This window comes from Altererythrobacter sp. Root672 (assembly GCF_001427865.1).
Classification (GTDB): domain Bacteria; phylum Pseudomonadota; class Alphaproteobacteria; order Sphingomonadales; family Sphingomonadaceae; genus Croceibacterium_A.
The window spans coordinates 447,368-556,286 of the sequence record NZ_LMHH01000001.1; the positions used below are offsets into that span (position 1 = coordinate 447,368).

118 protein-coding genes and 1 tRNA gene (2 of these 119 cut by a window edge) are annotated in these 108,919 nt (G+C 63.7%); 77 read left to right on the forward strand and 42 right to left on the reverse strand.

What is annotated here, in order from left to right; genetic code table 11:
- The 3 genes in view from tsaB to ASD76_RS02200 are tightly spaced (at most 11 nt apart) and all read right to left on the reverse strand, a layout consistent with a single transcriptional unit that may run on beyond the window.
- Window positions 1-261, reverse strand: partial view of a tRNA (adenosine(37)-N6)-threonylcarbamoyltransferase complex dimerization subunit type 1 TsaB gene (gene tsaB / locus ASD76_RS02190; protein WP_055917845.1) — the 5' end (the start) only. Its footprint begins 357 nt before the window's first position; 261 of the gene's 618 nt are visible here — the first part of the coding sequence; the start codon lies at window positions 259-261; its stop codon lies beyond the left edge, outside the window.
- 11 nt (window positions 262-272) lie between these two features.
- Complete coding sequence (locus tag ASD76_RS02195) at window positions 273-866, reverse strand: malonic semialdehyde reductase (protein ID WP_055917848.1); 594 nt, start codon at window positions 864-866, stop codon at window positions 273-275.
- A complete protein-coding gene (locus ASD76_RS02200; protein WP_055917851.1) occupies window positions 866-1,441 on the reverse strand; it encodes a NifU family protein in 576 nt (191 codons plus the stop codon). The genes ASD76_RS02195 and ASD76_RS02200 overlap by 1 nt, the downstream gene beginning before the upstream one ends.
- 232 nt (window positions 1,442-1,673) lie before the next feature.
- Between ASD76_RS02200 and ASD76_RS02205 the strand changes: the two genes are divergently transcribed.
- The 7 genes from ASD76_RS02205 (at window position 1,674) to ASD76_RS02235 (ending at window position 11,465) form a co-directional block, all read left to right on the forward strand.
- A complete protein-coding gene (locus ASD76_RS02205; RefSeq protein WP_055917854.1) occupies window positions 1,674-4,619 on the forward strand; it encodes a M16 family metallopeptidase in 2,946 nt (981 codons plus the stop codon).
- An 82-nt stretch (window positions 4,620-4,701) separates the two neighbouring features.
- Window positions 4,702-6,072, forward strand: coding sequence for a class II 3-deoxy-7-phosphoheptulonate synthase (locus ASD76_RS02210; RefSeq protein ID WP_055917856.1), 1,371 nt, complete (start codon window positions 4,702-4,704; stop codon window positions 6,070-6,072).
- Between the two features lie 90 nt (window positions 6,073-6,162).
- Window positions 6,163-7,398 (forward strand): ergothioneine biosynthesis protein EgtB, encoded by a 1,236-nt coding sequence (gene egtB / locus ASD76_RS02215; protein ID WP_055917859.1) that lies wholly within the window; start codon window positions 6,163-6,165, stop codon window positions 7,396-7,398.
- Complete coding sequence (egtD, locus tag ASD76_RS02220; protein WP_055917862.1) at window positions 7,398-8,384, forward strand: L-histidine N(alpha)-methyltransferase; 987 nt, start codon at window positions 7,398-7,400, stop codon at window positions 8,382-8,384. The genes egtB and egtD overlap by 1 nt, the downstream gene beginning before the upstream one ends.
- Entirely contained in the window at window positions 8,381-9,316 is a 936-nt protein-coding gene (locus ASD76_RS02225) for a DUF5996 family protein (protein WP_055917865.1), read from the forward strand. Before egtD ends, ASD76_RS02225 begins: the two co-directional genes overlap by 4 nt.
- Window positions 9,317-9,358: 42 nt before the next feature.
- Window positions 9,359-10,030: a TIGR02281 family clan AA aspartic protease gene (locus ASD76_RS02230; protein ID WP_055917868.1), complete on the forward strand. Its 672-nt coding sequence runs from the start codon at window positions 9,359-9,361 to the stop codon at window positions 10,028-10,030.
- A 61-nt stretch (window positions 10,031-10,091) separates the two neighbouring features.
- Entirely contained in the window at window positions 10,092-11,465 is a 1,374-nt protein-coding gene (locus ASD76_RS02235; RefSeq protein WP_055917873.1) for an MFS transporter, read from the forward strand.
- Between the two features lie 153 nt (window positions 11,466-11,618).
- Here ASD76_RS02235 and ASD76_RS02240 read toward each other — a convergent pair whose 3' ends face one another.
- The gene (locus ASD76_RS02240; protein ID WP_055917877.1) at window positions 11,619-13,046 is read right to left on the reverse strand and encodes a sulfatase; all 1,428 of its coding nucleotides are present in this window, start codon (window positions 13,044-13,046) and stop codon (window positions 11,619-11,621) included.
- Window positions 13,047-13,178: 132 nt separating this feature from the next.
- Window positions 13,179-16,280, reverse strand: a complete 3,102-nt coding sequence (locus tag ASD76_RS02245; protein WP_055917880.1) for a TonB-dependent receptor domain-containing protein — start codon at window positions 16,278-16,280, stop codon at window positions 13,179-13,181.
- Between the two features lie 117 nt (window positions 16,281-16,397).
- On the opposite strand from ASD76_RS02245, the gene ASD76_RS02250 reads away from it, so the two are divergent.
- Window positions 16,398-17,345, forward strand: coding sequence for a LysR family transcriptional regulator (locus ASD76_RS02250; protein ID WP_055917884.1), 948 nt, complete (start codon window positions 16,398-16,400; stop codon window positions 17,343-17,345).
- A gap of 10 nt (window positions 17,346-17,355) precedes the next feature.
- Here the strand turns inward: ASD76_RS02250 and ASD76_RS02255 are convergent, their stop codons facing one another.
- Window positions 17,356-17,748, reverse strand: a complete 393-nt coding sequence (locus ASD76_RS02255) for a VOC family protein (protein ID WP_055917887.1) — start codon at window positions 17,746-17,748, stop codon at window positions 17,356-17,358.
- Window positions 17,749-17,827: 79 nt separating this feature from the next.
- On the opposite strand from ASD76_RS02255, the gene ASD76_RS02260 reads away from it, so the two are divergent.
- Window positions 17,828-19,084 carry a lipopolysaccharide biosynthesis protein gene (locus ASD76_RS02260; protein WP_162249631.1) on the forward strand — a complete coding sequence of 419 codons (1,257 nt, stop codon included), beginning with the start codon at window positions 17,828-17,830 and terminating at the stop codon, window positions 19,082-19,084.
- Here the strand turns inward: ASD76_RS02260 and ASD76_RS02265 are convergent.
- Window positions 19,053-19,385 carry a DUF3817 domain-containing protein gene (locus tag ASD76_RS02265; protein ID WP_055917890.1) on the reverse strand — a complete coding sequence of 111 codons (333 nt, stop codon included), beginning with the start codon at window positions 19,383-19,385 and terminating at the stop codon, window positions 19,053-19,055. The genes ASD76_RS02260 and ASD76_RS02265 overlap by 32 nt on opposite strands.
- Before the next feature lie 253 nt (window positions 19,386-19,638).
- Here ASD76_RS02265 and ASD76_RS02270 point away from each other — a divergent pair, with 253 nt between their 5' ends.
- Window positions 19,639-20,322, forward strand: coding sequence for an RBBP9/YdeN family alpha/beta hydrolase (locus ASD76_RS02270; RefSeq protein ID WP_055917895.1), 684 nt, complete (start codon window positions 19,639-19,641; stop codon window positions 20,320-20,322).
- 4 nt (window positions 20,323-20,326) lie between these two features.
- Here the strand turns inward: ASD76_RS02270 and ASD76_RS02275 are convergent, their stop codons facing one another.
- Window positions 20,327-20,824: a CAP domain-containing protein gene (locus ASD76_RS02275; protein ID WP_055917898.1), complete on the reverse strand. Its 498-nt coding sequence runs from the start codon at window positions 20,822-20,824 to the stop codon at window positions 20,327-20,329.
- A gap of 300 nt (window positions 20,825-21,124) precedes the next feature.
- Here ASD76_RS02275 and ASD76_RS02280 point away from each other — a divergent pair, with 300 nt between their 5' ends.
- A complete protein-coding gene (locus ASD76_RS02280; RefSeq protein WP_055917901.1) occupies window positions 21,125-21,706 on the forward strand; it encodes a recombinase family protein in 582 nt (193 codons plus the stop codon).
- 28 nt (window positions 21,707-21,734) lie between these two features.
- On the opposite strand, the gene ASD76_RS02285 is transcribed toward ASD76_RS02280, so the two are convergent.
- Window positions 21,735-21,809, reverse strand: a tRNA-Gln gene (locus ASD76_RS02285).
- A gap of 55 nt (window positions 21,810-21,864) precedes the next feature.
- On the reverse strand, window positions 21,865-22,734 hold the full coding sequence (gene yghU, locus ASD76_RS02290; protein ID WP_055917904.1) for a glutathione-dependent disulfide-bond oxidoreductase: 870 nt from the start codon (window positions 22,732-22,734) through the stop codon (window positions 21,865-21,867).
- An 86-nt stretch (window positions 22,735-22,820) separates the two neighbouring features.
- Here yghU and ASD76_RS02295 point away from each other — a divergent pair, with 86 nt between their 5' ends.
- Window positions 22,821-23,831 (forward strand): DNA topoisomerase IB, encoded by a 1,011-nt coding sequence (locus ASD76_RS02295; protein WP_055917907.1) that lies wholly within the window; start codon window positions 22,821-22,823, stop codon window positions 23,829-23,831.
- On the opposite strand, the gene ASD76_RS02300 is transcribed toward ASD76_RS02295, so the two are convergent.
- Window positions 23,828-24,268, reverse strand: a complete 441-nt coding sequence (locus tag ASD76_RS02300; protein WP_055917910.1) for a hypothetical protein — start codon at window positions 24,266-24,268, stop codon at window positions 23,828-23,830. The genes ASD76_RS02295 and ASD76_RS02300 overlap by 4 nt on opposite strands.
- Before the next feature lie 124 nt (window positions 24,269-24,392).
- Between ASD76_RS02300 and ASD76_RS02305 the strand changes: the two genes are divergently transcribed.
- The gene (locus ASD76_RS02305) at window positions 24,393-25,370 is read left to right on the forward strand and encodes a glutathione S-transferase family protein (protein ID WP_055917912.1); all 978 of its coding nucleotides are present in this window, start codon (window positions 24,393-24,395) and stop codon (window positions 25,368-25,370) included.
- On the opposite strand, the gene ASD76_RS02310 is transcribed toward ASD76_RS02305, so the two are convergent.
- Complete coding sequence (locus ASD76_RS02310) at window positions 25,367-25,849, reverse strand: MEKHLA domain-containing protein (RefSeq protein ID WP_055917915.1); 483 nt, start codon at window positions 25,847-25,849, stop codon at window positions 25,367-25,369. The genes ASD76_RS02305 and ASD76_RS02310 overlap by 4 nt on opposite strands.
- Window positions 25,850-26,020: 171 nt before the next feature.
- On the opposite strand from ASD76_RS02310, the gene ASD76_RS02315 reads away from it, so the two are divergent.
- From ASD76_RS02315 to ASD76_RS02325, 3 genes are all read left to right on the forward strand, one after another.
- Window positions 26,021-27,769: an alpha/beta hydrolase family protein gene (locus ASD76_RS02315; RefSeq protein ID WP_082553564.1), complete on the forward strand. Its 1,749-nt coding sequence runs from the start codon at window positions 26,021-26,023 to the stop codon at window positions 27,767-27,769.
- A gap of 44 nt (window positions 27,770-27,813) precedes the next feature.
- Window positions 27,814-29,421: a GMC family oxidoreductase gene (locus tag ASD76_RS02320; protein WP_055917920.1), complete on the forward strand. Its 1,608-nt coding sequence runs from the start codon at window positions 27,814-27,816 to the stop codon at window positions 29,419-29,421.
- A gap of 85 nt (window positions 29,422-29,506) precedes the next feature.
- On the forward strand, window positions 29,507-29,845 hold the full coding sequence (locus tag ASD76_RS02325) for a PilZ domain-containing protein (protein ID WP_055917923.1): 339 nt from the start codon (window positions 29,507-29,509) through the stop codon (window positions 29,843-29,845).
- Here ASD76_RS02325 and ASD76_RS02330 read toward each other — a convergent pair.
- From ASD76_RS02330 to ASD76_RS02345, 4 genes are all read right to left on the reverse strand, one after another.
- Window positions 29,804-30,208, reverse strand: coding sequence for a hypothetical protein (locus ASD76_RS02330; RefSeq protein WP_156457512.1), 405 nt, complete (start codon window positions 30,206-30,208; stop codon window positions 29,804-29,806). The genes ASD76_RS02325 and ASD76_RS02330 overlap by 42 nt on opposite strands.
- Before the next feature lie 16 nt (window positions 30,209-30,224).
- Complete coding sequence (locus tag ASD76_RS02335) at window positions 30,225-31,091, reverse strand: CHAD domain-containing protein (RefSeq protein ID WP_055917929.1); 867 nt, start codon at window positions 31,089-31,091, stop codon at window positions 30,225-30,227.
- Window positions 31,092-31,100: 9 nt separating this feature from the next.
- Entirely contained in the window at window positions 31,101-32,204 is a 1,104-nt protein-coding gene (locus ASD76_RS02340) for a branched-chain amino acid aminotransferase (protein ID WP_055917932.1), read from the reverse strand.
- A 501-nt stretch (window positions 32,205-32,705) separates the two neighbouring features.
- Window positions 32,706-33,104, reverse strand: coding sequence for a hypothetical protein (locus ASD76_RS02345; RefSeq protein ID WP_055917935.1), 399 nt, complete (start codon window positions 33,102-33,104; stop codon window positions 32,706-32,708).
- Between the two features lie 211 nt (window positions 33,105-33,315).
- Between ASD76_RS02345 and ASD76_RS02350 the strand changes: the two genes are divergently transcribed.
- From ASD76_RS02350 to ASD76_RS02375, 6 genes are all read left to right on the forward strand, one after another.
- On the forward strand, window positions 33,316-34,053 hold the full coding sequence (locus tag ASD76_RS02350) for a TlyA family RNA methyltransferase (protein ID WP_055917938.1): 738 nt from the start codon (window positions 33,316-33,318) through the stop codon (window positions 34,051-34,053).
- A gap of 55 nt (window positions 34,054-34,108) precedes the next feature.
- Window positions 34,109-34,663, forward strand: coding sequence for a TspO/MBR family protein (locus tag ASD76_RS02355; RefSeq protein WP_055917941.1), 555 nt, complete (start codon window positions 34,109-34,111; stop codon window positions 34,661-34,663).
- A gap of 39 nt (window positions 34,664-34,702) precedes the next feature.
- A complete protein-coding gene (locus tag ASD76_RS02360; protein WP_055917944.1) occupies window positions 34,703-34,951 on the forward strand; it encodes an accessory factor UbiK family protein in 249 nt (82 codons plus the stop codon).
- Between the two features lie 189 nt (window positions 34,952-35,140).
- The gene (gene recO / locus ASD76_RS02365) at window positions 35,141-35,740 is read left to right on the forward strand and encodes a DNA repair protein RecO (RefSeq protein ID WP_055917947.1); all 600 of its coding nucleotides are present in this window, start codon (window positions 35,141-35,143) and stop codon (window positions 35,738-35,740) included.
- Between the two features lie 3 nt (window positions 35,741-35,743).
- Complete coding sequence (gene leuB / locus ASD76_RS02370) at window positions 35,744-36,802, forward strand: 3-isopropylmalate dehydrogenase (RefSeq protein WP_055917950.1); 1,059 nt, start codon at window positions 35,744-35,746, stop codon at window positions 36,800-36,802.
- A complete protein-coding gene (locus ASD76_RS02375) occupies window positions 36,789-37,934 on the forward strand; it encodes a glycosyltransferase (protein WP_268760300.1) in 1,146 nt (381 codons plus the stop codon). Before leuB ends, ASD76_RS02375 begins: the two co-directional genes overlap by 14 nt.
- 25 nt (window positions 37,935-37,959) lie before the next feature.
- Here the strand turns inward: ASD76_RS02375 and ASD76_RS02380 are convergent, their stop codons facing one another.
- Complete coding sequence (locus tag ASD76_RS02380) at window positions 37,960-39,246, reverse strand: glycosyltransferase family 39 protein (protein WP_055917956.1); 1,287 nt, start codon at window positions 39,244-39,246, stop codon at window positions 37,960-37,962.
- A gap of 257 nt (window positions 39,247-39,503) precedes the next feature.
- On the opposite strand from ASD76_RS02380, the gene ASD76_RS02385 reads away from it, so the two are divergent.
- From ASD76_RS02385 to ASD76_RS02395, 4 genes are all read left to right on the forward strand, one after another.
- Window positions 39,504-39,722: a hypothetical protein gene (locus ASD76_RS02385; protein WP_055917959.1), complete on the forward strand. Its 219-nt coding sequence runs from the start codon at window positions 39,504-39,506 to the stop codon at window positions 39,720-39,722.
- Between the two features lie 154 nt (window positions 39,723-39,876).
- The gene (locus ASD76_RS02390; protein ID WP_156457513.1) at window positions 39,877-40,098 is read left to right on the forward strand and encodes a hypothetical protein; all 222 of its coding nucleotides are present in this window, start codon (window positions 39,877-39,879) and stop codon (window positions 40,096-40,098) included.
- A 185-nt stretch (window positions 40,099-40,283) separates the two neighbouring features.
- A complete protein-coding gene (locus tag ASD76_RS18115) occupies window positions 40,284-40,505 on the forward strand; it encodes a hypothetical protein (RefSeq protein WP_156457514.1) in 222 nt (73 codons plus the stop codon).
- 68 nt (window positions 40,506-40,573) lie between these two features.
- The gene (locus ASD76_RS02395) at window positions 40,574-41,782 is read left to right on the forward strand and encodes a trans-sulfuration enzyme family protein (protein WP_055917964.1); all 1,209 of its coding nucleotides are present in this window, start codon (window positions 40,574-40,576) and stop codon (window positions 41,780-41,782) included.
- Here ASD76_RS02395 and ASD76_RS02400 read toward each other — a convergent pair.
- The gene (locus ASD76_RS02400) at window positions 41,779-42,204 is read right to left on the reverse strand and encodes a DUF6628 family protein (RefSeq protein ID WP_156457515.1); all 426 of its coding nucleotides are present in this window, start codon (window positions 42,202-42,204) and stop codon (window positions 41,779-41,781) included. The two genes, ASD76_RS02395 and ASD76_RS02400, sit on opposite strands and share 4 nt — an antisense overlap.
- Before the next feature lie 214 nt (window positions 42,205-42,418).
- Between ASD76_RS02400 and apaG the strand changes: the two genes are divergently transcribed.
- Window positions 42,419-42,826 carry a Co2+/Mg2+ efflux protein ApaG gene (gene apaG / locus ASD76_RS02405; RefSeq protein WP_055917970.1) on the forward strand — a complete coding sequence of 136 codons (408 nt, stop codon included), beginning with the start codon at window positions 42,419-42,421 and terminating at the stop codon, window positions 42,824-42,826.
- Between the two features lie 33 nt (window positions 42,827-42,859).
- Here the strand turns inward: apaG and ASD76_RS02410 are convergent, their stop codons facing one another.
- Window positions 42,860-43,870, reverse strand: a complete 1,011-nt coding sequence (locus ASD76_RS02410; protein WP_082553565.1) for an AraC family transcriptional regulator — start codon at window positions 43,868-43,870, stop codon at window positions 42,860-42,862.
- 240 nt (window positions 43,871-44,110) lie between these two features.
- Here ASD76_RS02410 and ASD76_RS02415 point away from each other — a divergent pair, with 240 nt between their 5' ends.
- From ASD76_RS02415 to ASD76_RS02600, 38 genes are all read left to right on the forward strand, one after another.
- Window positions 44,111-44,599 carry a hypothetical protein gene (locus ASD76_RS02415; protein WP_055917973.1) on the forward strand — a complete coding sequence of 163 codons (489 nt, stop codon included), beginning with the start codon at window positions 44,111-44,113 and terminating at the stop codon, window positions 44,597-44,599.
- Between the two features lie 180 nt (window positions 44,600-44,779).
- Window positions 44,780-46,576 (forward strand): hypothetical protein, encoded by a 1,797-nt coding sequence (locus ASD76_RS02420; RefSeq protein WP_055917976.1) that lies wholly within the window; start codon window positions 44,780-44,782, stop codon window positions 46,574-46,576.
- A 40-nt stretch (window positions 46,577-46,616) separates the two neighbouring features.
- Window positions 46,617-47,414 carry a LysR substrate-binding domain-containing protein gene (locus tag ASD76_RS02425; protein WP_055917980.1) on the forward strand — a complete coding sequence of 266 codons (798 nt, stop codon included), beginning with the start codon at window positions 46,617-46,619 and terminating at the stop codon, window positions 47,412-47,414.
- A gap of 249 nt (window positions 47,415-47,663) precedes the next feature.
- Window positions 47,664-48,155: a hypothetical protein gene (locus tag ASD76_RS02430; protein WP_156457516.1), complete on the forward strand. Its 492-nt coding sequence runs from the start codon at window positions 47,664-47,666 to the stop codon at window positions 48,153-48,155.
- Window positions 48,156-48,568: 413 nt separating this feature from the next.
- A complete protein-coding gene (gene rpsL, locus ASD76_RS02435; RefSeq protein WP_055917986.1) occupies window positions 48,569-48,940 on the forward strand; it encodes a 30S ribosomal protein S12 in 372 nt (123 codons plus the stop codon).
- Window positions 48,941-49,014: 74 nt separating this feature from the next.
- Complete coding sequence (gene rpsG / locus ASD76_RS02440) at window positions 49,015-49,485, forward strand: 30S ribosomal protein S7 (protein WP_055917989.1); 471 nt, start codon at window positions 49,015-49,017, stop codon at window positions 49,483-49,485.
- A 69-nt stretch (window positions 49,486-49,554) separates the two neighbouring features.
- Window positions 49,555-51,648: an elongation factor G gene (gene fusA, locus ASD76_RS02445; protein ID WP_055917992.1), complete on the forward strand. Its 2,094-nt coding sequence runs from the start codon at window positions 49,555-49,557 to the stop codon at window positions 51,646-51,648.
- A 96-nt stretch (window positions 51,649-51,744) separates the two neighbouring features.
- Window positions 51,745-52,920, forward strand: a complete 1,176-nt coding sequence (gene tuf, locus ASD76_RS02450) for an elongation factor Tu (RefSeq protein ID WP_055917995.1) — start codon at window positions 51,745-51,747, stop codon at window positions 52,918-52,920.
- 164 nt (window positions 52,921-53,084) lie between these two features.
- Window positions 53,085-53,396 carry a 30S ribosomal protein S10 gene (rpsJ, locus tag ASD76_RS02455; RefSeq protein ID WP_055917998.1) on the forward strand — a complete coding sequence of 104 codons (312 nt, stop codon included), beginning with the start codon at window positions 53,085-53,087 and terminating at the stop codon, window positions 53,394-53,396.
- Between the two features lie 212 nt (window positions 53,397-53,608).
- On the forward strand, window positions 53,609-54,499 hold the full coding sequence (gene rplC / locus ASD76_RS02460) for a 50S ribosomal protein L3 (RefSeq protein WP_055918001.1): 891 nt from the start codon (window positions 53,609-53,611) through the stop codon (window positions 54,497-54,499).
- A 3-nt stretch (window positions 54,500-54,502) separates the two neighbouring features.
- On the forward strand, window positions 54,503-55,126 hold the full coding sequence (gene rplD / locus ASD76_RS02465) for a 50S ribosomal protein L4 (RefSeq protein WP_055918004.1): 624 nt from the start codon (window positions 54,503-54,505) through the stop codon (window positions 55,124-55,126).
- Complete coding sequence (locus ASD76_RS02470; RefSeq protein ID WP_055918007.1) at window positions 55,119-55,430, forward strand: 50S ribosomal protein L23; 312 nt, start codon at window positions 55,119-55,121, stop codon at window positions 55,428-55,430. The genes rplD and ASD76_RS02470 overlap by 8 nt, the downstream gene beginning before the upstream one ends.
- A 12-nt stretch (window positions 55,431-55,442) precedes the next feature.
- A complete protein-coding gene (gene rplB / locus ASD76_RS02475) occupies window positions 55,443-56,279 on the forward strand; it encodes a 50S ribosomal protein L2 (RefSeq protein WP_055918010.1) in 837 nt (278 codons plus the stop codon).
- 5 nt (window positions 56,280-56,284) lie between these two features.
- Window positions 56,285-56,560, forward strand: a complete 276-nt coding sequence (rpsS, locus tag ASD76_RS02480) for a 30S ribosomal protein S19 (RefSeq protein WP_055918013.1) — start codon at window positions 56,285-56,287, stop codon at window positions 56,558-56,560.
- Window positions 56,560-56,940 carry a 50S ribosomal protein L22 gene (rplV, locus tag ASD76_RS02485; RefSeq protein WP_055918016.1) on the forward strand — a complete coding sequence of 127 codons (381 nt, stop codon included), beginning with the start codon at window positions 56,560-56,562 and terminating at the stop codon, window positions 56,938-56,940. The genes rpsS and rplV overlap by 1 nt, the downstream gene beginning before the upstream one ends.
- Window position 56,941: 1 nt before the next feature.
- On the forward strand, window positions 56,942-57,637 hold the full coding sequence (gene rpsC, locus ASD76_RS02490; protein WP_055918018.1) for a 30S ribosomal protein S3: 696 nt from the start codon (window positions 56,942-56,944) through the stop codon (window positions 57,635-57,637).
- 15 nt (window positions 57,638-57,652) lie between these two features.
- On the forward strand, window positions 57,653-58,087 hold the full coding sequence (rplP, locus tag ASD76_RS02495; protein ID WP_055918024.1) for a 50S ribosomal protein L16: 435 nt from the start codon (window positions 57,653-57,655) through the stop codon (window positions 58,085-58,087).
- Complete coding sequence (rpmC, locus tag ASD76_RS02500) at window positions 58,084-58,299, forward strand: 50S ribosomal protein L29 (RefSeq protein ID WP_055918028.1); 216 nt, start codon at window positions 58,084-58,086, stop codon at window positions 58,297-58,299. Before rplP ends, rpmC begins: the two co-directional genes overlap by 4 nt.
- A gap of 11 nt (window positions 58,300-58,310) precedes the next feature.
- Window positions 58,311-58,601, forward strand: a complete 291-nt coding sequence (rpsQ, locus tag ASD76_RS02505; RefSeq protein WP_055918030.1) for a 30S ribosomal protein S17 — start codon at window positions 58,311-58,313, stop codon at window positions 58,599-58,601.
- Between the two features lie 79 nt (window positions 58,602-58,680).
- Window positions 58,681-59,049 carry a 50S ribosomal protein L14 gene (gene rplN, locus ASD76_RS02510; protein WP_055918032.1) on the forward strand — a complete coding sequence of 123 codons (369 nt, stop codon included), beginning with the start codon at window positions 58,681-58,683 and terminating at the stop codon, window positions 59,047-59,049.
- Window positions 59,049-59,369, forward strand: a complete 321-nt coding sequence (gene rplX, locus ASD76_RS02515; RefSeq protein WP_055918037.1) for a 50S ribosomal protein L24 — start codon at window positions 59,049-59,051, stop codon at window positions 59,367-59,369. Before rplN ends, rplX begins: the two co-directional genes overlap by 1 nt.
- Complete coding sequence (gene rplE / locus ASD76_RS02520) at window positions 59,362-59,943, forward strand: 50S ribosomal protein L5 (RefSeq protein ID WP_055918041.1); 582 nt, start codon at window positions 59,362-59,364, stop codon at window positions 59,941-59,943. The genes rplX and rplE overlap by 8 nt, the downstream gene beginning before the upstream one ends.
- 24 nt (window positions 59,944-59,967) lie before the next feature.
- The gene (gene rpsN, locus ASD76_RS02525; protein WP_055918044.1) at window positions 59,968-60,273 is read left to right on the forward strand and encodes a 30S ribosomal protein S14; all 306 of its coding nucleotides are present in this window, start codon (window positions 59,968-59,970) and stop codon (window positions 60,271-60,273) included.
- 12 nt (window positions 60,274-60,285) lie between these two features.
- Window positions 60,286-60,681 (forward strand): 30S ribosomal protein S8, encoded by a 396-nt coding sequence (gene rpsH, locus ASD76_RS02530; protein WP_055918047.1) that lies wholly within the window; start codon window positions 60,286-60,288, stop codon window positions 60,679-60,681.
- Complete coding sequence (gene rplF / locus ASD76_RS02535; RefSeq protein WP_055918050.1) at window positions 60,681-61,214, forward strand: 50S ribosomal protein L6; 534 nt, start codon at window positions 60,681-60,683, stop codon at window positions 61,212-61,214. Before rpsH ends, rplF begins: the two co-directional genes overlap by 1 nt.
- A 1-nt stretch (window position 61,215) precedes the next feature.
- A complete protein-coding gene (rplR, locus tag ASD76_RS02540; protein ID WP_055918052.1) occupies window positions 61,216-61,560 on the forward strand; it encodes a 50S ribosomal protein L18 in 345 nt (114 codons plus the stop codon).
- A 2-nt stretch (window positions 61,561-61,562) separates the two neighbouring features.
- Entirely contained in the window at window positions 61,563-62,288 is a 726-nt protein-coding gene (gene rpsE, locus ASD76_RS02545; protein WP_055922829.1) for a 30S ribosomal protein S5, read from the forward strand.
- Between the two features lie 5 nt (window positions 62,289-62,293).
- A complete protein-coding gene (rpmD, locus tag ASD76_RS02550) occupies window positions 62,294-62,470 on the forward strand; it encodes a 50S ribosomal protein L30 (protein ID WP_055918055.1) in 177 nt (58 codons plus the stop codon).
- Window positions 62,471-62,654: 184 nt separating this feature from the next.
- Entirely contained in the window at window positions 62,655-63,185 is a 531-nt protein-coding gene (rplO, locus tag ASD76_RS02555; protein ID WP_055918058.1) for a 50S ribosomal protein L15, read from the forward strand.
- 116 nt (window positions 63,186-63,301) lie between these two features.
- Window positions 63,302-64,666, forward strand: coding sequence for a preprotein translocase subunit SecY (gene secY, locus ASD76_RS02560; protein ID WP_055918061.1), 1,365 nt, complete (start codon window positions 63,302-63,304; stop codon window positions 64,664-64,666).
- Window positions 64,667-64,721: 55 nt separating this feature from the next.
- Window positions 64,722-65,372 carry an adenylate kinase gene (locus ASD76_RS02565; RefSeq protein ID WP_055918064.1) on the forward strand — a complete coding sequence of 217 codons (651 nt, stop codon included), beginning with the start codon at window positions 64,722-64,724 and terminating at the stop codon, window positions 65,370-65,372.
- Window positions 65,373-65,415: 43 nt separating this feature from the next.
- On the forward strand, window positions 65,416-65,958 hold the full coding sequence (locus ASD76_RS02570; protein WP_055918067.1) for an SRPBCC domain-containing protein: 543 nt from the start codon (window positions 65,416-65,418) through the stop codon (window positions 65,956-65,958).
- A 311-nt stretch (window positions 65,959-66,269) separates the two neighbouring features.
- Entirely contained in the window at window positions 66,270-66,638 is a 369-nt protein-coding gene (gene rpsM, locus ASD76_RS02575; RefSeq protein ID WP_055918070.1) for a 30S ribosomal protein S13, read from the forward strand.
- Between the two features lie 55 nt (window positions 66,639-66,693).
- Window positions 66,694-67,083, forward strand: a complete 390-nt coding sequence (gene rpsK / locus ASD76_RS02580; RefSeq protein WP_055918073.1) for a 30S ribosomal protein S11 — start codon at window positions 66,694-66,696, stop codon at window positions 67,081-67,083.
- A gap of 104 nt (window positions 67,084-67,187) precedes the next feature.
- Window positions 67,188-68,243, forward strand: a complete 1,056-nt coding sequence (locus ASD76_RS02585; protein ID WP_055918075.1) for a DNA-directed RNA polymerase subunit alpha — start codon at window positions 67,188-67,190, stop codon at window positions 68,241-68,243.
- 115 nt (window positions 68,244-68,358) lie between these two features.
- A complete protein-coding gene (gene rplQ / locus ASD76_RS02590; protein ID WP_055918078.1) occupies window positions 68,359-68,775 on the forward strand; it encodes a 50S ribosomal protein L17 in 417 nt (138 codons plus the stop codon).
- Window positions 68,776-68,856: 81 nt separating this feature from the next.
- Complete coding sequence (locus ASD76_RS02595; protein ID WP_055918080.1) at window positions 68,857-70,986, forward strand: prolyl oligopeptidase family serine peptidase; 2,130 nt, start codon at window positions 68,857-68,859, stop codon at window positions 70,984-70,986.
- 130 nt (window positions 70,987-71,116) lie between these two features.
- Window positions 71,117-71,710 carry a hypothetical protein gene (locus ASD76_RS02600; RefSeq protein ID WP_055918081.1) on the forward strand — a complete coding sequence of 198 codons (594 nt, stop codon included), beginning with the start codon at window positions 71,117-71,119 and terminating at the stop codon, window positions 71,708-71,710.
- A 58-nt stretch (window positions 71,711-71,768) separates the two neighbouring features.
- Here the strand turns inward: ASD76_RS02600 and ASD76_RS02605 are convergent, their stop codons facing one another.
- From ASD76_RS02605 to ASD76_RS02675, 14 genes are all read right to left on the reverse strand, one after another.
- Window positions 71,769-72,386 carry a trimeric intracellular cation channel family protein gene (locus tag ASD76_RS02605; protein ID WP_055918083.1) on the reverse strand — a complete coding sequence of 206 codons (618 nt, stop codon included), beginning with the start codon at window positions 72,384-72,386 and terminating at the stop codon, window positions 71,769-71,771.
- Window positions 72,383-73,069: a PepSY domain-containing protein gene (locus ASD76_RS02610; protein ID WP_082553566.1), complete on the reverse strand. Its 687-nt coding sequence runs from the start codon at window positions 73,067-73,069 to the stop codon at window positions 72,383-72,385. Before ASD76_RS02610 ends, ASD76_RS02605 begins: the two co-directional genes overlap by 4 nt.
- A 9-nt stretch (window positions 73,070-73,078) precedes the next feature.
- Entirely contained in the window at window positions 73,079-73,558 is a 480-nt protein-coding gene (locus ASD76_RS02615; protein WP_200943030.1) for a hypothetical protein, read from the reverse strand.
- Between the two features lie 200 nt (window positions 73,559-73,758).
- Window positions 73,759-74,178: a VOC family protein gene (locus tag ASD76_RS02620; RefSeq protein ID WP_055918088.1), complete on the reverse strand. Its 420-nt coding sequence runs from the start codon at window positions 74,176-74,178 to the stop codon at window positions 73,759-73,761.
- Complete coding sequence (locus tag ASD76_RS02625; protein WP_055918091.1) at window positions 74,175-75,530, reverse strand: amidohydrolase; 1,356 nt, start codon at window positions 75,528-75,530, stop codon at window positions 74,175-74,177. The genes ASD76_RS02620 and ASD76_RS02625 overlap by 4 nt, the downstream gene beginning before the upstream one ends.
- Before the next feature lie 14 nt (window positions 75,531-75,544).
- On the reverse strand, window positions 75,545-76,945 hold the full coding sequence (gene lpdA / locus ASD76_RS02630) for a dihydrolipoyl dehydrogenase (RefSeq protein WP_055918096.1): 1,401 nt from the start codon (window positions 76,943-76,945) through the stop codon (window positions 75,545-75,547).
- A 114-nt stretch (window positions 76,946-77,059) separates the two neighbouring features.
- Window positions 77,060-78,301: a 2-oxoglutarate dehydrogenase complex dihydrolipoyllysine-residue succinyltransferase gene (gene odhB, locus ASD76_RS02635; RefSeq protein WP_055918101.1), complete on the reverse strand. Its 1,242-nt coding sequence runs from the start codon at window positions 78,299-78,301 to the stop codon at window positions 77,060-77,062.
- Window positions 78,302-78,361: 60 nt separating this feature from the next.
- Window positions 78,362-81,151 carry a 2-oxoglutarate dehydrogenase E1 component gene (locus ASD76_RS02640; RefSeq protein ID WP_055918104.1) on the reverse strand — a complete coding sequence of 930 codons (2,790 nt, stop codon included), beginning with the start codon at window positions 81,149-81,151 and terminating at the stop codon, window positions 78,362-78,364.
- A 32-nt stretch (window positions 81,152-81,183) separates the two neighbouring features.
- A complete protein-coding gene (sucD, locus tag ASD76_RS02645) occupies window positions 81,184-82,074 on the reverse strand; it encodes a succinate--CoA ligase subunit alpha (RefSeq protein WP_055918107.1) in 891 nt (296 codons plus the stop codon).
- Window positions 82,075-82,388: 314 nt separating this feature from the next.
- The gene (gene mdh, locus ASD76_RS02655; protein WP_055918113.1) at window positions 82,389-83,351 is read right to left on the reverse strand and encodes a malate dehydrogenase; all 963 of its coding nucleotides are present in this window, start codon (window positions 83,349-83,351) and stop codon (window positions 82,389-82,391) included.
- 262 nt (window positions 83,352-83,613) lie between these two features.
- Window positions 83,614-85,512, reverse strand: coding sequence for a putative bifunctional diguanylate cyclase/phosphodiesterase (locus ASD76_RS02660; protein WP_235506471.1), 1,899 nt, complete (start codon window positions 85,510-85,512; stop codon window positions 83,614-83,616).
- Window positions 85,513-85,801: 289 nt separating this feature from the next.
- Window positions 85,802-86,140, reverse strand: a complete 339-nt coding sequence (locus ASD76_RS18515; protein ID WP_200943031.1) for a hypothetical protein — start codon at window positions 86,138-86,140, stop codon at window positions 85,802-85,804.
- A gap of 145 nt (window positions 86,141-86,285) precedes the next feature.
- Window positions 86,286-87,314: a cell wall hydrolase gene (locus tag ASD76_RS02670; RefSeq protein ID WP_235506473.1), complete on the reverse strand. Its 1,029-nt coding sequence runs from the start codon at window positions 87,312-87,314 to the stop codon at window positions 86,286-86,288.
- 126 nt (window positions 87,315-87,440) lie between these two features.
- Complete coding sequence (locus ASD76_RS02675; protein ID WP_055922837.1) at window positions 87,441-89,609, reverse strand: M3 family metallopeptidase; 2,169 nt, start codon at window positions 89,607-89,609, stop codon at window positions 87,441-87,443.
- Between the two features lie 172 nt (window positions 89,610-89,781).
- On the opposite strand from ASD76_RS02675, the gene ASD76_RS02680 reads away from it, so the two are divergent.
- Window positions 89,782-89,997, forward strand: a complete 216-nt coding sequence (locus ASD76_RS02680; RefSeq protein ID WP_055918119.1) for a hypothetical protein — start codon at window positions 89,782-89,784, stop codon at window positions 89,995-89,997.
- Here the strand turns inward: ASD76_RS02680 and thpR are convergent, their stop codons facing one another.
- The gene (thpR, locus tag ASD76_RS02685; protein ID WP_055918123.1) at window positions 89,998-90,543 is read right to left on the reverse strand and encodes an RNA 2',3'-cyclic phosphodiesterase; all 546 of its coding nucleotides are present in this window, start codon (window positions 90,541-90,543) and stop codon (window positions 89,998-90,000) included.
- A gap of 156 nt (window positions 90,544-90,699) precedes the next feature.
- Between thpR and ASD76_RS02690 the strand changes: the two genes are divergently transcribed.
- From ASD76_RS02690 to ASD76_RS02710, 5 genes are all read left to right on the forward strand, one after another.
- Complete coding sequence (locus ASD76_RS02690; protein ID WP_235506476.1) at window positions 90,700-91,215, forward strand: helix-turn-helix transcriptional regulator; 516 nt, start codon at window positions 90,700-90,702, stop codon at window positions 91,213-91,215.
- A gap of 60 nt (window positions 91,216-91,275) precedes the next feature.
- Window positions 91,276-91,590: a hypothetical protein gene (locus tag ASD76_RS02695; protein ID WP_156457517.1), complete on the forward strand. Its 315-nt coding sequence runs from the start codon at window positions 91,276-91,278 to the stop codon at window positions 91,588-91,590.
- A gap of 40 nt (window positions 91,591-91,630) precedes the next feature.
- Window positions 91,631-92,080, forward strand: coding sequence for a hypothetical protein (locus ASD76_RS02700; protein ID WP_055918129.1), 450 nt, complete (start codon window positions 91,631-91,633; stop codon window positions 92,078-92,080).
- A 177-nt stretch (window positions 92,081-92,257) separates the two neighbouring features.
- Window positions 92,258-93,481 carry a surface lipoprotein assembly modifier gene (locus tag ASD76_RS02705; protein ID WP_156457518.1) on the forward strand — a complete coding sequence of 408 codons (1,224 nt, stop codon included), beginning with the start codon at window positions 92,258-92,260 and terminating at the stop codon, window positions 93,479-93,481.
- 218 nt (window positions 93,482-93,699) lie between these two features.
- Window positions 93,700-94,629, forward strand: coding sequence for a hypothetical protein (locus ASD76_RS02710; RefSeq protein WP_055918135.1), 930 nt, complete (start codon window positions 93,700-93,702; stop codon window positions 94,627-94,629).
- Here the strand turns inward: ASD76_RS02710 and ASD76_RS18120 are convergent.
- Together ASD76_RS18120 and ASD76_RS02720 are read right to left on the reverse strand one after the other, a co-directional pair.
- Window positions 94,616-95,062: a hypothetical protein gene (locus ASD76_RS18120; protein WP_156457519.1), complete on the reverse strand. Its 447-nt coding sequence runs from the start codon at window positions 95,060-95,062 to the stop codon at window positions 94,616-94,618. The two genes, ASD76_RS02710 and ASD76_RS18120, sit on opposite strands and share 14 nt — an antisense overlap.
- 313 nt (window positions 95,063-95,375) lie before the next feature.
- Window positions 95,376-96,278 carry a hypothetical protein gene (locus ASD76_RS02720; protein ID WP_055918140.1) on the reverse strand — a complete coding sequence of 301 codons (903 nt, stop codon included), beginning with the start codon at window positions 96,276-96,278 and terminating at the stop codon, window positions 95,376-95,378.
- Window positions 96,279-96,813: 535 nt separating this feature from the next.
- Between ASD76_RS02720 and uvrA the strand changes: the two genes are divergently transcribed.
- The 5 genes from uvrA (at window position 96,814) to ASD76_RS02745 (ending at window position 102,072) form a co-directional block, all read left to right on the forward strand.
- Window positions 96,814-99,726 carry an excinuclease ABC subunit UvrA gene (gene uvrA, locus ASD76_RS02725; protein WP_055918143.1) on the forward strand — a complete coding sequence of 971 codons (2,913 nt, stop codon included), beginning with the start codon at window positions 96,814-96,816 and terminating at the stop codon, window positions 99,724-99,726.
- Complete coding sequence (locus tag ASD76_RS02730) at window positions 99,723-100,205, forward strand: hypothetical protein (protein WP_055918146.1); 483 nt, start codon at window positions 99,723-99,725, stop codon at window positions 100,203-100,205. Before uvrA ends, ASD76_RS02730 begins: the two co-directional genes overlap by 4 nt.
- A 92-nt stretch (window positions 100,206-100,297) precedes the next feature.
- Window positions 100,298-100,642, forward strand: a complete 345-nt coding sequence (locus tag ASD76_RS02735) for a hypothetical protein (protein ID WP_055918148.1) — start codon at window positions 100,298-100,300, stop codon at window positions 100,640-100,642.
- Window positions 100,643-100,771: 129 nt separating this feature from the next.
- Entirely contained in the window at window positions 100,772-101,506 is a 735-nt protein-coding gene (locus tag ASD76_RS02740) for a hypothetical protein (protein WP_055918151.1), read from the forward strand.
- 152 nt (window positions 101,507-101,658) lie between these two features.
- On the forward strand, window positions 101,659-102,072 hold the full coding sequence (locus ASD76_RS02745; RefSeq protein WP_055918154.1) for a CHRD domain-containing protein: 414 nt from the start codon (window positions 101,659-101,661) through the stop codon (window positions 102,070-102,072).
- A 49-nt stretch (window positions 102,073-102,121) separates the two neighbouring features.
- Here ASD76_RS02745 and ASD76_RS17795 read toward each other — a convergent pair whose 3' ends face one another.
- The 5 genes from ASD76_RS17795 to ASD76_RS02770 form a co-directional block, all read right to left on the reverse strand.
- A complete protein-coding gene (locus tag ASD76_RS17795; protein WP_235506478.1) occupies window positions 102,122-102,667 on the reverse strand; it encodes a septal ring lytic transglycosylase RlpA family protein in 546 nt (181 codons plus the stop codon).
- 836 nt (window positions 102,668-103,503) lie between these two features.
- Entirely contained in the window at window positions 103,504-104,721 is a 1,218-nt protein-coding gene (locus ASD76_RS02755; RefSeq protein ID WP_055918158.1) for an argininosuccinate synthase, read from the reverse strand.
- Between the two features lie 73 nt (window positions 104,722-104,794).
- Window positions 104,795-105,346 carry a hypothetical protein gene (locus ASD76_RS02760; RefSeq protein WP_055918161.1) on the reverse strand — a complete coding sequence of 184 codons (552 nt, stop codon included), beginning with the start codon at window positions 105,344-105,346 and terminating at the stop codon, window positions 104,795-104,797.
- A 92-nt stretch (window positions 105,347-105,438) separates the two neighbouring features.
- Window positions 105,439-106,653 (reverse strand): PQQ-dependent sugar dehydrogenase, encoded by a 1,215-nt coding sequence (locus ASD76_RS02765; protein WP_055918164.1) that lies wholly within the window; start codon window positions 106,651-106,653, stop codon window positions 105,439-105,441.
- 26 nt (window positions 106,654-106,679) lie between these two features.
- Entirely contained in the window at window positions 106,680-107,960 is a 1,281-nt protein-coding gene (locus ASD76_RS02770; protein WP_055918168.1) for an SAM-dependent methyltransferase, read from the reverse strand.
- A gap of 81 nt (window positions 107,961-108,041) precedes the next feature.
- Here ASD76_RS02770 and ASD76_RS02775 point away from each other — a divergent pair, with 81 nt between their 5' ends.
- Window positions 108,042-108,479, forward strand: coding sequence for a DUF1801 domain-containing protein (locus ASD76_RS02775; RefSeq protein WP_055918171.1), 438 nt, complete (start codon window positions 108,042-108,044; stop codon window positions 108,477-108,479).
- Window positions 108,480-108,494: 15 nt separating this feature from the next.
- Here the strand turns inward: ASD76_RS02775 and ASD76_RS02780 are convergent, their stop codons facing one another.
- A protein-coding gene (locus ASD76_RS02780; protein WP_055918175.1) for an AEC family transporter crosses the window boundary here: on the reverse strand, window positions 108,495-108,919 show its final stretch. It continues 523 nt past the right edge of the window; only the last 425 of its 948 coding nucleotides appear in the window; the start codon falls outside the window, past its right edge; its stop codon occupies window positions 108,495-108,497.

Consider the following 108,919-nt stretch of genomic DNA (forward strand, 5'->3'; position numbering starts at 1 on the left):
GCCAGAAACGTCTGCGCCCCATGCGAGACCCAGGGCCCGTGCCGCCGCAAGCCCGATGCGGACGCCGGTAAAGCTTCCCGGGCCTAGCGAGACGACTACGCGGTCGGCCCGACCTTTGCCGGGAAGCGCGGAGATCATCGGTACCAGCCGCTCGACATGGCCGCGGCCAATTGTCTCGTACGAACCTTCCAATAGCTCGCCGTCTTCGAACAACGCCGCCGAACAGGCTTCCGTTGCGCTATCGATCGCCAGGGTCAGCACGGTCGACCTTGTCAGAGCAGGCGATTGAAGGTGTCGAAGTCCGGCCGGGGGCCGCGTGGACGCAGGCTGTCCCTGTCACCGTAACCGATCGCGCAGATGAAGTTCGACTTCCAATGCGGCTCTTCGGCGAAGAACTCGGCGTCGACCGCGGCATTGTCGAACCCCGACATCGGTCCGCAATCGAGCCCGAGCGAACGGGCCGCGAGGATCAGATAGGCCCCTTGCAGCGTGGAATTACGGAAGGCTGAAGTCTCGCGCGCGGCGGCATCGCCGGTGAACCAGCTGCGCGCATCGGTGTGCGGGAACAGCCACGGCAAGTGCTCGTGAAACTCCAGGTCCATGCCGACGATAACGCAGACCGGAGCGCTGCGGATCTTGTCTTTGTTGCCGGCAGAGGAGAGCTCAGCCAGCCGGTCACGCGAAGCCTGCGATTTGCACCAGATCAGCCGAACCGGCTGCTGATTGGCCGAGGTCGGCCCCATCTTCACCAGGTCCCAGATCGCGTGGATCTGTTCATCGCTTACATCGCGGTCGAGGAATTTGCTGAAGCTTCGGGCTTCGCCGAAGATCTGATCCAGTGCGGCGTCGTCGAGCGGCGCGGGCATCACGCGGCCCGGACTTCGGTCACCTCGGGCACGTAATGCTTGAGCAGGCCTTCGATCCCGTTCTTGAGCGTAGCGGTCGAGCTGGGGCAGCCAGAGCACGCGCCCTGCATGGCCAGGTACACTACGCCATCACGGAAGCCGCGGTAGCGGATGTCACCGCCGTCGTTGGCGACGGCCGGGCGTACGCGAGTCTCGATCAGTTCCTTGATCTGGTCGATGACCTCGGCGTCGGCCGGATCGTCTTCCATCGCGTCTTCATCGCTGGGTACGGCGATATCCGCGGCGCTTCCACTCATGAACAGCGGAGCCTGGCTGACGAAATGGTCGAGGAGCACGGCAACGACTTGCGGCTTGAGGGCCGACCAGTCAGCTCCGGGTGCAGCGGTCACCGACACGAAGTCCTGTCCGAAGAACACGCCGGTCACTTCGCCGGTATCGAACAGGGCCTGCGCCAGCGGGCTCGCCTCAGCGTCTTCGGGCGAAGCGAAATCGCGAGTGCCCGAGGGCATGACGCGCTGGCCGGGGAGGAACTTCAGCGTCGCCGGATTGGGCGTGGTTTCGGTCTCGATGAACATGGCCGCGATGTAGGGAGTCGGCGTGCCGCTAGCAAGCTTGGGTGAGTGCTAGACCAAGGGCATTTATTTACGTCCGACAACTCGCGCTTCGACCCGTACTCCGGCGAGGGGGTGAAAAGACCTAGGGCAATTCCCCACTTGTAGGAAAGGGAACAATGTCCAACTCCTCCGTTATGAGGATCATGACCGCTATTCACTGTCCCTTCATCCCACGCGGGCCTATTTCCCGGCCATGACATTTTCGCTGCGCGCGATGCGCGCCTTTTCCCCGCTTCTGCTGCTGGCTTCGGTCCCCCTTGCTGCGCAACAGGCCCCCGTCGCTATCGCACCTGCTGCTGCCGACACCGCGCAGCCGCGGTACACCCAGCCGGACGATCCGTGGATCTATCGCGGTACCGATATTCCGGTCGACAAGGAGTGGTTGTTCGGGGAGCTGCCGAACGGGGTACGCTATGCGGTTCGCCGGAACGGTGTTCCGCCGGGCCAGGTGTCGATGCGAATTCGCGTCGACGCGGGTTCGCTGCACGAAAACACTTCTGAACAGGGCTTCGCGCACCTGATCGAGCACCTCGTCTTCCGTGAATCCAAATATCTCAAGAACGCAGAGGCGATTCCGCACTTCCAGCGCCTCGGGGCGAGCCTGGGCAATGACACCAATGCGATCACCAGCCCGACGCAGACGGTCTATCAGCTCGACCTGCCCAACGCCCAAGGCCCTGTCCTGGACGAGAGCATTCGCCTGTTTGCCGGCATGATCCGCGAGCCGAAGCTGAGCGCGTCAAACCTTTCGGCCGAAGTGCCGATCGTGCTTGCAGAGCGGCGGGAGCGGAATGGTCCCGAACGGCGCATTGCCGAGGCAACCCGTGAAGTGCTGTTCGCCGGGCAACGCCTCTCCGAACGCAACCCGATCGGCCAGGTCGAAACGCTGCAGGCCGCCACTCCGCAGGCCGTGCAGGCGTTCCACAAGCGCTGGTATCGCCCGGACAAGACCGTGGTGGTCATCGTCGGCGATGCCAATCCGTTGCGGTTGGCGGCGCTGGTCGAAGAGAACTTCGGCGACTGGAAGGCACCGGGCCAGCCTACGCCTGATCCCGATTTCGGCGTTCCCGCTGCCCCTGCCGGGGCCGATCCGACCAATCCAGTGGGCGAGACCCGTGTACTGGTGGAACCGGGCCAACCCCGCTCGCTGACTTATGCAGTCATGCGTCCGTGGCACCAGGTGACCGACAACATCGAATACAACCGCGGCCTGTTGATTGACTCGATTGCCGAGGCGATCGTCAACCGCCGGTTGGAGACCGCCGCGCGAGCGGGTGGAAGCTACCTCTACGCCGGGGTCGAGAACGAGAAGACCAGCCGGTCGGCCGACGCCACTTATGTCTCGGTCGCGCCGCTCACCTCGGACTGGCAGGCCGCACTAACCGATGTACGGGCGGTGATTGCCGATGCCATCGCCACTCCGCCGAGCCAGGCGGAGATCGATCGCGAACTGTCCGAATACGACGTTATCTTCGCCAACATGGTCGAACAGCGCCGGATTCAGGCCGGCTCCAAGCTGGCCGATGACATCGTCAACGCGGTCGACATTCGCGAGGCCGTGGCCGCGCCGGAAACGATCCTCGAAGTGTTCCGCTCGATGCGCGACCGCTTCACTCCGCAAGCTGTGCACGAACATACGCGCGACTTGTTCGAAGGCGTCGTCGTGCGCTCCTTGTACCTCACGCCTGAAACCGGCGAGGCTGATGCCGCGGGTTTGCGGACCGCGATGCTCGCCAAAGTCGACGGCAATGGCAACGAACGGGCATCCGCCGAAGCGATTTCCTTCGCCGACTTGCCGCCGATCGGAGAACCGGTGGCGCCGTCGGTCCGCGGGCCGCTTGGTGTATTCGATTCGACTTACATCGATGATGTCGAAGGCATCGCCTTCCCGAACGGCGTCCGCGCTTTGCTCTGGCCGACGGCCAACGAGCCGGGTCGTGCCACGGTCCGGGTGCGCTTTGGCGGCGGCCTGCAGGCCTTCAAGCCGGAGGAAGGCGCCTACGTCCAACTCGGCCAACTCGCGTTGGTGGGATCCGGACAGGGTTCGCTGGGCCAGAACGAGCTCGAACTTCTCGCTGCGGGGCGCAAGTTCAGCTTCGACTTCCGGATCGAGGAAGGGTCCTTCGTCTTCGAGGGTCTGACTAGGGCCGAGGACGTCGCCGACCAGCTCTACCTGTTCGCGTCGAAGCTTGCCTCGCCGCGCTGGGATGCCGCGCCGGTGGAGCGGGCGAAGGCCAGCATGCTGCTCTCCTATGGCACTTACGGCGGCAACCCGAGCGGCGTGATCAATCGCGACCTCGAATGGCTGCTCAATGACAAGGATCCGCGTTACCAGACGCCCGACGCGGCCATGCTCCAGACCGCTACGCCCGAAGGCTTCAAGCAGGTCTGGTCGCGGCTGCTGGCTCAGGGGCCGATCGAAGTCGACGTGTTCGGCGATTTCAAGCGCGATGAAGTGGTCGAAGCGCTCTCGCGCACGTTCGGCGCGCTTCCGCCGCGCGAAGCCGTGTCGCCGACAATGCTCGCGAGCACACCTGGCTTCCCCGAAGCGAACAAGGATCCGGTGATCTTGACCCATCGCGGCGAGCCGGACCAGGCTGCGGCGGTGATCGCTTGGCCCACCGGGGGCGGTTCGGCTGGATTGCCCGAAAGCCGAAAGCTGGAAGTGCTCGCCGAACTCTTCTCCAATCGCCTGATGGACGAGATGCGCGAAAGGGCAGGGGCCAGCTATTCGCCCTACGTTGGTTCCAGCTGGCCGCTCGATGTGCAGAGTGGCGGACGTATTCTGGCGCTGGCACAATTGCCGCCGGAACAAGTGCAGGCCTTCTTTAACGCCGCGGACGAGATCGCCAAGGACCTGGCCACCACTGGCCCGACTGCCGACGAGATCGCCCGAGTGAAGGAACCCAAGCTCCAGCTGCTCAACCGCATCCAGACCGGTCACACGTTCTGGCTCAGCCAGCTCTCGGGCTCCGCGTTCGATCCCAATCGGCGCGAGTATCTCGGCTCTCTGATGCGCGACTACACGGAGGTCACTCCTGAGGAAATTCGCGCCTTGGCTGCCCGCTACTTCGGCAACTACAGCGGTTTCCGTCTTGCGGTCCTGCCGGAGAACGGAGCGCCTTCCACCGGGCGCTAAGGCGATTGCACATGTAACATTTGCAAGCAGGGCCGGCGGAGCGTAGTTGCCCGGCCCTCCTAGGATTAGCTGGAATTTCGACGTGAAGAACTGGACTCCCGAGGGCTGGAAGCAGCACGAGGCGAAGCATTTACCCGTTTACGAAGACGCCGCGGAGCTTGCCGAGGCCGAAGCGACCATGGGAAACTTCCCACCGCTGGTCTTTGCCGGGGAAGCGCGCGACCTCAAGGCGCAACTGGCTGACGTAACCGCCGGGCGCGGTTTCCTGCTCCAGGGCGGCGACTGCGCCGAGAGCTTCGCCGAGTTCCATCCGAACAACATTCGCGACACGTTCCGCGTGCTGCTGCAGATGGCTGTGGTGCTGACGTTCGCCAGCAAGCTGCCGGTGGTGAAGGTCGGACGCATGGCCGGCCAGTTCGCCAAGCCGCGCAGCGCGCCGACCGAGACCGTGGGTGACCTGACGCTGCCGAGCTACCTCGGCGACAATATCAACGGCATCGAGTTCACCCCGGAATCGCGCCGTAACGATCCGCAGCGCATGATCCGCGCCTACAGCCAGTCGGCCGCGACGCTCAACCTGCTGCGCGCGTTCGCCAGCGGCGGCTATGCCAACCTGCGCCAGGTGCACCAGTGGACGCTCGAGTTCATGGGCCGTAGCCCGTGGGCCGACCGTTTCGCCGATGTCGCCAACCGCATCAGCGAAGCGCTCGACTTCATGCAGGCTTGCGGCGTCGATCCGGAGACGGTGCCGCAGCTCAAGACGACCAACTTCTACACCAGCCACGAAGCGCTGCTGCTCCCCTATGAGCAGGCGATGACGCGGCAGGATTCGCTGACCGGCCAATGGTACGACACCAGCGCCCACATGCTGTGGATCGGTGACCGCACACGGTTCGCCGGTAGCGCGCATGTCGAATACCTGCGCGGCGTCGGCAATCCGATCGGGATGAAGTGCGGGCCGAGCCTCGAGCCGGACGCGTTGCTCAGCCTGCTCGACACGCTCAACCCGGCGCGCGAGGCGGGCCGCATCACGCTGATCAGCCGCTTCGGTGACGACAAGGTCGAAGCCGGCCTGCCGCGCCTGGTGCGCGCGGTGCAGCGCGAAGGACACCCGGTGGTGTGGAGCTGCGATCCGATGCACGGCAACGTGATCAAGACCAACACCGGCTACAAGACCCGGCCATTCGACCGTATCCTCAACGAGGTGCGTGGGTTCTTCGCGGTCCACCGCGCCGAAGGCACGCATGCGGGCGGCATCCACATCGAGATGACCGGTCAGGACGTCACCGAATGCACCGGCGGCGCAGTGGCGATCACCAACGAAGGGTTGGCCGACCGCTACCATACGCACTGCGATCCGCGGCTCAACGGCCCGCAGTCGCTGGAGCTGGCGTTCCTGCTGGCCGAGATGCTCAATCTCGAAGCAACCGTGCGCCAGAAGGACGCGGCCTGAAGCTTTTCAGGAACATGACGGTGGGTTGAGGGCTTTTCTTTCCGAGCTCGGTCGGTCATCCTAGGCCGATCGAGGCCTGGGAGTTCTGAGTTGCCCGAAGCCCAACGCCAGCGGACCACCGCCGCACCTGATCTCGCTTCACGCTACGCCGCCACCCGGCGGCTGAGCGAAGCGCTCGTAGAGTCGCTCTCAGAAGCGGACGCCACGATCCAGTCCATGCCCGACGCCTCTCCGGCGAAGTGGCACCTGGCGCATACCACCTGGTTCTTCGAGACCTTCCTGCTGCGCGACAGGCTGCCGGATTATCGGCTGTTCGACGGGCGCTGGCCGTTCCTGTTCAACTCGTATTACGAGTCAGAAGGCGACCGCCTCATGCGCCCGCGACGGGGCATGCTCACGCGCCCCACGCTGCGCGAAATCCTCGACTGGCGTGTCCACGTGGACGAGGCAATGCGGGCACTGCTGGACGATCCGGCCCACGCTTCGCTGATCGAACTGGGCATCGCGCATGAGCAGCAGCATCAGGAATTGCTGCTGACCGACATCAAGCATGCGCTGTTCCAGAACCCGCTCGGGCCGGCGATGTGGGATGCTCGGGAAGCTGGGGCGCAGACCGGGGACGCGGCCCCCGATTGGTACGAACACCCCGGCGGCATCGCGCTCATCGGACACGGCGGAGAGAGCTTCGCGTTCGACAACGAAGGGCCGCCGCACCGCGTCTTGCTCGAACCGTTCGCGCTGGCTGGGCGCTTGGTGACCAATGGCGAGTGGCAGGCGTTCATCGACGATGCCGGCTACCGCACCGCCTCCCTGTGGCTGTCCGACGGCTGGGACTGGGTCCGGCGAGAGCAAATCGTCGCGCCGCTTTACTGGCGGGACGGAGAGCATTTCACTCACGCCGGCTTTCAACCTCGCCGTTCCGAGGCACCGGTGTGCCATATCTCCTACTACGAGGCCGACGCCTTCGCTTCCTGGGCCGGTGCGCGTTTGCCGACCGAGTTCGAGTGGGAAGCGATCGGCCTCTCGCACGACCCTACAGGGGGCAACCAGATCGACGAGGCCTCGCCGCCACTGCCCACCGGCAGCACGGGCCTGTTCGGAGACTGCTGGCAGTTCACCCGCTCCGCCTATCTCCCCTATCCCCGCTTCGCCCCGGCCGAGGGCGCAGTCGGGGAATACAACGGCAAGTTCATGTCGGGGCAGTGGGTGTTGAAGGGAGCAAGCTGCGCCACCGTCAGGGGGCATTCTCGAGCCAGCTACCGCAACTTCTTCTACCCGCAGCAGCGCTGGCAGTTCACCGGCCTGCGACTGGCGAAGGATCTGTGATGAGTACCGGACAAGGCCTGGCGTTAGTCGAGCTCGATGAAGACGGTGTCGACCGTGCGTTCCGCGAACAAGTGCTCGAAGGCCTGAGCCAGGACCCCAAGGCGATCCCCGCGCGGTGGCTCTACGACGATGCCGGGTCTGAGCTGTTCGAAGCGATCACGCGCTTGCCGGAGTACTACCTGACGCGGGCAGAGACCGAGATCCTGACCGATCATTGCAGCGACTTCCGCCGGTTGATCGAGCCGGGAAGGGTGGTGGTCGAGTTCGGTTCGGGTTCCTCGATCAAGACCCCGCTCCTGCTCGGATGCATCGATCCCGCAGCTTACGTGCCGCTCGATATCTCGGGCGATTTTCTCCGCGCCGCCGCGGCCGATCTGGCGGGCAAGTTCCCCGGCCTGCCGATCCATCCGGTCGAGGCTGACTTCATGAAGGCGGTCACGCTGCCGCAGGATGTTGCTGCCATCCCCAAGCTCGGCTTCTTCCCAGGGTCGACCATCGGCAACATGGTCGCCCGCACCGCAGTCGATCTGCTGCGCTCGATGCGCACGACGCTGGGCGGGGATTCGCTCCTGCTGATCGGGATGGATCTGGTGAAGGACATTGCCGTCCTCGAAGCCGCCTACGACGACGCACAGGGCGTGACGGCCGAGTTCAACCTCAACCTCGCCCGGCGAATAAACCGCGAGCTAGGCGGCACGATCTCGCTCGACAAACTGCGCCACGTCGCCTGCTGGAACGACACTTACGCCCGTATCGAAATGCACTGGGAGGCGACCGAAGAACTGGACTTCGAAGTCTCTGGCCAACGGTTCACCCTGGCGCGGGGCGAGACCATCCACACCGAAAACAGCCACAAATTCGACCGGCGCAGCCAGTACACTCTATTGCTCGCTGGCGGCTGGACGCCGGTGGAACGCTGGCTCGATTCCGAGGGCCGCTTTTCGCTGCTACTGGCCGAAGCGACCCGCCCACGAAACGCGCCGTGAGCAACTGGCCGAAACTCGACTACGTCGCCGACAAGGGCACGATCGAAACGCTGCATCTGCTGCTGCAACTGATCGGCAAGCTGCCAGTGAGGCTGCATCCCTGGATCAACCACGGCTGGCACGTCGCCCTGCGGCTGACCCCGAGCGGCGCCATGACCCGCAGCTTGCCAGCAGGCGGGCGTTACTTTGCGGTCGAGTTAGATTTCCTCGAGGGAGCGATCAGGGTGGACTGCGGCAACGGCTTTCAGTCGGTCCTCCCTGTGGCGGGGAAGTCAATTGCTCGGGTCCACCGGGAACTCAGCGAATTGTTGGAGAAACTGGCGCTGCCGGCACCCCTGTACGGCGCCCCGAACGAATTGCCCGATCCCATTCCTTTCGCCGAAGACGAGCGGCCGCGCGAATGGGACCCGGACGCTGCCCGGCGGCTCCACGGGGCGTTCCTGTGCGCTGACCGCAACTTCAACCTGTTCCGCTCGCTCTACCTTGGCAAGTCGTCGCCCAGCCATCTGTTCTGGGGGAGTTTCGACCTCGCCGTCACCCGCTTCTCCGGCCGTGGTGCGCCCGCTCACCCTGGGGGCGTTCCCAACCTGCCGGATGACGTCACGCGTGAGGCTTATAGCCACGAAGTGATCAGCGCGGGCTTCTGGCCCGGTGGAGGAGGGTTCGACGAGGCGGCATTCTATGCTTACGCCTATCCCACGCCGCCTGGGCTGGCAGGCCAGCCAGTGGGTCCTAAGGCCGCGTTCTGGAAGACCGAACTGGGCGAGTTCATCCTGCCCTATGCTGCTGTCAGGGAAGCGTCCGATCCCGACTTCGAGGTGCAGCGCTTTCTCCGCTCGACCTTTGCTGCCGCAGGTAGCCTGCTCGAATGGCCGAAAGGGCTGGTCATCGATCTGCCGCCTTCGGTCGGTCATCCACCGCATTCGACCTAGACCCTCATCGCAAATCGAATTGGGGCGCATTATATCGCCGTGATGGATCTAGCGCCGGTCTGGGAACAACTCGTCCATAGCCTGCATCAGGTGCCGCGCTCCGGCCTGCTCATGGCCGCGGTGGGCGCCATGCTGCTCGGCGTGCTCGGGTCTCTGCTGGTGCGGTATGTCCCAGCGTTCGGGAAGAGCTTGCGCATGGCGAGCACGTTTGGGCTGGTGGCCGTCCTGCTCGTCGTGGTGCTGCAAATCTCGCGCATGGATCCGCGCTTCGAGCTGGCGATGCCCGAACTCGGCCTGCCGGAACAAGTGGTCGAAGGCGCAGAGACCCGCGTCCGCCTCGCCCCCGACGGTCACTTCTGGCTGCGTGCCGAGATCAACGGAGAACCAGCGAATTTCCTGGTCGATACAGGCGCGACTCTGACCGCGGTGTCGTCCGAGACTGCATCGGCGGCCGGGCTGGAGCCGCGCGAGGCTGGGCTGCCGGTACGCATGCAGACGGCCAATGGCGCAGTCTCAGCTGACCTTACGACCATCGACGAACTGCGCTTCGGCAATGTGGCTGCCCGCGGGCTCGACGCGATCATCGCGCCGGGATTGGGGCCGACCAACGTGATCGGCATGAACCTTCTCTCGCGCCTCGCTTCGTGGCGGGTCGAGGGCGACACGATGATCCTGGTGCCGCACAACCCACAGCCACCGATAGAGGCGCGTTGACCTGAGCCGCGCGCGCGGCCACTCTGCTGTGAAAGGACAAAGTCCTGCCGGAGAGGGACGCATGGCTGAAACTGGTGCTGGCGCACGCTTTGACGTCGCCGCCTTCATAGACGACCGACCGATCGGCTGGCGCGAGATCACCACCCTGGTCGTGGTTTCGATCGTGCTCTTCATCGACGGCTTCGACATGTACTTCTTCGGCAAGATCCTGCCCGCGGTGGCGGAGGGTCTGGGAGTGACTCCGGCGGGGATGGCCGGGGTGGTGACGGCGCAGCAGGTGGGTATGGCCATCGGGGCCTTCCTGATGCCGCCGCTGGCCGACAAGATCGGGCGCAAACCGGTGCTGGCGATTTGCCTTGTGTCGTTCGGCATCCTCTCGCTGTGGACCGCCTATTCGACGACTCCGACGATGATGGCTTGGCTGCGCGGCATCTCGGGCATCTTCTTTTCGGCGATGCTGCCGATCTCGCTCGCCTTCCTCGCCGAAATGACCCCGCGTCGTCATCGCGCCTCGTTCATGGCCATCGCGCTGGTATGCTTCTCCGGCGCGAACGTCGCCAGCGGGGCGATGACCGCGTGGATGCTCGACATCTACGGCTGGCAGATCGGCTTCTGGCTCGGTGGCCTGTTGCCCCTGCTCGGGCTGCCGCTGCTGCTGTTGGTGCATGAATCGCTGCCGTTCCGAGTGGCCCGCAATCCCGCCGATCCGCATATCGCCACCACGCTCCGGAAGATCGATCCGCATGTCGGCTTGACGGGCGGTGAGGCCTTCCATCTCGGCGTAACCGCCAAGCCGGTCGAACAGAAGGGACCGCTGGCGATGTTCAGTGCGCCTTATCGCCTCAAGACCGCGATCCTGTGGTGTGCCTGCTTCCTGGCAATGGGCAATATTGCCTTGCTGGCCAACTGGCTGCCGACTTACTTCCAGGAGCTCGGCGGCGTGCCGATCCAGGAGTTCGCCAAGTACATGATGATCGGCTTCGTCGGCGGGGCCTTCGGCACGCTTTCGATGGGCTGGTGGATGGACCGGGTGAACCCGCATATCCTGATCGCGACGTTCTTCTTCGTCGACGCACTGGCGATCGCCTCGCTCGGGTTCCTGCCGGTGGGCACGGTTATCTTCGTCGTCGGGCTGGTGGTGTGGAACTACTGCCAGGTGGGCGGACAGACCGGGATCAATACCATCGCCACACTGGGATATCCGCCCGAGATGCGCAGCAGCGGGATCGGCTGGGCCGGCGGCTCGGGCCGGATCGGCGGGATCGCTTTCCCGGCTGCCGGGGCGTTCGCGCTGCAGGCCATGCTGCCGCTGCAGACGATCATGGTCGTGATCGCCATCCCGGCCGTGCTCGTTGCCGTTTTGATACTGTGGCTGGGAGTTGTCGAGCGACGCAGTCCGTCGGCGGAGCCGCGGCTTGAGGCAGCCACGGCTTAGAGCCGATACCCCTCCGTCACGCGCCTTCGGCGCGTGCCACCTCCCCGAGACAAGCTCGGAGAGGATCTTGGAAAAGCGAGCTCAAATCCTCCCCGAGCTTGTCTCGGGGAGGGGGACCGTCCGCGAAGCGGATGGTGGAGGGGCGTTCAACCGCTAGTCGTTCCAGCCGTAGTGATCGGCGAGTTCCTTGGGAGACCAGCCAAAGCTCGAAACCTTCGGGTCGCTGAGCATCCCCTTGTTCCATGCATCGAACGCCGTCTTCAGCTCCGCGAACTTCTCCGGCATGCGCTCCTTCAGGTTGGCCCGTTCTCGCGGGTCGGCGGTGACGTCGAACAAGTACTCGTTGTCGTTGATCGACAGGTACTTGTAGCTGCCGTGCCGCGCCGCCTTCTGATCCTTGCTGAAGTAGCGCCAGAACAGGGTCCGGTCCGGAAGCTGGTGTCCCGCCAACGCCGGGCGGAAGTCGATCCCGTCAGTGGGGTAGGCAGGGTCCGGCGCCCCCCCGGCTGCCGCGAGGAAGGTCGGTAGGAAGTCCATCGACATCACAGGCGAGCTATTGGTGCTGCCAGGAGCCGTTAGGCCCGGCCACTTGACGATGAACGGCACCCGCGTGCCGCCTTCGAGCAGTTCGGTCTTCATCCCCGTGAACGGCCAGTTGTGGGAGAACCGCTCACCACCGTTGTCGCTGGTGAAGACGACCACGGTGTTGTCGTCCATACCAAGCTCGGCTAGGCGCGCCAGGACGCGTCCGACGTTTGCGTCGAGGCTGGTCACCATGTCGGCATAAGTCTTCATCGTACCGCCGTCATAGTGGGCGATCGCGAGCGCCTCGCCGGATGCGTTGATGTCGAGACGCGCGGATTCCGCCCGGCCTTCGTCGTTGTTGCCTTCCCACGGCCAGTGAGCCGCCGTGAAGTGAAGGCTGAGCAGCCAGGGCTTGTCCTGCTTGGCGCGCGCTTCGAGGAACTCGATGCTGCGGTCCGCCAGGAGGTCGGTGTAGTAGCCCATCTCCTCGACCCGGACGTCACCGTCCCACAAGTCGGGCTGGCCACCGACCTTGTGAGTGAAGTAGTCGACGCCGCCGCCGCGGTTGCCCCAGAACTCGTCATAGCCGCTCTGCAGGGGGCCGTATTTCGGCAGCGAGCCAAGGTGCCACTTGCCGACGAGACCGGTGTGATAGCCCTGCTTGCGCAGCAGCGAGGGCAGGGTCGGGTGTTCAGGCGGCAGGCCATACTCGGTACCGCCGAGCGGTTCTTCGAGGCCGGCCCGCAGGCGGTACTGGTAGCGCCCGGTGATGAGGCCAAAGCGGGTAGCGCTGCAGACGGCGCTATTGGCGTAGCCATCTGTGAACAGCATGCCCTCGGCCGCAAGCCGGTCGAGCACTGGCGTCTGATATTCCTGCCGCCCGTAAACCGAAAGGTCTGCGTAGCCGAGGTCGTCGGCCATGATGAACAGGAAGTTCGGCTTGCGCCCCGTCGCTTGCGCCCAGGCTGGACCCGTGGCGATGAGTGCGGCCGTTCCGAGTGCGCCGGCAAGCGCAGTTCGCCGTGTCACTCCGGAGCGGACAGTCGTGTCAGTCATGTTCTGAGTATATCCCTCTTTCAGAGAATGTGGGCGGCCCCGGGTCCACGGGACCGCCCGTTTCGGCTGGTGGCGCGTCAGGAGCACCTCTGATGCGACACTAGCCTCAACCTCGGGTCGATCCAGCTTTCGTCACATCTTCAGTTTCACCCCGAAGGTGAAGCGGCGACCGAGCACGTCGTACACGCCCGAGTTGTACTGCACCGAATAGGCCGAGAACGCCGTGTAGGACGGAGTCAGCGGAGGATCGGCGTCGGTCAGGTTGGTCACGTTGGCGAACAGTTCCCAGTCCACGCCGCCGCCTTCGAACTGATAACCGAAGCGGAGATCGAGATAGAGGACGGAGTCGACCGTGTTGTCTTCGATCACGATCGGCGTTGTGTTCGGAGCCGGGAAATAGGGCGTCACGTCCTGGATCGCGCTGCCGATGTAACGGCCCTGGACCAAGGCAGAGAAACCACTGTTGCGATAGGTCAGGCCGGCGGTCATCTTGAAGTCGGGGTAGGGGAAATAGACCCCATCCGATTGCCGCGCGCCCGTCTGTCCGGCGTAGTCGGTGGTGAAGCCGGAGCTGTTGGTTTCCGAACGCTCGGTCAGCCAGCTGGCGAAGCCGCGGAAGTCCAGGGACTCCATGCCGCCCCCGAACAGCTTGAGATCCGTGGAGTAGCCAAGCTCGGCGTCGATCCCGGTCACTCTGGCGCGGGCCACGTTAACATAGACGTCGCCAACGAGGATGATCGCCCCGGTGCTCGGGTCGAGCGTGATCAGGTCACAGAACTCCTGAGCATTCTCGAGGAAGCAGCGGTTGACGACCGACTGCGTACCGACCTGGCTGATCGCATCCTTGATCTTGATGTCATACCAGTCGACCGACATCCGCAGCCCAGGGACGAATGCAGGTTGGAACACCGCGCCGAGGGTCATGGTATCCGCGCGTTCGGGTTCGACATTGGGATTGCCGCCGGAAAAGCGCGTGACAGTTATCGCTTCGATAACTGGCGTTCGCGGATCGTCGATCGTGGCCGCGCCGCCGGTCTTGTCGAAGCGCTCTGAAAGGTTGGCGGCCCTGACGTCGCGCGAATAAGTGCCGCGAAGGCGGAGGGTTTCGTCGAACAGGCCGATTTCCGCGCCACCCTTGTAGGCCCAGATGGTGCCCGATCCGGAGTAGTCGGCCCAGCGGGCTGCGCCGTTGAGGTTGGCAGTGATCCCGTCGGTGTCGAGCAATGGCACCAGCGCCTCGGCAAAGGCTTCCCAGACGTCCGCGGTCCCCTGGATGTTGGATACCTTGGAGTATTGGTTGCCGACCGTGTTGGCGCAGTCGGGCGGGCTTACCCCCCTCAACCCGATCGTCGGATCATTGCACCTGACCGGACGGAAGGTGTCGTGGTTCGAGGCCGGGTTGGTCACGTCTTGCACGACCTGCCGGATAGAGTCCTGGCGATAGGATCCGCCGAACGCGACGGCGAGCGGGCCCGCCCACAGGTCAACTACGTTGCCGGCAGCGGAGACTTCGGCGAGGTGCTGGGTGAAGGTGGTCAGGTTCACCTTTTCAGCTGACGTGGTGTAGCTGTATTCCTCACCCAAGCTGAAGCCAGTGTCCGCAAAATAGAGCGGGGTGGTGATGGACTGGCCCGGTTCGAACCCGGTCACGTAGTCGACAGCCGCCGCGGAAGCGTTGCCTCTGCCGAACAGGTTGATCGGCTGACAGCCCGGAAACGCCGCCGCGCCGCCCGAGAAAGTCGACACTCGGCACACGATGTTACCGTTGTCGAGCACCGCGTCTGCAGCTGCGAAGATGCGATCGACGCGTAGACCAAGCTGGCGCCAGTCGCGCTTCGAGCGGCCGTATTGATAGAAGCCGTCGATCTGCCAGCCGTCGAGTAAGCCGTTGTTCTCGATGTCCCAATCGAAGCCGACCGTGCCGATGTGCTGCGTCGTGGTGTCGTCGAGGTACATTTGCCCGACGTCCTCAATGCTGCCCGTACGGCGGAACACGAAGCTGGGGATGTTGTTCGTCGTCATCAGCTGCTGCAAGCTGGCAGGCAGGTAGGGGTTGCCGCTGAAGATCGTCAGCGTTGTCGGCGTGCCCTGGAAGCTTCCGCGCGGCGTGTTGTAGCTGAAGATGCCGGTCTGGCCGAACAGGTACTGACCGAACACCGTGAAACCGTCACTCACGTCAAAGTCGGCATAAGCGAATGCCGAGTACCTCTCGATGTCCGGATAGAGGGTGAACACTTCCGCGCCGAGATCGTCTCCGCTGGAGCCTGGGCCGGCGATTTGTCGCGCGCCTGGTGCGCCGATGGTACCTTGTCCCGTGGCTGTCTGCCCCGGCACGAACGGCGAGATGTTGCCGTTCCGATCGAAGGCTAGCCCGTTGATGACCGTGCCGGGTGCAAAGATGACGCCGTCGAACGACGACGTGGCCGAGATGACGTTTGGCGAAAAGCGATAGGGGTTCGCAGCCGTGCCCGCCCCGACGGTGCCCCACGACTGGTACCAGTCGCGCCCGCGGTAGTTGTGGATGCCGTTCTGGTTGTAGTGTTCACCCGAAACCAGGAAATGCCCGCGGTCGTCGGCGAAAGACGTGCCCCATGCGGCCGACAACTCATAGTTGTCACCATCTCCACGGTCGGTCACGCCGACCTGGCCGCTCACTTCGATGCCTTCGAAATCGGTATTGAGGATGAAGTTGACTACGCCGGCGACAGCGTCAGTGCCGTACGCTGCTGAGGCGCCGCCGGTGGTCGTTTCGACGCTGGCGATCATGGCTTCGGGAAACAGGTTGATGTCCACGCCGCCAAAGGCGCTGGTCGACGGGACGCGGCGGCCGTTGAGCAGAGTCAGGGTTCGGTTGACCCCAAGGCCGCGCAAGTTGAGCGAACCATAGCCGCTGCGCAGGAAGAAGTTGCCACTGTTCGGTGTCTGGTTGCCATAGAACTGCGGCAACTGGCTCACCGCCGTGATGAGGGCGCCCGGAGAGAGCGCTTCGAGCTCGCTGGCGCTGACGACGGTGACCGGAACCGGTGCCTGCATGCCGTCGGCCCGGATGCGCGATCCGGTGACGTAGATCGGGCCGCCTTCTTCCTCGCCTTCGACGGCGTCGCTGGCTTGAGGCGTCGCCGTGGCCTCCTGCTGAGCTAACGCAGGGGTTGCCCAAAGTGTCAGGATGGCGGCGCTGGCGCTGCCCGCTAGAGCGCGACGCAGACGAGCCCCGTTGTCGTTGTGATGCCTCATCAAGATTCCTCCCCTTCTTATGAAGGCGAGGTCACCCCGAGTGGGCGGTCAAAGCAACGCATCGCAAAGTGATGACAGGTGATAGGTTTCAAGTTATCAATATATCCGGAACCGATAATGCCAGCCTTTCCTTTCACCCTGCGTCAGCTCGAGGTCTTCGCCAACTTGTGCGGGACGCGTAGCTTTCGGCGCACTGCGGAAAGCCTTGGGATTTCACAGGCTTCCGTCAGCAACCAGATGAAAGTGCTTGAGGACCAACTTGGCGTCGTGCTGTTAGTTCGCCGGCCCGGTCAACGCCCAACCCTGACGCCCGAGGGCATGGCCTTTCTTGACGATCTGAAGGCGTTTCAGACGGCTGGCGAGGCTCTCGCCGCGCATCGGCGCCGGGATCCGGACGAGCTTACTGCGATCCGTTTTCGCGTTCTGGTCGGGCAGGGGCTGCTCGACAATTATATCCGGCCGAGGCTCGACCGGTTCTTTGCCGCGCATCCCCATGTCGAGCTGACGTTCGAAGCTCATCCACCCAGCAAGGAACTCGCGCGCGATGTCGAGGACGGCAGGTTCGATTTCGCCATGATCCACCAACGCGCCGACAGGCCCGTGGAGCCGCATTTGCGCCAACTCGCGCTGGTCCGTGGCGGCATCTACGGTCACCGCAAGTTTGCCGAGGGACGGCAGTTGCCCCTGTCGTCCGAAGTCGTGAACATGTTGCCGTTCATCATGCCGCTCGCGGCGAGCGCGCAGGAGCGTGAGATCCTACGGCTGTTTGAACGCTACGGGATCACACCGCGCCGGGTTATCGGCCACACCCAGTACTACGACGTGATGGCGGCCATGCTGGAGCGGGGAGTCGGTGTCGCGTCGTTTGCGGACACGATCCTGCCGCCGGAAATGCGCCAGGAGGTCATCCTGCTTCACCCCCTCGAGAACTGGCGTCTGCTTTGGTATCGCAAGGACGCAGGCGTTGATCCGCGATGTGACGCGGTCCAGTCGTTCCTGTTCTCAAGCGTGCTGCAGAATCCCGACTATCGCACCATCTCGGTCTTCGCCGAGGAATACGCCTAAGTTCGGGCCGTTAGCTGGAGGGCAGCTGGATCAGCTCGATCTCGTGGCCTTGGGGGCTGTGCAGCATGGCCACCTTGACCCCCGCAGTCTCGAACACGCCCGTCAGTTGACTGGCGCCGCAAGCGAGCGCCTGACCGTGTGCGGCTTCGATGTCTTCGCAGATCAGGCCCACGGGGCCGTGACCCGGACCAACGCTGACGTCGCGTCCATCCTTGTAGGCAACCAGCAACAAGTTCGGCCCTGTCTCCTGGCCCGGCAGCGCGAGAATATGTTCAGCGAACTCGGGCTCGTCGAAGCTGGTGGTGACCGCAAAGCCGAAGCCCTCGCCCCAGAATTTCAACGCTGGCGCCATCTCCGGCACGTTGAGCTTGAAGAATCCCAGCCGGACTTGTGCAGCAGCCATCCCATTTTCTCCGTTTTTGTTCAGTTAGCGTGAGCACATGGCTTTGCAATCCCGCGGGGCTTGCGCCAAAGGGCCGACCATGATCCGCCGAGCACTGCAGAACACCGGTTGGCTGATGGGCGCGCGGGGTGTCAACGGCGTGCTGAGTCTGGCCTATCTTGCGCTCGTTACACGGGCACTCGGGCTGGAGGGCTTCGGCTACTTCACCCTCTGCCTCACCTTCGCTCAGGCCGTGGCTGGGCTCACCTCATTCCAGACCTGGCAGGCCGTGATCCGCTGGGGTCAGCAGCGCGAGGCCGTAAAGGATGCGGTTGGTTTCGCCCTGGCGCTCGACTTGCTGGCCGTCGGAGTGGGCGCGGTTGCTTCTGCCTTGTTGCTGGCTTTTGCCGGGGACTGGCTGCCGATCCCGCAAGACCTTCGTCCCGAAGCTTATGCGCTCACCTTGGTCTTTCTGCTTTCGATACGTTCGACGCCCACCGGGATCTTGCGGCTCCACGACCGCTTCGCCAAGGGCGCTGGCGCCGACACGGTTACCTCCATCGTCCGCGTGATCGGGGCTGGAATCGTGGCGATCGCCGTGCCGACTATCGAAGCCTTTCTAATAGTCTGGGCCTTGGCCGAGATTGCGACGGCGGCGACTTATTGGATCTTCGCGCTCCAGTGCCAGAAGGTGGACCTGTCGCGCATCAGCCTGCGCCGCTTGCCGCGCGCCGAGCCTGGCGCCTGGGCATTTGTGTGGGGCACGGCCCTGTCCGGAACCTTGCAGATTGCGTCCCGCCAAATCCTGGTGCTCCTGGTTGGTGCGCTGGGCGGGGCAACGCTGGCGGGCATCTACCGTGTGGCTGCCCAACTTGGCGAAGGCCTGCTCAAGCTGGCGCAGGCGTTGATGCGGGCAACTTATCCGGAACTCGTTCGCGATCCGGAGGCAGCGCGCCATATCGCCTCGCGGATCGGCAAGATCGCCCTCTACACCGGGCTCGGCACGGTCCTGTTCTCAGTTCTCGGTGGCCACTGGGTGATCAAGGTGATCGCAGGGCCGGAGTTCATTGCCGCTTATGCGCCGATGATCATTCTCTCGGCGGCGGCCGCGATCGAGTTGGCCGGTGCATCGCTTGAAGCTCTCCTTGTGTCGCGCGGACACGCGCTGCGCAATTTCATGCTGCGCGGTGTACCTACCGGATTGGCGCTCGCATCCTTGCCGTTCGCTATGACTTGGATTGGCGTTTCCGGCGCCGCGGCGATGGTCTTCGTGTCCAGCCTGGTGAGCGTCGCGGCCCTGATGTGGGTAACGCGCGAGCGGGACGTCAGGCCGGATCTGCCTCCGCAGCAGGCATGATCCGGGCTTCGTGTCGCTTGAGCATCGGATCGTTCAGGAACGTGCCGAACGGGAAAAGCGATGCGGCGAATGTCCTGATCCAGTTCCATGCCGAAATGTCCTGGCCCGGCAGCAGCAGGACCATCCCACCTAAGTAGGCCAGCCAGGCCGCCCCGTGGATCGCACCGGCGGGCGGCACGAGTGCGGGATTACCGAGCCAGTACTTCAGCGGCATCGCGACCAGAAAGAGCGCGAGCGTCGTCACGCCTTCGACAAACGCGATGGTCCGGAACACCCGGAGCCTGGCCTTCGAAAATTCCATGAAAGTCCTTCAAGCAGCGATGGCTGGGGCAGCGATCTATGGCGAACGTGAAGTCCGCTCCGTCGCCCATAACGCAGGATCGAGCGTTTTCAATGGCTTTGCGCATCACTCGCAATAAGGGTCGGAGACATCATCGCATCGAACCCTCACCTCGTCGCAGGGGGCTTCTCAACCGATTCTGTTGAGTTAAATTCAGCGCAGTCGGACCATGCGAATCGGACGGCCTTACCACTCTGCATTGGGAGAGACGGCAATGGCCCACTATCTCGAGCTCGACGGTGATACCCTGCGCGACGATCCGCTGATCCTGATCGTTCCGGGCATGCACAACAGCAATCCCCAACACTGGCAAACGCGCTGGGAACAGCAGTGCAGCGATTGCCGCCGCGTCGATCTCGGGATGTGGGATGATCCGCATCGCAATACCTGGGTCAACAAGCTCAATCTGGCGATTCACCGGGCCGAACGGCCGGTCATCCTGGTGGCGCACAGCCTCGGATGCCTGGCGGTGGCGTGGTGGGCCGAATTCGAACAGCCGGTCCACGGCAATCCTGTCGTAGGCGCGCTGCTGGTGGCTCCGCCCGACGTCGATCGTCCGGGGACGGACCTGCGTCTGGCCCGCTTCGGGTCGTGCCCGCGGGAGGCCCTGCCATTCCCCTCATTCCTCGCCGCCAGCCAGGATGACAGGCTTTGCAGCCTGCGCACTGCCCAACTCCTGGCCCGTGACTGGGGCTCGCGCTTCGCCTTTGCCGGCGCCATCGGCCACATCAATGCCGATTCAGGCATCGGTGACTGGCACTTCGGCAAGACCCTGCTGGCCCAACTCCTGCGCGAGAGTGGGCGGGATCATGCGCGGCTGGTGCCGGAGACGGCGCCGGTGCGATTGCCTGACGCGACCTTCGCGCAGGAGCGGCTTCTGGCGGGCCAGTCAGCTTAGTTCTTTAACGGGCGGCTGGTCGTGAAATGGTGATCACGGGCCGCCCATCCCTGTTGCCCGGAGGGGAATAGCGGCAGACAAGAACGTCGTAGGCCTTAGAGGCGAAACCGCAGCCCAGGTCGGTCGTCGTCGACCAGATCATTTGTGTGTAGTGGGCGCACTTCGACCAATCACCGGCGCAGACATCCGGGAAGATGCCGACGCGGAAGTCGCGGCGTTCATCGAGCCAGACGCGTGCCAAGCCCAGGGGCGTGTTTCCAGCGCGAGGGCCGGCGACAAGGTTCTCGCGCTCGTTCTCTCGTCCGACGCGCGAGGAGTGCCGCAGCCGGCCGGTTTCGGCGAGAACATTGGCGTATTCCTGCGCATGCTCTGCCAGAGTCAGGTTCCACTGCAACGGCGGCGATCCCACGTCCTCTCGGGCCTGGTTGTGGAGATCGAGTACGGAGACCATGTCGCGCCCGAGCGGGAGCTTTGCCAAGTCCTCGCGACTGATGACGGACACCGCCCTGGGAGCGTCCGCAAGAGTGTCGGGACCAGCTGCGACCGCCACGCATGGAAGCAGCAATGCAGCGGCTAAACAGTTGACAATACGATGCAATCTGGATGGGGTTCGTCTTGACTTGTTCATGTCAGTCCCCCATTCCGAACCAGCTTCGAGCTACCCAAGAGAGCGATCTTAGCATCGCATCTTGGACGAGTGTAGCGCCCTGGTCAGGGCGTGATTATGGCGCATAAATAGAACTTATGAGCTAGCTCAAAACTTAGCTTGACGGCTTTTCTGAGCCGTGGCTAAGGCCGCACCATGATTCACCACATCGCTTATTACCGCGTCTCCGCCTCCGATCCTGCCATCGATGTCCAGCGCACCATGATGGGTGGCTCGTTCGACCAGGAGTTTTCCGACGAGGGGGTCAGCAGCTCGGTGAAGGCGGCAGACCGACCTGGGTTTGCGGATCTGCTTGCCGGGATCCGCAAGGGCGACACTCTTTATGTTTTTGCGATCGACCGTCTGGGGCGCGATGCGCTCGATGTCCAGACCAATGTGCGACGTTTGATCGATGCAGGGGTGGCAGTCGAAGTCCGTGGCCTCGGCCGCATCAGCGGGGATGTCGGAGAGCTCCTGCTGACCCTGCTGGAGCAGCTTGCGGAACTGGAGCGCCGCAAGATCGCCGAGCGCACCGCGGCTGGGCGGCAAGTGGCCCGCGAGGCGCTGAAAGCCACCGGCAAGACCCATCGGGGCAAGTCCAGCCTCGGGCGGCCGTTCGCTGCCAATGCGATAGAGGTGAGGGAATGGCGCAAGGCGAACAAGGCCAGCATCGCCAAGACCGCGCAGCAGTTCGGACTCTCTCCGGCGACCGTGAAACGGTACTGCGCCGCGCGTTGAGCGTGAGCTCCGAGGGAGAGTTGAAATCTGGCTGGGGCGGCAGGATTCGAACCTGCGCATGCCGGTACCAAAAACCGGTGCCTTACCGCTTGGCTACGCCCCAGCATGGCGGAGAGGCGCCCCTATAACGGGTCGCGCCTCTCGCGCAAGGCACTGGATCAGACGTCGGCGCGTTTGCGCACTGGGTTGAAGAGCGACTTGTCCTCGACCGCGTCGAAGTCCGCAGCCGAGTGCCGTTCCGGCATGGCCTGGGTGTTGACCAGACGTCCGCGAATCACGCCCGGGCGGGCATCGATCGCCTTCACCCAGCGGCCCACGTTCTCGTACTCGTGCAGCGAGAGGAACTTGTCCGAGCCGTTGTAGGCGCCGTGGTAGAGGTTGCCGAGCCAGGTGTAGGCGGCGATGTCGGCGATGGTGAAATTGGGGCCGGCGAGAAACTCGGTCTGGCCGAGTTGCATGTCGGCGACCGCGAACAGGCGCTTGGTCTCCATCGCGTAGCGGTCGATCGGATACTTGTAGCGCTCGGGTGCGTAGACATAGAAGTGTCCGAAGCCGCCGCCGATGAACGGCGCGCTGCCCATCTGCCACATCAGCCAGCTAAAGGTCTCGGCCCGAGCCGGATTGGTCTTGGGGAGCAAGTAGTCGAACTTCTCGGCCAAGTGGACGAGGATCGATCCGCTTTCGAAAACGCGGAACGGCTGCGAGCCGCTGCGGTCGAGCAGGGCGGGGATCTTGCCGTTGGGGTTGAGGTCGGTGAAGCCGGAGCCGAACTGGTCGCCGGCGAAGATCTTGATCATCCAGGCGTCGTACTCAGCGCCGGAGAAGCCTGCTTCGAGCAGCTCTTCGAACATGATCGTGGCTTTGACGCCGTTGGGCGTGCCGAGCGAGTAGAGCTGGAACGGATGCTCGCCGACCGGCAACTCCACTTCCTCGCGCGCGCCGGCGGTCGGCCGATTGATGCCCGCGAATTGGCCGCCGTTCTCGGGATCGAATGTCCAGACTTCGGGCGGGGTGTAAACGTCGGACATCGGCAAGCTCCTGCAAAGGTCGGGTCGCGGGGAGATGGCGTGTCCGCTGCGGAACCGCAAGCACCGGGTGGCCGTTGCAGCGATCCATGGCGCGCATTTCTTCGGACCTTGAATATGTCGACGACAGCGGGCCGGGCATCACGCGCAAGCGGGCCGGAACGGGCTGGGCCTATTTCTCTCCCAACAGCCAGCGCATCACCGATCGCGATGAGATCGACCGGCTCAACCGGATCGCGCTGCCGCCCGCCTATATCCACGCCTGGTTCTGCCCGAAGGACTGCGGGCACCTGTTGGCGACCGGTATCGATGCGCGAGGGCGCAAGCAGTACCGCTACAACCCCGAATTCCGGACCCGCCAGGAAGCCGAGAAGTTCGACGGCTGCGCCGAATTTGGTCGCCTGCTCCCCAAGGCCCGCAAGCAGGTGGCAAAGGATCTTGCTCGTCGAGGCCTGACCCGCGAACGCGCCGTGGCGAGTGTAATCCGCCTGCTCGACCTGGGCGCCATCCGCGTCGGGAACGAGAGCTACGCGAAGGCTAACAAGAGTTTCGGCGCCACGACCTTGCGGCGGCGCCATGCCAGCGTTTCCGGTTCCAAGCTCAAGCTGCGCTTCAAGGCGAAGTCCGGGCAGCTACGTGAAGCCACTGTCACCGACCGCCGGCTCGCCAGCTTCGTGCGCAAAATGCAGGACCTGCCCGGCCAGAACCTGTTCCAGTACCTCGACGAGGCGGGAGAAGCGCACCCGGTCGGCTCTCATGACGTCAACGCCTATCTCACCGAAACGATGGGCGAACACTTCACTGCCAAGAACTTCCGCACCTGGCACGCTAGCGTGCTCGCCTTTCGCCTGCTGGCCGAGGCCGAGCGGCCGCTGACGCTGAAGGAGCTCACCGCCGAAGTCGGAGAGCACCTTGGGAATACACCTGCGATGGCCCGCAAGAGCTACATCCATCCTGCCGTCATCGCGCTGGTCGACAGGCAGCAGAAATGGCGCGCGCGGCTCAAGCTCCCGCGCGAGAGCAAGTGGCTCAATCGCTACGAACGCGGGTTGATCAAGCTGCTTGAGAAGGCGCCGAAGGCAAAGACGCTCCTCGCCTAGCGCAGCACCCCACGCGCTCTCATCGACGCGGCGTACCACAGCTGCAGCACCGCCAGCACCCAGATGAGGCAGGTGGTGATGATCGTGCCGATGTTGTTGAACATCTGGCTCGTGCCCATGATCAGGTCGTAGGCGTTGGTCACCACGATCGAGACGAGCGAGATCGCGAAAAGGGGCACTGCGAAGCGGTTCTTGATGAGCAATGCCAGCGCTCCAGCGATGGCGCTGAACAAGGAGATGTCGGTTACCGCGACGAACCACGGCGCCTGCGCGGCGTAGTAGGCCGCCTCGGCCTCGCTCACCCCCTCTAGCCTGCCCTGTTGGGCGGTAATGATGACGTAGGCGCCTGCTGCATTCCATAGCAAGGATAGGATGCCCACGACCCAAAGATGCCACGGCGTTTTGGATGCGGGTGCTTCCGCTGCGAACTGGGACATGATTTGTCTCCCCCTCTCCAGGCGACCCAGGGGCAATGTAACCGAGGGCGGGCCTGAATCAAAATCCTGCCGGACTTGTACGGTGGTTCAGTTCGCTTAGTTGGTCGGATGAGGAGAACGGCGAATGGCGCAATTGGTCGACGGCAAATGGATGGATACGCTCCCGGCAGCCGAGGAGATCGGGGCGGACGGGCGTTTCCGCCGCATCGACTCTCCGCTGCGCGAGTGGATCTCGGTCGATCCCGCCGCGGAATTTCCCGCCGAGGCCGGTCGCTATCACCTTTGGGTTGCTGCCGTTTGCCCGTGGGCCGCGCGGACCACGGCGTTCAGGGTGCTCAAGGGACTGGAGCAGGTGATCACGGTTTCATTCGCGCGCCCCGGATTCCCCAAGGAAGGCTGGGTGTTCGACGAAGGTCCCGATGGGCCGGTCGAAGGCGGCTATCCGCTGCACCGGCTCTACACCGAACATGACCCCAGCTTCACCGGCAAGGTCACGGTGCCGACACTGTGGGACAAGAAGCAGCGGCGGATCGTGAACAACGAGAGTTCGGAGATTATCCGGATGCTCAATTCCGCTTTCGACGAAATCACCCGCAATCGGCTCGACTTCTATCCGGAGGCGCTTCGGGACCAGATCGAGCAATGGAATGCGCTGATCTATCCAGGGCTCAACAACGGCGTCTACCGCACCGGCTTCGCCAGCACCCAGGCGGCATATGACGAGGGGGTTCGCGAGGTGTTTGCGACGCTCGATGCGATGGAAGACCACTTGTCGCGCCATCGCTACCTCGCGGGCGAGTACCTGACCGAAGCTGACTGGCGGGCATTCACTTCACTGGTGCGGTTCGACGTCGGGTACCATGGCGCGTTCAAGTGCAACTTGCGGCGGATCGAAGACTATCCCGCGCTGCGGGGCTATCTTCGTGAGCTATACCAGTGGCCGGGGATCGCCGGCACCGTCGACCTCGAGCTCATCAAGTTCGGCTATTGGTTCCTGACCGAGCGAAACCACATCGTCGCCATCGGACCGGAACTCGACCTGGCCACCCCGCACGACCGCGACCGGTTACCGGGGAAGGGCGTTTGGCAGGCCGGCGGCTAAGCCGGATCGATGTATTCCCATTCCGCGTAGCTGGCGGCCTGGGCCACGCGGGTGCCGTGTTCGTCGATCACGTTCCAGGTCAGCGCCGTATCGACCTTGAACCGCCGTCCGCTCGAGGCGACCCGCACGCCGTTGAAGCCTTCGATCCAGTCATCCTTGTCGAGCCTGGCGAACATCCGCAGCAGCTCTGCGCGCCGGATCGGCTCGGCACAAAGATGTGACGGCATGCCGATGAACGCCGAGGCGGTCATTTCGTACAGATCGAGCGCCAGGCGATTGGCGTAGAAAATCCGCGGAACGGCATCGATGCCCTGCGCCATGATCACCCGCGGCGCGAGCCACATCGCTTCCTCGATACCCCCGGAGGCGGGATCGACCAGCGGCTTTCCGGCAATGCGCGCAAAACTCTCGGCGATCAGCGGCAGCCGCGACCCGGCGCTGACCTGCATGGCGATACGTTCATTATCCTCGACTGGCATGGCCGCGCTGCTAGCGCAGAACTGGTCTCTATCCAAACTACCGTTGTTTCAGTCAATGATACTTGACATAACGTCATGCTTCCTTGCTATATGATGGCGTACTTTGCTGGGTATGTAAGATTCGTGCCCCGTTGATCGACTAAGCGTTCGAAACCGGATTCGGAGGGTTCGATGCCTGCGTTCAAGAGAAGCCTATTCGCGCTGGCGGCTCTGCTTGCCGTCTTGATCGCAAGCCCGGCGCTGGCGCAGGGGGCACCTGACATTGCTGGAACGTGGAGTGGCCAGATCTCCACCAACACCGGGGACGTGACGCTGGTTCTCCATGTCGCTCGCGGTGAGGACGGAAAGCTGACCGCCTCGATCGAGAACTTCGACCAGAATCCTGGCAATCCGGCGCCGATCACCGAGATCGCCGCGGCGGACGGGAAGCTTACTTTCAAGGTCGCGCCGATCAGCGCCTCTTACCAGGGAAGCTGGGATGAAGCGGCGCAACACTGGAAGGGCACGCTGACCCAGGGCGCGGAACTGCCGCTCAATTTGGCGAAGGGAGGTCCTCCCTCAAAGCCGGTCGTTGCCGGTCTCGATGGCGTCTGGGTTGGCAGCGTCGAACGCAACGGAGTCAAGCTGCGGCAGGTCCTGCGTATCCGGACCAACGAGCAAGGCACATTCGCCCTCTACGATTCGCCCGACCAGATGGTGATAGCTGTGCCTGTCAGCGACCTCGCCCGCGAAGGCCAGGCGGTGAGCCTTTCGGCCCTTCGTGGCCTGGCAAAGTTCGCCGGAACCCTGTCGCAAGCCGGCAACGAACTGACTGGCACCTGGACCACGCCCAACCAACCCGACGTGACGACCACCTTTGTGCGCGCAACCGAAGAGCAGATCGCGGCGCAGCTACAGCCGGCCCGGCCGCAGACACCGAAGGAGCCTTTCCCCTACAAGGTCGAGGAAGTCTCTTTCGACAATCCCGCTTTCGCCGATGTCCACCTCGGCGGGTCGCTGACTTTGCCGGAGGGCAAGGGACCGTTCCCTGCGGCGATCATGATTACCGGATCGGGCGCGCAGGATCGCGATGAAACGATAATGGACCACAAACCTTTCGCGGTCATCGCCGACCACCTCACGCGCCACGGCATCGCCGTGCTGCGTTTCGATGACCGCGGCATTGGCAAATCGACCGGCAACTACGGCAATGCCACCTCCGCAGATCTTGCGACGGACGCGAATGCGGCCTTTGCCTATCTCGCGACGCGCCCGGAGATCCGCCACGACGCGATCGGCTTCATTGGACACTCCGAAGGCGGAATGATCGGTCCGATCGCCATGTCGACTAACCCGGACGTCGCCTACTTCGTCTCCCTCGCGGGACCCGGGACGAACCTGCCACAACTCATGCTGTCCCAGCGCCGCCTGCTGACCGCCCAGATGGGGCTGAGCGAAGAAGAGATTAACCGGCAGGAACCGGTGATGGCCGCCCTGTTCAAGGCGATCGCCGATGCCGATACACCCGAAGCCGGTTACGCCGCAGCGATGGCGGTTCTCACGCCTGAGGCCAAGACCGCGCTCGGCATGCCGGTGGACATGGATGGTGCGCTCGTGGTGCGGCAGGTGTCGGGGCCGTGGTTCCAGTACTTCTTCAAGTACGATCCCGTGCCCAACCTCTCCCGGATCAAGGTGCCGGTTCTGGCCCTGAACGGCAGTCTCGATCTCCAGGTGCCGGCCAAGGAGAACCTTCCGGTCATTCGCGAGGCCCTCAAGAACAATCCGGACGTCACGATCGTCGAGCTTCCGAGCCTCAACCACCTGTTCCAGACGGCGAAGACTGGCTCGGTGGGCGAGTACCGCGACATTTCGGAGACGGTCTCACCCGCGGCTCTCGAGCTCATCTCCGACTGGATCAGTCAACGCTTTGTGAAGCCGTAGATTGCCGCTAGTTCCGACCGCTGGAGTGCGGAAGGGGATTGCGAATGGGGCGGGAGCCCGACCTGATTGTCGTCGGCGGCGGATCGGCCGGACTGGCTTGCGCTACACGCTTGGCCGAAGGCGGATTGCGAGTTCTGCTGGTCGAGGCCGGCAAGGACCACAAGGACCCGCGCCTGGCGATCCCTGCGTTGATGAGCGGGGTGGTGCACAAGCCGGACTTCGATTGGTGCTATTCGGCGGAGCCAGATCCCTCGGTCGGCGGCCGGCCCGATGTGTGGCCCGCTGGCAAGCGCCTCGGCGGCGGCTCCTCGATCAACGGAATGATGTTCATCCGCGGCCACAAGTGGGACTTCGACCACTGGGCAGAGCTTGGCGCGACCGGCTGGGACTACGCGAGCGTGCTGCCGTACTTCCGCCGGCTGGAACACAACGAGCGCGGAACCGACGAATGGCGCGGGCAGGGCGGCCCGATCCACGTATCCGAGGTGCGCTCGCGCTACGAAGTCACCGACGAGTGGATCGAAGCGGCCGAGCAGGCTGGGATTCCGCGTTCGAAGGATCTGAACGGCGAAGTCGGCGAAGGTGTCGACATGATCCAGCTCTCGCAGCGTAACGGCCTGCGCTGCTCGACCGCCGCGGGCTACTTGCGCAATCGGCCGCCTGGGCTGGAGCTTCTGCTCGAAGCGCAAGTGCTCAAGATCGAGGTGGAGAACGGTCGCGCCACTGGGGTGACGATCCGTCGCGGTGGCGAGGTGCGGACGCTGACGGCGCGGCATGGCGTGGTGCTCAGCGCAGGTGCGCTCAATACGCCAAGGCTGCTGATGCTGTCGGGCATCGGCCCTGCAGGCGAGCTACAACAGCATGGGGTTGCGGTGGTCCGCGATCTGCCGGGGGTTGGGCAGAACTTGCAGGAGCATCCGGGCTGCCACTTGGTCAACGCCGTCTCCGCGCACACCCTCAACAACGATGCGCACGGCTTCGCCGGCGTCCGGCAAGTGCTGGAACTGGCCTTTGCTCGCAGTGGCGCGCTGACGACCGGGATCGGGCATGCGCAGGCGTTCGTGAAGAGCCGCGAGGGGCTGCCGGCCCCGAACCTCCAGCTCGCTTTCAGTGCGTTTGCGTTCGAGGTTACGCCCAAGGGCAACCTGGCGCTGGCGAAGGACGCCGCGGTCAGCACGTTCGTTGCGGTGATGCGGCCCAAGTCGCGCGGGCAGGTCCGGCTGCGGTCGGGCGACCCTGACGCCGCCCCACTGATCGAGCATCGCCTGCTGGGCGAAGAAGACGACGCGGCGCAGCTGGTCGAAGGGCTCGAGATCGCCCGGCAGATCATGGCGCAACCCGCGATCGCGCCACATGTGAAGGCGGAGATCCGCCCCGGTGCCGCGGCAGACAGCCGCGAGGCGCTGCGTGGCTATGTGGGTGCCGCGACGCTGCCGATGTTCCATCCGGTCGGCACCGCCAAGATGGGCGCGGCAAGTGATCCGCTGGCAGTCACCGGCCCCGATTGCGCCGTGCGCGGGGTGCAGGGCCTATGGGTTGTCGACGCTTCGATCATGCCGACGATCCCGCAGGGGAACACCAACGCGACCTCGATCATGATTGGCGAACGCGCCAGCAACCTGGTCCTGGCCGGCGTCCGTGAGCACACCTAAACTTAAGTATGCAACTAACTCACAATTAAGAAATCACGCGTAAACCAGCACCTGGTAGTTATTGGGTAGTTTTCAGGGGCGGGTAATGAGCATCAATCGCCGACGCGCTGATCGATACAGCGTGCAGGTCAGCGCCAAGCTCAAGGAAGAGCTGGGTAAGCCACATACTGTACTAGTGACCAACCTCTCGTGGAGCGGTTGCCGCCTTTCATCGAGTCATACGTTCAAGGTCGGTACGCCCGTGAGCCTGGAAGTCGGGCGCGCGGATCCGCTTGAGGGTCGCGTGAAATGGCGTGTTGGCGCGATGCACGGGGTGCGCTTTGCCAGGCCGCTGGACCCGACCTTGCTCGATCACATCCGGCTGTTCCTCAGTGCCCAACCGTCAGTGGTCGCCGAGCGGGTCGACGGCTCGGAAGCCGCCTGAAGAAGCGCGATAGCCGACCACGCACAGCGCCAGCATTGCGGCGTTGCTGACGAAGTCGAGCGCCATCCACTGATTGAACACCGGCACCACGAACACGAACCAGTAATTGAACCAGAAGAACGGCAAGAGCGCGATCCCGTAGACGAGGAACGTCGTCCGGGTGAACCGGCTGAACGCGGCGAACAGGCCGGAGAGCACGGCTTGCGCGCCGAAGCAGCCGATCAGGAGGGCGGTAGTCGTGTCGCCGTGGTAGAACTCCGGTCGTACGCCTAGCCGCTCGACCATTCCTGGGAACAGCAGGCACCAGGCGCCGAGCACCAGGAACGGGACGGCGATCAGCCTTTGGGCGAGTAGAGCGGTCACGAGAGCCTCCTTCGCGTCATCCGGTGAACTCCGTTGCGCTCGCCCAGGTCTTCCATCGTTCACCCAGCCGTTTCGCCATTATGCGTGGCCGCTTCGCCAGCAGCTTCCGTGCTCGGCGATTGGCGCGACGTTCAAGTCCATCGGAGATTCCTGAAGCGGCCAGCAGCACCTCGTGCGAACGGCGAACGGTGATGAAGTCAGTCGGCGACCCGGTGAGATGCGAGGTCAACAGGGCCAGATCGTGATGCCTGCCGAGGTCCTCGGCCAGGCCCGCAGCTAGCCTGTTGCGGCGCTTGAGCATCCGGGGCCGGACAGGACGCAGAATCTGGCAGTGAAAGCTGTGATATTTCACCTGCTTCCGGAGGTCGTGATAGGCGTGTGGGTCGTTGGTCTCGCACGCAGTCCTGGCCGCTTTGCGGGCACTGCGGATCGTCTTGGCGAAGCCCCCGGACAGGGCATCCCAACCCCGTTCGTCGAGTGACCAGGACTGGCTTCGTATTCTGATTTCGAGCAGTCGCTGGCGGCATTGCACAAGAAGGGGGCCGACGTCTTGGGCCGACTCTGCAGTGCCGGCATCCGCGCCTGGCGCCGGTTCGCCAGTGAGCGCCTCGAAGGTCTCCCGGATCACGAAGGCATCGCGCTTACGAGACACCAGGCGCGCCGTGTCCCGGAGGAAGGCGTTCTCTTCCGCATAGGCGGGAAAGGCGGGACCTACGAGGCGGAGAAGGGCGCGCACCTTCTTGCACCGTTCCCGCACCGCGTGGACGGCATTGTTGGTGTCCCGGTCCTCGATCGAGGCCAGGGCCTTGTCCAATTGTTCCGCTGCAATCCGCCGTAGACTGGCCTCAACCGACCCGTCGCTGGTCTTGAAGCGGAAGGCCATTCAGAGCCTTCAGTCGAGCCGGACGACCCAGCCGTGGCGATCCTCAGCGGCGCCGCGCTGGATTGCTACGAGCCGTTCGCGCAGCTTGCTGGTCAACTGGCCGGGGCCGCCGCTGCCGACGGTGAACTCGCCATCCTCGCCAGCCACGCGTCCGATCGGGGTAACGACCGCCGCAGTGCCGCAAGCGAAGCATTCGACGAGCTTGCCGCTCTCAGCATCGGCGCGCCATTGGTCGAGGCTGTAGCGTTCCTCGCGCACGTCGAGGCCGTCTTCGCGCACCAGCGTCAGCAGGCTGTCACGAGTGATGCCGGGCAGGATCGTACCGGTCAGGGGCGGGGTGATGATTGTGCCGTCATCGAAAGCGAAGAACACGTTCATGCCGCCGAGCTCTTCGACCCATTTGTGTTCGGCTGCGTCGAGGAACACGACCTGGTCGTGGCCACGGGCAATCGCTTCGGCCTGCGGTACGAGGCTGGCGGCATAGTTGCCGCCGCACTTCGCTGCGCCAGTGCCGCCGGGCGCGGCGCGGGTATAGGCGCCGGAGACCCAGATCGAGACCGCCGGAGTACCCGACTTGAAGTAGTTGCCTGCCGGGCTGCAGATCACCAGGAACTTGTAGTGCTTGGCCGGCCGCACGCCGAGGAACGGCTCGTCGGCGAACATGAAGGGCCGGAGGTAGAGCGAGCCGCCTGGGACCTTCGGGAACCAGTCCTTGTCAGCCAGGGCAATCTGGCGAACGGCTTCGACGAACACGTCCTCAGGAAGCTCCGGCATCGCCAGGCGGCGGGCCGAAGCGTTGAAGCGGCGCGCATTCTCTTCGGGGCGGAACAGGGCCATAGTGCCGTCGTCCAGCCGGTAGGCCTTGAGCCCTTCGAAGATCTCCTGCGCGTAGTGCAGCACTGCCGCCGCTGGATCGAGGCTGAGCGGTTGGCGCGGGCCGAGCGTGTGCGAGTGCCAGCCTTGCCCTTCGGTCCATTCGATCACCACCATATGGTCGGTGAAGACCTTGCCGAATCCCGGGTCTGCAATCAGCCTCTCGCGCTCCGCGTCCGCCACGGGCGAGGGATGGGGAAGGTGGGTAAACTGGGTGCTCGGGTCGGCCAACGTCGCCATAAAATCCTGGTCCTTGCCTCTGTCGGAGGCAGTCTCTGTACGAAAATTACAATTTGACAAGTAAAATTGTAATTAATGGTAAGGGGTGAAACCGCTTTCGAGTAGCCCTAGCTGTCCATGCCCGAATTGAGAAGTGTTTCGCGGCCAGCCGAAGGCGCTGTCGTGGGCGCCAGATATGAGAAAGGCCGCTTCGACCTCAGCCGAAGCGACCTTTCGCATGGTCAGCGGCCGGAAGAGCCGCCCACGAAGCCTTTATCGGCGAAAGAAGCGATTACCGATAATGCTCCGCGCGGGTCGTTACCGACCTCCCTGCTGAACCATGAGACATCGGATCACCTCCTTTCGCGCTTGGAAGCCATGCCCCCCGTTTCACCGTGGAGCCAAGCCTGCGTGGACCGCTGGCCTGAGTGCGAATTTGAGTCACTCCGGGCTTCAACACAAGACTTGTAAAAATGTTTTTCCCCGTCAGAATCGTGCCTTCGCGTTGCTTCGCCAACTCCCCTAGCGGCAGTCCTCGATGACCCGGGTAACCTCGGGGTAGGCCGGCGCATAAAGCGTAGGCAGACCAACCACTTCCACGGCAAAACGCCCCTTGGAAAAGGCCATCGCGTCAAGCAATGGGTCGCGCGCGGGGATCTGCGCCGCGACCCCGGCAGGGGCCGATCTGGCACTGAGCCCGCGCTCCATGGTCTCGGCTCGCACAATTATTTCCGCCGCTGTGACTTGACCCGCACGGACGATTTCGACCGCGCCTGCCGCGCGATCGCAACGCAGGGCCAGCAAGGCGCCACCGGAAGAATCGGAAAACAGCGCCGTGCCGTTACGATAAGTCCAGTTCCCGGGGGTTGCCGGATTGTCCAGCCAGTGATCGAAGCTGGCCACCGGGGCGGGCGTGGCCACTGGCGTTGGCGCAGGTCGGGGAGCGGGAGCGGGGGCGGGTGCTGGGGTCGGCTGAGGGGCGGGAACGCATCCGGCGATAGCAAGGCAACAAACCGCCATGCCCAGTTGAACCCGCTTGAACCGCATCAAATCACTCCTGTCTGTGGGCAGTATTCCCCTGCCCGGCAACAACCTCTGGCCTGCCCGCTGTCATCGCCCTATCGCCGCCATCATGGCAGGCAAGCGACGTATCGACCAGTTGCTCGTGGAGCGGGGGCAGGCTGAAAGCCGGGCCCGTGCCCAGGCCCTGGTCATGGCCGGATTGGTCTTCGCAGGCGAAACGCGGGTCGACAAGCCCGGCCAGCAGGTTCGCGAGGACGTACCGATCGAGGTCCGCGGGCGCGATCACCCGTGGGTCGGACGGGGCGGAGTGAAGCTGGCTCACGCGATCGAACACTTCGGGCTCGATGCGAAGGGCGCGGTGGCGATGGACATCGGCAGCTCGACCGGGGGCTTCACCGAAGTCCTGCTCGAAAACGGTGCAGAGCATGTGTTCGCGGTCGATGTGGGCACCAACCAACTCGCCTGGAAGCTGCGGCAGGACCCGCGCGTGACTGTGCTTGAGCAAACCAATGCCCGCGCGCTTACTCCGCAACAGATCGACAGGCCCTGCGACTGGGTCGTGTGCGACGCGTCGTTCATCGGTCTCGCCAAGGTGCTCGAAGTGCCACTGCGTCTCGCAGCGCCCCGCTGCCGCCTCGTGGCCCTGATCAAACCACAGTTCGAAGTCGGCCGCGAAGAAGTGGGCAAAGGCGGCATCGTGCGCGACCCTGTTCTTCATGCCAGGGTATGCGACGAGATCCGTTCGTGGCTCGAAGGCGACGGGTGGGAAATCGACGGCATTATCGAGAGCCCGATTACCGGGACTGAAGGAAACGTGGAATTCCTCGTGGCCGCTCAACGCGGCTGATTGCGCGCAGGCAGCGCTTCCGCGATACCTTGACGCGATTCGCTCAGGGGCTTCGATGAACCGTCTCGCTTCTCCCGCACAGTTGCGTGCCAGTTTCGTGCGCTGGTCGTTGTTCCTGGTGCCCGCGGTCCTGCTTCTGGGCCGCCTGTCCGGGTTGGCGGGCGGGGACGCGTCGAGCGATCCCTGGTTCATGGTGCTCAACAAGCCGTCGATCTTCCCGCCACCGGCCGCTTTCGGCATCGTCTGGCCGATCCTCTACACCATGATGGGCTTTGCCATGGCGATCGTCTGTTCGGCCTGGGGCTCGCGCTATCGGGCTGCGGCGATCCTGGCGTTCGTCGTTCAGTTGGCGATCAACCTTGCGTGGAACCCGATCTTTTTCGCCGCGCACGAGATCACCCTGTCGCTGATCGTCATCTGCGTTCTCAACGTTGCCGTGCTCGTGACGATCGTGTTGTTCTGGAAAGTGCGGCGCTCGGCCGCCTTGCTCATGCTGCCCTATCTCGCCTGGATCCTGTTTGCGACGGTGCTCAATTGGCAGTTCCTGCGCCTCAACCCCGATGCCGACGGGGTCGAGGTGTCCGCCGCCGTGCAGCGGATCGAACTCTAGCCGCTTGCCGAATGGGCTCGGCGCGGCCACATAGCGCCCATGCAGAGCGAAAATCCCCTGATCGCCGACTTCGTGAAATTGGCGAACGCCGCCGCCGGCACCTTTGCCGGCATGACCCGCGAGGCGCGCGAAGGCGCACGCACGCGGGTGAAGGAGACCTTTGGCGGGCTCGACTTCGTCTCGCGCGAAGAGTTCGAGGCGGTCAAGGAAATGGCCAGCCGCGCTCGCGAGGAGGCCGCGAAGCTCGAAGCTCGCGTGGCCGAGCTCGAGGCGAAGCTTTCCAAGTAATCAGATCCTCCTCGAGCTTGCTCGGGGAGGGGGACCATCCGCGAAGCGGATGGTGGTGGGGCATGTTGCGCTAATCCGCCTACCCCTCCGTCACACGTCTTCGACGCGCGCCACCTCCCCGAGACAAGCTCGGGGAGGATTTGGTGCTGCATCCTTTGCGCCGTTGGGTGAGCGCCCTAAACACACACGATGCATCTCCGCGCGCCTGCCATCCTGCTCGCCGCCCGTCCGCACGGCGAGACAGCCGTGGTCGCGCGGCTGCTTACGGCTGAGCACGGCGTGATCGCCGCCTACGTCGCCGGAGGCCGCGGGCGGCAACTCCGGCCGGTGACAATTCCCGGAAACCTCGTGGAATTGCAGCTTGCGGCCAAGTCCGACAGTCAGTTGCCTTTCGCCAAGCTTGAACTGCTCGAAAGCCGCGGACCTTGGCTGACCGAACCGCTACCGGCGGCGGCGATCGGCTGGGTGTGCGCGCTGACCGCCATCGCCCTGCCTGAGAGGCAAGCTTACCCGCAGCTCTACGAAGCGCTCGCCGGATTGCTTGAGGCGATTTGCCTCTCGCCTTCGGCTCGCGGCTGGGCTGGGGCCCTTGTGGGCTACGAAACGCTGCTGCTGCGCGATCTAGGCTATGGTGGGGAGGGTGCGCGGCCGCAGGGCCAGCTTGAGGATATCCTGATCGCGATGGACAAGCTCTCCACACCGCTCGATCACTACCTCCTTGCCGACCGCCGCGGTGATGTTATGGCCGCGCGCGCTCGATTGCGTGAACTGCTTGGACGAATTGCCTGACCTATGAAGATTGCCTGCCTTGCCGGAGATGGAATTGGCCCTGAGATCATGGCCGAGGCGCGCCGTGTCCTGGATGCGCTGGACCTGCCCGGGCTGACGATCTGGGAAGGCGACGTTGGCGGCATCGGCTATCGTCGCCACGGTCACCCGCTCCCGCCGGAAACGCTGGAGATGGCGAAGGCCGCGGATGCCGTCTTGTTCGGCGCTGTCGGCGATCCCGCATGCGACAACCTCGAACGGCATTTGCGTCCTGAGCAGGCGATCCTCGGGCTGCGCCAGGCGCTTGGCCTGTTCGCCAACTTGCGCCCGGCGACGATGTTTCCAGGACTGGAAGACTTGTCCGCCCTGCGCCCCGAAGTGGCCCGCGCCATCGACCTGCTTATCGTGCGCGAGCTCAACGGCGACGTCTATTTCGGCGAGAAGGCGATCCGCACGCTCGACGACGGCCGCCGGCAGGGTTTCGACTTGATGTCCTATGCCGAAGACGAGGTGCGCCGTATCGCCCACGTCGGCTTCCGCGCCGCGCAAGGCCGGGGCAAGCGCTTGTGCAGCGTCGACAAGGCCAACGTGCTCGAGACCAGCCAGCTTTGGCGCGATGTGGTGATCGAAGTCGCGGCCGAATATCCCGACGTTGAACTCAGCCACATGTACGTCGACAATGCCGCCATGCAGTTGGTGCGTAACCCAGGACAGTTCGACGTCGTCGTCACCGGCAACCTGTTCGGCGACATCTTGTCCGACCAGGCGAGCATGTGTGTCGGCTCGATCGGTCTTCTCGCCAGCGCCTCGCTGGGCGAGTTGCAGACCGAGTACGGGACCAAGGGCCTCTACGAGCCGATTCACGGTAGCGCTCCCGATATTGCCGGGCAGGGCAAAGCTAACCCGCTGGCGATGATCCTCAGCCTGGCGATGATGTTGCGCCACAGCTTCGGGCTCGAAGCGAAGGCGGCGCAAATCGAGGCGGCGGTGTCGAAGACGCTGGCCGACGGAGTGAAGGGCGCGGACCTTGGCGGAAGCGCGGGCACGGTTGAAATTGGCGACGCTGTCGTTGCCCGGCTCTGACGCAGTGGCCACCGGCTCGTTGGAGCTGGCGGTCGTCCTGCCGACGTTCAACGAACGGCCCAACATCGGGCCGATGGTGGGACGGCTGGAAGCCGCGCTCGGGCCAACCGGCTGGGAAGCGATCTTCGTCGACGACAACAGTAGCGACGGCACGGCCGACGCCGCGCGGGAAATCTCGCTCGGCGATCCGCGCATCCGCGTAATCCAGCGCATCGGCCGCCGCGGGCTCGCCAGTGCAGCGATCGAAGGAATGTGTGCCACCGCGGCGCCGGTCGTCGCGGTAATGGATGCCGACCATCAGCACGATCCCGCCTTGCTGCCGAAGATGCTCGCCGCGATCCATTCCGGCGAATGCGATGTCGCCGTGGGTTCCCGCTTTGCTGAAGGCGCGAGCATGGAAGGGTGGAACCGCCCTGATCGCGAGAAGGTGTCGGCGGTGGCCAACCAACTCGCCCGCAAAGTCACTGGCGTTGACCTGACCGATCCGATGAGCGGCTATTTCATGCTCCGGACCGAGCTCCTGCGCCGCGACGCGCATCGGCTTTCGGGCATCGGCTTCAAGATCCTGCTCGACATCCTGGCAACCATCGACACGCCGCTCAAGGTAAAGGAATTCCCCCTGAAATTTGCAGCGCGCGCCGAAGGCGAGAGCAAGCTCGACCGCACGGTCGTGTTCGAATTCCTGGTCGGCCTCTACGACAAGTGGCTCGGGCGGATCATTCCGACGCGCTACGCTTTGTTCGGGACCATCGGGGCCGCGGGCGTTGTGGTGCACATGGCGGTTCTGACTGCCTTCCTGACCCTGTTCGGCGGGCGGTTCGAGGACCACCTCGTCTCCACCTTCGAGGTGGGCCAGACGATCGCCGCGCTAGTGGCGATGACCTTCAACTTCGTGCTCAACAACGCCCTGACTTATGCCGACCAGCGGCTCCGCGGTGCGTGGCCGCTGACCAAGGGCTGGCTCAAGTTTGCACTGACCTGTTCGGTTGGCCTGCTGACCAACGTAGGCGCAGCGGCAGTGTTGGTGCGGTTCGGCTTCCACACTTATCCGGCGGCCCTCACTGGAATTCTCATCGGCTCTGTGTGGAACTACGCGTTGTCCAGCCGCTTCGTCTGGGGCCGCTTCGGCTGAAGCCTGCCCTTGGGAGTGGGCATTCCTAGCGCCAGCTGTGGAGCCACATCCAGGTGACGTAGGAATCGCGGCCCTTGAGCGGGGCTGCGGACAGGATCGGGTAAAAGAACGCGAACACTGCGCATGACGCCGCGATCGTCGTGAGCGCGGTCTTGCGCTTTCCGTGCCGCCAGAAGTCGTCGAGCAACAGCGCGAGCGCGGCGATCAGGAAGGTGCTCGGCAGGAAGTAGTGGTAATAGAACTGCACCGGCTTCTTGGCGATGATCCAGAAACCGAGGCTGACGGCATAGAGCACGAAAATGGCCAGAGCATCCCAACGCCGGCGCTTGATTCCGGCCCAGAGGCACCAACCCAAAGCGGGCAGACCGATCAGCATAGTGAGGGGGTTGCCGATCAGAAGCACGCCGCGCTGCGCGCCATCGACGACTTCGTAGAGATACCAAATGGCGCGCCAGTTGACGACCCACTGGTACCAGACGCTCATGTAAGTGTGCGGTTTGACCACCGTCTGCTGCAGGTCGTACATCTTCTTCTGCAACTCGGCGAGATGCATCGGATCGACCGCGCCCTGGTGGAGGAATGCAAGCGGCGCATACGAGAGGGCGTAGGCCACGACCGGCACTAGGCCGAGCCAAAAGGCGGCCTCCAGCAGGGTCATGCCGGGGACGGGTGGACCTCTGCGGCAGGTCAGGAATTGCCAGCCGGCCGAGTGTACTCTGACTACGAGGAAGGCGAGGCCAGGCATCATCGCGAGGGGGATGGCGTTCCATTTGCAGGCCATTGCAAAGCCCATCGCCGCGCCCGCAATTGCGAGGCGCCACCGGGCCGTCTCGCTTTCGCGTACAGCTCCGGCACACATCCACAGCGCCACAAGAACGAAGCTCGCCATGAAGATGTCGAGCATGGCGATGCGCGAGTGGATGAAGAGCGGAAAGGCAGTCGCCAGCAGGATGCCGTTCGCGATCGTAGCGAAGCGGGCACCGGACGCGAACCACATGGCGCGCATGGCGGCCCACAGGCCAAGCGTGCCAAACAGCGCCGACATGATCCGCCACCCCAGCGGATTGTCGCCGAACACACCCATGCCCAGCGCAATGAGCACCTTGCCCATCGGGGGGTGCTCCGAATTGACCAGGTGCGAGAGCTCCAGGATCGTGCGCGCGGCGGGCAGATAGTGAATCTCGTCGAAGAATGGCTTCGACGGTATCGTCAGCCGCACCATGACCAGCGCGAAGAACCCAAGCGTGATCGCGACCGTCCAGCCGAGGGGATCGCGAGGGTGAATGGGAGGGGGACTGGAGCCGGCGCTCATCGGCGAAGCGGATAGTGCTCTGCGAGGAGCGTGGCAAGCGGTCGATCCCTGCCGATTGTGTCGAAACAGAATCGGTAATCTTTTCACAGGGACTGGGGGTATTCCCCAATATAACGGGCCTCTGCTTTGGGGCATAAGGCTTGTGGGCAGTGAGAGCCGGCCGCTGTCCTGCCCCCCATCGGGACAGCGGTCGGACATCTGCCCTTTTTGATTCCTGCCCTCCATCTCGTCCAAGGACCGGGCTCAAGGATTCACCCATGCTTCGTCGGACTCTGATTGCGGCTGCGGCCTCCGCGACTTTCGTGGCGGGTGCGGCTCATGCGTTGCCGATGAGGGTTCCCTCTTCGGGCCCTCTTTCGGCCGAGCAGCTCGACAGCACGTCGACGTGGGTTATTGTCGGCGCTGTGGTCGGCCTGTTAGCTCTGATCCTCTTTTTGGGCGATAGCGATGACGACTTGATCCCGGTCAGTCCCTAAAATGGGGTGAGTTGTTGCAGGCGCGGGATGAGTTGTGTCGCAATTGCGGTAAGAGCCTGTGAGCATGGCATAGTTTTTAGTGCATTTTAATTTTTCTTAGACTACAGCGAAGCGCGGCCCAACGGCCGACATGAGAATCAGTGGAGGAGTTATGGTGCGTAAATCGCTTCTTGCCGCCGGCGCGGCTTTGACGCTTGTCGCCGGGACGGCCCAGGCGGCTACTGTTCAGGCTGCCCCGGTGCGTGCACCTGCGGGAGTCGAGAATGCCGAAGACATTGCTGGTGTTTCGGTCTGGCTCGTAGCTGCTTTCGCAGCTGTGGCGCTGGGTCTGATCCTGCTGATCAGCGATGGCAGCGATTCTCCGACCAGCCCGTAATTCGGCTGCTTGGAGTTTTCAAAAGGAAGCGGGGTCCTTCGGGCCCCGTTTTTTTGTCCAAAGTTCACGAGGCGGGTCGATCGGAGAGAATTGCGGTGGACGCCACTGGTGACGGGATGTGTGGTGGAAACAGGAACCTGTCGCCGCGTTGACAAGACGTCACTCGGCGAAAAGGAGCAGGTCCAATGTTTCGTAATGTTGTCGTGGCGGGGATCGCCCTTTCACTCGCTACTCCAGCTCTCGCTGCGCCTGCGTGGGTATCGGCCCACATAGGTCAGGTTGAAAACTTGTCTGGCGGCGATGAGTCAGCGTGGATGCTTCCCGTTGGTGCCATCCTGATTGCGGCGCTGATCATCTTGATCGACGGCGACGGTAACAGCGACACCGACTTTCCCACCAGCCCGTAATCCTGTCCACAAAGCTGCCCCTAAGCTACCCATTGCCCACGCTAAACGCAGCGCCTAGACGCGCAGCGATGAAGAAGACTACCGGCACCGACCGTTCGATCACCTCCAAGTGGCGTCCCGCAACTCGCGCCGTGCGCGCGGGGACTTGGCGTTCCGAGCAGGGCGAAACCAGCGAAGCGCTGTTCCTGACCTCCGGCTATACTTACGACGATGCCGCGACCGTGGCCGCACGGTTCGCCGGAGAGGCCGAGGGGATGACCTACTCTCGCCTGCAGAATCCCACAGTCGCGATGCTCGAAGAGCGTATCGCGGCGATGGAAGGTTCCGAGGCGTGCCGGGTCCAGGCCACCGGCATGGCGGCGATGACCACCGCACTGCTTTGCCAGCTCAAGACTGGAGACCACGTCGTAGCCGGGCGCGCCGCTTTTGGTTCGTGCCGCTGGCTGGTCGATACCCTGCTGCCCAAGTTCGGGATCGAAGCGACCGTGATCGACGCGCGTGACAATGACGCCTGGGAAGCTGCGATCCGGCCGAACACCAAGGTGTTTTTCTTCGAAACCCCGGCCAATCCGACGATGGACGTGGTCGACCTGGAGTTCGTGTGCGGCCTTGCGAAGTCGCGCGGCATCACCAGCGTGGTCGACAACGCCTTCGCCACCGCTGCATTGCAGCGTCCGCTCGAGTTCGGCGCGGATGTGGTCGCCTATTCCGCGACAAAGCTGATGGACGGTCAGGGCAGGGTCCTGGCTGGCGCGGTATGCGGAACGAAGCAGTGGATCGACGAGGTCCTGCTTCCGTTCCAGCGCAACACCGGTCCCAATTGCTCGCCTTTCAACGCCTGGGTGGTGCTTAAGGGACTGGAGACGCTTTCGCTGCGTGCGCACGCTCAGAGCAAGGCGGCGCTCGAAGTCGGTCGGTTCGTCGAAAGCCGGGTGCCGCACATGCTCCATCCCGGTCTGCCTAGCCATCCGCAGCACAATTTGGCGATGAAGCAGATGGACGCTGTCGGACCGATCTTCAGTTTCATCCTCGATGGGGGGCGGGCGCAGGCTCACGCGGTGCTCGACGCGCTTCAGCTGGTCGACATCTCGAACAACATCGGGGATTCGAAATCGCTGATGTGTCACCCTGCCAGCACCACCCACGCCAACATGGGCGAAGAAGCGCGCGTGGAGATGGGCATCGACCAGGGGATGCTGCGGATCAACATCGGTCTGGAAGATCCGGCCGACCTGATCGAGGACCTCGACCAGGCGTTTAGCAAAGCCGGGCTCTAAACCGCGTTCGGAAGCTTTGCTGCTGTCAGGCAGCGGCCGAAGACGGCTGCTGCTGACAGCGGTTCAGCAACCCCGGGGTTACGCGTCAAATCCACGAGAAGATCCTCGGCGGCAGCTAGATCGTTCGCAGCGCCGAACAGGATTCGCAGGATCAGGCTTTCGTCTTCGGTCATCCGCGGTGTGCAGCAGGGCGCCACCTGGATTGGCCCTCGCGAGGCATGCGACAGTTCGAGCATGAAGGCCCGCAGCAGCACCAGGGGGCGACGAAATCCGGTGCTGAACAAGTCCAGCATCAGCCAGCAGGCGTTGGCGTCGCGCACCCCATGAACCGCCATCCGCCGCAGAGCGAACAAGACCGTCCGGGTGGTTCGGTCGTTGGGCATCGGCATGGGGAGAAGGCAGGCGCCACCGGACTCATTCATCGTTTTGACTCCACTGCGGGAGGACTCGCCTTATCGCTAGTGCGAGGCGTTCGCAAATAAATCTGTCCGTAGCGCTCGTTTCTTCCACTCCACCGCAAAACACCGTCGCAGCGCGGTGCTCATCCCAAAAATGGCGGAACTCGGCGATCTTCGCTGGGTGCAACTGGCCGCAACCCCTTTGCTCCGCGGAGGTAAAGGGGTTACGGGATCAAGAATGCAGGATGTGCTCGCCAGCCTGTTTCAGCACGCGGCGAAGACCGCCGGGGTCACCGTGCGCGTTGCGGTGAACTTCATGCCCGACCAGTCTCGCACGGAAGCGAAACGCTGGTTCTGGGTCTACCACATACGGATCGAAAACGGCCGCGACGACGTGATCCAACTGCGGACCCGTCACTGGCGGATCACCGATGCCCACGGGATGGTGAGCCTGGTCGACGGCGAAGGGGTTGTTGGCGAAACGCCGATCCTCGCCCCGGGTGCGACGCACGATTACGTGTCGGGTTGCGAGTTGATGACCAACATCGGCTCAATGGAAGGGCACTACACCTTTGCCGGAGAGGATGGCGCCCTGTTCGACGTGGCGATCCCGTTCTTCCCGCTAGCGGCACCAGCGGCGGTTTAGATCGCTTAGCGCAATGTGGAAGGCTCAAGACGCCTAGGCTGTCTCCAGCTCGCCTTCTTCCTGTTCGGCCCGCCAAGTTCGCGGCGGAACCCCAAACTCTCCAACGAACCAGCGCGTAAACGAACCGGGTGAGGCAAAGCCCAGCAAGCCACCGATCACGATGATCGGCCGGCTCGACCCAGTGAGATAGTGCGTTGCCAGACCTCGGCGGATCTCGTTGAGCAGTTCGCCGAACACGACGCCCTCTTGTTCGAGCCTGCGTTGAAGAGTGCGCGGACTCATCCCGAGATGGGAGGCAACTTGCTGCACCGTCGCTTTTCCGCTCGGAAGCAGCAGGGTGATCGCCCGCCTGACGCTGTCGCCGACTTTGTCCGGATTGGGCAGGGGCACCAGGTGCAGCAGATGCTCGGCGTGCTTGGCCATGGTCGCGTCGGGCAGCAGCGTCGGTAGGCGCATGGAGCTGCTTGGAGACACGTAGCCGTTGAAGTTGCTCTCGAACTCGATCCGGCACGGATAGAAGCGGCGCCAGGCCGCGAGGTCTTTCGGCTCGGGGCGAACCAGGTGAACGCTCGAGGGGCGCCAGCGGTCGGCGGATACACCCGACAGGATTCGGTAACCCGAGCCCACCATGAGGTCCATCATCTGCACCCCCATCGCGATCGGCAGGACCTCGAGCCTGAGCACGCAGGTCTCTGAGTCCTCTTCCATCGAAATGTGGATCACGTCGTTCATGTAGCGCCGATAGGTGATGCTCGCCTTTGCCACCTCCCGGACATTGGCCAGATGCTCGAACAACAGGCTCAGGGGGCCGAGGCTGGCGAAAGATCGGCATTCGGCCATGTACAGCCCGAAGCTGTCGCAGCCCGATTCCGCGGCAGATCTTTCAAGCAGCTTGTTGACAGTGGCTGCCGGAAGCGGACTTTCCGGATTGGTGAGCGACTGCAGCGAAATGTCCATCTCTCGCAGCAAGCGCGGACCGTCGATACAGACGTGTTTTGCGACCTCAAGATAACCGGTCAATATTACGGCACGGACTTGGTGCATGGGCAAGTTCCAGAGAGTTCCGTTCGCGACACTGTGCCGCAGGAAAATCCCCCTGTCTGTCAGGCCTTTTCCCGATACGGGACGCCGTTGGACCCGATTGTCCCGAGATCGTTGTATTGGCTGTCGTCGGCCGCCGCTGTGCGGGCCTGATTGCCGCGATTGCTTCGTGAACGGCGCGATCGGTTAAGCAGCCGCGGTTTGACCTCTCTATCCGGCCATCTGCAAATACCGGAGGAATTGATGTTCGATCAGGATGCACCGAAGTCATGCGAAGCAGAGGTGCTTGCGCGCCAGCTGCTCGCCTGGTCGGAGGAGCTCGCGCCCGCCGAGGCGCCGGGCACGCACCTGCTCGAGGAGGAGCGGACGGACCTTGCACGGGGCCTGGCCGACGCGATCAAGACGATCCGCCGGGGCTTCGACCTTCAATACGGCAAGCTCAACTTCGGCGATCCGACCCTGCGGGTCATGCTGGAGATCGTGGTTCACGAGAAGAAGCGCCGCCGTTTGTCGATCGAGGGTCTCGCTGCCTTGACCCAGATCGACCTGGTGTGCGTGGCCGACAGCGTGCAGACGCTGACCGACCTTGGCCTGGTCATCGCCACGCCCGAAAAGTGCGACGGCCGCAATCTTTGGCTCAATCTGACGCAGCAGGCGCGCGACGCCATGTTCGACATGTTGCTGCAGACAGCGGAGTTCCTCCGGCCCCGGGGCTGCGGCCTCCCGCTCTGAGTTCCTGAATCCGGCCCCTAAAACGGCCCCTGAATCGCCCCCGTTGCAGACCGGCGGCGAAGCGGCGATAATGAATCGCCATGAAGGGGTGGATCGGCCTTGAGGTCGTCGAAGGGGCGAAGGGGTGCCGCCAGTGCTGCCGGCCGTCCGTTCGCCGTGCGCGCGCCACTAAGGCCTGACATGGCGATCCGCGTCCACCGCTTCTTGCCGAGCCGGTTGCCGCCGCCCACCAATACCCAGCTCACCTGGATCCGCGGCCTTTGGTTCGTCGCGCTTGCGCTTGCCGTGGTGCTCGACATTGCCGGCACGGTGTTTGTCTTGCGCGACACCTACCGCAACGACCCGCAGTTCCATCGCCTGTCCCTGACCTCGCAAGTCGAAAACGACGGGTCGATCACCGTGGAGAGCATACCGGGCAATACCGGCGTTCCCGTGGTCCCGGCCATGTCGCGCATTACCGCGATCGATGGAAAGCCTGTCGCCCAGGATACCCCGGTCTGGGATCTGGCCGCCCGCCTCAAGGGCAAGGACGGACAAGTTGTTGCGCTCACGCTCGCGTCGCCGGAAGGTCAGAGTGCGACGCACCGGATAGAAGTTTCTCCACGGTATGCTGCCGGAAAGGACGCCTCGCAGGTCATCAGCCGCGATCAACGGATGACGGCGAGAATGTTCATCTCGCTGCTTACCTGCATGACCCTGATCGGCTGTGCCGTCCTGCTGTTCCTGCGCCGTCCGCAAGATCCGGTCGCCTTGCTGTTCTCGTTCAGCTTCCTGCTGTTCGCCGGCTCGATCGATCCACCGCTGAACTTGTGGCTCGCCACGGGAATGGGCAATGCGTTCGACGTCTACACCACGCTGGCCTGGGCGTTGCTCGTGATCGGGATAGCGGCGTTCCCGGACGGGCGTTTCACTCCGCGCGTGGTGCGATGGATCCTCGTCATCGCGCCTCTGCTGATGGTCCCGCTGGCGATTGACGAGATTCCGACCTGGATCAACGTAGCCATCGCCTTCATCCTGCCGTTGTTTCTGCTGATCTGCCACGTGATCAAGTACCGGCGCTTTCAGCCGGGTATCGAGCGGCAGCAGGTCAAGTGGGCGGCGTTCGGCTTCGCCAGTGGGCTGCTATCGCTGACGCTGGCCTTCGTCCTGGTCGACGTGCTTGAGCAGTCGCCGATCAACGGCCTCATCGTCATCGTCTTTTTTAACCTCGGCTTCCTGGCGATGGCGATTGGTCTCCTGATCTCGCTCCTGCGATTCAGACTGTGGGAGGCCGACCGCGTGATCAGTCGCTCGGCGATCTCGGCGGTGGTGACGCTGGCGGTCGGCATCGTCTGGACGTTGAGCATGGATTTTCTCAAGCTCGGCGCCGAATGGGTCCTGGGCCGGGAAAGCGAGACCGCCGCCACGCTTGCCGGTGCCATCCTCGCAGCGGGAATTTTCGCCCCGACCCAGGCGCTCGCCATGCGCTGGGCAAAGAAGCGGCTCGCGGGCGACGAAAGCCGTATCCAGAAACTTGTTGGCCGGCTGCATGTCTGGCGCACCACCGAAATGCCAGAGGAGATCGGCGTCCGCACTCTCTCGGCCCTGTCCGCTGCGGTTCATTGCAGCGGCGCTGCCCTGCTGGTGGATGGGCCGCGCGGTCCGCAGCTGCTGGCGGCGCGCGACATCGAGCAAGCCGACGAACTGGGCAGGCCGAGCTACGATCCCGTCGCCGACCCCCGTTTCCCGCTGACCTTGCCGCTTGAAGACGAAGACGGTCCGATCGGCCAGTTGCTGATCGGTCCGCGCAGCGACTTCAACCGCTACAACGCCGCCCAGCTCGACGGTCTCAAAGCCATGACCGAACCGCTCGCGGAAACCCTTCGCGCCTCGCTCAAGCGTGCCCAGCAGGCGGAGAGCATCAATCTGCAGATGGGCTCAGTCGAAGAGCGCCTCGCCCGGCTTGAACAGAGCGGCCCACGTCTCTCACCAACCTAGGTTGCCGCGAAGCCCCGCGCCCATTAAACGCGGGCGCGGAATGAAGCGGACTCACTTGCCCCTCAACGCCATGCGCGTGTTTGACGCTGCCGCACGGCACCTCTCGTTCACCCGCGCGGCCGACGAGCTCGCGGTCACCCCGGCGGCTGTCGGCCAGCAGATTCGCGCGCTCGAGGATGTCCTCGGCGTGGTTCTGTTCCGGCGGACGTCCAAGGGGTTGGAGCTGACTGACGAGGCCGAAGCCGGCCTCGATCCGTTGCGCGAAGGCTTCCTGCGGTTCGAGGAAAGCGTCCAGGCGATGCAGGCCGGGCAATCGAGCCACAACTACACCATCGCGGTCCCGCGCGAGTTCTTCGCCCAGTGGCTCGCTCCGCGTCTGGCCGCTTTCCGCGCCGAGAACCCCGAAGTCCGCTACCAACTGGTCGCCGACGAGGATGCCGACTTCACCGAGGCCAACCTCGATCTCGCCATCCGGCTGATCGAAGGACCGGACGAACTGGAGGGCGTGCAACTCGCCCCCGCCAGCCGCGTGCTGGTTGCGGCGCCGGGCGGGGCAGAGGGCTGGATCGCCTGGCCCGGCTACCCTTTGCCCGAAGAGGAAGCCGCCGGCGTAGTGCTCCAGGTCGGCAACGCCGGGCAGGCGCTGTCGAGCGCGCTCGCTGGACTGGGCAAGGCCATGATGCCGATGCCCCTGGTGCAAGAAGCGCTGACCGACGGCCGCCTGGTCACTCTGGAGGGGCCGGAAGAAGGCCGCCGCGCCTATTGGCTCGTCGCCCCGCGCCCGCAATGGCGGCAGAAGAAGGTCAGGGCGCTGGTCGAGCATTTGACCAGGGATTGAGGCCGTTTCCCTCTCTACCTGGGAGAGGGCTCTGACGGTGAACCAAGTCAACGCGTTACGTGATTGGCGGTGACCGTCTATTTGCGGGCTGATAATTCCAAAGCGTCCCGCGACCGAGTCGAACACTCCGACGGACGAAGCAAGCCCGCGCATCGGCGCTCTTTCGAGACAACGGCGCCGGCCCTGATGGCCGGCATCTCGTGCCACCCACAGGTGGAACGACCGGCTCCGCCTGCGGTGAGGACATCGATGGACGAGGACAACCGCGAACTGGCATCCAATCGGCTGGCCGCCGAAACTTTCATGCCAATGATGGTCGAGGCATTCCATGATGGGGTTCGTGAAGTGGCGAGCCTGTCGCGGTGGCTCCTGGCGACGCTGGTCGTGATCAATGGTGCTGCCGCCGTGTCTCTGCTCCCGCTCGAAATGGGGAGCGGAGCAAAGCTGGGCGCGGCTGCAGCCTTCCTTGTCGGAATACTCGCGTCGTTGGGATCAGGTCTGTGGTCGCTCTACGCCTTTAAGCGCGTGAGCATTGGGGCCGGGACAATGCTGGGTTACTGGATGACCGTCGCCGATGACGGGCCGCGCCTCGCCGCGCTAGAGGCCGCCATGAAAAGGCACATGGACCAGGCAATCGGCTCTCGTGCAACCAATGTCCTGGTGCTTGCGAGCATGGCGGCGTTTGTCGTCGGCTGCGGTTTCGCCGCCTGGGGCTTCGTATCGTCAGGAGCTAAAGCCTAGGGGGCGAGAGCCATGGCTGAGCACGGCTCATCCCACATTTGCCTAAAGGCTTTTGCCTATCCTTGACCCTATCCGCAATTCCCCGTAAGGGGCCGCCCATCCGAAGCGGGGCTTTTGTCCTCGCGCGGGTAAATAGAGCTGAACATTGCCGGTGATGTCCCGGGGGCCTGTGCGGATTCGCGATAGGCCTTTCTCTGTTGGAGCGGTCCGTTAGGACGCTCTTGGGGCAGCCGTCAAAGTAACCCGGTGCTCGATGGGCCTGGGTGGAGTGTTTCAGGCTCGCATTGGAAGTCGCGTCGCGGCTTCCTATGTTTCGCAGGATCCCGGCCTTCGCCGGGATGACGACGCGGAACAGGCGAACCTCACATCTTCACCTCGTCCCGGTAGCCCCGATAGAACGGTGAAGAGATTACATGCCGACTATTAACCAGCTGGTCCGCAAGGGCCGGGTCTTGCAGAAGGCCAAGAGCAAGGTTCCCGCGATGGAGCAGAACCCGCAGAAGCGCGGCGTTTGCACTCGCGTGTACACCACGACCCCGAAGAAGCCGAACTCGGCGCTTCGCAAGGTGGCCAAGATCCGTCTGACCAACCAGCGCGAAGTCATCGCCTACATTCCGGGTGAAGGCCACAACCTGCAAGAACACTCCGTGGTCCTGATCCGCGGCGGCCGTGTGCGCGACCTTCCCGGTGTGCGCTACCACGTGCTGCGCGGCGTGCTCGACACACAGGGCGTCAAGGATCGCCGCCAGAGCCGTTCGAAGTACGGCGCTAAGCGTCCGAAGTAAGCGTTCGCGCTTTAGCTGGTTTCGGCCGCGCGCCCCTGGTTGGCTGGTGCGGCCCAAAATAAGGAATTAGTCCGATGTCACGTCGTCGTCGTCCCGAGAAGCGGGAAATTCTGCCGGATCCCAAGTTCGGTGATCTCATCCTGTCGAAGTTCATGAACAACCTCATGCTCGACGGTAAGAAGTCGGTTGCCGAGCGTATCGTTTACGGTGCTCTCGAAACCGTCGAGAACCGTGCCAAGGCCGATCCGGTCGCGCTGTTCCACGATGCGCTGGCGAACGTTTCGCCGCAGGTGGAAGTGCGTTCGCGCCGTGTTGGTGGTGCGACCTACCAGGTTCCGGTCGAAGTCCGTCCGGAGCGTGCCCAGGCGCTCGCCATCCGCTGGCTGATCAACGCGGCCCGTGGCCGTGCGGAAACCACCATGGCTGCCCGTCTCTCGGGCGAGCTGATGGATGCGGCGAACAACCGCGGCAATGCTGTGAAGAAGCGTGAAGACGCGCACCGCATGGCCGACGCCAACCGCGCGTTCTCGCACTACCGCTGGTAATCTTTTTCGGTCCCTGTCCGTGCCGGGCATAGTCGAGGCACGGGCGGGGGGCCCTTCGGAGTAAGTAAAATGGCCCGCAGCCATCCTATCGAGCGCTATCGTAACTTCGGCATCATGGCGCACATCGACGCCGGCAAGACCACGACGACCGAGCGCATCCTCTATTACACCGGCAAGTCCTACAAGATCGGCGAAGTCCATGACGGCGCCGCGACCATGGACTGGATGGAGCAGGAGCAGGAGCGTGGCATCACGATCACCTCCGCCGCGACCACCTGCTTCTGGCAGGCCGAAGACGGCGAGGGCCCCGAGCACCGCCTGAACATCATCGACACCCCCGGACACGTCGACTTCACCATTGAAGTCGAGCGTTCGCTGCGCGTCCTCGACGGTGCGGTTGCCGCTTTCGACGGCGTTGCCGGCGTTGAGCCGCAGTCGGAGACCGTGTGGCGCCAGGCTGAGAAGTATGGCGTGCCGCGGATGTGCTACGTCAACAAGCTCGACCGTACGGGCGCTGACTTCTACTATTGCGTGCAGACGATCATCGATCGCCTGGGCGCTGTCCCGGCGGTGCTTTACCTGCCGATCGGTGCCGAAGGTGACTTCAAGGGCCTGGTCGACCTGGTCAACGACCGTGCGATCATCTGGCAGGACGAGAGCCTGGGCGCGAAGTTCGACTATGTCGAAATTCCGGCCGACCTCGCCGACAAGGCTGCCGAGTACCGCTCGAACCTCATCGAACTCGCCGTCGAACAGGACGACGAGATCATGGAAGCGTACCTCGAGGGTAACGAGCCCGATGTGGCCACGCTGAAAAAGCTGATCCGCAAGGGTACGCTGGCGCAGAAGTTCGTGCCGGTACTGTGCGGCTCGTCGTTCAAGAACAAGGGCGTGCAGACCCTGCTCGACGCGGTTGTCGACTACCTGCCGAGCCCGGTCGACGTTCCGGCGATCAAGGGCGTGAAGCCCGACAGCGACGAAGAAGACAGCCGTCCGTCGAGCGACGACGCGCCGTTCGCTTCGCTGGCGTTCAAGATCATGAACGACCCGTTCGTCGGCTCGCTGACCTTCACGCGCATCTACTCGGGCCGCTTGTCCAAGGGTTCGTACCTGAACTCGGTCAAGGACAAGAAAGAGAAGATCGGCCGCATGCTGCTGATGCACTCCAACAACCGTGAAGACATCGATGAAGCCTTCGCGGGCGACATCGTGGCGCTGGCCGGTCTGAAGGAAACCACCACCGGCGATACGCTGTGCGATTCCGCGCACCCGATCATCCTCGAGCGGATGGAATTCCCCGAGCCGGTTATCGAGCTGTCGGTGGAACCGAAGACCAAGGCCGACCAGGAAAAGATGGGCCTCGCCCTCTCGCGCCTGGCTGCCGAGGATCCCTCGTTCCGCGTTTCGACCGACCACGAATCGGGCCAGACGATCATCAAGGGCATGGGCGAGCTTCACCTCGACATTCTCGTCGATCGCATGAAGCGCGAGTTCAAGGTCGAGGCCAACGTCGGCGCGCCACAGGTGGCGTACCGTGAGTACCTCGCGAAGCCGGTCGACATTACCTACACCCACAAGAAGCAGTCGGGTGGTTCGGGTCAGTTCGGCGAGGTCAAGGTCAAGCTCACCCCCGGTGAGCGCGGCCAGGGCATCAACTTCATCGACAACATCAAGGGCGGTAATATTCCTCGCGAATATATCCCGTCGGTCGAGAAGGGCATGCGCGAGACGGCTGCAACCGGTTCGCTCATCGGCTTCCCGATCATCGATTTCGATATCGAGCTGCTCGACGGTAAGTACCACGACGTCGACTCGTCGGCCCTGGCCTTCGAAATCGCCGGTCGCGGTGCGATGCGCGAAGCTGCCCAGAAGGCAGGCATCAAGCTGCTCGAGCCGATCATGAAGGTCGAAGTCGTCACCCCTGACGAATACATGGGCGACGTGATCGGCGACCTTAACTCCCGCCGTGGTCAGATCCAGGGCACCGACTCGCGCGGCAACGCGCAAGCCGTGGAGGCGATCGTGCCGCTCGCCAACATGTTCGGCTACGTAAACGAGCTCCGCTCGTTCACGCAGGGCCGCGCCCAGTACACGATGCAATTCTCGCATTATGACGAGGTGCCGGCGAACGTCGCAGCAGAGGTCAAGGAGAAGCTTGCCTAAGCCAGGCACAGCGTTTAGGGGCGGCGCCTGATCTAAGGGGCGCCCGTCCCGTTCTCCGTCAGAATTCCAAATTCGAAGAACAGAAGGTTATAGGAAATGGCCAAGGAAAAGTTCCAGCGGAACAAGCCGCACTGCAACATCGGTACCATCGGTCACGTCGACCATGGCAAGACCACGCTTACCGCGGCAATCACCAAGGTGCAGGGCGCGCCGGTTGACTTCTCGAACATCGACAAGGCACCGGAAGAGCGTGAGCGCGGCATCACCATCTCGACGGCTCACGTTGAGTACGAGACCGACGCGCGTCACTACGCTCACGTCGACTGCCCGGGTCACGCCGACTACGTGAAGAACATGATCACCGGTGCGGCGCAGATGGACGGCGCCATCCTGGTGGTGAACGCTGCCGACGGCCCGATGCCGCAGACCCGCGAGCACATCCTGCTCGCTCGTCAGGTCGGTGTGCCGGCTCTGGTCGTGTACATGAACAAGGTCGACCAGGTTGACGACGCCGAGATCCTCGAGCTCGTCGAACTGGAAGTCCGCGAGCTGCTCTCGAGCTACAACTTCGACGGCGACAACATTCCGATCATCAAGGGTTCGGCTCTGGCCGCTCTTGAAGGCCGTGATGACGAAATCGGCAAGAACTCGATCATCGAGCTCATGAAGGCCGTTGACGAGCACATCCCGCAGCCGCCGCGTCCGACCGACAAGCCGTTCCTGATGCCGATCGAAGACGTGTTCTCGATCTCGGGCCGCGGCACCGTGGTGACCGGCCGTATCGAGACCGGCATCGTCAAGGTTGGCGACGAAGTCGAGATCGTGGGTATCCGCGACACGCAGAAGACCATCGTCACCGGCGTGGAAATGTTCCGCAAGCTGCTCGACAGCGGTGAAGCTGGCGACAACGTCGGCGCGCTTCTCCGTGGTACGGGTCGTGACGACGTTGAGCGTGGTCAGGTTCTGGCCAAGCCGGGTTCGGTCAATCCGCACACCGAGTTCAGCGCCGAAGTCTACGTGCTGTCGAAGGACGAAGGTGGCCGTCACACGCCGTTCTTCGCCAACTACCGCCCGCAGTTCTACTTCCGCACCACCGACGTGACTGGCGAAGTGATCCTCCCTGAGGGCACCGAGATGGTCATGCCGGGCGACAACGTCACGATCGGCGTCAAGCTGATCGCTCCGATCGCGATGGATGAGGGTCTTCGCTTCGCAATTCGCGAAGGCGGCCGCACCGTCGGTTCGGGGGTTGTCAGCAAGATCACGAAGTAATATAGGCGCCGCTCCGGGCGGGTCCCAAGGGATTCGCCCGGTCGGTATTCATGGGGGCCGCCCCTTCCCAGGACTTGCATCGCAAGGCTGGTGAGGCGGGGCGGTCTCTTGTTTTTTGGTGGCCCCCCAGGATCACCTTGGCTCTTTCGCATCGGTAGTAGGACATGGAAGCTCAGAATATCCGCATTCGTCTCAAGGCCTTCGATCACCGCGTGCTCGATCAGGCGACCGGAGAGATTGCAGATACCGCCCGCCGCACCGGCGCGCTCATCCGGGGCCCCATTCCCCTGCCGACGCGCATCGAGAAGTTCACCGTGAACCGCGGTCCGCACGTCGACAAGAAGTCGCGCGAGCAGTTCGAGGTCCGGACCTACAAGCGGCTGCTCGACATCGTGCAGCCCAACGCCGCGACGGTTGATGCGCTGATGAAGCTCGACCTGGCTGCTGGCGTAAACGTTGAGATCAAGCTGGCCTAAGCCAGTATGCCCCCGCCCAGGCGGGGGTGCTTGATCGGTCGGCCAAATGGCTTGCTGATCTAGACTTAGGGATACCGCCGGCAATCTGCCGGGCCGCGTCCCCCGTCTCGCCTCCCTCGGGAGGCACTCAGCCCGGACGGGGCGATGCACGACAATTTGGGCTGACAAGCCTGTCGGATGGTCCGGCAGGCCTCTGTTGAAGGAGCTGGATCATGCGCACTGGCGTGATCGCAAAGAAAGTCGGGATGACCCGCCTGTTCCAGGAGGACGGCCGCCATGTGCCCGTCACCGTCCTGGCGCTGGAGGATTGTCAGGTTGTTTCCCATCGTACGTCGGAGCGTGACGGTTACGTCGCTCTCCAGGTCGGTTCGGGAGAGGCCAAGCAGAAGAACGTTGCCAAGCCGCAGCGCGAACATTTCGCCAAGGCTCAGGTTCCGCTCAAGAAGAAGGTCGCTGAATTCCGTCTCGACAATGAGGACGCGCTCCTCCCGGTCGGCGCGACGATCAGCGCAGAGCATTTCGTTGCCGGTCAGATGGTCGATGTCTCGGGTCACACCCAGGGTAAGGGCTTCCAGGGCGGCATGAAGCGCTGGGGTTTCGGCGGTATGCGCGCCACCCACGGTGTCTCGATCTCGCACCGTGCACTCGGTTCGACTGGTCAGCGCCAGGATCCGGGCAAGGTCTTCAAGAACAAGAAGATGGCCGGCCACATGGGTGACAAGCAGCGCACCCAGCAGAACCTCGAAGTCGTCCGAACCGACGCGGTCCGTGGCCTGATCTTCGTCAAGGGCTCCGTCCCTGGCGCGAAGAACGGTTGGCTGCTGGTCCGTGACGCGGTCAAGCTTCCGGTTCCCGAAGGCGCGCCGTTCCCAGGCGCCATCCTGGAAAAGACGAGCTCGCTCCCTGAGCATGCAGAAGCTCCGGCCGGCATGGTCGAAGCAGCTGCCGAGCACGAAATCGACACCGGCCCGACCGCCGAGGAAGCCGCCGCTCTGCTCGCCGAGCAGCATGCGGGTGCCGCGACCGACGCTGAACAGGCTGTGGAACAGAACAACGAAGCCGAGGGCAATGCGCCCGAAGCTGACGCAGGCAAGGAGGGCTGATCCGTGAAGGTTAAGGTTCAGCAACTCGACGGCAAGGCCGCCGGCGACATCGAACTTAACGATGCCGTCTTCGGTGTGGAGCCGCGCGCAGACATTCTGCATCGCGTCGTCACCTGGCAGCTCGAGAATCGTCGCGGCACTGCCCGCCCGACCCGTGAGCGTTCGGACGTTGCACGCACCGGCAAGAAGTGGGGTCGCCAGAAGGGCGGCGGCACGGCTCGTCACGGTGACCGCAGCGCCCCGATCTTCATCGGCGGTGGTAAGGCTCACGGTGCGCGCAAGCGTGACTTCGAGCAGTCGCTCAACAAGAAGGTCCGTGCACTCGGTCTGAAGATGGCTCTTTCGGCCAAGGCGAAGGACGGCCTCGTTGTCGTCGACAGCCTCGAGCTCAAGGACGCCAAGACCAAGGCGCTCAAGGGTACCTTCGACAAGGCCGGCTGGAACGGCAAGGTCCTGGTGATCGATGGTGACTCGGTGAACGACGGTTTCCGTCTGGCCGCCGGCAACCTTCCGGGCGTGAACGTGCTCCCGGCCATCGGCGCCAACGTCTATGACATCCTGAAGCATGACACGCTGGTGCTGACGCGCTCCGCTGTCGAAAAGCTGGAGGCGCGGTTCAATGGCTAAGAAGCAGGAAGTGGATGCGCGTCACTACGACGTCATCCTCAGCCCCCACATCACCGAGAAGTCGACGCTGCTCTCCGAGCATAACGCGATCGTCTTCAAGGTCGCCAAGACCGCGAGCAAGCCGCAGGTCAAGGAGGCTGTCGAGGCGCTTTACGACCGCAAGGTCGCAGGCGTGAACATCATTGTCCAAAAGGGCAAGACCAAGCGCTGGAAGGGGCAACCCTACAAGCGCACCGATGTGAAGAAGGCGATCGTGACCCTGGCTGAAGGCCAGGAGCCGATCGACATCACCAGCGGTATCTGAGGCTAGAACAAGATGGCACTCAAGAACTATAACCCGACCAGCCCCGCACGCCGCGGCCTGATCCTGGTCGACCGCTCGGCGCTCTATAAGGGCAAGCCGGTCAAGGCGCTTACCGAAGGCAAGCGCAAGACCGGTGGCCGTAACAACAAGGGTCACGTGACCTCGCGCGGTATCGCCGGCGGCCACAAGCAGAAGTACCGCTTCATCGACTTCAAGCGTCGCAAGTGGGACATGGCTGCTACGGTCGAGCGGATCGAATACGATCCCAACCGGACCGCGTTCATCGCCCTCATCAAGTATGAGGACGGCGAACTGGCCTACATCCTCGCCCCGAACCGTCTCGCCCCCGGCGATCAGGTCATCGCGGGTGAGCGCGTGGACACCAAGGTCGGCAACGCGATGCTTCTCGGCCAGATGCCGGTCGGCACGATCTGCCACAACGTCGAGATGAAGCCGGGCAAGGGTGGCCAGATCGCCCGTTCGGCCGGGACTTACGTCCAGCTCGTTGGCCGCGACCGCGGCATGGTGATCGTCCGCCTGAACTCGGGCGAACAGCGTTACCTGCGTGCAGACTGCATGGGTACGGTTGGCGCGGTTTCGAACCCCGACAACTCCAACCAGAACTTCGCCAAGGCTGGCCGCAAGCGCTGGATGGGCGTGCGTCCGCTGACGCGCGGTGTCGCGAAGAACCCGGTCGACCACCCGCACGGTGGTGGTGAAGGCCGGACCTCTGGTGGTCGCCATCCGGTGACCCCGTGGGGCAAGCCGACGAAGGGTGCCCGCACTCGTCATAACAAGCAGACGGACAAGATGATCATCCGTTCGCGCCACGCTAAGAAGAAGAGGTAAGCGACATGGCTCGTTCCGTCTGGAAAGGTCCGTTCGTCGAACTGCAGCTGCTGAAGAAGGCAGAAGAGGCTCAGGACAAGGGTGCGCGCGCGCCGATCAAGACCTGGTCGCGCCGCAGCACGATCCTGCCGCAGTTCGTCGGCCTGACCTTCAACGTCTACAATGGACAGAAGTTCATCCCCGTGTCCGTCAACGAGGACATGGTTGGCCACAAGCTCGGAGAGTTTTCGCCCACGCGCAACTTCCCCGGCCACGCTGGCGACAAGAAGGGTAAGCGCTGATGAGCAAGCAGAAAGCTCCCCGCCGCGTAGCCGAGAACGAGGCGCTGGCTGTTGGCACCACCATTCGTGGTTCCGCCCAGAAGCTCAACCTCGTCGCTGCGCTGATCCGTGGCCGCAAGGCCGAAGAGGCGCTGAACATCCTCAGCTTCTCGACCAAGGCGATGGCTGTTGACGCCCGCAAGGTGCTCGCCAGCGCGATCGCCAATGCGGAGAACAACCACAACCTCGACGTCGACGCCCTCGTCGTTGCCGAGGCCAGCGTTGGCAAGTCGATCACCATGAAGCGTTTCGCAACGCGCGGCCGTGGCAAGTCCACGCGCATCCTCAAGCCCTTCAGCCGGCTGCGGATCGTCGTGCGCGAGCAGGAAGAAGAGGCTTAAGATGGGTCAGAAGAGCAATCCGATCGGCCTGCGCCTGCAGATCAACCGTACCTGGGACAGCCGGTGGTACGCCGAAGGGCGCAACTACAGCCAGCTGCTCAAGGAAGACATTGAGCTGCGCAAGTACATCATCGCGACCCTGCCGCAGGCAGCGATCTCGAAGGTGGTGATCGAGCGTCCGGCCAAGCTGTGCCGCATCTCGATCTACGCTGCGCGTCCCGGTGTCATCATCGGCAAGAAGGGCGCGGACATCGAAAAGCTTCGTTCGAAGCTGGCCACGATGACCAACAGCGAAGTGAAGCTGAACATCGTCGAGATCCGCAAGCCGGAAATCGACGCCAAGCTCGTCGCTCAGGGTGTCGCCGACCAGCTGGTTCGCCGCGTGGCTTTCCGCCGTGCGATGAAGCGCGCTGTTCAGTCGGCTCTGCGTCTCGGCGCAGAGGGCATTCGTATCACTTGCGCTGGACGTCTCGGCGGTGCCGAAATCGCCCGCGTCGAGTGGTATCGCGAAGGCCGTGTGCCGTTGCACACGCTGCGTGCGAACGTCGACTATGCCGAAGCTGAGGCACTCACCGCCTACGGGATCATCGGCATCAAGTGCTGGATCTTCAAGGGCGAGATCCTCGGCCATGATCCGATGGCGCAGGACCGGCTGATGATGGAGGCTCAAACCTCCGGCGTCCGCCCGGCCCGTTGAGCTGAGTAACAGACCATGTTGCAACCTAGAAAAACCAAGTACCGCAAGGCCTTCAAGGGCCGCATCAGCGGCGACGCGAAGGGCGGCACGGCGCTCAACTTCGGCTCGTACGGCCTCAAGGCCATGGAACCGGAGCGGATCACCGCGCGCCAGATCGAAGCGGCTCGCCGCGCGATCACTCGCCACATCAAGCGCCAGGGCCGTCTTTGGATCCGCGTGTTCCCCGACGTTCCGGTGTCGAAGAAGCCGGCCGAAGTCCGTCAGGGTAAGGGCAAGGGTGCCATCGAATATTGGGCTGCTCGCGTTAAGCCGGGCCGCATCCTGTTCGAACTCGACGGCGTTCCCGGCCCGCTCGCTGCTGAAGCGTTCGAGCGTGCGGCGATGAAGCTGCCGATCAAGACCAAGGTTGTTGCCCGTCTCGGCGACAGCTCGCACCTGGGAGGCGAATGATGGCCCAGAAGAAATTCGAGGACCTGCGCACCAAGACCGACGATCAGCTGGCTGACCAGCTCGTCGAGCTGAAGCGCGAGCAGTTCAACCTGCGTTTCCAGTCCGCGACTAACCAGCTCGAACGCCCTGCGCGGATAAAGGAAGTCCGCCGTGCGATCGCGCAGATCAAGACCCTGCAGACCGAGCGTTCGCGCCCGGCCGTGAAGGCGTAAGGAGCTAGACGATGCCGAAACGCATCCTTATCGGGACCGTCGTCTCCGACAAGACCGACAAGACCGTGACCGTGAAGGTCGAGCGCAAGGAAAAGCACCCGCTTTACGGGAAGATTATCCGCCGCTCGAAGAAGTATCACGCTCACGACGAAGCGAATGAATACAAGCCCGGCGACACCGTCCGTATCGAGGAGACGCGTCCGATCTCCAAGACCAAGACGTGGCGCGTGCTCGATCGTGTCCAGGCCGGCAAGGGCGTGGCGATCGAGGCCGACCTCGAGGTCGAAGCCGCGGGCAACTGAGTTAAGCCCCGCTTCGGCGGGGACAGGATTTGGAACTGCCGGACTCGTTCCGGCAAGCCATTGAGAAGGAACCGGATCGATGATCCAGATGCAGTCCAATCTCGACGTCGCGGACAACAGCGGCGCTAAGCGCGTCCAGTGCATTAAGGTGCTGGGCGGGTCGAAGCGTCGTACCGCTGGCGTCGGCGACGTGATCGTCGTCTCCGTCAAGGAGGCGCAGCCACGTGCTCGCGTGAAAAAGGGTGACGTTCACCGTGCGGTGATCGTGCGTACCCGTAAGGACGTTCGCCGTCCCGACGGTAGCGTGATCCGCTTCGACAGCAACGCCGCGGTTCTCGTGAACAAGAACGAGGAGCCGATCGGCACCCGTATCTTCGGACCGGTCGTGCGCGAGCTGCGCTCGAAGGGTTTCATGAAGATCATCTCGCTTGCTCCGGAGGTGCTGTAATGAGCGCTGCAAAGATCAAGAAGGGTGACCAGGTCGTAGTCCTGTCCGGCAAGGACAAGGGCCGCACCGGTACCGTAAGCAAGGTTCTGCCCAAGGACGGCAAGGTCGTGGTCGATGGCGTCAATGTCGCCGTCCGTCACCGCAAGCCGAGCCAGGCGAACCCGCAGGGCGGCATCGACCGCTCGCCCGCTCCGATGGCGATCAGCAAGGTCGCCGTGGCCGATCCCAAGGATGGCAAGCCCACCCGCGTCCGCTTCGAAGAGCGTGACGGAAAGAAGGTGCGCGTCGCCGTCAAGTCGGGGGAAAAGATCGATGGCTGACAAGTACACTCCGCGCCTCAAGAAGGCTTACGAGGATCGCATCGCCAAGGCGATGACCGAGAAGTTCGGCTACACCAACGCGCTTCAAGTTCCGAAGCTGGAGAAAGTCACGCTCAACATGGGCGTTGGCGAAGCCAGCCAGGACAAGAAGAAGGTCCAGGTTGCAGCTGAAGAAATGGAGCTGATCGCCGGTCAGAAGCCGGTAATCACCAAGGCGAAGAAGTCGATCGCGCAGTTCAAGCTGCGTGAAGGCATGCCGATTGGTTGCAAGGTTACCCTGCGCAGCGATCGCATGTTCGAGTTCGTCGACCGTCTGGTGACCATCGCGATGCCCCGCATCCGCGACTTCCGTGGTCTGAACCCGAAGTCGTTCGATGGTCGTGGCAACTACGCGATGGGTCTCAAGGAACAGATCGTGTTCCCCGAGATCAGCTACGACAAGATTGAGAAGGTGCGTGGCATGGACATCATCGTCACCACCACCGCTAACACCGATGAGGAAGCCCGTGAGCTGCTCCGCCTCTTCGGTTTCCCGTTCCCGGCCGAGCAGGCTGAAGAGAAGGAGGCGGCGTAAGCCGCCTCAGGAGAGCTTAAGTCCATGGCGAAACTGAGTTCGATCAACAAGAACGAGCGTCGTAAGAAGCTCGTTAAGAAGTACGCGGCGAAGTACGCGAAGCTGAAGGCTATTGCCGATGACGAATCGCTAGATGATGGCGAACGTCTGATCGCGCGCCTGAAGCTCGCGGAGGTTCCGCGTAACGGCAACCCGACGCGTGTGCGCAACCGCTGCAACACCACCGGCCGCCCCCGCGGCGTTTATCGCAAGTTCGGCCTCAACAGGATCGAGATCCGGAATCTGGGCAACAAGGGCCTGATTCCCGGTCTGACCAAGTCGAGCTGGTGAGGATCTGACGAAATGGCATTGACCGATCCCCTGGGTGATATGCTCACCCGTATCCGCAACGGCCAGCAGGCGAAGAAGGACACCGTCCTTTCGCCGGCGTCCAAGCTGCGTGCCAACGTTCTGGAAGTGCTCCAGCGCGAAGGCTACATCCGCGGCTATTCCGAGGACACCACCGGCAAGCACCCGGCGCTGCGGATTGAACTGAAGTACTTCGAAGGCGAACCGGCGATCAAGCACGTGTCTCGCGTTTCGAAGCCTGGCCGCCGCGTCTACTCGGGCAGCAAAGAGCTTCCGACCGTGCGCAACGGCCTTGGCATCACCATCGTCTCGACGCCGCGCGGCGTGCTCTCGGATGCCGAAGCACGCGCCCAGAACGTCGGCGGCGAAGTGCTGGCGGAGGTGTTCTGATGAGCCGCATCGGCAAAAAGCCGGTAGCGATCCCGAGCGGGGTCACTGCCGCGATCGAGAACGGATCGCTCAACGTGAAGGGCCCGAAGGGCACGCTCGCGCTGGGACTGTCCGAGCTCGTCAGCTACAAGCTGGAAGACGGTTCGATTGCGATCCAGCCGGCCAATGACTCCAAGGCTGCCCGCAGCCACTGGGGCATGCAGCGCACGCTGGTGTCGAACCTGGTCGATGGCGTCACCTCGGGTTTCTCCAAGGTGCTCGAGATCACCGGTGTTGGTTATCGTGCTGCGGCGCAGGGCAACAAGCTCAAGCTGCAGCTCGGCTACAGCCATGACGTTGAGCTCGACATTCCGGCTGGCCTGGAGGTGAAGACCCCGGACCAGACGACCATCGAAATCAGCGGTATCGACAAGCAGGCCGTTGGCCAGTTCGCCGCCGAAGTCCGCCGCTGGCGGAAGCCTGAGCCCTACAAGGGCAAGGGCATCAAGTATCGCGGCGAGTACATCTTCCGCAAGGAAGGGAAGAAGAAGTAAGATGGCAAAGCTATCCCTGTTCGAACGCCGCCGTCGCCGGGTCCGTACTGCGCTTCGTAAGCGCTCGGGCCTCCGTCCGCGGCTCTCGGTCCACCGCACGGGCCGGCACATCTACGCGCAGATCATCGACGACGCAGAGGGCCGCACCGTGGCCGCTGCTTCGACGCTGGGCGCGAAGGCAGCCGGTGCCAATGTCGATGCCGCCATCCAGGTGGGCAAGGACATTGCCGCGGCTGCCAAGAAGGCAGGCGTGACTACTGTCGTGTTCGATCGCGGCGGTTACCTGTTCCATGGTCGCGTCAAGGCGCTGGCCGATGCCGCCCGCGAAGGCGGGCTGGAGTTCTGATGATGGCTGACGAGACCAACCAGGAAAACACGGCGGTTGAAACCGTCGAGGCCGTAGAGGCCACCACCAGTGCTCCCGAACAGCGCGAAGGTCGGGGCCGTGGCGGCCGCGGCGGACGTGATCGGGGCGGTGACCGTGATGGCGGCCGTGGCCGTGGTCGTGGCCGTCGTGACGAACGTCGCGAGGAAGAAGGCGACGAGCTGATCGAGAAGCTGGTCCACATCAACCGCGTGTCGAAGACCGTTAAGGGCGGCAAGCGCTTCGGTTTCGCAGCGCTGGTCGTGGTCGGTGACGGCAAGGGCCGCGTGGGCTTCGGCCACGGCAAGGCTCGCGAAGTGCCGGAAGCGATCACCAAGGCGACTGCCGCTGCCAAGAAGAAGATGATCCGCGTTCCCCTCAAGGAAGGCCGCACGCTGCATCACGACGGTCTGGGCAAGTTCGGCGCCGGTCACGTGAATGTCCGTTCGGCTCCGGCCGGTACCGGCATCATCGCCGGCGGCCCGATGCGCGCCGTCTTCGAAAGCCTGGGCGTTGCCGACGTCGTCACCAAGTCGATCGGCACTTCCAACCCCTACAACATGATCCGCGCCACTTTCGACGCGCTGGCCACCCAGACTTCGCCGAAGTCGGTTGCTCAGCGTCGTGGCAAGAAGGTCGCCGACCTGCTGGGTCGCGGCGGCGCGAGCGAAGCTGAGGCGGAAGCCGAAGCTGCTGCGATCGCGGAGTAAGAACGATGGCGAAGATCAAGATCAAGCAGATCGGTTCGCCGATCCGTCGGCCGGAATCGCAGAAGCAGACGCTCATCGGCCTCGGCCTGGGCAAGATGCATCGCGTGGTGGAGCTCGAGGATACCCCCGAGGTCCGCGGTGCGATCGCCAAGCTGCCGCACATGGTCGAAGTGATCGGCTAAGCCGGTCGCCAACGAACAACACGAAGGCCCTGGCAGTGATGCCGGGGCCTTTTTGTATCAGCGGTTCCTCTTGGGTCGTTCGCGGAGGTCGCGGACCGTCTCAGAGGGGTGACAAAGCGGGCAGCCTCGGCTAGGGGCGCCGCTTCCCATCAGCGCGAATCAAGCGAAAGCGAGTGCAAACGACATGAAACTTAACGACATCCGCGACAATCCCGGCGCCCGCAAGGAACGCATGCGCGTCGGCCGTGGCATCGGCTCGGGCAAGGGCAAGACCGGCGGCCGAGGCCAGAAGGGCCAGAAGAGCCGTTCGGGCGTCTCGATCAAGGGCTTCGAAGGCGGCCAGATGCCGCTGCACATGCGTCTGCCTAAGCGCGGCTTCAACAACCCGTTCGGCAAGGACTATGCTGAGGTCAACATCGGCCAGATCCAGAAGCTGGTCGAAGCCGGCAAGCTCGACGCCAAGAAGGTCATCGACCATGAGGCGCTCCAGGCTGCTGGCGTGGCTCGTGGCGGCAAGGACGGCGTGCGTCTGCTCGGCAAGGGCGAGATCAGCACCAAGCTCCAGTTCAAGGTCAACGGCGTTTCCAAGGGCGCCCAGGCTGCGGTTGAGAAGGCCGGCGGTTCGGTCGAAGTGATCGTGGCCAAGGATCCCGCGGCGCTGGCAGCGGCGAAAAAGGGCACCGTCAAGGCTGCCAAGAAGGCTGCCGCCAAATAATCCAGTAGGAATTGCCGGATGGGGGTTCTTGCATCCTCATCCGGCACCTATATGGGCTGACCTGAAGAGGGGGCCCGGGCAACTTTCGCCCAGCCAGGCAAGGCATTTTAAGACTCATGGCATCACGCGCGGACAATATCGCGAGCAATCTCAGTCTCGCCAATTTCTCCAAGGCAACTGAGCTCAAGCAGCGCATCTGGTTTACGATCGGTGCGCTGATCGTGTTCCGGTTCCTCAGCTTCGTCCCGCTTCCGGGTGTGAACCCGCTGATCCTGGAGTCGCTCTACGACCAGACGCGGGGTGGTATCCTCGATCTGTTCAACACTTTCTCAGGCGGCAGCCTTGAGCGCATGAGTCTCATCGCGCTCGGCGTCATGCCCTACATTACCGCATCCATCGTGGTGCAGCTTGCGGCTGCCCTGCATCCCTCGCTGGTAGCTCTCAAGAAAGAGGGCGAGGCAGGACGCAAGAAGCTCAACCAGTACACCCGTTACGGCGCGGTGTTCCTCTGCGCTATCCAGGGCTGGTTCCTCGCGGCGGGCCTTGAGGCTTACGGCGCGCAGAGCGGCCTTCAGGCGGTGGTCAACCCCGGCATGATGTTCCGCGTCGTTGCGGTCATCAACCTCGTCGGCGGGACCATGTTCCTTCTCTGGCTGGGTGAGCAGATCACTAGCCGGGGTATCGGCAATGGCGTGTCGCTGATCATCATGGCCGGCATCGTCGCCCAGTTCCCGACCTTTATTGCCAACCTTTTCGAAGGCGGCCGCACGGGCTCGATCAACGTTTTCGTGATCGTCGGCCTGGTGGTGATGATCGTGGGCCTGGTGCTAGCGATCTGCTTCATGGAGAGGGCGCAGCGACGATTGCTAGTGCAATATCCCAAGCGAGCGAGCGCTCGCGGGATGATGCAGGCCGATCGCAGCCACTTGCCGCTCAAGCTCAACACCGCGGGCGTGATCCCGCCGATCTTCGCCAGTTCGTTGCTGCTGCTGCCGCTGACGATCAGCCAGTTTGCTGGCAACTCGGTCAGCACGGGGAGCGCGTTCTACGGCGTGATCCAGACGCTGAACCAGTACCTTCAGCATGGGCAGCCGCTCTATCTGGCGTTCTATGCCACGGGCATCATCTTCTTCTGCTTCTTCTACACGGCCGTCGTGTTCAATCCGGAAGAGACGGCGGAGAACCTGAAGAAGAATGGCGGCTTCATCCCCGGCATTCGACCGGGCAAGCGAACCGCGGAATACCTCGACTACGTGCTGACTCGCATCACGGTGATCGGCGCGATCTACCTGACGGTGGTCTGCGTGCTGCCGGAGTACATGATCGCGCAGACGGGCATTCCGCTGTTCCTCGGCGGAACCAGCCTGCTGATCGTGGTGAACGTCACGGTCGATACGATCAGCCAGATCCAGTCGCACTTGCTTGCGCACCAGTACGGTGACCTTATCAAGAAGGCGAAGCTGAAGGGCCGGCTGCGTTAAGCAGCCGGAGGCTTCGGAACTGGCGGGGCCAGGGCGAGGCAAACGGGGGAGCGTAGTGAACATCATTCTTCTTGGCCCACCGGGGGCGGGTAAGGGCACACAGGCTCAGCGCCTGGTCGAGGGCCGCGGCATGGTCCAGCTTTCGACCGGCGACATGCTGCGCGAGACGCGCAAGGCCGACACGCCGCTGGGCCGCCAGGTAGCCGACGTCATGGATTCGGGTGCGCTGGTCTCTGACGAGATCGTCACCGCGATGATCGACGAGAAGCTCGCTAGCCTCGATCCGGCGACCGGAGTGATCTTCGACGGCTATCCGCGCACCTCGGCCCAGGCCGAAACGCTCGACAAGATCCTTGCCGGCCGCGGCCGCAAGCTCGACCGGGTGATTGAGCTCGGCGTGGACGAGGATGCCTTGGTCGAACGCATCGTTGGCCGCTACACCTGCGCCACTTGCGGCAAGGGCTATCACGACAAGTTCGAGCGGCCCAAGGTAGAGGGCACGTGCGACAAGTGCGGCGGCCACGAGTTCAAGCGCCGGGCTGACGACAACGAAGAGACCGTCCGCACCCGCATGGGCGAGTACCGCGCCAAGACCGCGCCGATCCTGCCGTATTACGAAGCGCAGGGCCTGGTGAGCCGGGTCAATGGCATGGCGCCGATCGACGAGGTGACGAGCGCGATCGAGGAAATCCTCGACGCCGATTGATCGTCGAGCCGGTCTGGGTCACACTTCCGCACGGAGGTGGTCCATGCGTGGTTCCCTTTACTGCTTCGTCGCCGCACTGACCCTGGTCGGCTCAGCACCTGCAATCGCTGAAGTTAAGTCTGCGAGCGAGGCGGGCTTTGTCTCGCACAACGAGGCGCTGGTTCGAGCATCGCCCGAACAGGCTTGGGCCGCGCTGATCGCCCCATCACAGTGGTGGAACAGCGGGCACACCTATTCCGGTGACGCGGCGAACCTGTCGCTCAAGGCCGCCGCCGGCGGCTGCTTCTGCGAGCGCGTCCCAGCGAAGTCCGGGCCCGACGGCGAAGTCGAGCACATGCGGGTGATCTACATGACGCCCTATTCCGCCCTGCGCCTGCGCGGCGGGTTGGGGCCGTTGCAGTCCGAGCCGGTGAATGGCGTCTTGACGGTAACCCTGAAGCCCGAGGGGGAGGGGACGAGGATTGCCTTCGACTATGCCGTCGGCGGCTACATGCGGATGTCGATGACAGAGATGGCACCGCTGGTGGATGGCGTGATCGGCGAGCAGGTGCAGCGGCTCGCGGAACGCCTCGGAAAAGTGAACTGACGCGAACGGCTAATTTTTGACGACACCCCTGATTTGTTGTACGCGGGTGAAATCGAGCTGGCGGCCTGCATCAGTGCGGTCGATCCAGTTCTGCGCGCGTTTCGCTGTTGACGGCGACGGCGATTCGTCTTAAGCGCGCCCCTCATTCGACACTTGCAGGTCAGTTCGGCAGGCGGGCCAGGTGCTTGTCCAACCGGACTTATTGCCATTGGTGCAATGCCCTGCTGGGGTCGATGAGCAAAAGCGATGAGATAGGGGGCTCTTTTCCGCCCGCCGGAACAGCCGGTCCCCTGTGGAGCATGGAGAATTAAGTGGCTCGTATTGCCGGGGTAAACCTCCCCACCAACAAGCGCGTGATCGTCGCGCTGACCTATATCCATGGTATTGGCCCGACCACGGCGAAGAAAATCGCCGACAAGCTGGGCATCGATCATAGCCGCCGCGTTCAGGATCTCTCGGACGCCGAAGTCCTTCAGATTCGCGAAACCATCGACGCCGACCACACGGTCGAGGGTGACCTTCGTCGCGACACCGCGATGAACATCAAGCGTCTGATGGACCTGGCCTGCTATCGCGGCCTGCGTCACCGCAAGGGTCTGCCCGTTCGCGGTCAGCGCACGCATACCAACGCCCGTACCCGCAAGGGCAAGGCCAAGCCGATCGCCGGCAAGAAGAAGTAAGCGCGCCCTTACAGGCAGCAGCTTGCTCTTTCAGGATTAGGACAGGACACGAACAATGGCACGCGAACCCCAGCGCATCAAAAGGCGGGAGCGCAAGAACATCTCGAGCGGCGTCGCGCACGTGAACGCTAGCTTCAACAACACCATGATCACCATCACCGACGCGCAGGGCAATGCGATCAGCTGGTCCAGCGCCGGCATGATGGGCTTCAAGGGCAGCCGCAAGTCGACTCCCTATGCCGCCCAGGTTGCTGCGGACGATGCCGGCAAGAAGGCCGCCGAACACGGCGTCCGTACGCTGGAAGTGGAGATCAAGGGTCCGGGTTCGGGCCGCGAAAGCGCGCTCCGGGCCTTGCAGGCCGTCGGCTTCACCATCACATCCATCCGCGATGTGACCCCGATCCCGCACAACGGGGTCCGGCCGTCGAAGCGCCGCCGCGTCTGATCGAACCTGCTGGCGGCCTTAGGGCTGTCATTTGAATTCGGATCGGCCGCGGGGCTCCCAGCGCTCCAAGGCCGTTCCACCCGAAACACCTTTAGGGGAAGTCCATGTCCGTCAACACCAAGAACTGGCAGGAACTCAAGAAACCCAACAGCCTCGACATCAAGAGCGGCGGCGACGCGAAGCGCAAGGCGACTTTCGTGGCCGAACCGCTCGAGCGCGGTTTTGGCCTGACGCTCGGTAACGCACTCCGTCGCGTGCTCCTGTCGAGCCTGCAGGGCGCAGCAATCACCTCGATCCGTATCGAGAACGTGCTGCACGAGTTCTCGTCGCTCGCCGGCGTGCGCGAGGACGTGACCGACATCGTCCTCAACGTGAAGCAGATCGCCCTCAAGATGGAAGGCGAAGGCCCCAAGCGGCTGCAGCTTTCGGTCACCGGCCCCGCCGACGTGACTGCCGGTGACATCGCCGTTTCGGGTGACATCGAAGTCCTCAACAAGGACCTCGTGATCTGTCACCTCGACGAAGGCGCGACGCTCAACATGGAGCTGACTGCCGACACCGGTAAGGGCTACGTCCCGGCCGTTTCGAACCGTCCGGTCGACGCGCCGATCGGCCTGATCCCGATTGACTCTCTCTACTCGCCGATCCGTCAGGTCAGCTACAAGGTCGACAACGCCCGCGTCGGGCAGGAACTTGACTACGACAAGCTGTCGATCACGGTCGAAACTGATGGCACCGTCACCCCGGAAGACGCCGTGGCTTATGCCGCGCGCATCCTCCAGGACCAGCTGACGCTGTTCGTGCACTTCGAAGAAGGCATTCCGCAGCCGTCCAGCCCGATGATCGGTGTGGCCGCGCAGCCGGAAGAGAGCGACGCCAACCAGCTCAACCGTTACCTTCTCAAGAAGGTCGACGAGCTCGAGCTGTCGGTCCGTTCGGCCAACTGCCTCAAGAACGACAACATCATCTACATCGGCGATCTGGTCCAGAAGACCGAAGCCGAGATGCTGCGCACGCCGAACTTCGGCCGCAAGTCGCTCAACGAGATCAAGGAAGTGCTGTCCAGCATGGGTCTGCGCCTCGGCATGGACATCCCGGGCTGGCCGCCTGAGAACATCGAAGAAATGGCCAAGAAGCTCGAACAAGAGCTGCTCGGCTAAGAATAGACCTCCCCGGGTTCGCTCGGGGAGGGACAACGGGTGATTGGGCGGCGACCCGAACTGCCGCCTGGATCGGGGTACCTGACACGGCCCCCCTACAAACGGAGTACATGAAATGCGTCACGGTCACGGCGGCCGCAAGCTGCAGCGCAAGTCCGGCCATCGCGCCGCCCTTCTGCGTAACATGGCAGCGGCTCTCATCAAGCACGAGCAGATCCAGACCACCACGCCGAAGGCGAAGGAACTGCGTCCCTACGTCGAAAAGCTGATCACGCTGGCCAAGCATGGCGGCCTTTCGAACCGTCGTCTCGCGCACAGCCGCATCCTCGACGAAACGCAGGAAAAGAAGCTGTTTGACGTACTCGCGGCTCGCTACGCCGGCCGTGAAGGCGGCTACACCCGCATCATCAAGGCCGGCATCCGCGCCAGCGACGCTGCCCCGATCGCGATCATCGAGCTCGTCGACCGCGACGTCGACGCCAAGGGCCAGGACAGCGGTCCGGTGCTGAACGAGGAACTGGAAGAAGCGTAAGGCTCCGGTTCATCTAGAAATTTGCAAAGGCGGTTGCGATTGTTACGATCGCAGCCGCCTTTTGCTTTTCCGGAGCCCTTGATGCGTTTTCCCGTTCTCGCCACGGCACTGTCTGCCTTGGTTCTTTCCGTTCCCTTGCAGGCCCAGGACATGACCGCTCCGAAATACCCTGAAACCCGCCGTGACGATGTGGTCGAGACGCTGTTCGGCGAGAAGATCGCCGATCCCTATCGCTGGCTCGAAAACGACGTCCGCAACGACGCCGAAGTCGCCGCCTGGGTCGAAAAGCAGAACGCGCTTACCGATACCTACCTCGCCAAGTTGCCGATGCGTGATTGGTTTAAGCAGCGGATCGGGCAGCTTTACGACTACGAACGCTTCTCGACCCCGGTGAAGCGCGGCGACCGCTATTTTTACACCCGCAATTCCGGCCTTCAGAACCAATCGCCGCTCTACGTCCGCGATGGATTGGGTGGCGCACCGCGACTGCTGATCGACCCGAACACCTGGGCCAACGACGGCGCGACCGCGCTCGACGCCTGGCGTGCCTCGCCCGATGGCTCGAAGGTGCTCTACAGCGTGCAGGACGGTGGCAGCGACTGGCGTATCATTCGCGTGCTCGATGCCGCCACTGGCAAGCAGCTGAGCGAAGAGATCCGCTGGGCCAAGTTCACCGACCTGGCCTGGGTCGGCGAAGAGGGCTTCCTCTACTCTCGCTTCCCGGAGCCCGAGCAGGGTCAGGACTTCCAGGCTCTAAACTACGACCAGGCTGTCTATTTTCACCGCCTCGGCACGCCGCAGAGCGAGGACCAGTTGGTCTATTCGACGCCGGCGAACCGCGATTACAACCATAGCGCCAGCGTCACGAGTGACGGGCGCTGGGCCGTCATTACGACTTCGATCGGCACCGATGCCCGCTACGAGATTCGCGCAATCGACCTCGCGGCGCGCGGCACGAGCGGTTGGGCCACTCGTACGCTGGTTACAGGGTTCGATAACGCCTGGAGCCTGATCGATGGGGTGGGCGGAAAGCTGTGGTTCTCCACCAACAAGGGCTCGCCCCGTTATCGGGTCGTTTCGATCGACCTCGATAATCCCGCCGGCGACTGGGCCGAGATCGTGCCTGAGAAGGAACAGCCGATCGATGGCGCGTCGATCGTGGGTGATCGACTGGTCCTGTCCTATCTCAAGGACGCCACCGCACTGGCGCGTACCTTCGACTTGGCGGGCAAGGAGTTGGCGCCGGTTGAGCTGACCGGGCTCGGCTCGGTTTCGGGTTTCACCGGCAAGCCGGGCGATCCTGAGACCTTCTACAGCTTTGCCAGCTTCAACCGCCCCGCCACGATCTACCGCCTCAACGTCGCGACCGGCGAAAGTTCGGTTTTTGCGCAACCGGAGCTCAAGTTCGATCCCGAGACGATCGCGGTCGAGCAGCGGTTCTACACCTCCAAGGACGGCACCCGCGTGCCGGTGTTCATCGTGCGCCGCAAGGATGTGACCGGCCCGGCGCCGACGCTGCTCTATGGCTACGGCGGGTTCGACATCTCGCTGACGCCGACATTCTCGCCCTCGCGCCTGGCGTGGATCGAGGCTGGCGGCGTGTTTGCGCTCGCCAACATTCGCGGCGGCGGGGAATACGGGAAGGCCTGGCATGACGGCGGCCGACTGAACAACAAGCAGAACGTGTTCGACGACTTCATCGGCGCTGCCGAGTTCCTCAAGGCGGAGAACGTGGCCAGCCAGGTCGCGGTGCAGGGCGGTTCCAATGGCGGCCTGCTCGTGGGTGCCGTGGTCAATCAGCGACCCGACTTGTTTGCTGCCGGCAACGCCCAGGTTGGCGTGATGGACATGCTGCGCTTCGACCGCTGGACTGCGGGCCGCTACTGGGTCGACGACTACGGCTACCCGGATCGGGAAGCGGACTTCAAGGTGCTGCGTAAGTACTCACCGTACCACAACATTCATTCGGGCACCGAGTACCCGGCGGTGATCGTCACGACCGCCGATACCGACGACCGCGTGGTTCCTGGGCACAGTTTCAAGTACACCGCCGCGCTCCAGGCTGCCGAAGTCGGCGACAAACCACACCTGATCCGGATCGAGACCCGCGCGGGCCACGGTTCGGGCAAGCCGACCGACAAGGCGATCGAGGAAGCATCCGACATCATGGCCTTCCTGGGCAAGTGGGCCGGGCTTGCTGTTCGGCAGTGATGTTCAGAAAACAAAGTTGAAACCTGAACGGAATCTGTCAGCGGCATTCAGGCATCGCATATCGCGCCAGTGATAGCTCCTGACTCGGCAAGGGACATCGAGTCCCTTCGAGAGTTGAGAGGAGCAGACCATGACGTCTTTTTCCAAAGCCCTGATCGGGACCGTCGCGGCTGGCGCGATGGCGGTGACCGCGACTGTTCCTGCACAAGCACAGTCGCGCAACAACCGCGATAACGATGGCATCGATGCCGGTGACATCATTGCCGGTGCGCTGATCATCGGCGGCATTGCCGCGGTGGCGACGGCGGTCGGCCGCGACAACGGTCGCTACGATGGTAGAGACTATCGGGGTGATTATGGCCGGAATGATCGTGGCTATGACAATGGCTATGCCCGCGCCGGTAACCCGCGCCAGGCCGTTGAGCAGTGCGTCAACGCGGCCGAGCGCGGTGCGAACCGCTCCTATCGCGGCAACTCGCAAGTGACCGATATCCGCAATATCGATCGCAGGCGGGACGGCTACACGGTCAAGGGCCGCATCGCGGTCAACACCGCTGGTCGTGAGTGGCGCCGGGGTGATGCAAACTATGGTCGTGGCTGGAACGGCGACTACCGCGGGTGGAACAACAACTACCGTGGTTATGACGCTGGCAGCTTCACCTGCAAGGTGCGCTACGGCCAGGTTGTCGACCTCGACTACAACGGAATCCGCGGCCTCGGGTAACCCCCTTCCCCCGAGGGCTGCGTCAGGCGGCCCGGGCTCATCGCCCGGGCCGTTTGCGTTATGGATCCCGCGAATAAGCGGGCAGCTCGATATTCCAGATCAGCGCCGCGCCACGCAGGCAGAACCCGGCGGCGGCGGCAGCAGCCCAGACCGGAAACAGCGGCAATCCCGCCAGCGTCCCTAGCGCGCACAGTGAGGCGGAGAGCGCCGCCGCTGTGACGTAGAGCTCCGGCCGCATGAGGATCGAGGGCCTCCCCGCCAGGACATCGCGAATGATGCCGCCGACGCACCCGGTGATCACGCCCATCAGGATAGCCGGTACCGGCGCCACGCCATAAGCGAGCGCCTTGGCCGTCCCCAGCACCGAATAGACCGCTAGGCCGACGGCATCGGCCCAATCGAGCATCTTGCCGTCCCACCAGCGGCTCGGCGTGAACCAGGTGATGAAGGCGATCATCAGGATCACCGGCGCGACCCACGGATCGCGCACCCAGAACACCGGCGCGTCGATCAGCAGGTCGCGCACCGAGCCACCGCCTACGCCGGTCACGAGGGCGAAGAATATCACCGAGACAATCGTCTGCCGCATCTTCGCGGCCAGCAGCGCGCCGCTGAGCGCGAAGACCGCGATACCGGCGAGGTCGAGCAGCGGGGGCAGGGCTGGCGGTGGCGTCATGCCTTCACACGCGCCTTGCGCCGGCGGAACAGCAGAGTGCAGCCGAGCATCGCTCCGAACACGGAGAGAGCGGCGAATATGATCAGAATCGGGTGATGCGCATTCTCCCGGGTCTGCAAGTCCATGATGTGCAGTCCCCACATCACGTCGTAGAGCCGCCATTGCGGCGTGCGCAGCGCTAGAACCTCGCCAGTCGCGTCGTCGATATAGACGTGCGTACCGTCGGCGTAGGTGGCCTGCCAGACCGCCGCCTTGGAGCGGGCATCGTTCGGAGCCTCGCCCGGCGGGAAATAGGTGACGGCTTCACGAGCCGCTTTCCCGGCATAGGCCGTGTCGGCGATCCTGCCGGCCTCGTCCTTCACGACAGGAGGCAGGGCTGCGCTTCCGTCTGCGGAATACCGCCAGACGCTTCCCTGGGCCGAGGTGATGACCCAGACCGGCCCGCTCGGCAGCGAGACCAAGCGTGCTTCGCGGATCGGTTCGCCCAGGGTCGAGGGAAAGCTGACGGCCGCCGGGTCGATCACGGATCGTTCGGCGCGCAGCTGATCCCCGCGCACTTCCTCGATTGGCCGTGCCGCCATGTAGAGCCCGGTCACCGTCCACATCAGGATCGGAAAGCCTACCAGCCAGCCGAGCCAGATGTGCCAGCGTGCGAACTGCTGCATGATGCGAAGTCGTGCCATGGCGAGGAGTTACTCCGGGATGGTGCGATCCGCCAGCAGCTCAGGAGCGAGCGGTGGATAGGGCAGGGGCAGCCGGTCGGGCTCGACCCACTCGCGCCGGGCGACGCGGCTCATCAACCGGGCCTCGGTCCAGTAGGGCAGTAGCCAGCGAGACTGGCCCAGCGGACTGGCGAGCAACTGCTCGAGGATCGGCGCCAGTTCGGCATCGGGCCCCGCTTCGGCCAGGAAGCTCGCCGTCGCGCGCAGCGAGGCGATGGTGATCGTGGCGTGATAGCCGCGGGTCTGGGTGTTGGGCACGCCGACTGCATCGTTATAGCCGCGGATGATTGGCCCCATGCCTCCGTGCTGCAACAGCACGTCCGGATGGCGCAGCAACCACAGCGCCGTGGCGAAATGCGCGGCGTGGGTCCACTCGGCATAAGGATGCGTCCGGTCGAGCACGCCTGCGGCGATGCGCTCGATATCAGACTCGGAATATGGGGAAATCATTGGGGTCGTTCCTGTTCGGGAAGGTCCGACCGGTTTGCTGTCCGGCCAGGTGGGGCCGGGTGAGGCTGGGAGGAGGCGGGCTGGTTACCCGCGGACCGTCCGCACGCACACCCGCGATACCGCCTGTTGGCGGCCCGCGGCTTGGGTGCAGAAGATGAGCTTGCTCACGCTGTGGGGCTTAGGAACCCCACGACCGCGGGTCAATCCTTGGCGAAAAGCTGTCCCAGGTCGGGGAAGGCCTTCATCTCGATCGCATTGCCGCTGGGATCGCGGAAAAACATCGTCGCCTGTTCGCCTGGCTGGCCCTTGAAGCGGATGTGCGGTTCGATGACGAATGCGGTGCCGGCGGCGGTGAGGCGGTCGGCCAGGGCCTGCCAATCTTCCAGGGTGAGGACGATGCCGAAGTGCGGCACCGGGACGTCGTGGCCATCGACTGGGTTAGAGGCGGTGTCACCCGCAGCTTCGGCCAGGTGCGCGACGATCTGGTGGCCGTAGAAGTCGAAGTCGATCCACTCGTTGCTGCTGCGCCCTTCCGGGCAACCGATAGTCCCGCCCCAGAAGGCGCGGGCGGCTTCGAGGTCGTGGACCGGGAAGGCGAGGTGGAACGGGCGCAGGGTCATTGGGCGTTTCCAGGTGCAGCGGTCTCGGGTCGCACGCCACCGACGATTGCCATCACGATAGCGCTGACGCCTGCGCGAATAGTGGGATCGGGCCGCGGCGCAAAGTAGGGCGAGTGGTTGACGGGAAGGGGCGTGCCGCTGGCGCGGGCCTGAGCGATCGGCTCCGGATCGTAGCCGCCTATGCCGAAGAACAACGACGGGACGCCTGCTGACACGAACTCCGAAAAGTCCTCGCTGGCGGCAACCGGCGGGGCAGTCGGAGGCACGAGTTGCACTTGCTCGCCGTAGAGCGGCTTCAGTACCGTTGCTGCCTGCTGCACCATGCTGGCATCGTTGATCAGCGCTGCCGTGCCGCCGAGGTAGCTGATGGTCGGCTCTTCAGCCCGCGCCATTGACGCGACGGCCTTGGCGGTGCGCGTCATTCCATCGGTCAGCAAGGAACGCACTTCGGGCGAATGCGAGCGCATGTTGACCTTCACCACCGCGTCGTCCGGGATGATGTTGGCGACGGTACCCGCCTGGAACGCGCCGATAGTCAGCACGCCAAAGGCGGCGGCATCCTTTTCGCGGCTGATGACGGTCTGCACGTCGCTGACGAAGTGCGCGCCCATGGCGATCGGATCGATGGTCGCGCTCGGCATCGAGCCGTGGCCACCGCGGCCGTGGAAGGTGATTTCGTAACTGTCGGAAGCCGCTCCCGCCGCGCCAGAGCGTAAGTAGATCGTGCCGGCGGGCTCGCTGCTGACATGCGCGGCGAAGCCGAAGTCCGGCTTGGGAAACCGTTCGAACAATCCGTCGGCGAGCATGGCACGGGCGCCGCCCAGATTCTCCTCGGCGGGTTGGCCAATGAACAGCAAGGTGCCGTGCCACTTGTCCTTCATCGCCACCAGCGCTCTCGCCGCGCCGACCCACCACGCCATGTGAATGTCGTGCCCGCAGCTATGGGCGGTGAAGGTCTCGGCCCCTTCGAAGCTCTGCTTGGTGCGGCTGGCGTAGGGGAGGCCGGACTTTTCCTCCATCGGCAGGCCATCAAGTTCGGTGCGGACCAGAATGGTCGGACCGTCACCGTTGCGGAACACGCCGACGATGCCGGTATCACCGACCCCTTCGGTCACTTCGAAGCCCGCCGACCTCAACTGGCCGGCGAGCAGCGCGGCGGTGCGTGTCTCGTGCATTGCCAGTTCGGGGTGGGCGTGGATATCGCGGTAAAGCGCTTCGAGCTCAGGATAAGTCCTGTCGAGAAGAGCATCGAGCTGGGCCCGCGCGGCGGCGAGGTCGGCCGGCTGCGCTTGCGCGGAACTCGTGCCGGCAAGCGCCAGGCCAAGGGCGATCCAGAGGCCGACCTTTTTCATTACGCGCCGGTCCCTCAGATATGGATCGGCTTGCCCTGAACCGCCATTGCCGCTTCCTTCAAAGCCTCCGAGTGCGTCGGGTGGGCGTGACAGGTGTAAGCGATGTCCTCGCTGGTGGCGCCGAATTCCATCGCTTGCGCAGCCTGGGCGATCATCGTGCCGGCGACCGAGGCGATGATCCACACCCCGAGCACTCGGTCGGTCTTCGCATCGGCGACGACTTTCACGAAGCCATCGGGCTCGTGGTTGGTCTTGGCGCGGCTGTTGGCGAGCATCGGGAACTTGCCGACCTTGACCTCGTGCCCGGCCTCCTTGGCCTGCTCTTCGGTGAGGCCCACGCCCGCGATCTCGGGCATGGTGTAGACTACGCTCGGGATCACGGCGTGGTTCACGATGCCGGTCTGTCCGGCAATGTTCTCGGCGACGGCAATGCCCTCGTCCTCGGCCTTGTGGGCGAGCATTGGGCCGGGGATCACGTCACCGATGGCCCAGACTCCATCCACCTTGGTAAGGAAGTCGTGGTCGGTTTCGATCTGGCCGCGCTTGTTGAGTTCGAGGCCGATAGCTTCGAGACCGAGGCCCTCAGTGTTGGGCCGCCGACCGATCGAGACCAGCACGCAATCGGCTTCTAGCGTCTCGCTGGTGCCGCCCGCGGAGGGCTCTAGCGTGATAGTGGCCTTCTTGCCCTTGACCGTGACGCCGGTGACCTTGGTCGAAAGGCGCAGCTCCATGCCCTGCTTCTTGAACAGCTTGGCCGCTTCCTTGCGGACCTCGCCGTCCATACCCGGGAGAAGCTGGTCCAAAAACTCTACAACGGTAACTTCTGAGCCAAGCCGGCGCCACACGCTGCCGAGCTCCAGCCCGATGACGCCGCCACCGATCACGACCATCTTCTTCGGTACCGAAGCGAGCTCGAGCGCGCCGGTGGAATCGACCACGATGCCCTTCAAGTTGTCGACTTCGACGCCTGGGAGCGGGGTGACCGAGGAGCCGGTGGCGATGACAATGTTCTTGGCGGTGACCTTCTGTCCGCCCACGTCCACGGTGTGCGTGTCCTGGAACTTCGCCAGGCCCTTCACCCAAGTGACCTTGTTCTTCTTGAACAGGTATTCGATCCCGCCGGTCAACTGTTTGACCGCATCGAGCCGCTGGCCGTGCATGGTCGCCAGGTTGAGCTTGGGCGTGACCTCTACCCCTAGCTTGGCCATCGCGCCGCTAGCCGCGGCTTCGAAGTATTCGGAGGCATGCAGCATGGCCTTTGACGGAATGCACCCGACGTTGAGGCAAGTGCCACCGAGCGTCTCACGGCTATCGGCGCAGGCGGTCTTGAGCCCAAGCTGTGCCGCGCGAATGGCCGCGACGTAACCGCCGGGACCGGCACCGATGACAAGAACGTCGTAATCGTATTCAGCCATGAGGCCTCCGTGGCGCGGGTTCGCCCTTCGACAGGCTCAGGACGAACGGCAATTGCCTTGCCGTGACGTCTGCCGTTCGTGGTGAGCCTGCCGAACCACGAACGGCGCACGACCTTAAAGGTCGATCAGCAAGCGCATCGGATCCTCGATGGCTTCCTTGATGATCTTGAGCGCGGTCACGGCCTCGCGACCGTCGATGATGCGGTGGTCGTAGCTCAGCGCGAGATACATCATCGGGCGGATGACGACCTGGCCATTGCGGGCGACCGGGCGATCCTCGATCCGGTGCAGACCGAGCACGGCGCTCTGCGGCGGGTTGATGATCGGGGTCGACATCAGGCTGCCGAACACGCCGCCGTTGGAAATGGTGAAGGTGCCACCCGACATGTCCGGCATGGTCAACGAGCCGTCCTTGGCCTTCTGGCCGTAGTTGGCGATCGCCTGCTCCACTTCGGCGAAGCTCATGGCATCGACGTTGCGCACTACCGGCACGACCAGGCCGTTCGGGGCGCTGACCGCGACCGAAATGTCGACGTAATCGTGGTAGACGATCTCGTCGCCTTCGATCTTGGCGTTGACCGCGGGCACGTCCTTCAGCGCCAGGCACGAGGCCTTGGCGAAGAAACTCATGAAGCCGAGCTTGATGCCGTGCTTCTTGGCGAAGAGGTCTTTGTAGGCCTCGCGCGCCTCGATCACCGCGGTCATGTCCACGTCGTTGAAGGTGGTCAGCAGCGCCGCTTCTTCCTGCGCGCCCTTGAGGCGGCGGGCGATGGTCTGGCGCAGGCGGGTCATTTTGACCCGCTCTTCGCGACGCTCGCCGGTGGCGGCTGGAGCAGGGGCGGCCTGGGAGACGGACGGCGCGGGCTCGTCCTTCTTGGCCTTGGCGGCGGAGAGCACGTCTTCCTTGGTCAGGCGGCCGTCCTTGCCGGTGCCCTTGATCGAGCTCGGGTCAACACCGTGTTCAAGGACCGCGCGACGCACGGCAGGCGAGAGCGTGGTGCCGCTGTCGCCATGATCGTCGGACGCGGGCGTCGGGGCCACGGCCGGGGCGGGCGGCACCTGGTCTGCGGGCTGCTGCTGCTCGCGCTCGGCGACCTGGACGGTCTCACCGGCGGACTGCGCGTCCTCGATCGTGGCGATCACCGCGCCGACTTCGACGGTCTCACCCACCTGAACCTTGTACGCGCCCATCACGCCAGCGACTGGCGCTGGCACTTCGACCGCGACCTTGTCGGTTTCGAGGCTCGCGATCGGCTCGTCCAGCTTCACCGGGTCGCCAGGCTTCTTCAGCCACTCCCCGATCGTCGCTTCGGTCACCGATTCCCCGAGAGTGGGGACCTTCACTTCAACGGCCATCGTGCACCATCCCAAAGTCCGAACATCCGTTCGACACGAACGGACGAGAATTGATCCCAATCACAACCCGAGCGCCTCGGCGACGAGCGCCTCTTGCTGTTCCTTGTGCCGGCTGGCCAGGCCCGTAGCGGGCGAGGCCGAGGCGTCGCGGCCGGCGTAGCTCGGGCGCATGCCCTTGTGTCCGGCCTCGGTCAGCGCGTCTTCAATCTGGCCGTCGACAAAGAACCAGGCACCGTTGTTCTTCGGCTCTTCCTGGCACCACACGACTTCCTTGAGGTTGGTCATGCGCGCTAGGCGGGCCGCGAGCGGTTCGCCCGGGAACGGATAGAGCTGCTCGAGGCGGACGATCGTGACGTCCTGGAGCTGCTCCTTCTCGCGCGTTTCCATCAGGTCGTAGGCGACCTTGCCGCTGCACAGCACCACGCGCCGCACCTTGTCGTCGGCGATCTCCACGCGGTCCGAAAGGATGCGCTTGAAGTGGCTGGTGGCGACGAACTCGTCCGCGCTGCTCTTGGCCATCGGGTGGCGGAGCAGCGACTTGGGCGTCATGATGACCAGCGGCTTGCGGAACGAGCGCAGCATCTGCCGGCGCAGCACGTGGAAGTAGTTCGCCGGGCTGGTGATGTTGCACACCTGGATGTTGTCGTCGGCGCAGAGCTGCAGGAAGCGTTCGAGACGGGCGGAGGAGTGCTCCGGCCCCTGGCCTTCGAAGCCATGCGGCAGCAACAGCACCAGGCCGTTGGCGCGCAGCCACTTGGCCTCGCCCGCGGCGATGTACTGGTCGATGATGATCTGCGCGCCGTTGGCGAAATCGCCGAACTGCGCTTCCCACAGCACCAGCGTCTTGGGATCCGCCGAAGCGAAGCCGTACTCGAAGCCGAGCACGCCGTATTCGCTGAGCGGGCTGTCGTAGACTTCGAACTTCCCGTGCGGCAGCTGGCAGAGCGGGATGAACTTGCGCTCGGTCTGCTGGTCGACCCAGATCGCGTGCCGCTGGCTGAAAGTACCGCGGCCGGAATCCTGGCCGGACAGGCGGACACCGAACCCTTCGGTCACCAGGCTGCCGAAGGCGAGCGCCTCGGCCGTCGACCAGTCGAAGCCTTCGCCAGTCTCGAACATCTGCCGCTTGGCATCGATCACTCGGGCCAGCGTCTTGTGGATCTGCAGGTCGTCCGGAACGGTGGTCAGCGTGCGGCCGAGGCTGTCGAACAGCTTGCGGTCGACTGCGGTCTCGATGTTCCGGCGCGCGGTTTCAGGATCGGCTGGCTTGTGCAGCCCGCTCCAGCGGCCACCGAACCAGTCGGCTTCGTTCGGCTTGTAGCTCTTGCCCGCGTCGAACTCGCCGTTGAGCAGGCCTTCGAACTCATAGCGCATGTGCGGCGCGGTCTGGCCGTCGATCACGCCTTCGGCAATCAGGCGGTCGGCGTATACCTCGCTCACGCGCTGGTGCTTGCGGATGCGGTCGTACATCAGCGGCTGGGTGAAGCTCGGCTCGTCGCCCTCGTTGTGGCCGAAGCGCCGGTAGCACCACATGTCGATCACGATGTCGCGGCGGAACTTCTGGCGGTATTCGATCGCCAGCTTGCAGGCGAAAGTCACCGCTTCGGGATCGTCGCCGTTGACGTGCAGGATCGGCGCCTGGATGCCCTTGGCCACGTCCGAGGGGTAGGGCGAAGAGCGCGCGAACTGCGGGCTGGTGGTGAAGCCGATCTGGTTGTTGATGATGAAGTGCAGGCAGCCGCCGGTGTTGTAGCCGCGCACGCCGGAAAAGCCGAAGCACTCCCATACAATGCCCTGGCCGGCGAAAGCCGCGTCACCGTGGATCAGCACCGGCAGGACCTGCTCGTGCTGCGTCAGGTCGTCGCGGATCGCCTGCTGCGCGCGGGTCTTGCCGAGCACGATGGGGTCAACCGTTTCGAGGTGGCTCGGGTTCGGTACCAGGCTCATGTGCACCTTGGTCCCGTCGAACTCGCGGTCGGTGCTGGTGCCGAGGTGGTACTTCACGTCGCCCGATCCGCCGACATCCTCGGGGTTGGCGGTGCCGCCCGAGAACTCGTGGAAGATCACGCGATAGGGCTTGGCCATCACGTTCGCGAGGACGTTCAAGCGGCCCCGATGGGCCATGCCGTAGATGATCTCGCGCACGCCGAGCTGGCCGCCGTACTTGATCACGGCTTCGAGCGCCGGGATCATGGACTCGCCGCCGTCGAGGCCGAAGCGCTTGGTGCCGACGTACTTCTTGCCGAGGAACTTCTCGTATTCCTCGCCCCGGATCACCGCGCCCAGGATCGCCTTCTTGCCCTCGGGCGTGAAGGTGATGACCTTGTCCTTGCCCTCGATGCGGTCCTGCAGGAAGCGGCGCTCGTCGACGTCGGCGATGTGCATGTATTCGAGGCCGACGTGGCCGCAGTAGTTCTTGCGCAGGGTCTCGACCAGCTGGCGCACCGTGCCCCACTGGAAACCGAGTGTACCGCCGAGATAGACCGGACGGTCGAGCGCTTCGCCGCTGAAGCCGTGGTATTCGGGCGTCAGATCCTCGGGCAGTTCGTGCTTGGTCAGGCCGAGCGGATCAAGCTCCGCCGCCAGGTGACCACGCACACGATAAGTGCGTACGAGCATCATCGCCCGGATGGAATCGTCCGCCGCGCGTTCGATCGCGCCTTCGTCCACCGGCTTGCCCGCCTTGGCTGTGGCTTCCTTGACCGCCAGCCGCATCGCGGTCGGGTCCATGGCCTGGGTCAGGTCGCCGCCATCGTCGAGCGGCCAGCGGCTGTTGGCCCAGCTCGGCCCGGGTTGCGGGCCGTCCTGAGCGGCTAGCTCGGGGAGGAAATTCTGCGCTTCGTTACCCATGGGGGCGTTCCTTGAGACCTAATCCGAGAGGGTCAGGCGAGTTCCTTCAACAGCGCGTCGAGAGTGGTGCCGAGTTCGCTGGGCGAAGCGGCGACACGCACGCCGGCCTCTTCCATCGCCGCGATCTTGTCATCGGCGCCGCCCTGGCCGCCCGAAACGATCGCACCGGCATGGCCCATGCGGCGGCCCGGAGGGGCGGTGCGGCCGGCGATGAAGCCAACCATCGGCTTGCGGCGTCCGCGCTTGGCTTCGTCCTTGAGGAACTGCGCCGCTTCTTCCTCGGCGCTGCCGCCGATCTCGCCGATCATGATGATCGACTTGGTGTCGTCGTCAGCCAGGAACAGCTCGAGCACGTCGATGAAGTTGGTGCCGTTGACCGGGTCGCCGCCGATGCCGACGGCGGTCGTCTGGCCAAGGCCGATCTGCGTGGTCTGGAACACCGCTTCGTAAGTGAGGGTGCCCGAGCGGGAAACAACCCCGACCGAACCCTTCTTGAAGATCGAGCCCGGCATGATGCCAATCTTGCACTCTTCCGGCGTCAGCACGCCCGGGCAGTTCGGGCCGATCAGGCGCGACTTGGAGCCCGACAGCGCGCGCTTGACCCGCACCATGTCGAGCACCGGGATACCCTCGGTGATGGCGACGATCAGCTCGATCTCGGCGTCGATCGCCTCGAGGATCGAGTCCGCCGCGAACGGCGGCGGCACGTAGATCACGCTGGCGGTGGCGCCGGTGGCGTGCTTGGCCTCGGCCACGGAGTTGAACACCGGCAGGCCGATATGCGTCTGCCCGCCTTTTCCCGGCGTGACGCCGGCGACCATCTGGGTCCCGTAGTCGAGCGCCTGCTGAGTGTGGAAAGTGCCGGTGTCACCGGTCATCCCTTGGGTGATGACCTTGGTGCTTTTGTTGACCAGGATGCTCATGTGACTTCCTTCGAATTCGTCAATGATTCACGCCGCCTAGAGCGCACGTGTTGTTCCATGTTTCCAAAAGGAGAAGGCTCCCACTGCTGCCGGAACCAGCAGAATGGCCACTCCCAAAAAGAGTCCAAGAGCGACTGCGGCTCCGCTTGACGGTTGGCCAGTTTGTCCCTGAAGCCAAACCATAAATGCGGCAAACACGAGGATGTCCAACGCCAACAGACAGGCAAGCGTCCGCAGCAAGCGCTTCTTGCCGAGCGACGCATGCAGCCCGGCCCAGCTCGCCCAAAAAACGAGAAGGAGAGTAGCTTGCCACGTCACGCCAACGAGCTGTCGATACCCTTACACGCCACAAGCAGTTCCTTGACCGCATCGACCGAGGTCTGAAGGTTCGCCTTCGCTTCGTCGTTGAGCGCGATCTCGACCACTTCCTCAACGCCGTTCGCACCGATCACAGCGGGGACGCCGACATAAAGCCCGTCGAGCCCGTACTTGCCGTCAACGTAGACTGCACAGGGGAGGATCCGCTTCTGGTCGCCGAGGTAGGCTTCGGCCATCGCGATCGCGCTGGTGGCGGGAGCGTAATAAGCGCTGCCGGTCTTGAGCAGGCCGACGATCTCGCCGCCGCCGCTGCGGGTGCGCTGGACGATGGCGTCGATGTTGGCCTTGCTCGACTTGCCCATCTTCACGAGGTCGTCGACCGGGATGCCCGAAACGGTGGTGTAGCTGGTGACCGGCACCATGGTGTCGCCGTGGCCGCCGAGCACGAAGGCGTTCACGTCCTTGACCGAAACGCCGAACTCCCAGGCGAGGAAGGTGGCGAAGCGCGCGCTGTCGAGCACGCCGGCCATGCCGACGACCTTGTTGTGCGGCAGCCCGGAAAACTCGCGCAGCGCCCAGACCATTGCGTCGAGCGGGTTGGTGATGCAGATCACGAACGCGTCGGGTGCGTGGGTCTTGATGCCTTCGCCGACGGCTTTCATCACGCCGAGGTTGATGCCGAGCAGGTCGTCACGGCTCATGCCCGGCTTGCGCGGAATGCCGGCGGTGACGATCACCACGTCGGCGCCGGCGATGTCGGCGTAGTCGTTGGTGCCGGTGATCTTGGCGTCAAAGCCTTCGACGGGGCCGCACTGGCTGAGGTCGAGCGCCTTGCCCTGGGGAATACCCTCGGCAATGTCGAACAGGACGATGTCGCCCAGTTCCTTCTTCGCTGCGAGGTGAGCAAGGGTTCCGCCGATCATGCCGGCGCCGACGAGCGCAATCTTCTTACGAGCCATAGGTCCTGGTCGTGTCCTTCAAGCTGCGCGGGCGCTTCAGGCTTTCGGGTCCGGCGCCAGCCCGCGTCCGCAGGGGGAGGGCGCCCGATATTCGGCGCTCGACCTAGGCCTGCTCGGCGGGGTTTGCAACTGCGAAAAACCCTGATTCATCAGGTTTTTATGATATCAGTTCGCAATAGCATTAAAGAGAGCGAAGCGCTATTCTTTGGTAGGGATTTGGTAATTGGAACAATGACACAGGCGAAGGCCTGCGGTCTTGAATTCAGCTTGCGAGACGGGCCGCGGTTCCGTCCTTGGTGCGGTCCTGCTCCTGCGACAGCAGCATCGCCGCCAGGTAGTCCGGCACGGCACGACTGAAGTAATAGCCCTGGCCGAGCGTGCAGCCGGCATCGCGCACGACCTGCACCTGTTCGATCGTCTCGAGTCCTTCGGCGACGATGTCCATGCCTAGCGTGGCGCCCATCTCGGCCACGGCGCGGATGATGGCGTCGCTCTTCTTGCCGATGTTCGGGCCTGACACGAAGCTGCGGTCGACCTTGATCTTCTTGAACGGGAACTTGTTGATGTAGCCGAGCGAGGAATAGCCGGTACCGAAGTCGTCGAGCGCGAAGCGGACACCGCAGGATGCCAGCTCGTCCATGAAGCGCGCGGTGTTGTCGTTGTCGTCGAGGAACAGGCTCTCGGTCACTTCGAGCTCGAGGCGGTGCGGGTCGAGGTTGGCTTCGCGCAGGGCGTTGAGGATGCCGAGCGCGGCACCCGGGGCTCGGATCTGCGCGGGCGAGAGATTGACCGCGACTGTCACGTGTTCCGGCCAGCCGGCACAGGCTTTGGCAGCTTGCGCGGTGATCCAGTTGCCGAGGGTGATGATGACGCCGGTCTCTTCGGCCACCGGAATGAACTCGTCGGGTCGCAGTTCACCCTTCTCGGGGTGGAACCAGCGCACCAGCGCTTCGAAGGTACGGATGCGTCCGGTTTCGAGGTCGACGATCGGCTGGAAGAAGATCGACAGCTCGTCACGCAGGATGGCGGCGCGCAGTTCGGTTTCGATCTGCTTCTTGCGCACGAGGTCGCGGGTCATCGCGTTGTCGAAGAAACAGATCTGCCGGCGGCCGCCGGTCTTGGCGTGGTAGAGCGCGAGGTCGGCGCCTTGCATCAGGGTGTCGATGTCCGGCCCGTCGTCGGGGAGCAGGGCCACGCCCATCGAGGCCGAGGTATCGATGCGCTGGCCGTCGATCCGGGCGGAGCGACAGATTTCGTGGTTCATCGAACGGGCCAGCCGCTCGCTCTCGGCACGGTCGAACACTTCGGCCACGACGATGAACTCGTCCCCGCCGAAGCGGGCAAGAGTGGAGGCTTGCGGGGTGGACGAACGCAAGCGGTTGGCGACTTCGGCCAGCACCTTGTCGCCGATCGTGTGACCCAGGGTGTCGTTGATTTCCTTGAACCGGTCGAGGTCGAGCCAGAACAGGGCGAGTTGTTTTCCTTCGGTCAGGTTAGTGACCATCTCCGCCAGGTCGTGATTGAGACCGGCGCGGTTGACGAGGCCGGTGACGACGTCGGTGCGGGCGAGCTCGCGCATCTTCTCGGCCATCTGGGCGCTGGCTTCGGCGGCGAAGATTTGTTCCTTCAGAGTACGGAACACGTTGAACGTGATCGACATGACCCCGAAGATCACGAAGAACATCGTGATCGAAAGCACGTAATAGACGATCCCACCCACGATCGGCCCGACCACCATGATCGGCAGGGCGGAGAGGATCAGCTGTCCAACCGCGATCACCGGTCGTCCGGCGTTGCGCGCCGAAATGCCGACGCCATAAACGAGGGCGTAGGCGACCGTGAGGGTCTGAATGTGGCCGCCGGTTGTGTCGTAGACCGTCAGCGCTGCCAGAATGCCGGCGAGGAGGGCGTAAGTGTAGGCGAGGACCTCGTAGGTCTTTTCGAGGCGGCGGGCGTCGAGTGCGTCGGCAGCCTTGCGCGCATGCCAGCCAGCCTGGAATACTCGGAACAATGCCGTGACGATCATCAGGCCGCCGACAATATTTATCGCCTTGTTTTCGCTGACGAGAATCGCGGTCGCGGCGCTGGCGATCCCGGCCATCGCACCAACGGCGAGACTGGTCGGCTGGGTATAGAGCGTATCCACCAGTTTACGGCGCACGACTTCGTCGCGGTCATCACCGCCAAAATAACCCGTAAAGATCTGACCCAGACGCAGGATGACTTACTCCTCGACACTGTCGCCTTAATTGGAAGAGGTCACCGAGTGGTTAAGCGGGGTGTAACCGCGGTCACGTAGGTGCCCGGCCGCCTGGACGGCGCGCCAGGCCTGCTCCTATGATGACGTCAAGACGCCTTCCCGCGTCCCGCGGTTGGCGGGTCCGGCGGTGACGCGCTTCTCCGAGCGCGCCGTTTAGTTGGCCGATGGTTCCATCGGCCTGCTCATGGCTTCAGATTGCGCTGAGATCCGAGCTCGCGGGTGCGGCTTCTTCGGCCATCGCCAACCCCAGGTCTTTCGCCATGCGCCGGTCGAGCGCGCGGCATATCTCGAGCCACCAGTCGTAACCCTGTCGGTCTCCTGCGAAGAAGGCCGCCTCGGCCTGCTTGCGCGCCCGATGGGCCGCGGCCAGGCCGTGCTCGGCAAAATGGCGGAGCGCGGCGTGGAGCAGGGCATCGCTCTGATCGTCGCGGCCGTTGTCGTTACTGGGAATGCCACAGACCTCGCGGATTACCGCCGCGCTGAGGCGCGGGCGCAGTCTACCGGGAGGTAAGGCAAGACGGATGGTCATTCGGCGTCCGATCAAGAATCCAGACGACGGAACTTAAGGCTGTGCACCTAAGCGAAGGTTTGGACGAATGGTTTCCGGAACCTGCCCGGAGATTTACCATCTCTCGTAAATTGCTGAACTCAGACCAAAAATTCAGCGTGAGAACTCAGGGCTCGCGCAACCATTGTCCGCTGCGAGCATATTCTTCACGGACCTGTCCGGACCCGGCCAATGCCGGGAGCGCCTCGGCGCTGCGAGTCTCGGCCTCAGGCGCGCGTTGGGCGGCCGGAGCGGCTCTCGCGGTTTGCTTGAGCGCCGCTTCGTAAGCGCGGGCGAGTGCGAGGGGGTCGGCCGGATCCGGCGTGTTGACCACAGAGCGCGGGTGAGGAGCGGCGAGGGGCTCGCCGCCGCGGTAGAAGTCGCTGAAAGCGGCAGCTGTTCCGGCTGCCCCGCGCCAGCGGTAGAAGCGGTGCGCCCCGATGGTGCCGACAGTCGCGAGGCTGTCGGCCCAATAGGGATGGATTTGTACGGTGTGGTAGTGCGTGGCGAGTCCGGCTGGGGCGTAGACCGCTCCGGCCAGCGCGGCACGGGCGACCTTGGCCGCCCGGTCCCACCACTGGCGGGCCGGCTTGCGAGCCAGCGAGCCGTCGCAAGTGAAGCTGAACTGGCAACCCGTCGTGCGCTCGGAGCCCTGGAAGACCACGCCGCAGACGGTGTTGGGATAGTTCGGGTGCGCCACGCGGTTGAGCACGACTTGCGCCACGGCGCGCTGGCCGGCGTCGGGCTCGTTCGCGGCTTCGTAGTAGATGGCCAGGGTCAGGCACTGCTGGGCCCGCAACCGGTCGGTTGCGGTGCCGGCAAAGTGCAGCGGGTTGGCGACGGGGCTGGTATCAAGCCGGCCAGTGGACGGGCGAAGGGCAAGTTTCGCGCCGTCCACCGGCCGGCCGCTTGCCGTCGCCGGCAAGTTCGGTTGGTCGGCCAGGTAATAGAAGGCCGAGCCGGGAAAGCTCTCGCCCGGAGTCTCGAAGCCCATCGGCTTCACGACTTGCTGGGCGATGTCGGAAGATTGCTGCCACTCGGGCGCTGCCATTGCGGGCACCGCGATCGCCAGCGCCAGCACGGCCAGGCGCCGGCCGAAGTGGCCGCGGGCGCGCTTTGGGTATGCGGTTGAAGGCAGGCGATAATTCGTTGGCACGACCCGGCGCCTAGACCGGGCGGCGGGGCTTCGCATCCTCCGCGCAGGCGCCGTGCCAAAGCTGGACAGGCTGAGGCGGGAGTCTCAATCAAATCCTCCCCGAGCGAGCTCGGGGAGGATTTTGTCTTACTTACCCGTCAAACCCCGCGCCTCAAGCAGCGGGTCAACCTGCGGCTCACGCCCGGCGAAGTCGCGGAAGGCCTTGAAGTAATCTTCCGTGCCGCCCTTGCTCAACACCGTCTCGCGGTAATGATCGCCGTTGGCGCGCGTCAGGCCGCCGTTGGCCTGGAACCAGGCGCGGCTGTCGCGGTCGAGCATCTCGGTCCACAGGTACGAATAGTAGCCCGCCGAATAGCCCGCCGGATCCGAGAAGATGTGGCGGAAGTACGAGCTGCGATAACGCGGCGGAACCAGGCCGACTTCGAGCCCGAGCCGCTTGAGCGCGGCGGCCTCGAACTCATCGACCTTGGCCGGCGTGTCGATCGCGGCGGCTTGCGCCGGGGTCAGCGCGTGCCACTCCATGTCGAGCAGCGCAGCTTCGACCACTTCGCCGAACTCGTAGCCCTGGTTCCACTTGGAGGCGGCGTTGATCTTGTCGATCAGCTCGAGCGGGATCGTGGCGCCGGTCTGGTAGTGCTTGGCGTAATTCGCCAGCACTTGCGGGTCGCTGGCCCACATCTCGTTCACCTGGCTCGGATACTCGACGAAGTCGCGCGCGACGTTGCCGCCCGAGGCGTAAGTCAGGTCCGACAGCAGATAGTGCAGCGCGTGGCCGAACTCGTGGAACATCGTGTTGACGTTGTCCCAGCTCACCAATTGCGGCTGGCCGTCGGCGGCCTTGGGGATGTTGAGCACGTTGTAGGCGACCGTCTTGGTGCCCTTGAGCTTGCTGAAGTCGACCAGGGTCGACATCCACGCACCACCGCGCTTGCTGTCACGCTGGTAGGGATCGAAGTAGAACAGGCCGAGCTCGGAACCGTCGCGATCATAGACGGTGTAGGCCCACACGTCCGTATGCCACACAGGCAAGTCGGTGCGCGGCTTGAAGCTGAGGCCGTAGAGCTTGTTGGCGGCGAAGAACACGCCGTCTTCCAGCACGTGACGGATCTCGAAGTAGGGCTTCACCGTCTCTTCGTCGAAGGCGTAGCGCTCCTTTTTCACCTTGTCGGCGTACATCTGCCAGTCCCACGGCTGGACCTGGAAGTTCTTGCCGTCGGCGGCGATGGCGGCGTTGAGCACGCCGGCCTCGGCACGCTGGCTCGCCGCGAGGGCGGGGACCATCTGGCGCATGAAGTCGAGCGCGGTCTTCGGCTCCTTCGCCATGCGGTCGTACATCGTGTATTCCGCCCAGCTGGAGTTGCCGAACAGTGCCGCTTTCTGGGCGCGGAGTTGCATGATCTCGGCGAGCAGCATGCGGGTGTCGTTGTCGCCGCCGGCGTCGGCGCGGTGCACGCTCTTCTCAAAGAGGGCCTCACGCGTGGCGCGGTCGGTCAGGGTCGAGAGCGAGGGCTGCTGCGTCGTGTTCTGCAGCGGGATCAGGTATTTCCCGGTGAGCCCGCGAGCCTCGGCCGCCTTTCCAGCTGCCGTGATCTCAGCCTCGCTGAGGCCAGCGAGTGCGGCCTTGTCGGACACAACCAGCGCGCTGGCGTTGGTCGCTTCGGTCAGTTTCTGTGAGTAGGCGGTGGTCAGTTCCGAAAGCTTGGCGTTGATCGCCTTGACCTGCGTCTTCTGCGCTTCGGTCAGCTGGGCGCCGGCGTGGACCATGTCCTCGTAAGTGTTTTCGAGCAGCCAGGCGTCTTCAGGTGTCAGCGTCATGGCTGCGCGGTTGTCATAGACAGCCTTGACCCGGGCGAAGAGCGCGGGGTCGAGCTGGATCGCGTCAAAGTGCGCGGTCAGCTTGGGCGACATCTCCGCCTCGACCGCATCGAGCGTGTCGTTGGTGTTCGCACCGATCAGCGTGTTGAACGCTGCGCTGACCCGGTTGAGCATCTCGCCCGACTGGTCGAGCGCGACGATCGTGTTCGCAAAGGTCGGGGCTTCCGGATTGGCGACGATCGCGGCGATTTCTGCCGCCTGGATTGCCATGCCCTGTTCGAAGCCGGGCTTGTAGTCGCCGTCCTGGATCTTGCTGAAGTCGGTCGTCTTGAACGGCAGCGTGCTTTCCTGCGCGAACGGGCCGGTCGCTTGCGGAAGGGCGGCAGCAGAGGCGGCAGTCATCGGCATCGGGGTCTCCGCGAGGGACGGGCTCGCAATCATCAACGCGCCAAGGGCAACGCCGGCGAATAAACGGATCATCATGCAAAAGTCTCCAGGCCGCCGGGCAATTTGGCAAAGGCGGTTTCTCGGGAAACTTCCTTAGCGGTCACGCAAAAGCCACGTCAACCGCGCAGGGAAGTGTTTTCGTCTCGAATCCGAAATGGAGCGGGTTGTGCTTTTCGTTGAAATTCAAATGGGTTAACAATCTGGAATGGCCGCACACACAGACGTTAAGGAACTCAATCTCCAACAACAGCTCGCTTCGATCCGTCGGGATCAGGCAGAGATTGATCAGTTGCAGGCCGAAGTTCGCAAACTCGCAGCCGAGACGAAAGTCATCTCGCCTGCGGTCATATTTCAGGGAATGATTGCCACCGCTGCCCTACTCGGCGCCGGCGCTGCGATTGCGAAGCTCTTCTTCCCCTAGTCACTCCGGCGCAATGCCCTGCAACGGGTACTCCGCGATCGCTTCGTAGTGCGCACCCGTATGGCCGAGGTGGCTTTCGTAGAGCGTGAAGCCGTGGATATCCCACTCGGCGTGCATGTCTCCGAAAGAGGCGAGCCAGGCCCCGACCGGTCCGCTCGCGCGATTGAGGCGGGCTAGGGTTATGTGTGGAGTGAACTTGCGAGTCTCGCGCTCGAAGCCGACACTTTCGCACGCCCGCTCGACCTTCTGCCGCAGTGTCTCCAGCGGATCGGACGGCACGATCCGGGCCCACAGCGCGTGCGGATGGCCCTTACGCTCGAAGTGACCAACTCCCTCGATCCGGGCGGTGAAGGGCGGGGCCGAGATCCGCTCCAGCGCGGTTGCAAGGTCGTTGGCAACGGGCCGCCCGACTTCGCCGATGAACCGCAGGGTAAGGTGCAGGTTCGCCTCGTCCTGCCACCGCGCGCCTTCGATTCCCTCCATCGCATCGAGCAGCAGGTCGCCAACGTGCTCGGGCGGGCGGATGCCGATGAACAGCCTGTGCATGTTCGTTCCCCTACGCCCTGGCGCGATCACTGACGAGCCCGGTTGGGTATAGCGCGCGCGCAATCTTTTCTCGTGCATCCGCTTATGTTTAGAGTAGCTTCCAAGCGGGTCGAGAGTCTTGCCAAAGCCACGGCGCTTGGCGGGCCAGGAGGGTCAGTGGGGCAGGTTCACTTCGAGAACGAAATGCTGCTGGCGGATCTCACCGCCAAGCAGCGTGACGTGCTCGATCTACTGATCGAACATAAGACCTCGAAGGAAATTGCCCGGCTGCTCGAGATCTCGCCGCACACCGTCGATCAGCGCATTCAGTTCGCCAAGGATAAGCTCGGCGCTCGCTCGCGTAACGAGGCCGCGGCCGTCTATCGTCGGCTGGTCGAGACATACGGCCAAATGACATATGAGAATTCCTGTATCGCCCTGACGGACATTGCGTTGGACAACGGTGCCGGGACGCAGGGTCCGCCCCCCAATTGTAGCCTTGGGGGGCGGATTCAATCCGGCCAACCCGACAGTGCCGAGGTGGAATACCGGGTCGTCCCAGAGTTGTTCGATGGACGTTACGGGACGTTGGTCAGGCTAGGAGCGATCGTTGCGATCGCGCTGTTCCTGGTCTTTCTCGTGCTGGGCGGACTGGCCATCTTCTCCCAGCTCTCGGAGTTGATGGCCGCGTAACCAAGTTCGGACAACTCATCGTCAAGCGATTTGGCCCACGCCAAGGGGGATACTATGCCGATGACTGTTCCAGTTGCGCAGATGCGCATTGCTCGCGACATCAACGAAGCCGAAAAGGCGTTGGACGAGGCGCTCGTTCGCCAATCGTCGTTGTTCACTGCCATGGTGACGGCACGCCGCGAAACCGGGTGTGACCCATTTCTCGGGCACGAGGCACTTCTGCGCCTGGCGAAGTCGCAACAGGCGCTGCTTGAAGCGGGCGGCAACCTCGCCCGTGTGCACGGATCGTTGCTTGAGGTGCAAAAGGAAGTCTGCGGCGTGGACGAGTGTCCGCCCGACGGCGAGCGCAAGGCAACGAGCGCGCGTGCCGCCTAAACTTTTGATTTACGGCGGCAAGGCAGGCTAAGTCGCGAACGTGTTCGGGTCCGCCAGCATCGTTTTCGCTCTCGTCCTTGCCGCCGGAGCCTTCGCCTTTCGTCGCGGAGGCCCGCCGGAGAAATACGCCGCGGCGATCATTGTCAGCTGGATCGCCGCGGATGCCGTCTATCACATGCTCATGGGCCCTTCCGGCTTTGACGAAGTCGATCCGGTGCACGTGGTGCTCGACGGTGCGGAGCTCGTCGCCATCGTGTGGCTCGCCCTCCGCGCCAACCGGTTCTGGCCGCTGTGGGCCGCTGCCGCTCAGCTGATCTGCGTGTCCGGCCACCTCGCGGCCTTCATCGAGCCGGGCGGAATGCGCCGGGCTTACTGGGCCATGACCCAGCTACCGCAATACATCCAGCTCACCGCGCTGATATTCGGCGCGCTGGCACATGCCAGGAGGAAGCAGCGCCTGGGGCCTTACCGGAGCTGGCGGCTCGCCTGAGGCGAGCTGAAGCGCATACCTCTCAGCCTCTGGACAGCGCCTAATGGTATCGTTAGCGCGCGTCTCAATAGGGAGGGGCGCATTCAAAAAATCTGTTGGCTCGTCGCAGCCGCGCTTGCGGTCGCGACGCCCTGCGCTGCGCAGGATTCGCCGGAGGCTTCTGTCAAACTGACCGCGGTGGAGCTGTTCGGCTTCGCCGATCGCGCGCGTGCAGCCGGCGATTACACCGCGGCCGAAACCGCTTATCTCGCCCTCGCGCAAGACCCCGACTTGGAGTTGCAAACTGAGGCGCGCTTCCGCCTGGCGACGCTTTATGCCGACCAGATGGATCGCAAGCGTGATGCGGCGGTCCTGCTGCGCAGGATTCTCGACGACAAGCCAGAGGCAGCGCCGGTCAGGCTGAAGCTTGCCCAGATCCTCGCCGAATTGGGAGAATACCAGGCTGCCCGGCGAGAACTGCGTGCAGTGCAGGCCGGCGGCCTGCCGCCCGAAGTCGCCCAACTCGTCCGCTTCTACTCGAATGCGCTCAGCGCCACCAAACGCCTGGGCGGCAGCCTCGATGTGGCCATTGCGCCCAGCACCAATATTAACCGTGCCACTCGGTCCGATACGCTCGGCACCGTGATCGGCGACTTCACGCTCAGCGACGACGCGCAGGCGCAGTCGGGTGTCGGCCTTTCGCTCAAGGCACAAGGCTATGGTCGCGTGCCGCTCGACGCGAAGACGGACTTGCTGGTGCGGGTGAACGCCGCTGGCGATCTCTACCGCCGCTCGGAGTTCGACGATGTCACGCTGTCGGTGCAAGCGGGGCCGCAGTTCATCTCGGGCCGGGATCGCCTGGCACTGTCCGTCACGGCCGGGCATCGTTGGTACGGGCTCGATCCTTACTCGGTATTCTACGGTGTGTCCGGTAACTGGGAGCACCCGCTCGACGACAAGACCCAGGTTCGCATCGATGCCAGCGCGCTCAAGGACGACAACACGGTCAACCGCTTGCAGGATGCCGACCGCTTCACCGCCGCTGTAGGACTCGACCGGGCATTCGGCAGCACGACCGGGGGAGGGGTGCGCCTGTTCGGCTCACGCGACGACGCACGCGACCCGGGCTATTCCAACACTTCGGGCGGCGGCAGTGTCTACCTCTACAAGGACGTGGAACGCACGACGGTGGTGGTCAACGCGGCCTACCGCCGGCTGGAAAGCGATGCCCGGCTGTTCCTCTATCCGGAGCGGCGCAAGGACGACAATCTCGACCTGTCGCTCTCGGCCACCTTCCGCAGCCTGACCGTCAGCACTTTCGCCCCGCTCACGCGCGTTCGCTACGAGCGCAACTGGTCGACCGTCGGGATCTACGACTACGACCGGGTTGCGGTCGAGTTCGGGGTGGTGTCGGCGTTCTAGGGGGAGCGGCGCCTGGGCCCGTTCGGTATCGAATGTAGCGCTCTATTTCATGCCCAAGATCTGACCTGATTCCTCCGCACAGCTCCATCCCACCAAAAGGCCGGCCTGCTTACAAGAGTCGGCCTGCCCATTCTGCATCTAGGTAGTTGAACTTATTGATAAAGCTCTGTCCCGGACCGACTGGAGCAGTTCAGCTGTCTAAACGAGGTGCGCTTGTGATGATCAGACGTTCCCCGGGAGCCACTCTGACGGTCGCCGCCGGCCTAGCGTTGCTCGCTGCGCCGGCCACCGCGCAAGAACGCGCGGGCACTCTGGAAATCGGGCCTGAGTTCACCATCAGCGCATCCGTTAATGGTGCGCCGATCACACTGCTTGTGCAGCCCGAATACACTGAGGCGCTGCGCCTTCTGAATGCCTCTAAGGCCCAGGAAATCGGCCTCAAACCTTCGATGATGTACCTCGTCGAGAACGTTGGTCCGATCGAGCTTCTTGGCAAAAGCAAGAAGGTGACGCTGACGATCGAGGGCACGACGCACGACAAGCGGGTGGCGTGGTACGACACCGAGGTCACGACCAAAGCCGATGGAGTAATGACCCCCGGCGCGCTCCCTTACAGCCGAGTGGTCTTCCAACTCCGATCACCGACCGAAGGTGAGCAGGTGACAACCTTGCCGCTCGATCCAGTCCGCGAACGCTCATTCAAAGGTGGCCAAGCCTGGACCACCATCGCGGGACGCAAGGTCACTATCGCGTTCAATTTCGAGCGAGCACCAACACTCACCAATGCTTCCACCGGCAAGTTGCTTCTCGATGCCAGTGGCGGAAGCGTGGATACGCAAGGCATGGAAACTGAGGTCCGCTTGGGACTGATGAGACCGACCAATCTCATGCAGCTGAATTCACCTGTCAGCATCGGCGGCTTGGATCTGTCGATCCTAGCCGTGAGGACGGCTGACGACGGGCAGCTCGATCCGGGCACCGTGCGCCGTTCACCCGATGAGAATGAGATCGTGGTCGAAGCTGCGCCCGGCAAGACGCCCGATTACGAAATCGTCGTGGGAAGTGAGGACCTGAAACATTGCTCGAGCCTCACATATGACTTCGATGGAGGCACGCTGGCGATGAGCTGCATGCCTAGAGGAGGCTAGACCACTCCGCTTGCAGCTCCTGCCAGATGGCCCAACCGTCGTGTCCCTGCAGAGGGGCCATTGCCATCATCGCCCTTAGCTGACCAACGACCGCTGCAGGGAACAGGACCGAGGGCCAACAGCCAATTCCTGCAAGCCCAACGAGGATGCCGCAGAACGCCGAGTGGATCGCTGGCCCAAACGCGTATGCGAGAATCCTGTCCGACCGCGAAGCCTGACCAATCGGAGTGATGTCGACCACGAACGATGGTCCAACCCGCGAGACCCCTGCTCTGATCGACCCGACCGCGCCGGTCTTCGACAGACAGACGGCGGCATGCCCCATTTCATGAGCTAGCCCGCCGGCGACGATAGCCAGGACGATTCCGGCAACGGCGCCTGCCCAATTGAGTGCCGTGACCAAGGGGAACGCCACAAGCGTGGCGGCCCACATGCCGGCACTGAACGCAAGCGTAATCCAAAGGGCCGGCCAGCCAACAACTCGTGTGAAGGGGGCGCACGCCAGCTCAACAATGTAAGAGGGCACCCGCAACACTCGGGCCCGCGGAACGACACCCTCACTGATAGCGCCTGCTGCCCATAAAGCGTTGAAGAGCGCCCGGCGAAAATCGTTCCGATCGACAGGCTGAAATCGGCGCAGGCGTTCAAGAACAAGCAGGTCCTCCCGGCCAAGGCCGCTCAGCTTCTTTCGCAGGGTTCCGATCGCCAAAACGGCAAAGCCCGGCCCCAGAAGAATGTCGTCACCTCTAAATGTGAATGAGGGCATCTATCCTCGCCGCGGTGCGCCTGGCAATCCAGTCCAGGACGGCCTTGTCACGGCACACCCTCTCATCCGGCAGGTGATCGAGCGGAGAGCCCGAGCCGATACGGAAGGTTTTGCCGCGTTGAAGCTCAAAGAACAGTCGATCGCTTCCTCTCCGATAGCTCAAGCCGAAAGCAACGGCCCTCGCCGGGCGGAACATCCGATGCAGCTTGAGCAGGCGCTCGTACTCCCACGGCCTTTGGCGCAGCGAGTCATAGAGCGTGGCGAAATACCCTTGCATCCCGTTAAACAGGCGGCACCGAATAACGAACGAACCCCCTTCGTCTTCGACTACCTCGGCTTCGATCGGCGACGAATCCAGCAGGCCGATGAGGCGCACGAGGGTGCTTCGCGTGAAGAACGAACCGGACGGAAAGGCAAACTCAAGGTCTTCTTCGGCGGGTGACTGCGACCAGGCGTCGGGCAACATGACCACGACCGACCCCGCAGCCAGCGCCTTGCGGCACTCGACAATCAGCCGACGTGTCGGATGGATGAAATCAATCGAGAAGCCGCGCCTCGAGGCAAGCGAAGCAAGCTCCCGTTCGTACTGCGTGCCCTGATCTCCCACGATGGCGGATACGCGCGGCCCATCGGAACCAGCCCCTGCGAAGGCGCAATAGAGGAGCGCGAACAGACCGTTGTGACTGCCTACAACAAGACGTCCTGCAAAATCAGAAGCCTGCTCAACTCGGAAGTCCGGACTGGTCGTGCCGTGAAGAATGGCGTGATAACGCGCTTGAGTATCCAACCAGGTGTCCGGCATGCGCAGCGCTAGATCGTCGGCGATGCCCAGCTCCATCAGCCTCATCGAGATGACTGCGCGACTGAAGTTGTCGATCTTCATGAGCGATTGAACCCATGCCTACCCATTTCGACCGGCATGGGCCGGATCAACGCTGGTTTAGCAGCGGCAGATCTCTTGCTCGAAAAGGCGGAAGACCCACTCAGCGGCTTCTACGGTCTCGATCTCTTCCACTTCGATTTCGGCTACTTCATTGGCTTCGAGCATTGAGGCCCTCCATGTCTTGAACACTTGACCGACAGGGCCAAGCTGGTTCCAAATAACAGCAGAGCAGAGAAAATAAATGATTCTTTTTCAGATATTTAGATGAATAAATGCGACAGCACATTGATCCGTCGGCCGGCCTTTCTATGCCTGGGGCGATGGTCCATAGTAGCCCCACGTTCAAAGAGCAGTCGTTTCCGATCGGCAGGTGCTTCGCCCGTTTCCAGCGATTCGGTGATCTACACCTCTGAGACCGTACGACCGGCAGCACATTGCACCGCCGCCCCTCCACCCCCACATGGCTCTGACGCCTGTGGGGCCGCGTTGGCGCGCCTCTTGACCAACGCGAACATTTGCGGAACATCCTGCATCCATGTCCCTTACGCACATCTCAGTCCGCGGCGCTCGCGAGCATAACCTCAAGGGTATCGACATCGATCTTCCGCGCGATGCGCTGATCGTGATCACCGGGCTTTCGGGCTCGGGGAAGAGCAGCCTGGCGTTCGACACGATCTATGCCGAAGGGCAGCGGCGCTATGTCGAATCGCTGAGCGCTTATGCGCGGCAGTTCCTCGAGATGATGCAGAAGCCCGATGTCGAGCATATCGACGGGCTCTCGCCGGCGATCTCGATCGAGCAGAAGACCACCAGCCGCAACCCGCGCTCGACAGTGGCGACGGTGACCGAGATCTACGACTACATGCGCCTGCTGTGGGCGCGGGTCGGCGTGCCGTATTCGCCGGCGACTGGCCTGCCGATCGAGGCGCAGACGGTGTCCAACATGGTCGACCGGGTCATGGCGCTGCCCGAAGGCACGCGGCTGTTCCTGCTCGCCCCGGCAGTGCGCGGGCGCAAGGGGGAATACCGCAAGGAACTGGCCGAGTGGCAGAAGTCCGGCTTCACCCGCGTGCGCATCGACGGCGAGATGTACGAGATCGACCAGGCTCCCGCGCTCGACAAGAAGTACAAGCACGACATCGAAGTCGTGGTCGACCGCCTCGCCGTGCGCGAAGGTATCGAGACACGCCTCGCCGACAGTTTCGAGCAAGCGCTCAAGCTGGCCGAGGGGCTGGCTTATGTCGACCTGGCGGACGGCGTGGTGCCCGGGCGCGAGAGCGAGGATGCGGGCGGGGCGATGAAAGGCGCGGGCCTTCCAGCCAACCGCATTGTCTTCAGCGAGAAGTTCGCCTGCCCGGTCTCCGGCTTCACCATCGAGGAAGTCGAACCGCGCCTGTTCTCGTTCAACGCCCCGCAGGGCGCTTGCCCGACGTGCGACGGCCTCGGCGAAAAGCAGCTGTTCGACCCGCAGCTGGTGGTGCCGAACGAGGCGCTCAGCCTCAAGCAGGGCGCAGTGGTGCCGTGGGCCAAGTCCAACCCGCCGAGCCCGTACTACATGCAGGTCCTCGCCAGCCTGGCGAAGGCCTACGGCTTCGACCTGACCACGGCGTGGAACCAGCTCGCGCCCGACCAGCGCGAGATCATCCTCCACGGCACCGGCGGGCTCCCCGTGGCGCTGACCTTCAAGGATGGGCGCAAGGAATACACCGTGCACAAGGCGTTCGAGGGGGTGATCGGCAACCTCAACCGCCGCCTGCTGCAGACCGACAGCGCCTGGATGCGCGAGGAGCTCTCCAAGTTCCAGACCGCCCAGCCGTGCGAGACCTGCCACGGCAAGCGCCTCAACGAGAAGGCGCTGGCGGTCAAAGTCGCCGGAGAGGACATCGCCACCCCGGTGCGCTTCTCGGTCACCAACGCGCTCGACTGGTTCAGCGCGTTGCCCGAAAAGCTCAACAACACCCAGAACCAGATCGCCCGCGCGATCCTCAAGGAGATCGTCGAGCGGCTCGGGTTCCTCAACAACGTCGGGCTCGACTACCTCAACCTCGACCGCACCAGCGGCACGCTTTCGGGCGGGGAGAGCCAGCGCATCCGCCTCGCCAGCCAGATCGGCAGCGGGCTGTCAGGCGTGCTCTACGTGCTCGACGAGCCGAGCATCGGCCTGCACCAGCGCGACAACGACCGCCTGCTCGAAACCCTCAAGCGCCTGCGTGACCTCGGCAACACCGTGATCGTGGTCGAACATGACGAAGACGCCATCCGCCACGCCGACCACGTGGTCGACCTCGGCCCCGGCGCCGGGGTCCACGGCGGCGAGGTCGTGGCGCAAGGCACGCTCGAGGAAGTGCTCGCCAGCACCACCAGCCTCACCGCCGCCTACCTCAACGGCACGCGGGCGATCGAGGTGCCGGTCAAGCGGCGCAAGGGCAACGGCCACAAGATCACCGTCCACGGCGCGCGGGCCAACAACCTCAAGGACGTGACCGCCAGCATCCCGCTCGGCACCTTCTGCTGCGTGACCGGCGTCTCGGGATCGGGCAAGTCGAGCTTCACCATCGACACGCTCCACGCCGGCGCCGCCCGCGCGCTCAACGGCGCGCGCGTGATCGCCGGGCCGCATGACAAGATCACCGGCCTCGAATTCTGCGACAAGGTGATCGAGATCGACCAGTCCCCGATCGGCCGCACCCCGCGCTCCAACCCGGCGACGTACACCGGCGCCTTCACCCAGATCCGCGACTGGTTCGCCGGCCTGCCCGAGAGCGGCGCGCGCGGCTACAAGGCCGGGCGCTTCAGCTTCAACGTCAAGGGCGGCCGGTGCGAGGCGTGCCAGGGCGACGGGCTGATCAAGATCGAGATGCACTTTCTGCCCGACGTCTACGTCACCTGCGAGGAATGCCACGGCCGCCGCTACAACCGCGAAACGCTCGAGGTGAAGTTCAAGGGCCACTCGATCGCCGACGTGCTCGACATGACGATCGAGGACGCGGAGGAGTTCTTCAAGGCCGTCCCGCCGATCCGCGACAAGATGCACATGCTCAACGAAGTCGGCCTCGGCTACGTCAAGGTCGGCCAGCAGGCGACCACGCTCTCGGGCGGCGAGGCGCAGCGCGTCAAACTGGCCAAGGAACTCAGCCGCCGCTCCACCGGGCAGACGCTCTACATCCTCGACGAGCCGACTACCGGCCTGCACTTCGAAGACGTCCGCAAGCTCCTCGAAGTGCTCCAGCGCCTGGTCGAGCAGGGCAACTCGGTGGTGGTGATCGAACACAACCTCGACGTGATCAAGACCGCCGACTGGATCCTCGACCTCGGGCCGGATGGCGGCGTGCGGGGCGGGGAGGTGATCGCCGAGGGCACGCCGGAGGCGGTCGCGGCCAATCCGCGGAGTTATACCGGGCAGTACCTCAAGCCGATGCTGGAGCGCGCGCGGGAGGCGGCGGAGTGATCCTCCCCGACGGGGAGAGCAGCAACCCCGTTCCGGTCTTCGACGACGCGGCTTACCGTACGGAGAACCTCGACGACCCCGATCTCGTGGCGGCCTACGAGATCGAGAACGAAGCGGTCCGGCTCGACCGCGAAACCATCGGTGCCGCCTGGGTGCTTGGGCTTATTCCGCTGGCGCTGGTGCTGGCTCTGCTGTCGGCGTTGCTCGGCGATTGGATATGGCGCCTGCTACCGGCGATCTTCATCGCGGTGGGCGTCGGCCTGCCGCTGATGTCGCTCGGGCGACGGTTCCAGTCCAACCTGCCGCTTCACCTGCCGGGCTATGGGGTCTTCACCGGTTCGGCCAAAAAGCGACTGATTCTCAAGGCCGCCGCGTTCGGCGGACTGGTGCTGCTGGTCTACAACCTGAGCGGACCCATTCAATTGTGGATCCAGCGATGGGTGGAAGAGTGGCTCGCGAATGGCGTCTGGCCTTTCTGACGCTCTTCACTGATGCCGGATCGAGCAATCATCGTTCGTGATCGGTTTCCGTTTAATCGATTGGTGACGGCCGTGCGCCAAGGCTCCCGGCCATGGCCTCCACGCAAGCCCCCAAAGGATTCGCCCTGCTCTTCGCCGTCGTCGGAATCCCCTTGATCTTGTGGCAATCCTGGGGGGCGAACGAAGAGCTGAAGGCGCTCGACACCACCGAAGCGCGTCAGGCGCGGTGCGTCGAACAAACCGCCTCCGTGCAGCTATCGCGCGAAGACGCCCAAGGCGTTTGCCGATGCATGGTGTTGGAGGCCGAAAAGCGCGGCATCACCAAGGCTCATGGAAGCTATGACATGGACGCGCTGAAGTCTGTGGTCGAAAGGTGCTTCGACGCCCACGTCCTGCAGCAGACGGCACCCTCTAGCCCTTCGCCGAACCCGGCATGACGTAGCTCCCGGACTTTGGTGGGCCAATTATCAGGGAGAGAGCACCATCCCCGTACACCTACGTATTGCCGCAGCCCCGCATCCGCCGAAAGATGGCCCCGAACTTCCAAAGGGCAGGGCGGCACACCAGTGACGGGCAACATAGTCGAGGTCAAAATCGCGCCGTGGCGGTCTTATCCGGAGGCCTTCCGCACGGTGATGCGGACGCAGAAGCTCTGCGCCAATGTCCCGATGGTCATCGGGCTTGTGCTGCTGGGGCTCGGTATCTTGCCCTCACTGGTCCAGCTCAAGGTCTTCTCGGCGATCTTCGGCGGCATTGTTTCGCTGATCATGGCGGGGATCATCATCTGGATCGTGGACGCGGTCGTGCTCAATCCGCTGAAGAACAGCCGCTTCCGCTTCGTGGCGAAGACCTTGCTGGCGGACATGTGCGCCATGCCGCAGGCGGTTTCGCAGACCTTGTCGTGGTACAGCCCCGTGCCCGGCGCGCTCGTGGTGACGCAGCGGGGGAATCTGGTGATTGTCGACCGTTCGACCAACTACGACGAGATCTGGCTTCATCCCTCGCAGGTCCTGAACGTCAGTGTGGAGCGCGAGGAAACATTCGTCACGAACACCAAGCATGGCAGCAGTTTCAGCCTGGGAAGCGTGTCGCCCGGCTGGATGTTCGCCAGCTATAATTCCCGCAGCAAGTCCAAGTCGGTCACACACAAGCTCGAAACGGCCTTCCTCGAAATCCGCTATCAGGTCGAACGGAACGGCGCGGTCCATACGGCGGTCATTCCGTTCGGGGACGACCGCCTTGGAGCGGACGCCTGGCGCGCGACCTTGAGCGGCCTGAGCTATGTCGAGGAAGTGGCCTGACCGCTGGTGGCTGCTCCCCGTGACGGGCAGGAATTGGTGCACGCAGACCCTTACGCGCCGTCACCGCCTGCGCCGTTCCATCAGTCCCATCTTGACCGCGCCAACCTCTAGGTTACCTCTTGCACCGAATTAAGAAGAGAGAGGGAGAATCCATGTTCGATGCGATCATGAAGCGCGGTCTTGCTACTCTTGGCCTGCTGGCCTTGGCGGCACCTGCTGCGGCACAGTTCGGTGGGCCGCCGCCGCCGCCCAATACCGGCGTGCCGGTCTATACCCGGCTGACCGGTGCCCAGGCCGGCGGCAGCTTCACGGGGGTGATCGATCCGCCGAAGGGGCAGTTCTGCTACATCATGAACGTGACGGGCACGAATGCCCCGACTGCGGCAAGCATCAACGGCGATAACGGCGCTTCGGTGCTGTCGCTGGGCGCGCTGAGCGGCAACTCGAGCGGCGGCTGCCAGCCGATCGCGGCCGATCTGGCGGCGGCCATCCTGGCCAATCCCTCCGCCTACTACGTAAGCGTGCCGACTGCGGTCGGCGCGATTCAAGGGCGGTTGTCGAAGTAGGAAGTTAGGTCGCGGGGGAGGGCTGAGCCTTCCTCCGCCACCAGTGGGCTTAGTCGTCGCCGAGTACGGCGAGCTCAACCCGGCCGCTGCCCGCGCTGCGAATGCCGAGATCCTCGGCAGCGGCCTGGCTGAGGTCGATCACGCGGCCGCCATGGAACGGGCCGCGATCATTGATACGGACGACCACCGAGTGGCCATTGCGCGACACGCGGACCTTGCTGCCGAAAGGCAGGGTGCGGTGCGCCGCAGTGTATTCGTCGGGATCGAAGCGTTCGCCGCTCGCCGTGCGGCGGCCTTCGAACTCGCGGCCGTACCAGCTGGCGACGCCGCCGCTGATCTCGCGAGCTTCTTCTTCCTCGGCCAGCGGCTGAACCACGGCTTCCTGGAAAGTGACGATCGAGGCCTCGGCCGAATTGGTCGAGGGCACGAAGTGAGGGAGCTCAGCATTGGTGGTGGCAGCAGCGACCGACGTGGCCGGAGCCGTTGCGGTCTCAGCGGTCACTTCGGCCAAAGCCGGAGCGATCGAGCCACTCAGGGCAGCCAGGGCAAGCCCGGCCAGCGCCATGCGGAGCTTCATGGTGGTATTCCCGTCCATGGGCTGTGCAATAGGCGCCACTTCGCAAGTGCGTAACCCGTCCAGGGTCGCTTCACCCCGCCTTCGGCTCGACTCATCCCTTTGTCCGGAACTGTTAACTATGAACCACATCGGCTCAACGCTGGCACGAAACGAGTCGTCGGGGTGAGATGCGGCTGACCGGTCCGCCCTCGGCCGGTTGAGGGCCCGAGTCGCGGCGGTTGGGATGCGGAAGGGAGCAATTGCCGATGAGATCGTGGCACCGGGGCCCCAAAAGGAAATGGGGCCAGCCCGGAGGCTGACCCCACTCTCACCGGCGTGTGGGCCCCGAGGGGCACTTGACGCCTGGCGCCTTCAATACCGTCCATTAGACGGTGTCTCCATCGCCCGGCGCTCGCGCCGGTGCCGGTTCCATCGGGGGGCTTGATGAAGACCGCGAGGGTCTTCTCCATGGCCATCCGTTGGTCCCGAGATCGGATCTTCGGACTGGGCCTCGAGCGGTTCCTGCGCTGCCCGTGAGCATTGCTGAAACCTCGGCGCCAGGCCGGAACACCCGACCTTCCGACTGCGATACCTTGCGGCTAAGTTGTCAGAGGCTTGGATTTGCCCGAAGGCTATCCCCGTCCTGTCCCTCCACCGTGCGGCCCTCGCCGTCGCGTCGATCCAGTTGCCGTTCCCACCTTCCACTCGGGCCTTGCGGCCTTTGATCCGGCGGAGACTTTTCCCCGTTTCGATGATTGGAGGATGCGTCGGTCGACCGATTCGGGCAACAGCGCAACGGGCCAGTTATCCACTTTTGGCGATTTCGCCAGTGGACAAGGGTGGATAACTCAACGGCCCGTCGCGAATGCCGCGATTTATCCGCGATCGCGTTGCGCCAGGAGCCTCAAACGCAGGGCATTGAGCTTGATGAAGCCCGCCGCGTCCTGCTGATCGTAGGCGCCGGCATCGTCTTCGAACGTGACGTGGCGTTCGGAATAGAGGCTGTTGGGGCTCTTGCGGCCGACCACTTGGGCCAGGCCCTTGTAGAGCTTGAGCCGCACGGTGCCGCTGACCTTCTCCTGGCTGAGGTCGATCGCGGCCTGGAGCATCTCGCGCTCCGGGGCGAACCAGAAGCCGTTGTAGATGAGCTCGGCATACTTGGGCATGAGCTCGTCCTTGAGGTGCGCGGCGCCGCGGTCGAGCGTGATGCTCTCGATGCCGCGGTGGGCGCGGGCGTAGATCTCGCCGCCCGGGGTCTCGTACATGCCGCGGCTCTTCATGCCGACGAAGCGGTTCTCGACCAGGTCGAGGCGGCCGATGCCGTGCTTCTTGCCGAGGTCGTTGAGCGCGGCGAGCAGGGTTGCCGGGCTCATCGCCTGGCCGTTGAGGGCCACGCCGTCACCACGCTCGAAGTCGATCGTGATGTATTCCGGCTGGTCCGGGGCGTCCTCGGGATTGTCGGTGCGGCTGAAAACGTAGTCGGGCACTTCGCCCCACGGGTCTTCGAGCACTTTGCCCTCGGACGAGGTGTGCAGGAGGTTGGCGTCGGTCGAGAACGGGCTCTCGCCGCGCTTGTCCTTCGGAACCGGGATCTGGTGCTGTTCGGCCCAGGCGATGAGCGCGGTGCGGCTGGTCAGGTCCCACTCGCGCCACGGGGCGATGACCTTGATGTTCGGGTCGAGCGAATAGGCGGACAGCTCGAAGCGGACCTGGTCGTTGCCCTTGCCGGTGGCGCCGTGGGCGACCGCGTCAGCGCCGGTCTCGTGGGCGATTTCGACCAGGCGCTTGGAGATCAGCGGCCGGGCGATGGAGGTGCCGAGCAGGTAGTCACCCTCGTACCGGGCATTGGCGCGCATCATCGGGAACACGAAGTCGCGCACGAATTCTTCGCGCAGATCGTCGATGTAGATGTGGTTGTCCGGAACGCCCATCAGCTTGGCCTTGGCGCGGGCCGGTTCCAGCTCCTCGCCCTGACCGAGGTCAGCCGTGAAGGTGACGACCTCGCAATTGTAGGTCACCTGCAGCCACTTGAGGATCACACTGGTGTCGAGGCCGCCGGAATAGGCCAGCACGACGCGCTTGATATCGGACATTTCTTGCTCCGCCGGGGATTCGCCGGCGGCGGTTATCAGGCTCTTCCCCGTCCGGCAACTTGGCTGGAGGCGCTTACTTGATTGGTTTGGCCCCGAGCTGCGGATTGAGGGTCCCGATGTAGTTGAGCCAGGCCTTGGGTTTGCGAAGCATTTCCTTCGGATAGGCCACCTTCAGCCCGCCCAGCTCGGCGATCCGGCCGACGAAGTGGATGCAGTTGCGGGTATCGAGGTCGTAGTACTTTCCCGGCGCATCCCGCCAGGCTGCCACTTCCTGTTTCATGCGGTGATAGGTGGCGTCCGATACGGTGATCGAAAAATGCGTGTTGGTGCTTTTCAAGTACTTCTCGTCCTCCACCCAGATCACGTGTTCGACAGGGCCGGCGAGGATCGAAGGTCCCACGCTCTTGGCCGAGAACCCGAAGTTTTCGTGGATCACCTGTCCGGTATCATCGAGCTTGCCGTCGAAGACCACGAAGGTGTGCGGGTATCGGCCGATCAGCACCGAGCCGTTGAAGCTATGGAAGGTGACCGTGACCGTGGCAAACGCCGGGCCGTGCCAAAGGGAGAGGGCCAGAAAGACAAGGGACAGCCGGGCGAGAACGCGGCGAATGGACGACCAGGGCATGCGATCCGCTTTACTAAGAATGGGCTTGCCGCACCGCTAGACGACGGCACTGACCACGACAACCGCGCCGGAACCGCTATCCCTTATCGCGATCATGGGGAGGGCTCTATGCGCAGGACGGCATTCTCCGGGCCGTCGGTCAGCACATAGATCAGGCCGTCCGGCCCTTGCGCAAAGTCGCGCACGCGCTGGTGGAGGTCGGTCAGGAGGGTTTCCCTGCGGAGTTCTCCGAAGTCTGCGCCGAAGGCCACGCGTTCGAGGCCGCCGGTGCCGGGAATTTCGCCACGCCTGCCGCTACCGACGAAGAGGTTGCCCTTCCACTTGGGGAAGCGATCGCCGTCGTAGATCATGAGCCCGGTGGGTGCGATCGAGGGCAACCACACCAGCAGGGGTTTCTCGATGCCCGGAACCAGCGGCATTTCGGCGAGGTGCGAGCCGTCGTACTGCCGGCCGTAAGTGTAGGTGGGCCAGCCGTAGTTTGCGCCCGGGCGGATTCGGTTGACCTCGTCACCACCGTTGGGCCCGTGTTCGGCCGAGAACACCGTGCCTGTCGCAGCATCGACCATCAGGCCGTGCTGATCGCGGTGGCCGTAACTGTAGATCGCCGGATTCGCCCCTTCGCGGCCCACGAAGGGATTGTCGGCCGGGATCGAGCCATCGTCGTTGAGGCGCAGGACCTTGCCGTAGATGTTGCCCAGGTCCTGCGCGATGTCCCCGAACGCCCCGCCGGTGGTCACGAACAGCTTGCCGTCCTTGCCGAAGGCGAGCCTTGATCCAAGGGCGGCCGATGGGCCGCCAGTCAGCAAGGTTTCGACGTTCGAGACCCGTCCATCCTCGAGCTTGGCCCGCATCAAGGTCAGCCGGGCGTAACGATAGATGCTGGTGTCGCTTTCGGGTTTCGGAGCTGGGTCGTTGTAAGTGAAATAGATCAGGTGATTGCGCGCGAAATCCGGGTGGAGCGCGATGTCCTGGACGCCGACACTGAAAGTCCAGTCATCGGTCGGAACCGGGAAGCCCGCGACCGGCTGCGGATCGAGTTGAGCGCCGGACTTGGTGGCCTGCCGCAAGATCCGGAGCCCCATGCCGCGCTCGACGATCAGCAGGTCGCCATCGGGCAGGAACTCGATCGCGAAAGGCCTGGCGAACCCTTTGGCGAGTACGGTGGCCTTGATGCCGTGCTGTTCGGCGGTGTCGAAGACGTAGGGTGCGCTGCCGAGCGTAACCGGGGCGATGCCTATGTCGGGAGTCTGAGCGAAGCCTGCTGCCGAAATCAGCAGCGCGGAGCCGGCGATCCATCTCTTCACCATCGCCGGCCCCCCATCCTGTCGTCTGTTTACTCGGCCGCCTGAGCCAGGTGCCAGGCCGGCGGTTCTTCGCTTTCGCGCAGCCGTTCGCTCTCTTCGTACATGTAGTCGCGCGTCATCGGGATGGCGGCGCGATCCTTCACGTAGAGCATCTGCCAGTTGACCAGGCGTCCGTGACGGAAGCTCTGTTCGGCCCCGGCGAGGTAGAACTGCCACATGCGGTAGAACGTCTCGTCATACATCTCGACGATCTCGTCCTTGTGCATGACCGTGCGGTTGTACCATTCCTCCAGCGTGTGGCTGTAGTGGAAGCGCATGCCTTCCACGTCCATGATCTGCCAACCGGCCTTCTCGCTTTCCTTCACCAGTTCGGACAGCGACGGGATGTAGCCGCCCGGGAAGATGTACTTGCGCGTCCAGGCGTCGGTGAAGCCCGGAGGGCCCGCGCGGCCGCAGCAGTGCGAGAACATCACCCCATCGGGCTTGAGCAGCCGATTGGTGTGCTGGAAGAACTGCGGATAGTGCGGCGTGCCGACGTGTTCGAGCAGGCCGACCGAGCTGATCCGGTCGAATTCGCCCTGGACATCGCGATAGTCCATCAGCGCGAACTTGACCTTGTCTTCCACGCCCGCTTCCTTGGCGCGTTCCTTACAGAAGGCGATCTGGTCTTCCGCCAGGGCCACGCCGAGCACTTCGCAGTCGTAATGCCGGTTCAGGTAGAGCGCGAGACCGCCCCAGCCGCAGCCGATGTCGAGCACTTTCATGCCCGGCTTGATGTTCAGCTTGGCCGCGATGTGCGCCTTCTTGTCGAGCTGCGCTTTTTCGAGGCTGTCGTTGAGATCGCGGTGGTAGCCCATCGTGTACTGCCGGTCCTCGTCGAGGAACAATTCGTACAGGCGGCGGGTCAGGTTGTAGGTGTGTTCGGCATTCTTGCGAGCCTTGCCGCGCAAGTTGACACTGTCGATCTTGGCGAGGGTTCTTTGCACCGCCTTCCGGAACGGGCCCTTGGCGCCGAGGGTAGTGTGGCTCTTCACCTTGGCGTTCATGGCCACGTAAAGCACCATGTCGCGGATGTCGTAAGGCTCGTCGACCACGAGCCAGCCCCACATATAGGCCTCGCCCGCGCCGACGGCCGGATACCTGGCGATATGGTTGGCGGCCTTCTTGTTCGTCAGCCGGATATGCATCGGGCTGCCGTGTTCCATTCCTTCCGGTCCGGGGCCGTATTCGTAAACCTTGCCATCGTAATCAGTGATGACCAGACGGCCGACTTTGATGATCTTCGTAAGGAACTTATTCAACAGCCACATTCTGCAGCACTCCCCTCAATCCCTTTGGAGGCAGTAGAACCGCCGCTTTGCGACCTGTCAATCGTGGGTTATCCTCTCACCATGGCCGAAGCGAAGACCAAGCCGACGCAAGCCAGCGTCGAAGACTTCATCGCCGCCGTCGAACCGGCGAGCAAACGGGAAGACGCGCCGGTGCTCGACGCACTGTTCCGCAAGGTGACGGGCGTGGCGCCGGAGATGTGGGGGCCGACCATCATCGGCTACGGCGAATACAACACCGTCTACGACAGCGGACGCAAGGTGCGCTGCTGCCGGCTGGGCTTTTCGCCGCGCAAGGCCAAGCATTCGCTCTACTTGCTGCCGTGCGACGACGATGGGTCGAAGGAAGAGTTCGATGCCTTGCTCGCCCGGCTCGGCAAGCATTCGTTGGGGCAGGGGGGCTGTCTCTACGTCAACAAGGCCGCGGACATCGATCTCGGCGTGCTCGAAGAGATGATCGTACTGGCGTGGAAGAACTCGTTCGCCCGCTACCCTGACTAACCCAGGCGCCCCCTTTCAGAGCGGCATGATGCCTTTCTCGATCAGCCACAGGAAGCAACTGACGGTGATGAATGACGCGCCGACCGCCAGCAGCAAGGCGACGGCGCCAAGCCGCTCGTTGCCGTGGCGCGAGGCCAGCAGCGGATAGATGCTGAGCATCGGCACCGCCGCGTAGAGGATGGCGGCGGCGGCTAAGGCCGGGTCTTTGATCGGCACCAGCAGTATTGCCAGCGCCACCATCAGCGGATGGAGCAGGAGCTTGGCGGATGCGATCGCTCCGGCGGCCGGCCCGTCCTGGCCGATCTTCACGCTCACCAGGCTCCCGCCGATTACGAACAAGGCCACCGGGGCCGAAGCACGCGCCAGCATCTCGATCGGAAGGGCGGCAACTTCGGGCAGAGGCAGTCCGGTGGCGGAGAAAGCGGCGCCCAAAATCATCC

What these genes read in the sequence shown, in the direction of transcription:
- rpsN (WP_055918044.1), top strand. Translation starts at nt 59,968, where the DNA reads ATGGCGAAACTGAGTTCGATCAACAAGAACGAGCGTCGTAAGAAGCTC.
- rplO (WP_055918058.1), top strand. Translation starts at nt 62,655, where the DNA reads ATGAAACTTAACGACATCCGCGACAATCCCGGCGCCCGCAAGGAACGC.
- ASD76_RS02305 (WP_055917912.1), top strand. Translation starts at nt 24,393, where the DNA reads ATGGCGCAATTGGTCGACGGCAAATGGATGGATACGCTCCCGGCAGCC.
- ASD76_RS02420 (WP_055917976.1), top strand. Translation starts at nt 44,780, where the DNA reads ATGGCGATCCGCGTCCACCGCTTCTTGCCGAGCCGGTTGCCGCCGCCC.
- ASD76_RS18515 (WP_200943031.1), bottom strand. Translation starts at nt 86,140, where the DNA reads ATGACCATCCGTCTTGCCTTACCTCCCGGTAGACTGCGCCCGCGCCTC.
- ASD76_RS17795 (WP_235506478.1), bottom strand. Translation starts at nt 102,667, where the DNA reads ATGGACGGGAATACCACCATGAAGCTCCGCATGGCGCTGGCCGGGCTT.
- rpsK (WP_055918073.1), top strand. Translation starts at nt 66,694, where the DNA reads ATGGCACGCGAACCCCAGCGCATCAAAAGGCGGGAGCGCAAGAACATC.
- rplN (WP_055918032.1), top strand. Translation starts at nt 58,681, where the DNA reads ATGATCCAGATGCAGTCCAATCTCGACGTCGCGGACAACAGCGGCGCT.
- ASD76_RS02620 (WP_055918088.1), bottom strand. Translation starts at nt 74,178, where the DNA reads ATGACCCTGCGCCCGTTCCACCTCGCCTTCCCGGTCCACGACCTCGAA.
- ASD76_RS02615 (WP_200943030.1), bottom strand. Translation starts at nt 73,558, where the DNA reads ATGATTTCCCCATATTCCGAGTCTGATATCGAGCGCATCGCCGCAGGC.
- rpmC (WP_055918028.1), top strand. Translation starts at nt 58,084, where the DNA reads ATGATGGCCCAGAAGAAATTCGAGGACCTGCGCACCAAGACCGACGAT.
- secY (WP_055918061.1), top strand. Translation starts at nt 63,302, where the DNA reads ATGGCATCACGCGCGGACAATATCGCGAGCAATCTCAGTCTCGCCAAT.
- ASD76_RS02195 (WP_055917848.1), bottom strand. Translation starts at nt 866, where the DNA reads ATGCCCGCGCCGCTCGACGACGCCGCACTGGATCAGATCTTCGGCGAA.
- lpdA (WP_055918096.1), bottom strand. Translation starts at nt 76,945, where the DNA reads ATGGCTGAATACGATTACGACGTTCTTGTCATCGGTGCCGGTCCCGGC.
- ASD76_RS02325 (WP_055917923.1), top strand. Translation starts at nt 29,507, where the DNA reads ATGAGCATCAATCGCCGACGCGCTGATCGATACAGCGTGCAGGTCAGC.
- rpmD (WP_055918055.1), top strand. Translation starts at nt 62,294, where the DNA reads ATGGCGAAGATCAAGATCAAGCAGATCGGTTCGCCGATCCGTCGGCCG.
- ASD76_RS02255 (WP_055917887.1), bottom strand. Translation starts at nt 17,748, where the DNA reads ATGGCTGCTGCACAAGTCCGGCTGGGATTCTTCAAGCTCAACGTGCCG.
- ASD76_RS02380 (WP_055917956.1), bottom strand. Translation starts at nt 39,246, where the DNA reads ATGAGCGCCGGCTCCAGTCCCCCTCCCATTCACCCTCGCGATCCCCTC.
- rpsG (WP_055917989.1), top strand. Translation starts at nt 49,015, where the DNA reads ATGTCACGTCGTCGTCGTCCCGAGAAGCGGGAAATTCTGCCGGATCCC.
- recO (WP_055917947.1), top strand. Translation starts at nt 35,141, where the DNA reads ATGCATCTCCGCGCGCCTGCCATCCTGCTCGCCGCCCGTCCGCACGGC.
- egtD (WP_055917862.1), top strand. Translation starts at nt 7,398, where the DNA reads ATGAGTACCGGACAAGGCCTGGCGTTAGTCGAGCTCGATGAAGACGGT.
- ASD76_RS02680 (WP_055918119.1), top strand. Translation starts at nt 89,782, where the DNA reads ATGGCCGCACACACAGACGTTAAGGAACTCAATCTCCAACAACAGCTC.
- ASD76_RS02400 (WP_156457515.1), bottom strand. Translation starts at nt 42,204, where the DNA reads ATGAATGAGTCCGGTGGCGCCTGCCTTCTCCCCATGCCGATGCCCAAC.
- ASD76_RS02270 (WP_055917895.1), top strand. Translation starts at nt 19,639, where the DNA reads ATGGCCCACTATCTCGAGCTCGACGGTGATACCCTGCGCGACGATCCG.
- ASD76_RS02610 (WP_082553566.1), bottom strand. Translation starts at nt 73,069, where the DNA reads ATGGCACGACTTCGCATCATGCAGCAGTTCGCACGCTGGCACATCTGG.
- ASD76_RS02205 (WP_055917854.1), top strand. Translation starts at nt 1,674, where the DNA reads ATGACATTTTCGCTGCGCGCGATGCGCGCCTTTTCCCCGCTTCTGCTG.
- rplR (WP_055918052.1), top strand. Translation starts at nt 61,216, where the DNA reads ATGGCAAAGCTATCCCTGTTCGAACGCCGCCGTCGCCGGGTCCGTACT.
- ASD76_RS02585 (WP_055918075.1), top strand. Translation starts at nt 67,188, where the DNA reads ATGTCCGTCAACACCAAGAACTGGCAGGAACTCAAGAAACCCAACAGC.
- ASD76_RS02640 (WP_055918104.1), bottom strand. Translation starts at nt 81,151, where the DNA reads ATGGGTAACGAAGCGCAGAATTTCCTCCCCGAGCTAGCCGCTCAGGAC.
- ASD76_RS02605 (WP_055918083.1), bottom strand. Translation starts at nt 72,386, where the DNA reads ATGACGCCACCGCCAGCCCTGCCCCCGCTGCTCGACCTCGCCGGTATC.
- sucD (WP_055918107.1), bottom strand. Translation starts at nt 82,074, where the DNA reads ATGAGCATCCTGGTCAACAAAAGCACCAAGGTCATCACCCAAGGGATG.
- rplF (WP_055918050.1), top strand. Translation starts at nt 60,681, where the DNA reads ATGAGCCGCATCGGCAAAAAGCCGGTAGCGATCCCGAGCGGGGTCACT.
- ASD76_RS02230 (WP_055917868.1), top strand. Translation starts at nt 9,359, where the DNA reads ATGGATCTAGCGCCGGTCTGGGAACAACTCGTCCATAGCCTGCATCAG.
- leuB (WP_055917950.1), top strand. Translation starts at nt 35,744, where the DNA reads ATGAAGATTGCCTGCCTTGCCGGAGATGGAATTGGCCCTGAGATCATG.
- ASD76_RS02260 (WP_162249631.1), top strand. Translation starts at nt 17,828, where the DNA reads ATGATCCGCCGAGCACTGCAGAACACCGGTTGGCTGATGGGCGCGCGG.
- rpsH (WP_055918047.1), top strand. Translation starts at nt 60,286, where the DNA reads ATGGCATTGACCGATCCCCTGGGTGATATGCTCACCCGTATCCGCAAC.
- ASD76_RS02320 (WP_055917920.1), top strand. Translation starts at nt 27,814, where the DNA reads ATGGGGCGGGAGCCCGACCTGATTGTCGTCGGCGGCGGATCGGCCGGA.
- ASD76_RS02415 (WP_055917973.1), top strand. Translation starts at nt 44,111, where the DNA reads ATGTTCGATCAGGATGCACCGAAGTCATGCGAAGCAGAGGTGCTTGCG.
- ASD76_RS02280 (WP_055917901.1), top strand. Translation starts at nt 21,125, where the DNA reads ATGATTCACCACATCGCTTATTACCGCGTCTCCGCCTCCGATCCTGCC.
- ASD76_RS02675 (WP_055922837.1), bottom strand. Translation starts at nt 89,609, where the DNA reads ATGATCCGTTTATTCGCCGGCGTTGCCCTTGGCGCGTTGATGATTGCG.
- ASD76_RS02350 (WP_055917938.1), top strand. Translation starts at nt 33,316, where the DNA reads ATGGCAGGCAAGCGACGTATCGACCAGTTGCTCGTGGAGCGGGGGCAG.
- ASD76_RS18115 (WP_156457514.1), top strand. Translation starts at nt 40,284, where the DNA reads ATGTTTCGTAATGTTGTCGTGGCGGGGATCGCCCTTTCACTCGCTACT.
- odhB (WP_055918101.1), bottom strand. Translation starts at nt 78,301, where the DNA reads ATGGCCGTTGAAGTGAAGGTCCCCACTCTCGGGGAATCGGTGACCGAA.
- ASD76_RS02735 (WP_055918148.1), top strand. Translation starts at nt 100,298, where the DNA reads ATGGCCTCCACGCAAGCCCCCAAAGGATTCGCCCTGCTCTTCGCCGTC.
- ASD76_RS02760 (WP_055918161.1), bottom strand. Translation starts at nt 105,346, where the DNA reads ATGCCCTGGTCGTCCATTCGCCGCGTTCTCGCCCGGCTGTCCCTTGTC.
- ASD76_RS02600 (WP_055918081.1), top strand. Translation starts at nt 71,117, where the DNA reads ATGACGTCTTTTTCCAAAGCCCTGATCGGGACCGTCGCGGCTGGCGCG.
- rpsS (WP_055918013.1), top strand. Translation starts at nt 56,285, where the DNA reads ATGGCTCGTTCCGTCTGGAAAGGTCCGTTCGTCGAACTGCAGCTGCTG.
- thpR (WP_055918123.1), bottom strand. Translation starts at nt 90,543, where the DNA reads ATGCACAGGCTGTTCATCGGCATCCGCCCGCCCGAGCACGTTGGCGAC.
- rplC (WP_055918001.1), top strand. Translation starts at nt 53,609, where the DNA reads ATGCGCACTGGCGTGATCGCAAAGAAAGTCGGGATGACCCGCCTGTTC.
- ASD76_RS02410 (WP_082553565.1), bottom strand. Translation starts at nt 43,870, where the DNA reads ATGCACCAAGTCCGTGCCGTAATATTGACCGGTTATCTTGAGGTCGCA.
- ASD76_RS02775 (WP_055918171.1), top strand. Translation starts at nt 108,042, where the DNA reads ATGGCCGAAGCGAAGACCAAGCCGACGCAAGCCAGCGTCGAAGACTTC.
- ASD76_RS02770 (WP_055918168.1), bottom strand. Translation starts at nt 107,960, where the DNA reads ATGTGGCTGTTGAATAAGTTCCTTACGAAGATCATCAAAGTCGGCCGT.
- rplQ (WP_055918078.1), top strand. Translation starts at nt 68,359, where the DNA reads ATGCGTCACGGTCACGGCGGCCGCAAGCTGCAGCGCAAGTCCGGCCAT.
- rplX (WP_055918037.1), top strand. Translation starts at nt 59,049, where the DNA reads ATGAGCGCTGCAAAGATCAAGAAGGGTGACCAGGTCGTAGTCCTGTCC.
- ASD76_RS02245 (WP_055917880.1), bottom strand. Translation starts at nt 16,280, where the DNA reads ATGAGGCATCACAACGACAACGGGGCTCGTCTGCGTCGCGCTCTAGCG.
- ASD76_RS02355 (WP_055917941.1), top strand. Translation starts at nt 34,109, where the DNA reads ATGAACCGTCTCGCTTCTCCCGCACAGTTGCGTGCCAGTTTCGTGCGC.
- ASD76_RS02720 (WP_055918140.1), bottom strand. Translation starts at nt 96,278, where the DNA reads ATGAAGATCGACAACTTCAGTCGCGCAGTCATCTCGATGAGGCTGATG.
- ASD76_RS02240 (WP_055917877.1), bottom strand. Translation starts at nt 13,046, where the DNA reads ATGACTGACACGACTGTCCGCTCCGGAGTGACACGGCGAACTGCGCTT.
- ASD76_RS02625 (WP_055918091.1), bottom strand. Translation starts at nt 75,530, where the DNA reads ATGAAAAAGGTCGGCCTCTGGATCGCCCTTGGCCTGGCGCTTGCCGGC.
- ASD76_RS02570 (WP_055918067.1), top strand. Translation starts at nt 65,416, where the DNA reads ATGCGTGGTTCCCTTTACTGCTTCGTCGCCGCACTGACCCTGGTCGGC.
- ASD76_RS02695 (WP_156457517.1), top strand. Translation starts at nt 91,276, where the DNA reads ATGACTGTTCCAGTTGCGCAGATGCGCATTGCTCGCGACATCAACGAA.
- ASD76_RS02745 (WP_055918154.1), top strand. Translation starts at nt 101,659, where the DNA reads ATGTTCGATGCGATCATGAAGCGCGGTCTTGCTACTCTTGGCCTGCTG.
- ASD76_RS18120 (WP_156457519.1), bottom strand. Translation starts at nt 95,062, where the DNA reads ATGTGGGCCGCCACGCTTGTGGCGTTCCCCTTGGTCACGGCACTCAAT.
- ASD76_RS02310 (WP_055917915.1), bottom strand. Translation starts at nt 25,849, where the DNA reads ATGCCAGTCGAGGATAATGAACGTATCGCCATGCAGGTCAGCGCCGGG.
- fusA (WP_055917992.1), top strand. Translation starts at nt 49,555, where the DNA reads ATGGCCCGCAGCCATCCTATCGAGCGCTATCGTAACTTCGGCATCATG.
- ASD76_RS02425 (WP_055917980.1), top strand. Translation starts at nt 46,617, where the DNA reads ATGAAGCGGACTCACTTGCCCCTCAACGCCATGCGCGTGTTTGACGCT.
- rpsJ (WP_055917998.1), top strand. Translation starts at nt 53,085, where the DNA reads ATGGAAGCTCAGAATATCCGCATTCGTCTCAAGGCCTTCGATCACCGC.
- ASD76_RS02235 (WP_055917873.1), top strand. Translation starts at nt 10,092, where the DNA reads ATGGCTGAAACTGGTGCTGGCGCACGCTTTGACGTCGCCGCCTTCATA.
- ASD76_RS02340 (WP_055917932.1), bottom strand. Translation starts at nt 32,204, where the DNA reads ATGGCGACGTTGGCCGACCCGAGCACCCAGTTTACCCACCTTCCCCAT.
- ASD76_RS02385 (WP_055917959.1), top strand. Translation starts at nt 39,504, where the DNA reads ATGCTTCGTCGGACTCTGATTGCGGCTGCGGCCTCCGCGACTTTCGTG.
- rpsL (WP_055917986.1), top strand. Translation starts at nt 48,569, where the DNA reads ATGCCGACTATTAACCAGCTGGTCCGCAAGGGCCGGGTCTTGCAGAAG.
- yghU (WP_055917904.1), bottom strand. Translation starts at nt 22,734, where the DNA reads ATGTCCGACGTTTACACCCCGCCCGAAGTCTGGACATTCGATCCCGAG.
- rplV (WP_055918016.1), top strand. Translation starts at nt 56,560, where the DNA reads ATGAGCAAGCAGAAAGCTCCCCGCCGCGTAGCCGAGAACGAGGCGCTG.
- ASD76_RS02765 (WP_055918164.1), bottom strand. Translation starts at nt 106,653, where the DNA reads ATGGTGAAGAGATGGATCGCCGGCTCCGCGCTGCTGATTTCGGCAGCA.
- ASD76_RS02315 (WP_082553564.1), top strand. Translation starts at nt 26,021, where the DNA reads ATGCCTGCGTTCAAGAGAAGCCTATTCGCGCTGGCGGCTCTGCTTGCC.
- mdh (WP_055918113.1), bottom strand. Translation starts at nt 83,351, where the DNA reads ATGGCTCGTAAGAAGATTGCGCTCGTCGGCGCCGGCATGATCGGCGGA.
- rpsQ (WP_055918030.1), top strand. Translation starts at nt 58,311, where the DNA reads ATGCCGAAACGCATCCTTATCGGGACCGTCGTCTCCGACAAGACCGAC.
- ASD76_RS02360 (WP_055917944.1), top strand. Translation starts at nt 34,703, where the DNA reads ATGCAGAGCGAAAATCCCCTGATCGCCGACTTCGTGAAATTGGCGAAC.
- ASD76_RS02300 (WP_055917910.1), bottom strand. Translation starts at nt 24,268, where the DNA reads ATGTCCCAGTTCGCAGCGGAAGCACCCGCATCCAAAACGCCGTGGCAT.
- ASD76_RS02755 (WP_055918158.1), bottom strand. Translation starts at nt 104,721, where the DNA reads ATGTCCGATATCAAGCGCGTCGTGCTGGCCTATTCCGGCGGCCTCGAC.
- rplP (WP_055918024.1), top strand. Translation starts at nt 57,653, where the DNA reads ATGTTGCAACCTAGAAAAACCAAGTACCGCAAGGCCTTCAAGGGCCGC.
- ASD76_RS02200 (WP_055917851.1), bottom strand. Translation starts at nt 1,441, where the DNA reads ATGTTCATCGAGACCGAAACCACGCCCAATCCGGCGACGCTGAAGTTC.
- ASD76_RS02595 (WP_055918080.1), top strand. Translation starts at nt 68,857, where the DNA reads ATGCGTTTTCCCGTTCTCGCCACGGCACTGTCTGCCTTGGTTCTTTCC.
- rpsC (WP_055918018.1), top strand. Translation starts at nt 56,942, where the DNA reads ATGGGTCAGAAGAGCAATCCGATCGGCCTGCGCCTGCAGATCAACCGT.
- rpsE (WP_055922829.1), top strand. Translation starts at nt 61,563, where the DNA reads ATGGCTGACGAGACCAACCAGGAAAACACGGCGGTTGAAACCGTCGAG.
- tuf (WP_055917995.1), top strand. Translation starts at nt 51,745, where the DNA reads ATGGCCAAGGAAAAGTTCCAGCGGAACAAGCCGCACTGCAACATCGGT.
- ASD76_RS02710 (WP_055918135.1), top strand. Translation starts at nt 93,700, where the DNA reads ATGATCAGACGTTCCCCGGGAGCCACTCTGACGGTCGCCGCCGGCCTA.
- ASD76_RS02250 (WP_055917884.1), top strand. Translation starts at nt 16,398, where the DNA reads ATGCCAGCCTTTCCTTTCACCCTGCGTCAGCTCGAGGTCTTCGCCAAC.
- ASD76_RS02265 (WP_055917890.1), bottom strand. Translation starts at nt 19,385, where the DNA reads ATGGAATTTTCGAAGGCCAGGCTCCGGGTGTTCCGGACCATCGCGTTT.
- apaG (WP_055917970.1), top strand. Translation starts at nt 42,419, where the DNA reads ATGCAGGATGTGCTCGCCAGCCTGTTTCAGCACGCGGCGAAGACCGCC.
- ASD76_RS02335 (WP_055917929.1), bottom strand. Translation starts at nt 31,091, where the DNA reads ATGGCCTTCCGCTTCAAGACCAGCGACGGGTCGGTTGAGGCCAGTCTA.
- ASD76_RS02295 (WP_055917907.1), top strand. Translation starts at nt 22,821, where the DNA reads ATGGCGCGCATTTCTTCGGACCTTGAATATGTCGACGACAGCGGGCCG.
- rplE (WP_055918041.1), top strand. Translation starts at nt 59,362, where the DNA reads ATGGCTGACAAGTACACTCCGCGCCTCAAGAAGGCTTACGAGGATCGC.
- ASD76_RS02395 (WP_055917964.1), top strand. Translation starts at nt 40,574, where the DNA reads ATGAAGAAGACTACCGGCACCGACCGTTCGATCACCTCCAAGTGGCGT.
- ASD76_RS02430 (WP_156457516.1), top strand. Translation starts at nt 47,664, where the DNA reads ATGGACGAGGACAACCGCGAACTGGCATCCAATCGGCTGGCCGCCGAA.
- uvrA (WP_055918143.1), top strand. Translation starts at nt 96,814, where the DNA reads ATGTCCCTTACGCACATCTCAGTCCGCGGCGCTCGCGAGCATAACCTC.
- rplB (WP_055918010.1), top strand. Translation starts at nt 55,443, where the DNA reads ATGGCACTCAAGAACTATAACCCGACCAGCCCCGCACGCCGCGGCCTG.
- ASD76_RS02470 (WP_055918007.1), top strand. Translation starts at nt 55,119, where the DNA reads ATGGCTAAGAAGCAGGAAGTGGATGCGCGTCACTACGACGTCATCCTC.